Origin of the sequence: Halorussus marinus (genome assembly GCF_004765795.1) — an archaeon.
Classification (GTDB): Archaea; Halobacteriota; Halobacteria; order Halobacteriales; family Haladaptataceae; genus Halorussus; species Halorussus marinus.
In genome coordinates this window covers 271,688-383,536 of the sequence record NZ_SBIV01000001.1, presented here as the reverse complement: position 1 = coordinate 383,536, position 111,849 = coordinate 271,688, and the positions used below count along the sequence as shown (strand labels likewise).

The following is a 111,849-nucleotide window of genomic DNA, read 5'->3' as shown; positions in this document are numbered from 1 at the left end:
GCCCGGAACCCGATGTCGTTGCCGACCACGGTGTTTTGCTCGTACATCGACGTGGTCGAGGGCGCTTCGAGGCCGTAGTGGTTGCCGACGACCGTGTTCCGGGCGACGTAGGACGCTCGACCGCCCACGTTGATCCCGGAGTAGCTGTCCCGGACGACGTTGCCGACGACGAGGTTAGCGGTCGGCCGAGTCATCACGATCACGCCCGTGCTGGCACCGGTGACGGTGTTGTCGGCGACCAGCGCGTCGGAGGTGTACATCTCGTGGACGCCGTACCGCATCCCGTCCTCGCCAACCATCCGGTTGTTCCGGACGACCGTCCCGTCTCCGAGGTGGGTGTAGACGCCGTCCCGGCCGCCGACGAACGTCGAGTTCTGGACGACGAGCCGCGAGTCCATCACCATGACGCCCATGAAGCCCTCTGACCACTCCTCGGTGCCGTTGACCCGCACGCCGTCGACGACCGCGTTGTCGCTCCACCGGGCGACGACGCCGTTCGCGGGCGTGTCGATCGAGACGTTCCGGACCATCGACCCGTTCGCCGAGTCGAGCGTGACGCCCGCGTCGCCGTAGCCGTAGCCGAGCTGGATGCGGTAGTCCCACTCGCCGGTCCGGTCGGTCGTGACGTCTTCGGGCGTGTGGGTGGCGCCGACGCCCGAGAGGCGCAGGTCCGCGACCGCCCCGCGGTCGGCGGTGACGGTCACGACGCTCCCCTCGCCGCCGCCCCGGAGGTGGGTGGCGTTGCCCGCGCCCCGGAGAGTCACCGGCTCGTCGATCGTGACGTTGGCGTCGTAGCGACCCGGCGGGACGAAGACGGTGGTGTTGGGCGGCGCCGCCTCGAGCGCCGCCGCGATCGTCGGGGCGTCGTCGCCGACGACGACCGAGACCGGCCGGTCGAGCGCCGCCGCGGCGTCGGCGACGCGCCGGTCGGCCCACTCGTGGTGGGCGGTCACGTCGCGTTCGAACGCCGCGCTCGTCGCCGGCCCGGTACCGAACGACATCGACCGAACCGCGCTCCAGCGCCGGATCTCGCCGCCGTAGGACGCGACGAACGATTCGGCGGCGCCCCGCTCGGAGAACGGGACGACCGTCTCGCCGGCGGGGGTTCGCGCCTCGCTCCCGACGACGAAGTACGCCTCCTCGGCGGCGACCCACCCCACGTACGTCGACGGGCTATCGGGGACTCCGAGCAACCCCCGATCGTCGAGTGTCGGCTCTGCGGTAGCGTAGTCGCTCACGTACGCGGTGAGCGGGACCCCGAACTGGCGGTCGTGGCCCTCTCGGCCGAGTTCGTCCACCAGCGCGGTGACGCCGTTGTAACCGACGACGTACCGATACTGCGAGTAAAACACCTGCGCCCGGGGGATCTCGACGCCGCGTTCGCCCGCCTGTACCGTGGCGGCCGCCGTCATGCCCGTGGTGATGGTGTCCTCGAACGCGACCGGGTCGGGCCGGTCGCCGCCGGCGTCGACCGCGAACGACCCACTGCTCACCAGCAACACGGCGGCGATCACTGCGAGAACGGGTTTCGGATTCATCGCTACTGTGAGACCGGCGGGATGGTTCGGACCGCTCGTTGGCCGACCGTACGCGACGGCTACTCTTACGTCCTTTCATCGCGCTGTAGGCGTCCGAACGCCCGCGGCTACACGCCGAGCCACTCGTCGTTCCGGACCTCGTAGCCGTTCGCCCGGCAGAACTCCGCGGCCTGTCGGCGCACCGCTCGGGAGCCCGGAAGCGCTTCTTTCTCCCGGACTCGGTCGACGATCCAGTCGGCGATGGCCCGGATCCCCTCGTCGTCGTCGTCCGCGTCGATCGCTTTCAGCTCCTCGAACGTCTTCTCGTAGGCGTCGCGCTGGGACCCGCCGAGCTCGACGTTCCGGAGCGTGTCGGCGGCCTCCGCGACCCGCTTCATCGCGGCCGCGACGGTCGGTCGCTGGACGCGCTTGCGCACCGCCGCCGACGAATCGAACGTCTCGGCGTCGGCGTCGGCCACCAGTTCCGCGACCGCGACGCGACCGTCCGGGACCTCGATTTCGCGATCGCCGATCGTCGCGACTACCTCGGTGGCCGGGGCCGGGAACGAAACAGATTCGAGCTCCGCCTCGAGGTCGGTCAGCTCCTCGGCCTCGATCGGCGGCTCGGGTTCGTCGCCCCGCTCCAGTGTGGCTTCGAGCTCTCGCTCTCGCTGTCGTCGCTCCTCGTCGCGGGCCTGCTTGTCTCTGCCTTGCTTGTCGTCTGCCATCTATCCGCATACGCCGCGGAGTCGGATAACCCTGTGGTCGAGTCGTGCGGTCCCCGGGGGCCTCGTCGTCGGGGACGGCCCTCGCGCCGGCGGCGCTCGGGGCCGGCCCTTCACAAGATTATTTGAACCGGGCTGGGTGGACCGTGGTATGCGACTGCTCCAGATCGCCGTGCCCCTCGGCGAGCGCGACGCCGTCGAGCGGACGCTGTCGGACGCGGGGGTCGAGTACTTCCTCACCGACGAGACGTCGGGACGGGACTACGCGGCGCTCGCGTTCGTCCCGACCGACTCGGAGAACGTCGAGTCGCTGGTCGACGACCTCCGGGGGCTCGGCGTCCACCGGGACGGCTACGTCACGGTGAGCGAACTCGAAACCGTCGTCTCCGAGCGCTTCGAGCGCCGGAATCGTGCGAACGCGGCCGACGAGAGCGACATCGAGGAGACCAACGGCCGGATCGCTCGCGAGGAGCTCCGGGCCCGGGCGGCGGCGGTCGCGCCGGTGACGACCAACTACGTCGTGTTCACCGTGGTGAGCACGATCATCGCGACCGCGGGGCTGTTGATGGACAGCGCCGCGGTCGTCGTCGGATCGATGGTGATCGCCCCGCTGATCGGGCCGCCGATCGCCGCGAGCGTCGGGAGCATCCTCGACGACGCCGACCTGTTCCGAACGAGCGTCAAAGCCCAGTTCGCCGGCCTGCTGATCGCGGTCGCCAGCGCGGCGGTGTTCGCCGGGCTCCTCCGGGCGACGCTGGTTCCCCACGCCGACCTCCAGGTCATCGGGCAGGTCGCCGAGCGTGTCAACCCCGGCGCGCTCGCGCTCGTGGTCGCGGTCGGCGCCGGGGTTGCGGGCGCGATGTCGCTGACCGCCGCCACGAGCGTCGCGCTCGTCGGGGTCGCCATCGCGGTCGCGCTCATCCCGCCGGCGGCCACCGTCGGGCTGGGGATCGCCTACGGCGATCTGACCGCCGCGGTGAGCGCCGGACTGCTGGTGCTGATCAACGTCCTCTCGATCAACGTCGCGAGCCTCGCCACCCTCTGGTTGCAAGGGTATCGCCCCGAGCAGTGGCACGCCGAGGGGACCGCCCGGCGGGCCGTCGTCCGCCGGGCGGCGGTGTTGCTCGCGGTCGTGGTGGTGCTCTCGTCGGCGCTCGTCGTCACGTCGGTCAACGTCGCCGAGAACGCCGAGTTCGAGCGGTCGGTCACGGATCTGGCGTCGGAGACCGACGCCCGCGTCCTCTCGGTCGAGGTGTCCTACCGGACCGAACTCTTCTTCCGACACCCCGAGACGGTGACGGTCCGGACGGTCGGCGGGTCGGGCGGGTCGGCGATGGCGCTCGGCGACCGGATCGAAGCGAACACCGACCGGGAGGTGGCGGTGGTCGTGATCCGCGAGACCGGGGACGTCTCGGGCGTCGAGTCGTCTCGAGCCGTCTCGCCGATGGTACCGAGACCGTTCAAGTATGATTTCAATAATTTGTACTCGTAATATTAAGGAGGTTATTTCACCTCGCGGTCCCACCACTCGGTATGGACACCCCGATCCGGGTGCTTCACGTCGAAGACGACGCGCAGTTCGCCGATCTCGCGGCCACGTATCTCGAACGCATCGACGACCGGTTCTCGGTCGAGACGGCGACCGACGTGACCGAGGGTCTCGAGCACCTCGCCGACGGGGAGTTCGACTGCGTCGTCTCGGACTACGATATGCCCGGACAGAACGGCATCGAGTTCCTCGAGAACGTTCGAACCGAGCGACCGAATCTCCCGTTCATCCTCTTTACGGGGAAGGGATCGGAGGCGGTCGCCAGCGAGGCGATCTCGAAGGGCGTCACCGACTACCTCAAGAAGAAGTCCGGCGCCGACCGCTACGAACTGCTCGCCAACCGCATCCGAAACGCCGTCCGGCGGCGCCGCGCCGAGCGCCGGGCCGAACTCTGGACCGACGCGATCGAGGCCGCCAACGAGGGGATCGCGATCGTCGGCCCGGACGGCCGGTACGCCGAGATGAACCGGGCGTACGCCGACCTCTACGGCGTCGAGCCCGCCGAGCTGATCGGCGAGCCGTGGGTGAAGACGGTTCCCGAGGACGAGGCCGAGCGGCTCAGAGAGGACGTCTTTCCCACGCTGGAAGCCGAGAGCTGGTCGAGCGAGTCGGTCGGCAAGCGCGTCGACGACAGCGTCTACCCGAAACTGCTGTCGCTGGCCGACCTCGGCGACGGCGGTCGGGTGTGTGTGATCCGCGACATCTCCGACCAGAAAGAGCGCGAGGCCGAGCTCCGAGCGAAGGCCGCCAAACTCGACGTGCTCTTCGAGCAGTCGCCGGACCTGATCGACATCCACGACGCCGACGGCGAACTGATCGACGCCAACCGCCGGCTGTGCGATGCGCTCGGATACACGGAGTCCGAACTGATCGGAAAGCGCGTCTGGGAGGTCGACGAGGCGATCGACCCCGAGACCGCCCGCGAACTGTGGGCCGAGATGGCGCCCGGCGAGATGCGAACGCTTCGGGGGAGATACCGCCGACGCGACGGATCGACGTTCCCGGTCGAGGTCCACCTCGTGCGAGTCGACCTCGACGGCGACGCGCGGTTTTTCGTCATCGCCCGGGAAGTCGACGCCGAGCAGTGAGGAGCCACGGTCGATAGTCGAGGAGCGCCGACGGGACGGCGCACCGACACCTCGCGACCGCTGGACCGCCCGCCGGTCGCGTTCACGGTGACGCTTAAACGACCGGCGGCCGTAGCCCGAGCCGATGGCCACCATTCGAGCCGGGACAGCGACCGTTTCGGCGAGCGTCGAGATCGCGACGAGACCGCACCGTCCCCCGCGCCAAACCGCCCCGATCGGCAGTGAGCCGGTCTCGACGCTCGCCTTCGACGAACCGGGCCCGACCGACGCCGACACCGCGAGACCGACCGGAGCGTCCCGGAGCGGGTGATCGAACGATGCCGAGTTGGGACGAGCGGTTCCGGGACGGCGACTACCCCCGAAATCCCGATCCGTCGCCGGTGCTTTGCAGGTACGTCGACTCGTTTCCCGACGGCCGCGCGCTCGACGTGGCGACCGGGACGGGCCGCAACGCGGTGTTTCTCGCCGAGGCGGGCTATCGGGTCGACGGCATCGACAGGTCCCGCGAGGGACTGCAGATTGCCCGTCAGAACGCGATCGACCGCGGCGTCGCCGACCGGACCGAGTGGATTCGAGCCGACGTGCCGACCTACGCGTTTCCGGAGTCGACTTACGACGTCATCGCGATCAGCTTCTATCGTGCGGTCGACCGGTTTCCCGACATCAAGGCCGCGCTCGCCCCGGGCGGCGCGCTGTTCGTCCAGCACCACCTCCGGTCGTCCGAGGACCTCCGGTCGGGATCGAGCGGCGACCGCTACCGGTACGGGGCCAACGAGCTCCTCCGGGACTGTCTCGACCTCACGGTGCTCTACTACGACGAGCGCACCGAAACGCGGGCGGACGGTCGCTCGGGCGCGGTCGTCCGACTCGTCGCGCGCAACTCGACGGGCCAGCGCCAGTCGTACCCGCGAGTCGACCCCTTCGAGTGTGAGACCGGCGACTGACCGCGGGCGGTGTCGCCGGGTCCGACACGGCGGCCAACGTCGAGCGGTGATCGCGGAGTGGGTGCGGGCCTCGACGAGCGTCGGCGTCATCGCTCGTCGTCGACATCGGGCTCGAACGGACTGCGCTCGATGTAGAGCGCCTCGAACAAAAAGAGCGTGAGAAAGATGCCCGCGATTCCGAACAGGATCTCGACGTCGGTCCGATAGAGGTGATAGAGGACGATCGGAATCGCCGCGGTCGTCCCGACGAGACCGAGCGCGGGGAACAGGCGATTCGATCCCGTCTCGTCCGCGAGCCGGAGGTTCACGAAATTGGTCACCGCGTCGGCGAGCAAGAACGCGACCGACCCGAACTCGGTGATCTGCTTGAGCGTCCCGAGCGCGGCGAAGGCGGCGGTCAGCCCTCCCATGAGGACAAGCGAGTAGACGGGGATGCCCTCCCGGTTCCGAAACGAGAAGAGTCGCGGGATCGCACCCTCGGTCGCGATCTCGTGAGCGAGCCGCGAGGCGCCAAAGAGCGTCGCGTTGATCCCCGACGACGTGCTTTTCATCGCGGACAGGATCACGAGCGCGAACCCGGCAGTCCCGAGGAGCGGGATGTTCGAGACGGCCGCCGCGAGCGCGGTCTCCTCGTGTGCGACGAGCTGTTCGGGCCTCAGTTGGAGGGTCGCCATGAACGACACCGCGACGTAGATCGCGATCGCGATCAGGATGGCGAGATACATCCCGATCGGGAGGGTCCGCTCGACGTTCCGGATTTCTTCGTACTCGTAGATCAGCAACTGGAACCCCTCGTAGGAGACGAAGATGATCGCGAATCCGGTGATCGGGCTCAGATACCCCTCGTCGAAGAAGTCGACTGCAGTGGGATCGCCCCGGAAGAAGGCGATTCCGAGCGCGGCGAGCGAGAGCAGGATTACGATCTTGAGGTAGACCGCGACGTCCTCGAACAGGCCGGTTTCGCGGACGCCCGAGAGATTCAATCCCACGAAGAGGCCGACGATCCCGACCGAAACGACGGGGCGGAGGACTCGCGGTAGTTCGATCCCGACGACGGCCCGCGCGGCGGTGAGGGCGTACGCGCCGAACGCGAATGCGTACATCGCCATGACGCCGACGTAGCCGACGACTAACACCCACCCGGTGTACGCGGCGATCGTCGGGCTGTCGACGACGTGTTCGACGAACGTGAACGCCCCGGCGTGTTCCTCGAAGTGGAAGGTCAGTTTGAGATACGAGTACGCGGTGAGCAACGTGATGATTCCCGCGATCAGATACGAGAGCGCGACGGCGTTGCCGGCCTGTTGCATCGCGACACCGAGGGCGGCGTAGATGCCTCCCGAGACCATCCCGCCGACGCCCATGGCTACGACCTCCGGTAGCCCGAGTTGGCCGTCGCGAGTGCGCTCTACCACCCCTTTGAGAGCGTTCAGATCCATGAGTCGAGTCGGTCGGACGGTCTCCGAAGTCAGTGTTCGATTACTGTTGGCGCTCCGGGCGATTCTTCGAGGGGCGGCTTACCGTTCGGTAATTCGGCGCGCGAGTTGGTCTCTCACTGTACAGCTATCTTCTAAAACGGATAAAATACGCGGGCACAAGTAGGTGGCGCCTCGAATACCCACGGAGCACCGTGGTTCGCATATTCCCCGATAGGTTTCGTTTCGGCGCGAAAACCCCGCCCGTATCAGTAGTTATTAGCGCAATTTCTTTATTCAGAGCAGGCGCTGAAAATGAGGCGGCTGAATCGGTACGTGAGAATGCGAAGTCAGGAGAAGGGAGAGTCTTTCCGCCAGACACATGTGAATAGGATTATAAATAACAGTATGGTATCTCAGACTACAGGCCGGCCACTCGATGACACCGGTGGGCCGACCGAAGGGCCCGCTCTCGAAATTGACCCGGAAGGACGGGCTATAGAACTGTTTTCAGAGTCTCCTCATGCACTCGCATCAAGTCCGGGTATGGGAATGTGGTCGACGATACTGCGGTACCCAGAAGCAAGCGAGAAAGAGACTCCCGCCATGCTCGTCTGGTTGAGTCCGGAGGCCACGACACTGCCGGCCCACGTACATATGGAGAGCACAGAGGTCTTTCGATCGGTCAAAGGCGAACTGACTGTCGTCGTTGATGACAGCCCTCGACACCTCGCTACCGGTGAAGAACTCACCGTCGAACCGGGAGACCCACACTACTTTCAGAACGATACCGACGATTTTGTGGCATTCGAGGTAGAAGTACCGTGGAAGAAGACGATCGACACCCAATACATGACTGCGGGGCTCGACCACGAGGGATACTTCGGTACTGACGACGGATACGGAGAACCTGATTTCGTCCAAGGGCTGTTGCTGGCCGAGTACGTCAAGGAGGAAACACGGATTACTATCGCGCCGAAGATCGTTCAACAGCTACTCTGGGCTTCTGTCTGTCGAGTCGCGCGATTGACCGGGCGTAGTGCGATGGACGACCGATACTTACGAGACTACTTCTGGGAATCGAATGTCGAGCAGCCGGACATCTAAGAGGCCATCGGGACGCCGGCGTAAGCCGTCTCTCGGTGGCACGGGGCATTCAGTCTTTGAGCTGTACTGACCGGCTGTTTCATCTCTCACACTGAATAAAGAAATCGCGTTTTCAACTACTGGTATTCGAGGGATAGACGAAGGGAGACGACGCGACTCTCGGGGTATCGTCAGTGGTACGGGAGATCCGGAACGTCGTTTCTCTCTCTCCGCTTCAGATCCGAGAGGCGGGCCGCGCTACTGCGTCTAAACGAGTAGAGACGACTCGGATTGTGTGCGATTCTCGGATGGCTGTCTTCGATCACACATAGGTGGTGAAATACGCACTGTTAGAAGGTCGAACGGCGGCAGGAAGGAGTGCTCCGTCAGGGATTTGAACCCTGGTCCTTGCCGTGAGAGGGCAAGATGATTGGCCGGACTACACCAACGGAGCGTGCGTCGCCTCTGCACTCAATCGTAGTCGGACGGACCGTTTAACAGTTGCGTTTTCGTGCCGCCGTGTCCCGGTTCCACACGGATCCGGCCCGGCGTGAACAGTTCACGACTGGGAATTCCCGACGGTAACGGTCGGTATACAAACGCACGCCGGCATTACTCAGAAAACAGACCCGAGGGTCACTCTTCGAGCGGCGAGCCGGCCGCGTCGGGCTCGTGGCCTTCGAGGCTGATGATGTTCTCGCGACCGACCCGGAGCTTGCTGATCTCGCCGTCTTCCTCCATCTCGGAGAGTAGCATGCTCACCTTCGATTTCGACCACCCGGTCTCGTCGACGATGTTGACCTGTTTCATCCGGCCCCCGTTCTCGTCTAACAGCTTCTTGACCCGGGCCTCGTCGGTCAGCAGTTCCTCGTCGCTGACCGACGGGGCGGGCGAGCCCGAGTCGGGATTGGCGGCGGCCGAGCCGGCTGTCCCGCCGGGGTCGTCGCCGCGGTCCACGAACGAGCCGAAATCGCCCTGTCGCCACGCGAACGCCGCCGCGAGCCCGAGCAGGACGACGACGGCCGCGACGAACAGCGCCAGCGGCAATCCGGTTTCCCCGGGCTGTTGGGCGACGGCGGTGGTCGTCGCGTTCGGGCCGGCCACGCCGCCAGAGCGGGTCGTCTCGGCGGCCGTCGTAGTCACGGGGACCGGCTCGAATCGAACGCGCGGGCGCTCGTCGTTGAAGTCGCGTCGGCCCTCCCAGGTCACCGATTCGGACTGGGCCAGCGTGCCGTCAGAGACGGTGGCGTTCGGATCGACAGCGGTGAACCGGAGTTCGGGGCCCGCGTGGACGACCAGCGACTGGTTCGGACCCAGATACAGCCCGTCCTGAAACACGTCTCCGATGACCACGTCAGCGCCGTCGGCGACCGCGAAGGAGGTCCAGTGGAACGACATCTGGACGATCCCTCGATTCTCGTTGACGATCCCGCCGACGCGGGCCTCTTTCGAGAAGCGCTCGGCGTCCATCGTCCGGTTCGTCCGGTTCTGGCCGGCGCTCGCGAGGTCCTTGGCCTGCCCTCGGAAGCCGTCGTAGAGTGCGGTCGAGTTGTTGTTGAACTCCTCGGCGAACGCCTCGAACTCGTCTTTTTCGGTCTCGTTGAGCGTCTGCTGGTAGGTGAACGTCCACTTGGCGGTGCCGTTGCCGTACACCGTGATGTGGAACGTGACGTCGTCGAAGTCGTCGCCGACGCCGAGCCGCTGTGGCTCGGCGGTCGGCGAGCTTGCGGACGGCCCGCCCGCGAACGCCGCCGCGGGCACCGCTCCGACGAGTAACACGACTACGAGGCCGACAGCCAGCAGCCGTCTCATGCACGTTATTCCTCCATTGCCCGGTATAAAAGACCTTTTGACGTGGGGCTGTCACCGGACAACGGTGCCATCGGCCACGACGCGTGCTGGCGATTGCCACGCGGTCGCGTCGTCGAGCGGGTCCCCGTCGAGAATCAGGAGGTCCGCCCGGTAGCCTTCGATTACCCGCCCGACCTCGCCGTCGAGACCCAGCAGGTCGGCGGCGTTGACCGTCGCCGCCTCCAGAGCCGCCGCCGGCGAGAGGCCGTGGTCGACCATCAACGCCAACTCCTCCGGGGCGTCGGCGAGGTGGTTGAACGGCGTGCCGGCGTCGGTTCCCATGGCGATCGGGACGCCCGCCTCGATCGCGTGGTCGAACGCCTCGTCGAACGCCTCGGCCGCTTCTTCGGCCTTCCGAACCGCGAACTCGGGGATCCCGGCTTCGGTCCCGGCGTCGACGATGCCGTGGAGCGCCTTCGCGGTCGGGACCCAGTAGGTGCCCCGATCGGCCATCAGCTCGGCCGCTTCCCGGTCCATGAAGGTGCCGTGTTCGACGCTGGTGATACCCGCCCGGGTCGCGTTCTTGATGCCCGCCGCGCCGTGAGCGTGGGCCGCCGTCGGCACGCGCTTGGCCGCGGCCGTCTCGACGAGCGCCGACAGCTCCTCCTCGGTGAGTTCCGGGGCGCCCGTCAGCGCGCCCTCGGTGAGGACCCCGCCGGTCGCCATCGTCTTCACGACGTCCGCACCCCGCTTGAGTTGCTCGCGAGTCGCCTTCTGTACCTCGGCGACGCCGTCGGCCTCGCGGGCGTGCCAGTGGCCGTGGCCGCCGGTCATCACCACGCTCTGGCCGCAGGCGAGGACCCGGGGCCCGTCGAGCACGCCCGACTCGACGGCGTCGGCGGCGTCGAGCGCGACCGACGCCGCCGCCCCGAGGTCTCGAACCGTCGTCACGCCGCCGTCGAGCGCGCTCTCGAGGTTGTTGGCGGCCCGGTAGGCGAGCGTCGCTTCGGAGGCCCCGCGCGCCGACCCCGGATCCGGCCGGCCGTCGAGGGTGAGGTGGACGTGGGCGTCGACGAGTCCGGGCGCGACGAACTGTCCGGTCGCGTCGATCTCCTCGTCGGCGTCGGGCACGTCCCCGACCGCCGCGATCTCGCCGTCCTCGACGGCGACGTCCGCTTTTCGAGTGCCGCCCGCGTCTACGACTGTCCCGCCTCGGAGTGCCAGCATGTGCGAGTAGTTGTCCCGACACATCCTAAACGTCCGGGTCCCGGAACCCCCGGCGGCCGATCAGGGACGACGAGACGAAGAAAATCGCCACAGAAATCGACTCGGCGCCCGGCGGCGTCGCCCGGACCGACGCCTCAGTCGTCGGCCGGAGCGACGGCGTTCCGCTCGGACCACGAGGCCGACTCGTCGGCGTCGTCGGTGTCGAGTGCCGATCGGACGATGTCGACGAGCGCCCGGCGTTTCACCAGCGCGAACCCGAGGAAGATCGCCCCGAAGCCCGCCGCCGTGGTCCCGTCGATCAGGTCGCCGAGCAACAGCCACCCGAACAGCGTCGCCATCACGGGTTCAAGGTAGCCGACGAGGTTGAGCTGGGTCGGCCCGACCCGGTCGAGCAGCGCGAAGTAGACGAGGAACGCGACCACGCCAGAGAGCAGGGTGAGATAGGTCAGCGACGCGATCGCGGTCGAGGTCCACGCCACCGCGGCGAACGTCTCGCCCCGGAGCCCGCCGACGGCGTACAGCACCCCGGACCCGCTGACCATGCCCCAGCCCTGAAGCGACGACACCGGGAGGTCGGTCCGGAGCGGCCGGAGCAACACGCCCCCGAGCGCGAAGCAGACCACCGAGACGAACACGAGTCCGACGCCGACCGCGCTCGCCGAGGCGGCGTTCGTCGGGTCGAAGTCCGCGACGATCAGCACGCCGACGAGCCCGATCACGAAGCCGACTATCTCGGTCGTCGACAGCCGCCGGCCGAGGACGAGCGACGCGAACACCGCGGTCAGGACCGGCGAGAGGCTGATCACGATCGACGCGATCGCGCCCGAGACGTACAGTTCGCCGATGTAGACGAACGCGTGGTGGCCCGCGATGATGAACGCGCCGACCACGCCGATCGAGAGCCACTCGTCGCGGCCCGCGGGCCGCCACCGATCGGCGGCGAACACCGCGTAGCCGAGGATGATCGCGCCCGCGATCGAGTAGCGAACGCCGGCGAACAACAGCGGCGGGAAGTAGTGGAGTCCGACTTCGATGGCGACGAACGAGCCGCCCCAGAGGGTCGCGACGAGCACGAACAGCACCGGGGTGCGCGAGACAAAACGCCAAATATCGTCCGATAACATGGTTCTGGTAGCACGAAATAGCGCGGTAGAGTTAAACCTTTCTACAAAGACTCTCAAAATACTCGAACTGGCCCTAGATATAGGAGTAATATTTGCGCGTTTCTGGCTACTATGCGCGGTCGCGGACACGTCAAAAGACGGAACTGGGGGTCGGTGACGGTCGAACGCCGGTGTTAATTAGGCGGACGACCGAAGTGCCACGAAAATGGACGAGCGCGACGTCACCATTCTGAAGGCCATCGCGGACCTGGGTACCGGGAGCCCCGAACAGCTCAGCGAGGAGACCGACATCCCGGTGTCGACGATCCACTACCGGCTGACCAACCTCCGGGAGGAGGGCGTGATCGAAAACGACCTCTACGACATCGACCTCGAAGCGGCGGGCCTCGGCGTGACCGTGCTCGTGGAGGTGCTGGCGGACTACGAGGGTCCCTACGAGGAGTTCGGCGACCGACTCCTCGAAGTCGAGGGAGTCACGCAGGCGTACTTCACGATGGGCGAGACCGACTTCATCCTCGTCGCGCGACTCCCCGACAGCGACGCCGTCGAGCGACTCATCAGCGAGTTCGAGGCCATCGAAGGCGTCGAGCGGACGAACTCGACGTTCGTCATCTCGTCGCTCCGGGACGACGAGCGCCCGCTCCGGAGTTACAGTTTAGAGAGCCTGATCGAGGAGTTGGCCGACGAGTAGGCGGCGATCAGGGCGCGAGGCGGTTCTTCCGGTTTTTCATGTTCTCCTCGTAGTACTCGAAGGTGAGGGGGCACCACTCGGCCGCGAGATCGAGCATCCGTTCGGTCATCTCTCGAATCTCCCACTGGGCGTCGGCCGCCGCCCGCATGTCGGCGACGTGCATCAGCATCCGAGCGTTCACCGAGAACACCATGTTGACCTCGGTCCCGATCGGGAGGACGAACCGGGCGTCCTCGGGCGGCATCCCCAGATCGAGCAGTTCCTGATAGTCCTCGACCGACCGCTCGACCGACTCCCGGAAGATCGCCTCGCGTTCCTCGACGGTCTCCTCGTCGACCGAGCCGGTCTTCTGATTCCGGCCGATCCAGTCGGGATCGGTCGCCGACGGGGGCGTGACCACGAGTTCGCCCTCCGCCACGTCCTCGGGGTCGACGTCGTCGAACGAGACGTACCGCATGCTCCGGACGTCGAACGACGCGTGGCGGTGGCGGGTGATCTGGGCCATGCACGACCGGCTGATCCCCTTGACCGCGAAGGTGGCCTGCGCGTGCTCGAACGGGCCGAAGTGGCCCTGCTTGAGCAGGTGGCCGATGAGCGTCTCTTTTTTCGCCTCGATATCGTCGCCCTCGATGGTCGCCATGACCTCTTCGAACGACCGATCGCCGACGAACGCCTCCATGTAGTCGTTTCGCGCCGCGGTACAGATGACCTCCTCCGGGTCCTCGGTCGCTTCGAGCAGGCGGACTTCCATACGTGTGGGGAGTACCGCAGGCCTACATAAACCCACGCGACATCGTCGTCTCGACCGGTAGCGATACGCACAAACCGCGCCCGTCCGTACGGTCGACCATGATAACGAACATCGCACGCGGCGTGCAAGCGTTCACGAGCAACGCGTTTCTCGTCGAGGGCGACCGGACGGTGTTGGTCGATACGGGTGCGAACTTCGACGCCGTCGGAACGCTCGACGAACGCGAGGCCGACCTCGACGCCGTCGTTCTCACCCACACTCACTCGGACCACGTCGGCAACCTCGACTCGGTCAAAGACGCGTTCGGCGTCGAGGCGTGGGGCTTCGACGCCGACCAACCGGGCGTCGACAACGCCATCGGCGACGAGGAGACGGTCCGACTCGGCGACGACGGTTACGTCGCGCTCCACACGCCGGGGCACAAGAACGACCACCTCTGTTTCTACTCGGCCGGGGCGGGCGTGCTGTTCGCGGGCGATCTCGTCTTCCAGAACGGGAGCTTCGGCCGAACCGACCTCGAAGAGGGCGATCGCGGGCGGCTGATCGAGAGCATCGACCGGCTGAGCCAGCGCGTCGACGGCCACCTCGCGGAGATGCACACCGGCCACGGCCCGAGCGTGACGACCGACCCCGCCCGCGACATCGAGATGGCGGGCCAGGCCGCCCGGATGGGGTGAGCGGTCGAGTCCCCAGGAGGGGCCGGCGAGTCGTCGAAAGGTTCACTGTTTGGGCGGCCACCACTCCACCCGTGTCCGAGCGAACGCGACTCACGAGCGTCGAGACGGTCCACGAGGAGGGGTCGTGGCTGTTCACAGCCCGAGACCGGTACGGCGAACCCGAAGAGGTCGTCGTCGTGCCCTGCGAAGACGGCGTCGAGGCGTGGCTCAACCGCTGTACCCACGAGGCCCAGCGGCTCGACCGCGGGACCGGTGCCCCGATCCGCGACGGCCAGATCATCTGCCCGAGACACGGCTCGATGTTCGACGCCTGCTCGGGGTACTGCGACAACGGCGACGCGGCCGACACCACGCTGGTCTCGGTCGAACTCGCGGTCGAGGGCGGCGACGTCTACCTCGCGGACCGCGGCTACGAGTTCGACCACGAAGGGGCCATCGAGGACGGAGCCGGAACCGACGGCGACGACGAGCCGGACTCGACCTCCCACATCGGATTCTAGTCGGTCGCGACCGCCACCAGCTCGTCGTAGGCGGCCTCGTACGCCCGCGCGACCGCTCGGGGGTCCCGGCGGTCGTCGTCGGCGAGCGCCGGAAGGGTCGCGGTCGCCTTCGGGTCGGCGAGGTCGGTCACCTCGCCGGTGTGGACTTCGAGTCGGCCCTCGCGGGGCGTCCCGCCGGCGACCTCGCAGGCCTTCAGGAACCGGTCGCCGTCGTAGGCGGCCATCCGGCCGGGCTCGACGACCGCCACCGCGTCGACCGACAGGTCCCGGATCGGGAGCGCCACGTCGCCGTACGACTCGACGACCGCGCGCTCGGCCGCGCGAACCCGGTCGGCGAACGCCGCCAGCGTCGGAAAGTGGCGCTTCGTCGCGATCTCGTTCAGCTCCGCGACCGTCTCGACTCGGGGCGCGTCGTCGAGCGCGAGCGCCTCGCGGGCGGCCTCGGGCAGGTCGGCCTCGGCGTTGACGACGAACGACTCGCCGACCCGATCCAGCACGAACCGTCGGTCGGCGCCGCCGATCAGTCCGGTCGCCGGCCCCGGCGCCGGCCGCCAGAGCCTGTGAACAGGATTGAGCTCCTCGGGGTCGAAGTCCCCGCGACTCGCCGCCGCGAGCCGCCGGGCGTCCTTCCCGTAGAGTCGGCCCGCCGCGACCGCGCGTCGGTAGTCGTCGTGGTCGAACCAGTAGTCGTTGCCGGCGCGGGGCTTGAACCCCACCCCGTCGAGTCGGTCGACCAGTCCGGTCGTGAACGTGGTCTTGCCGGCGTCGACCCGGTCGGCGCCGGCGACCAACAGCCTCATCGCTCGTCGTCGGTCTTCAGCCCGTAGTAGCCCGGCTCGTCGTCGCGGTCGGGCTCGGCGACGACCAGATCGGCCGCGTTGTCGACGACCCACGGGATGGCCCAGTCGAGCAGGACGCTCTCGGTCTCGGGTTCGAGCTCGGCGTCGGTGTCGAGCTCCTGAAGGAGGCGTGCGATCTCGTAGACGGTGTACATCTGATCGGGCTCCAGCAGTTCGTCGGGCTCGTAGAAGTCGCAGGGATACAGCTCGTCGAACGCGGACTTCGGTCTGGGCATGGCAGGCGATACGGTCGACCGCCGGGTAAATCGTTCGTCTTCTCGATTCGGTCGGCGCCGAACCTCAATTTTTATCCGTGGTTGTTAACAAACTGCTTCTCACATGCCAACATCTGACGGGGCAAGCCGGTGCGAGGCGAAAACCGCCCTTGTCGAGACGTTCGAGACGTTCGGGGGCGGCGCGCTCCGTGACGTCTGGCTGTTCGATCGGACGGACCACGAGTCGCTGTTCCTCCGCGAGGACGTCTCCGAGAAGCTCGCCGGGTTCGACGTCGAGCGGTACGTGGACAACGAACGCTACGGCTTCGTGACCCGCGAAACCTACGGCGACCTCCACTACGCCGACTACGAGTACACCGTCCGGGGGTTCGACGGCTTCGAGCAGTTCCGGACGTTCCTGTCGGTCGACGAGGAGAAGATCGGCGTGTTCGCCAGCTTCGACCGGCGCGACATCGGCTACGACTTCGGCGCGCTGTATCGGGACATCCAGTCGGTGGTCGGCGACTACGCGGTCGAGTCGTTCCTGCCGGGGTAGTCGGCGACCACCGCGACGGTGCGAAGCGGTCGCGGGGGGATTTCAGGACACCTGCGGCTGTCGGGTAGGCGCGAAAGAAATGTGCGGAGTCGACGCTACTCGTGGTTGCCGACGGTGGTCTCGTACTGCTCGGCCACGGCGTCCCAGTCGACGACCTCGAAGAAGTTGCTCACGAAGTCGCCGCGGTCCGGACCGTAGTCGTAGTAGTAGGAGTGTTCCCACACGTCGAGCGCCAGGATCGGGTGCGATCCCCAGAGCGCGCCCTGGTCGTGCTTGTCGACCGCGACGTTACGGAGTTGCTTGGCGACGGGGTCGTAGACGAGGAGCGCCCAGCCGCCCGCGGCGCTCGCTGCGGTCTCGAACTCGCCCTTCCAGCCCTCGTAGGAGCCAAAGTCCTCCTCGATGCGGTCGCGCAGGTCGCCCTCGGGCTCGCCGCCGCCGTTCGGGTCCATGTTCTCCCAGAACAGCGTGTGCAGGTAGTGACCCGATCCGTTGTGGGTCACGTCGCCCAGCGCGCCGGCGGTGCCGTCGAAGTCGCCGCTCTCGCGGTTCTCCGCCAGCGTCTGCTCGGCGCTGTCGAGGCCGTTTACGTACCCCTGATGGTGGGTGTCGTGATGCCAGGTCAGCACCTGCTCGGAGATGTGCGGTTCGAGCGCGTCGTAGTCGTACGGAAGCGGTGGCAGCTCGGGATTGGATTGCTCGGGCATGAATATTACCTCCAACCTATATATGTCACTTCTCGCTCTTAAAGGTTGAGTAGTCGTTTGGTACCACGCCTCTAGGACGCCCCTAATTCTGGATTTGAGCCTCGAACGCGACCGTTTCACCGTCGAGTGGTGAACTCGATTAAAGTAAGAATTCAGATACGTCTGGTCGGCCCCCACAATCGGGGTGACGGCCGAGGCACGACCCGCCGCGGAGTCGCCGTTACTCGGAACCGGTGTGGACCGGGATCGCGTCGGCGTCCCGCGCCTGCTGGTAGCGCCGTTCGACGTCGTCCCAGTCGACGACGTCCCAGAAGTTCTCGACGTAGTCGCCGCGGTTGTTCTCGTACTGGAGGTAGTAGGCGTGCTCCCACACGTCGAGGACGAGCAGGGGCGTCGCGCCCTGCGGGTGCTGGTTCTGGTGGTTCTCCGCGGCCGCGACCATCGGCTTGTCGGCGATGTGGTCGTAGACGAGCATCCCCCAGCCCGACCCCTCGACGTTCTTGGCGGCCGCCGAGAAGTCCCGTTTGAAGCCGTCGTAGCCGCCGAAGTGGTCCTCGAACGCGTCGGCGAGTTCGCCCCCGGGCTCGCCGCCGCCGTCGGGCGACATGTTCTGCCAGAAGACGGTGTGATTGACGTGGCCCGAGAGGTTGAACGCGAGACTGCGCTTGACCGCGCGGGTGTCGCCGAACTCGTCGCGCTCGCGCATCCCGTCGAGCGCCTCGAGCGCGGCGTTCGCCCCGTCGACGTACCCCTGATGGTGCTTGTCGTGGTGCAGTTCCATGATGCGCTCGTCGATGACCGGTTCGAGCGCGTCGTAGTCGTACGGTAGCTCCGGAAGCTCGTAGGTACTCACAGTATCTCCCCCGTCGAGTCGCTCAACGGGGCCGGTGTTAAGCGTTGACCCAGTGGTCGAAACCCCGATATGCGGGTTCCCGGACACTCGTTGGACGCCGGGACCGCCCCGGCGAGCGCGGCCGCGGGCACAAGCGCCTTTGATCGGGGCGCCGTCTATCGGTCCATGTCTCTCGAAGGCACTACCGCGCCCGATTTCACGCTCGAAAGCACGTCCGGCGGCGAGGTCTCGCTCGGCGAGACCCTCGACGACGGCCCGACGGTCGTGCTCGTCAACCGCGGCCACTGGTGTAGCTTCTGTGCCGAACAGCTCGCGACGTTCAGCCGGGTCTACGAGGACCTCCACTTCAACGAGGGCGTCGACGTCCTGCCGGTGGTGACGAGCCCGCGTCCGAAACTGGTCGAGATGCGCGACCGCTTTGGCTACAACTTCCAGTTGCTCGCGGACCCCGACGGGTCGGTCGCCGACCAGTACAGCGGCACCGAACAGACCGACCACGGCCTGACCGCGGTCGCCGGCACGTACGTCGTCGACACCGACGCCACCGTGAGGTACGAACAGATCGCAGACGACCCCGCCGACCGCACGCACGGCAACTGGGTTCGGTACTTCATCCGGGGGGACTTCGAGAACCCGTTCGGCGAGTAGTCGGACGGTGTCGCCGCCGGGCGGTCACGGGTGGTCTTCGATCATGGCCGCGATATCGAGCGCCTCGTCGAGCAGCGACGGCGGATAGTCGTAGCTCACGGTTTCGGTCCGGCGATCGTATCCGACCAGACCCGCGTCTTCGAGCTTGGGGAGGTGAGTGTGAACGAGTTCGAGCGTGATCTGCTCGACGTCGTCGACAGAGAGTTCGGCCGTCGCAACGTCGCGCTCCCACGCCCCGATCTGGATCGCGAGGTCGTCGACTCTAGCCCGGCCGTGTTCGCGCAGGTAGTAGAGGACGTACCGGCGTCGCGGTTCGGCGAGCGCCCCGAAGACGCGGCTCAGAAGCGACGTCCCGCCGTCGCTGACGGTCGGTTTCTCTTCGTCGGCCCCCGAACCGAACCCATCGTCAGACATGCTCTCGAATAATGAAACGAGCGGGCAGTAAAGTGTGTCGGAGGTTCACACGGCCGACTCTCGCGTCTCAGTCCTCTCCGCGGGCGCGTTCGAACATCTCGATGGCACGCTCGCGGCGGTCGGCGTGGTCGACGATCGGTTCGGGATACGCCGGCGCGATCCGGTCGCGCTCGGCGTCTGAAAGCTCGTGCCACGAGTGGATCTCGTCGGGGGGCGCGTCCCGGAGCTCGGGGACGTAGCGCTTGATGTACTCGGCGTCGGGGTCGTGGCGCTCGCCCTGCGTCATCGGGTTGAACACCCGGAAGTACGGCTGGGCGTCCGTTCCGGTCGAGGCCGCCCACTGCCAGCCGCCGGTGTCGTTGGCGGTGTCGTGGTCCACCAGCTTCTCGCGGAACCAGTCGTAGCCCGCCCGCCAGTCGATCAGCAAGTCCTTGGTGAGAAACGAGGCGACGACCATCCGCAGGCGGTTGTGCATCCACGCCTCCGCCCGGAGCTGGCGCATCCCGGCGTCGACGATCGGATAGCCAGTCCGGCCGTCCTTCCACGCCTGCAGGGCCTCGGGGTCGTCGCGCCACTCGACGGGGTTGTCGTACCCGCGGTAGTCTTCGGTCACCACGTCGGGCCGGGCCGCGAGGACGTGGGCGTAGAACTCCCGCCACGCGAGTTGGCGCTGGTACTCCTCGACCGCGTCGGCCTCGTCGCCATCGGCGCGCTCGGCGGCGTCGGCGACCGTCGCCCAGACCTCGCGGACGCCGAGCGTGCCGTACTTGAGCTGGACCGAGAGACGGGAGGTCGCGTCGGCCGCGGGGTCGTCGCGGGACTCGTCGTACCGGAAGATCGGGCCCTCGCAAAAGGCCCGGAGCCGCTCGCGGGCCGACTCTGTCCCGGCCGGCGGGATCTCGGCGGTCGGCGCCTCGACGCCGAGATCGTCGAGCGTCGGGATCGGGGAGGCGTCTCCGGGATCGACGATCCGGCCCGCCGCGGGCGCGTCGATCGGGCGGTCTTTCTCGCGGTCTGCCCACTTCTTCCAGAAGTACGAAAACACCGAGTAGTGCTCGCCCTTGTTGGTTCGGATCGACCCCGGCTCGTGGAGGAGCTCGTCGTGGTATGCGCCCCGCGAGACGCCGGCGTCGTCGAGCGCGAGCCGGACCGCGCTGTCGCGCTCGCGGGCCAGCCCCGAGTAGTCCCGATTCCAGTAGACGGCCTCTGCGTCGCGTTCGCGTGCGATCCGAGGGAGCTCCTCGCGGGGGTCGCCCCGGACCACGAGGAGGTCCCCGCCGAGTCCGCGGTACGTCTCGCGGAGCGATTCGAGCGCGTCGAGCAAGAACGCGACCCGGGGCGGGCCCGCGTGATCGAGGACGCCCGGATCGAGGACGAAGACCGGCAGGACCGCGTCGTCGGCCGCCGCCTCAGCGAGCGCGCGGTTGTCGGCGACGCGGAGGTCCCGACGGTGCCAGTGGACGTTCATGCCCGAAGCGAAGGACCGCCGGATTGTCAAAGGGCCGGTCTCACGCGCCCGAGCGGACCCGCCCGAGCGCGACCGACGCGACGATCCCGACCGCGAACGCCAGCCCGACGTTCGTCGCCGCCCCGAGGATCCCGACGCCGACGGTCAGCCCCGGCGAGTCGGTCCGGAGCCCCGAGCGGCCGAGCTGGGCCGCGACGATGACCAACACTACGCCGAGCGCGGCCAGCGGGAAGGCGGCGACCACCTCGGCCGCGCCAAGCGCCGCGCCGACGTAGAGCGCGCCGAGCACGAGGTTCGCTCCCGCAGTCCGGGCTCCGAACGCGTACTTCCCGGCGACGCCGCCGCTCCCGTGGCACATCGGGAGCCCGCCGAGGGGCACCGCGAGGAGGTTCATCGCGCCCATGCTCGCCGACAGCTCGTCGGGCGAGACGTCGGCGTCGTAGAGGTCCTCGAGGAGGAGCGAGGTCGCGACCGCCGCGTTCCCGACGGTCATCGCCAACTGGGCGCCGGTCGCCGCGAGCGCGTCGGCGGTGGGCGCGAGCGCGATGCTCGGACGAACGTCGGGGATCGCGACCGACGGCAGTCCGGTCGCGGCGCCCGCGACTCCGGCGCCGAGCGCGAGAACCACCAGCGCGCTCGCCCGGGGGTAGCCGACCGCCGCGACCGCGAGGCCCGCCGCCGCGGCCCCCAGCGCGACCGTCGGGGCGCTCGCCCCGAGTTCGAGCCCGGTCCGGGCGAGCACGAGCGCGACCGCGACCTGCACGCCCCGGATCACCGCGTCGTCGACCCGCTCGGCGAGCGCGCCCAGCGCGCCCGCGGCCCCGAACGCGAGGAGCACGCCCCCCGAGAGGAGCCCGGCGGTCGCGAGTTCCGGGACGGTCAGCGATCCGGCGATCACCAGCGCCGCCAGCGCCTTCATCGGCTCGACCGACACCGGCGAGCCGTACCACAGTCCCCAGACGATCTGGAACGCGCCGAACCACAGCAGGAGCACCGGGAGCCGGAGCTCGGTCAGCGCCGCGACCGCGACCACCACCGGCAGGACGGTCACCGAGTCGCCGACCGCGCCGGTGATCTCGCCGGTCGACAGCGAGAGCCGCCGGGCTCGCGCGGTCGCGACCGAGAAGTCCATACTGTGTCGTTGGGTGTAACTCTAAAAGGTTTACCGGGAAACGGAGAGAGCGCGCATCGACCGAAAGCGTAATGAGTACCGGTTTCGCCCGATCGACGGGGTCGCGAGCGCCCGAGGGCAAACCCCGGACGCGATAAACGCCGTTTGTCGGTCGCGGAGTTGACACCGGAACTATGGTGGCGGGGTCCGTGGTGGCTCCTATGACCGACCGAACCGTCCACTTGCCGGTGGCCGCCCAGCCGAACATCTCCGACATCGTCGGCTACGCCCAGCGCGCCGAAGACCTCGGCTACCGACGGGTCTGGCTCCCCGAGACGTGGGGCCGGGACGCCGCGACCGTCCTCTCGGCCATCGCCGAACGCACCGACACCGTCGGCATCGGGCCGTCGATCCTCAACGTCTACTCGCGGTCGCCGGCGCTGGTGGGCCAGACCGCCGCCACGCTCCAGGAGCTCTCGGACGGCCGGCTCCGGCTCGGAATCGGCCCCTCGGGGCCGGCGGTCATCGAGGGCTGGCACGGCGCCGAGTTCGACCGCCCGCTCCGGCGGACCCGCGAGTACCTCGACGTGATCCGGGCGGTGCTGTCGGGCGAGCAGGTCGACTACGACGGCGACGTGTTCACCCTCGGCGGGTTCCGACTCCGGTGTGATCCGCCCGAGACCCCGGTGGCGATCGACGCCGCGGGGATGGGCCCGAAGTCGGTCGAGCTCGCGGGCCGGTTCGCCGACGGCTGGCACGCGCTGATGCTCACACCCGACGGCCTGCGCGACCGGATCGAAGACCTCCGGCGGGGCGCCGAGCTCGGCGACCGGGATCCCGAGGCGGTGCGGACGACCGTCTCGCTGACCTGCTGTGTCTCGGAAGACGGCGAGCGGGCTCGCCGGCTCGCCCGCCAGCACCTCTCGTTTTACGTCGGCGCGATGGGGACGTTCTACCGGAACGCGCTCGCCCGACAGGGCTACGAGGAGACCGCGAACGAGGTCGCGGCGGCGTGGGGCAACGGCGATCAGGAGGCCGCGCTCGCGGCGATCGACGACGACCTGCTCGAAGACCTCGGCGCGGTCGGGACGCCCGAGGAGGCCCGCGCACAGCTCGAGAAGTTCGAAGCGATCGACGGCGTCGACCGGCTGGCGGTGTCGTTCCCGCGCGGGGCCGAGCCCGAGGAGGTCGAAGCGACCCTCGACGCGCTCGCGCCCGAGGCGTAGCCTACTCGACGTCCCGGTAGTAGACGTTCTCCCGGACCATCACGGCGCCGGCGTCCGCGGCCTGTGCTCTGGCGGCGGGCCGGTCGGGCGTCGGGGTCGTCGCCCGGCGGAGCGTCCGCCACTTCACCGCGCCGAACCCGGCGAGGATGATCCCGAACCCGACGACGGTCGGCGGCGCGAGCGCGCGACCGAGCGCGAGCCACTCGCCGAGGGCGGCGAACATCGGGACCGCGTAGTTGACGAGGCTCGCCTCGTTGGGTCCGAACAGGTCGAGCAGTCGGAAGTACGCGAGAAAGCCCCCGACGCTCGCGACGATCGAGAGGTACGCGAGCGCCGCGAGCGCGGTCGGCGTCGGCGCGACCGCGCGGAACGACTCGCCGGGGAGTCCGACCACGAGCAGGTCGAGAAACGCTGCGCCGATCAGCATCGTCCACGCCTGGGCGGCTATCAGCGAAAGCCCGCTGTCGTACCGGCGGGTGAGTACCGAGCCGAGCGCGAAGCTCGCCGCCGAGAGGACCATCAGCCCCACGCCGAGGGCGGTCTGGCCGCCCGAGGGGTCCGGACGGGCGACGACGACCACGCCGAGGAGTCCGAGCGCCACGCCGACGACCTGCCGGCGGTCCGGGCGCTCGTCGGGCAACAGCGCCAGCGCGAACGCCGGCGTCAGGACGGGCGAGAGGCTCATCACGATCGAGCCGACCCCGCCCGAGACGTACTGTTGGCCCGCGAACAACAGCGCGAAGTGGACGCCGACGACGAGCAGTCCGCCCGTCCCGACCAGCGCCCACTCCTCGCGCGTTCGAGGGCGCCACCGACTCCCGGTGCGGAGCGCGAGCCCGGCGGTCGCCGCGAGCAACACCAGCCCGGCGACGTCGTAGCGGAGCGCGGCGAAGGTGATCGGCGGGATCGACCGGAGGCCGACCTGAATCGCGAGATACGCGGTGCCCCAGACGGCCGCGAGACCGACGAACAGACCGACCGCAGAGTGAGATCGAAGCGTCGTGTTCCACATCGTGTTCAGAGAAACGTTCGTAGTGGCCACGTCGCCTTGAGGCTTGCCGGAACCGCGATACCGCGTCACGGACTGGCGCGGCCGAGATCCGCGCTCGCGGTCGACGGCGGGGAACGCTTTTGTACCGCGACTCCGAGCCTTCGGCCGACGACCCATGAGCAACGCCACCTTCGAACTGTACCGAGACGAGACCGACGAGTGGCGGTGGCGACTCGTCCACGACAACGGGAACATCATCGCCGACTCCGGCGAGGGGTACGCCTCGAAACAGAAGGCCGAACAGGGCCTCCGGAGCGTGAAACAGAACGCCCCGGACGCCGGGGTCGAGACCCTCGAGTAGCGCCCCGTCCTGCCTCGGGCACGCCACTTATCCGCCCGCCGGCCGAACCACCGGAGGTGAACGCGATCCAAGTCACGGAGTTCGGCGATAGCGACGCGCTCGAAGTGATCGACGCCGAGACGCCCGAGCCCGACGCGGGACAGGTCCGGATCGACGTCGAGGCCGCCGGCATCAACTTCGCGGACATCATGCAACGGCGCGGCCACTACAAGGGCGGGCCGACGCCGCCGTTCGTCCCCGGGATGGAGGCCGCCGGCACCGTCGACGCGGTCGGCGAGGGCGCCGACGCCGCCGAGGGCGACCGCGTGGTCGCGATGACCGGCGTCGGCGGGTACGCCGAGTACGCGCTCGCCGACGCCGATTCGCTGTTCGAGGTGCCCGAGTCGATGGAGTTCGAGGCCGCCGCGGGCTTCCCGGTGCAGTTCCTGACGGCCCACGCCGTCCTCCACGAGTGGGGCGGGCTGGAGGCCGGCGAGAACGTGCTCGTCCACGCCGCGGCCGGCGGGGTCGGCACCGCGGCGGTCCAGCTCGCGGCCGCGGCCGACGCGACCGTGTTCGGCACCGCGAGCACCGGCGAGAAGCTCGAGCTCGCAGAGCGGCTGGGCTGTGACCACCCGATCAACTACGAGACGACCGACCTCCGCGAGGTCGTGGCCGAGGAGACAGACGGCGCGGGCCTCGACCTCGTCCTCGACGGCGTCGGCGGCGACGCGTTCTCTCGGAGCGTCGACGCGCTCGCACACTTCGGCCGGATCGTGACGTACGGCGCCGCCAGCGGCGTCCCCGGACAGGTCGACACCACCGACCTCCTGTTCGAGAACAAGTCGGTCCGGGGGTTCCACCTCGGCAACGCGCTCGAACGGACTCCCGAGCGCGTCCTCCAGTCGGTCCCCGAACTCCAGAAACTGCTTGCCGCCGGCGATCTGGAGGTCGTGGTCGGCGACAGCTTCGATCTGACGGACGCCGCGGCCGCCCACGAGGCCATCGAGAGCCGCGAGACCGTCGGGAAGGTCGTGTTGACTCCCTGAGACCGCGGCGGACGAACGATCGCTCGCGCTCGATTCGACCAGCGACCGTCTCACGACTTTTCTCGGCCAGCTACGCCGGGAAATCGCTCACGTCCAGCTCGGCGCGCCGGCCGTCGAGCACCGCGAACGACTCGCCGCGTCGGCGCTCCAGCCAGCGGAGCAGGCGGGCGGCCCACCCGAGCTTTTCGGCTTTCTCGGCGCTCACCGACGGATCGTCGAAGTCCCAGCCGACGAACGCGAGCTCGGCCGCCCCGAGGTGGTCAGCGAGGAACGCCGCCCGGTCGCCGTCGGTGAAACCCCCGAAGTTCCGGACGTGGCCGACCGGCTCGGCCTGCGTCGTCGCCAGCACGGCCTCGGCGTCGAACCGCGGGACCCACGTCTCGACCGCCGAGACGTTGTCGCCGTGGGCGTGAACCGCCACGGGGACGCCTTCGGCGGCGAGCTCGCGGGCGGTTTCGGGGGTCTTGTCGAGGTCGGTGACCACGCAGTCGACCCCGACGCCGGCCGCCCGGAGGACGTCGGCGGCCGAGGAGGCGGCGACCACCGCGTCGGCCTCGCGGGCCCGGTCGAGTTCGTCGGACAGCGAGGGGCCCGCCCCAGCTACGGCGACTCGGTCGCCGTCGACGTCGAGCAGTTCGCAGTCGAACGGCTCGGTCAACTCCGCGAGCCGATCGCGGGCCCGCTCGTCGCCCGCCCGGTCGTAGCCCAAGTCGTCGAGTAACTCCCGATAGACGGGGCTCCAGGTGTCGTAGTGCATTGTCAGAACCGTCTGAGCCGGAAGTTCGTCTGCAAGTACCCCTACCCGCGGACGCCCTTCCGGCTTCCCACCGGGGGTTGTTTTTCGCCCGGCATAAGTTTTCTCTTACCGTTCGGGCTCGCTGACAGCATCGAAGACGGCGTCGAGACGGTCCGAGCCGCCCGTAGAGAGGGTTCGAAGCCGGTCGAGATCGGCCGGCGACCCCGCCAGAATACAGCCGGCGTCGCCGGGGGCGAACGCGACGCCCGCGTCGGCCGCGGCCGCCGCGAGCGCGTCCCGGTCGGCGTCGGCGAGCCCGGTCAGTTCGAAGACGCGGACCGGGACGCGCTCGGCGACCGACTCGTCGGCGCCGACGCGGTGGAGGTGCCGAGACGCCTCGCCCGCGGTCGTCACGTCGAGTTCCTCGACGCCGACGCCGGTGTCCCGGACGCGGTCGCGGGCGAACGCCGACCCGATCTTCGCGGCGTCGGCGGTCTCGGCCACGTCGTGGGTCCGGACGACGTGGGCGCCACGCTCGACCGCCATCGCGGTCGCCGCCAGCGAGACCGGTAGCGCCGCCTCGGTCGTGCGACCCGCGAGCTCCCGGAGGAAGTTCTTGCGGTTGATCGAGACGAGGATCGGTCGGTCGAGCCCGCGAAACTCCCGGAGCCGGCGGAACGTCTCGCGGTCGTCTTCGAGCGTCTTGGCCTCCGACCAGCCGCCGAACGCCGGGTCGACGACGGTCTTGTCGGTCAGCCCGCCCCGTTCGAGGGCGTCGTAGATGTCGTCGGGCTTCTCGACCGCCCCGGGCCGCTCCAGATCGGGCGGGCTCGCCATCTTCACCACCGCGGCGTCGCGCTCGCGACAGACAGCGGGCATCTCGGGGTCGGCGAAGCCACAGATGTCGTTGACCATGTCGAAGCCCCGCGAGAGGGCCTCGTCGGCGACCTCGGCGTAGCGCGTCTCGATCGAAAACACCGCGTCGCCAGAGACGCTCTCGATGGTCTCGATCGCGGTGTCGAGCCGGTCGAGCTCCTGGTCGGCCGAGAGGACCTCGAAGCGCTTGTTCGCCGATTCGAGCCCCACGTCGACGATGTCTGCGCCCTCGTCGATGAGCTCGGTGTCGACGTACGCCGCGGCCTCGCCGGGGTCGTCGTAGACGCTCGGGTCGTACGGCGACTCGGCGCTGACGTTCAACACGCCCATGATCCGGGGCGGGTGGTCGTCGCCGATGCCCAGCCCCGCGGCGGAGACGTTCTGCATGTGGGGTACGGTCGGCCGAGAGACAATAAGAGAGTCGCTTCGGAGCCGGAGCCGGGGACGGGGCCGGCTCAGGCCATCTGCTCGATCTGTTCGAGTTCGACCTCGACGTGGACGCCCTCGGGGAAGTCGAACTCGGCCACCCGCCGTGCGAGGTCGTTGTGACCCACGATCTCGAGCTGGCGAGTGTAGACGGTGTAGTCCCACGAGCCGAAGTGGCGAGACTGGTCGCCGTCGGTCGTCTTGTACAGGGGGACCGTGAGGTCGGTCGGCGGGGCCGAGTGGGGGCCGCGGAGCTCGGCGCCCTTTCGTTCTGCTTTCGTGCGAATCTCGTCGACGACGTGCTCCAGCGCGGGGCGATTCCCGCTCTGGAGTCGGATTCTGGTTACGAAGGTCATGGCTGGGTGCTGGGTGTCCGTCCCCTTCAGCGTCGAGGTACGTAAATCGACTGCTCTCGGTTCGCGGACCTCTTCGACTGCGCGGGTCTCCGACATTCTCTTAACGCACCGCCGTATAGAACCCATCAAATGACGGTTCAAGCCACGAGCGCGGGTGCGATCCTCTACCGGGACACCCGCGGTCGACGCGAATACCTTCTCCTGAAGAGCCGACCGGGAGACTGGGAGTTCCCCAAGGGCGGCGTCGAGGGAGACGAAGAGCTACAGCAGACCGCGATCAGGGAAGTCAAAGAGGAGTCTGGCATCCAGGATTTCCGACTGCTCGACGGCTTTCGCGACGACTACGACTACGTCTTCGAGGCCAACGGCGACACCATCCACAAGACGGTCCACCTGTTCGTCGCCAAGTCCTACGAGGCGAGCGCCGAGCTCTCCCACGAGCATCGGGACCACCAGTGGCGCGACTACGATCAGGCGATCAACACGATCACGCAGGACGGCCCCCGCGAGATCCTCGAAGACGCCCACGAGTTCCTCAACGAGAAGGAGGAGAACGGCGACATCTGAGTCGTCGTCGCCCCGAAGGGCCGACGCCCTCGAAGCGTCAGCCGCGCTCGGAACTCGCGCCCGGAGCGTCCCCGGGTTCCGAACCACTTAGGCCGCCCCGACGCCAACCGCCACCGTGACCGACGCGGACGCCGACCCCGAGTTCGTCTTCGAGTTGCGGACCTGCCGGTGGGCCGAACGCGAGTGGCCCCCGGGCGAGTCGACGGCGCGTCCCGCGCTCGTCGCCCGCCAGCTCGGGACCAGACGCCGCCGGTGGGACACCATCGTCGTCGAGGTCGATCCCGAGGGGCTCGCCCGGCGCCGGAACTTCGGCCCCGAGCGCCTCGACTCGGACCTGCTCGCGGTCCTCCGGGACGCCCCGGCCGAGTGGGCGTGGTACCGCGAGGCGCTGGCCGACCCCGGCTACCCGTGGCGCTACGTCCGGGAGGCGATCCACCGCGCTGCCGACCGCGGGATTCTGGACACCCGCAAGTCGGGAAACCGGCTCCAGATTCGCCGGAAGTGGGCCTACCCCGACTGGGTCGACCGGATCGTCGCGATCGAGAACAAGCCCGACCTCGACGCGAGCGCGGCCCGCGCTCTGGGCTCTCAACTTGAGTACGACGTGGCGCTGTCGCTCGCCGACGAGGTGTGGGTGGCGACCCGCGCGACCGGCGAGCGCGTCGAGCCCGCGCTCTTGGAGGGCGTCCCGGTCGAGGCGGGCATCCTGACCGTCGACGCCGAGGGCGACGCGCAGACGCGGGCGAGCGTCGAGTGGTTTCCCCGGTCGCTGGACGCCGACGCGCCCGGCACCCGGATCCTCGACCGTCCCGAGGGCGGCGAGTACGACGCCTCGGCGGCGACCTTCGAGTACGCCGACCCCGAGTGGAAGGCCGACAAGCGGCTGGAAATCGCCGAGCGCGCCTACGAGACGGGGTGGCGGTCGTTCGCCGACACGATGCGCCCGGACTGTCGGCACTTCGAGCTCAGACGCGACGGCCGGGCGCTGTTGCCCTACTGCGGGGCGAACGACTGTCACCAGACCGGGGCGGCCTGTTCGGGGTCGTGTCCGGAGTTCTCCCCGGAGCCGCCCCAGTGGCGGACCGGCGGCTGGCCGATCGAGGGCGGCCCGGGAAAGGGGGTTCGGCGACTACTCGGACGGCGACGCGAGCGCGAGCGCCCGGATTAATCCGAGCGCTCGACGGCGACCGCGTCGCGCTCGACCGCCAGCCGGAACGTCGGCACGGTCCGATAGACGACTTCCACGACCCCCTTTCGCCGGAGGCTCTGGAGCGCGCTCCGGACGTCTTCGGCCTCGGGGTCGACGTCGAACGCCTCCCGGAGCTTGTTCAACACCGACACCACGCTCTCTGAGTCCTCGTCGGGACCCGCGACGACCTCGAACACCTGCTGTTGGAGCCGAGGCACTCGGATCACGTCGGGGACCCCGCCTTCCTCGTCGCTCTCGACCCCGGGCTCGACGTCGACGAGGTCGGCGGCCTCGGCGGTCGCCCGGATGAGGCTGTTGTCGTCGCGGTAGTAGTACTCTTTGAGCTCGTCTTCGAGGTAGCCGTGGACCTCGCTCCCGCTTTCGAGACCCCAGCGGTCCTGTAGCTCGGCGTTCTTCGTCGGCTGTAGCTCCACCAGATCGGCGAGCCGCTCGCGGGCCTCCTCCGAGAGAGTCATCGGTCGGCGCTACGGCGGGGTGATATTTCCGCTTTCCGGAAGGGAAGGATTATTCGGCGAGCGTCCGTACCGACGGGTATGTCCGACTGGGAGACCATTCGCCTCGAGTTCGATTCCGACGACGTCGCGACCCTGACCGTCGACCGACCGGACCGGCTGAACGCGCTGAACGTCGACACCCTCGAAGCCATCGAGGACGCGCTCGAGGAGGCCGAGCGGGAGGGCGCCCGGGCGCTCGTGCTCACCGGCGCGGGCGACGACGCGTTCGTCGCCGGCGCGGACATCGGCTACATGCGCGAACTCTCGACGCCCGAGGCGCAGGCCTACGCCGAACTGGGCCACCGCGTCGCCGACAAGATCGAGCGGTTCCCCGCGCCGGTGATCGCGGCGATCAACGGCTACGCCTTCGGCGGCGGGTGCGAGCTCGCGCTCGCGGCCGACCTCCGGGTCGCCAGCGAGGACGCCGTGGTCGGCCAGACCGAGATCGACCTCGGGATCGTCCCCGGGTGGGGCGGCAGTCAGCGGCTCCCCCGGCTGGTCGGCGACGAGATCGCGCGTCGGCTGATCTTCTTCGGCGAGCGCATCGACGCCCAGGACGCCCACGAGCACGGGCTGGTCGGCGAGGTCGTCGCGTCCGATCAGCTCGACGACCACGTCGCCGACCTCGCGGCCGACCTCGCGGCCAAGCCCGCCTACGCGCTCCGGACGGCCAAGGAACTGCTCAATCAGGCCCACGAGACCGGTCAGGAGGCCGGCCTGCGCTACGAGCGACGGGCGTGGAGCGGCCTGTTCGGCACCCACGACCAGCGCGAGGGGATGGCGGCGTTCCTCGACGACCGGGAGCCCGACTGGGAGTAGCCCGGCTCACGGCGGCGCGTAGCCGTCGAACCGGCGGACCGCGTTCGCGTACAGCAGGGCGGCGACGACCGCGCCGGCGACCGCCACCGCGGCGCCGACCAGCCACAACTGATCGAGACCGATCGCCTGAATCTGGGCCGCGACCTCGCGGAACTGCTCGCCGGCCGCCGCCAGCGCGCCGTCGCTCGATCGGCTGGCGAGTCCGAGCACCACCGCCGGCAGAAAGCCGAAGACGACCGCGAGCGCCGCCCGTGCGATCCGCGGGGCGACCACGAGAGCCGCGAGCCAGCCCGCGGGGAGTGCGGTCACCGCGATGTGGGCGATCACCGCGGTCATCCGGGGCGGAAGCACGTCGCGACTCTGGCCGACGCTGATCGCGCTGAACCGGGGCAGGGCCATCCCGATCGCGGGCGCGACCGCGACCGAGACGCACGTCGCGTACGCGGCCAGCGCGACCAGCCCGGCCCGCTCGGCGAGCCCGTACGGGGAGGCGAGGGTCGCCGCGCCGGTCGCGACGACCGCGATCGGCAGGCCGTAGACCGCCCCCGGCACCATCAGCCCGCGGACGAACTGGCGGCCCGAGACCGCCGTGAGCGTCACCGGCAACACCGCGCCCTCGTCGCCGAACGGGTTCATCGCGAACAGCGCGCCCGCGAGCCACGGCACCACGACCGCGGCGATCGGGGCGAGAAGCGCGCCGATCGCGCCCGACTGGAGCCCCGAGCTGATGATCGCGCTCCCGACCGCCAGCACGGGGAGAAACAGGAAGGTCAGCCGGTTTGGGTCCCGGCGGGTCCGGAGGAGCGCCCACTCGCCGACCCGCCGGACCGGGACCGAGACCGCCCGCGGGATCGCGAGCGGCGCGACGGCCGCCGCGAGCGCGTCGGGTCGGCTCGCGCCCGACGTCTCGGGGGCGGGACCCTCGGACTCTTCGACGCTCACGGGATCGGTGAACCAGAGCGAGACCGCGGTCCGCTCGACCGCGACGCCGCCCGCGGCGAGGATCGCGAGGCTCGCCGGTAAGACGACGAGCGTCCGGGTCTGGGAGCCGACGAGCGGCGTCCCGACCGCCGCGAGGTCGACGAACCACCCAACCGGGAGCCACGCGAGCCACGCCTGACTGACGCCGCCGAGCTCCGGGTAGAGAAACAGGAAGTACAGCCCCATCGCACCCAGCGAGGCCGCCGATCCCAGCACCGTCTTGTGACGGGCGACGAACCGCGAGGTCGCGACCAACAGCGCGACCGCGTAGCCGGCGGTCGACCCGACGACGACCGCGGTCGCGGTGAACAAGAGCGCCGCCGCCGGCACCGCCACCAGGCTGGCGACCGACTCGAACAGGTAGACCGCCGCCCCGGTAGCCACGAGGACCGGTAGCCCGAGGTAGGCGAAGATCCGGAGGGTCTCGGCGATCGCGAGTCCGGCCGCGATCGTGCGTGCCGAGACGGTCGTCAGCATCAGGGGCTCGGCGTCGACCCGGGTGCGGGCCGACGCCACACGCTGGCCGACCACGAAGACCCCGAACAGCCAGAACAGCGCGACGGTGCCCCGGAGCTGTGCGGGGAGCGCGAGCGCGTCGACCCCGCGAATCGCGTCGGCGAACACCACGACGAAGGCGCCGAGCGACGCCGACGGGATCACCACGCCGAGCGACATGAGCGCGAACCGGGCCTTGTCCGCCCAGATCGCCCGGACCGAGCGTCGGAACTCGAACAGACCCACGTCGAGGGCGTGGCGCGGCCACCCCGGCTCAGCCATCCGTCGCCTCCGCGCTCGCGTCGGCGGCGGGGTCGGTCGCCGTCAGGTCGAGGAACGCGTCTTCGAGCGTGCCTGTCGCGCCGGCCTCGGCCCGACGCGCGAGCGCGTCGGGGGCGTCCTCGGCGACGAGTCGGCCGTCGTAGAGGATACCGACCTCGTCGGCGACCGCCTCGACGACCGGCAGGATGTGGGTCGAGAGAAAGACCGTCGTCCCCGAGTCGGCGAGCCCGCGGATCATCTCCCGAATGGTGCGGGCGGCCCGCGGATCGAGCCCGGAGGTGGGCTCGTCGAGAAAGACCACGTCGGGGTCGTGGAGCACCGCCTGCACGTAGGCGACCTTCTGGCGCATCCCCTTCGAGTAGTCGGCGATCCGGGTCGCGGCGTCGTCGGCGAGATCGAGCTCCCCGAGGAGCCGGTCGATCCGGTCGCGGGTCGCGTCGTCGGCCATGCCGCGCAGGCCCGCGACGTATTCGAGTTGCTCGTAGCCGGTCGCCTGCTCGTACAGCGGGGGCTCTTCGGGCAGGTACCCGATGTGGGGACGGAGGCCGTCGCGGTCGGTGACGTCGACGCCCGCGACGGCGCCCGAGCCGCTGGTCGGGCGCGCGAGCCCGGTGAGCATCCGCATGGTGGTGGTCTTGCCGGCTCCGTTGGGACCGAGGAAGCCGTAGACGGTGCCCGCGGGGATCGAGAGGTCGAGTTCGTCGACCGCGAGGGTCTCCCCGTAGCGTTTCGTGAGCGCTGTCGTCTGGATCGCGGCCATCGTCGATCGTGTCCCACTATGGTTATCGGGCTGATAAAAGTCGGCGCTCCCGGGATCGGCGACCGCGCCCGGGTCGGTCCCGAAGGGGTAGCGATTAGTCGCTCGACTCCGAACCTCCCGCGCATGGAGACAACAGAGGCGTTCGTCGGACTGACGTGCGTCGACTGCGGCGAGACGTTCGACGCCGGGACCGCGACCCACCGATGTCCGGACTGCGACGGCATCCTCGACCCCGAGTACGACTACGAGGCGATCGAGCTGACCCGCGAGGAGCTCGACTCCCGGCCGTTCGAGTCGATGTGGCGCTACGAGGAGTTGCTCCCGTTCGCCCGGTCTGCGGCCGTCTCGATGGACGAGGGCGCGACCCAGCTCGTCGAGTGTCCGAGCCTCGCCGACGAACTCGGAGTCGGGCGAGTCCTGCTCAAAGACGAGGGGCGAAACCCCACGGGGACGTTCAAGGACCGCGGGCAGGCGGCCGCGATCACCGCGGCGGTCCAGCACGGCGCGACCGACGTGGCGCTCAACTCCGCGGGCAACGCGGGCCAAGCCGCCGCGGCGTACGCCGCCCGCGCCGACCTCGATTCGCACGTCTTTCTCCCCTCGCGGGCGGGGTTCACCAACAAGGCGATGGTCAACGTCCACGGCGGCGACCTCAACGTGGTCGAGGGCCGCATCGGTGACGCCGGCGAGGCCTACGCCGACGCGATGGCCGACCGCGACGACTGGTACTCGGTCAAGACGTTCGTGACGCCGTACCGCCACGAGGGCAAGAAGACGATGCTGTACGAGGTCGTCGAACAGAACGACTGGGAGGTGCCCGACGCGGTGGTCTACCCGACCGGCGGCGGGGTCGGGCTCGTCGGGATGCACAAGGCCGCGACGGAGCTTCGCGAACTCGGGCTGACCGACGAGCTCCCGGCGATGTACGCCGCCCAGTCGTCGGGGTGTGCGCCCGTGGTCGAGGCGTTCGAGGAGGGCAAAGACGTCCACGAGGTCTGGGAGGTCCCCGACACCATCTGTGGGGGCATCGAGATCCCCGACCCCGGCGCGAGCCCCATGATACTCGACGCGCTCCGGGAGAGCGACGGCGGCGCGGTCGCGACCAGCGACGAGGAGATCCTCGACAGCGCGATCGCGGTCGCCCAGCAGGAGGGCCTCGAGATGGGCGCGACCTGCGCGGCCGCCGCCAGCGGGGCGTGGGAGCTGGCGCGCCGCGGGGAGTTCGACGACGACGACACCGTGGTGTTGCTCAACACCGGCGCCGGCAACAAGGACGACGACGTGCTCCGGAGCCACCTGATGAGCAAGGGGATCTAGCGCTCGACGATCGCCGGGTTCTCACACTGGATCCACGCCTCGGGCGAGCCCTTCGACCGGAGTTCGAGTCGGCCGTCGTCGCGGTTTTCGGTGATGCGTCCGTTCGATTCGGAGTCGGACATGGCTTCACCGACGCCCGGGTTCCACATCGTTATTCGCCGTCTACCCTCGCGTCAGGCGGTCCGTTCCGAGGTCGAACGAACCGAAACAGTCAGTAAAAGTACAGCTCGAACTCGTCACCGCAGTTGCGACAGTCGACGCTCGTCCCCTTCAGGCGCTGGCCGTCGCCGAACGCCGCCGTCCGGTCGGTTGCCTCCGAGACGTCGACGGCGGGCGACTCGCAGTTCGGACATCCGATACTCGCGTCGGCTTTCGACATACCCCCACCGACGTCGGCCGGACCGTTAGTTATACGCCGTCTACGGGTCCCGACAGACCCGGCCCGCCGAATCGCACGACTCGCAGGTCGCCGGCTACCGGTCGACCCGTCGGGGCGTCGTCCCGGCCGACCGACCGCCTGAGTTCGCCCACACCGAACGCGAAGTGACGGACAGACAAATTTATACTTTAGACGAGCCTAATACGACCCACGAAGATGTTGAGCGACGTGATGGAGGACTATCTGAAGGCGATCTACACGCTCCAGACCGAGGACGGCGACCCGGTGGCCACCTCCGCCATCGCGGAGTACCTCGACGTGACCCCGCCCACGGTCACGAGCATGGTCGAGAAGCTCGAAGAGCGCGAACTCGTCGAGCGCGAGAAGTACAAGGGCGTCGAGCTCACCCCGGAGGGCGAGACGGTCGCGCTGGAGGTGTTGCGCCACCACCGACTGCTGGAGGCGTACCTGAACGAACACCTCGACTACGCGTGGAGCGAGGTCCACGACGAGGCCGACCGGCTCGAACACCACATCAGCGAGGAGTTCGAGCGCCGGGTCGCCGAGGCGCTCGGCGATCCCGAAGTCGACCCGCACGGCGATCCGATCCCGAACGCCGACCTCGCCCCGATCGAGGACGACGACACCACGCCCCTGAGCGACCACGGCGAGGGCGAGACTGTCGTCGTCGCCCGGGTGAGCGACCGCGACGACGAGGAGCTCCGATACCTCTCGGAGGCGGGCGTGGCGCCCGGCACCCGGCTGGAGGTCGTCGACGTCGCGCCGTTCGGGATGGTCACCGTTCGAATCCGCGGCGGCGAGGCCGCCCCCGACGACCGACGCGAGCAGAGCCTCCCCGAGTCGGTCGCGGCGTCGATCCGAGTCCGGAGCGGTGACTCCGAGACCGCGACTCCCGAATCCGGGGTGGGCGGCGCGTGACCGGCTGGCTCGAAATCGCGATCGTGGCGGCGGTCGCCCAGTTGGCGGTGTTGCCCGGCGAGAAAGTCCAGTTCATCATCGCCGGGCTCTCGACCCGGTTCCGGCCGATCGTCGTCGTGAGCGCCGCCGGCGCCGCGTTCGCGGGGTGGACCGCGCTAGAGATCCTGTTCGGACAGGCGCTCAAGAACGCGCTCCCGCCGAACGTCCTCGATGCGTTCACCGCGGTCCTCTTTTTCGCGTTCGCGGTCCTGCTGTGGCGGTCGGCGCCCGCCCGCGACGCCACCGGCGGGCTCGAATCCGACGGCGGGGTCGCGACGCTCTCGCCCGACGTCGACCTCCCGACCGTCTTCGGCCGGGACCTCTCGTCGTCGTTCGGCGGCTTCGTCCCGATCTTCCTGCTGATGGCCGCCGGCGAGTTCGGCGACAAGACCCAACTGGTGACGATCGGGCTGGCCGCCCGGTTCGGCGCGACCCCCGCAATCTGGGTCGGCGAGATGGCCGCCATCATCCCGGTGAGCCTCGCGAACGCCTACTTCTTCCACCGGTTCTCCGGTCGGTTCGACGCCCGGAAGGCGCACTTTTTCGCCGCCGCGCTGTTCGCGTTCTTCGCGGCCGACACCGCACTCGCGCTGGTGACCGGCTTCTCGGTCTGGGAGCAGATCGTCGGCGGGGTCTCGACCGCGGTCCTCGCGGCGGTCTGAGGTCGGCTCGGCCGACGCGTCTGCCGGTGTAGCAGGCCTTTTGACGGACGGGGGCCAACTCGTGACTCGTGCAACCGCTGGTCTCGGCGCTGGCAGGGGTCGCGCTCGGCCTCTCGCTGGCGGCCCCGCCCGGCCCGATGAACGCGATCATCGCCGAGGAGAGCGTCCTTCGCGGGTGGCGCTCGGGGTTCCGAGCCGGACTCGGCGCGATGTCCGCCGACGCCTGCTTTTTGATGCTGGCACTGCTCGGGGTCGTCGCGGTGGTCCGGGACGTGCCGGTCGTCAAGGGCGCGCTCTTCGCCGCGGGCGGCCTCCTGATGCTTTACTTCGCGTACGGCGCGGCCAGCGACGCCAGCGACGCCTTCACGGGCGACCCCTCGGACGTGGCCGACGATAGCAAGGGGTTCCAGAAGGCGTTCGTGCTCGCGCTCACCAACCCCTACCAGATCCTGTGGTGGCTGACCGCGGGCGTGAGCCTGCTCGATCCCGGGACCGTCTCGACCGACGCGCTCGGCGGGCTCACCGTCGCGACCGGGAGCCCGGTGATCGTCGTCGGGTTCTTCGCGGGCATCGCGGTCTGGATCACCGGCTTCCCCGCCGCGCTCGTCGCGGCTGGCCGTCGGGTGGACGCGCTCGCGCCCGTGGTCGCCTACGCGAGCGCCGCGGTGCTGGCGCTCGCGGGGCTCTCGTTCCTCTCGGAGGCGGTCGGGATCGCGACGTAGGCGCCGTCCGACTCGGCGCGGGCGCACGGGCTACGTGCGCGGCGGTCGGTTCGCTCGCCGCTGGTCGCGACGTCTCCCGGTCGCTCGTTAGCCGTGGCGAGATCGCGCCGCGCGGGAGCGATCGCCCCGAACTACGGCCGCTCGTAGCTCCGTGGCGAGGAGTCGGGCTCGTGGTCCATCTCGGGGACCTCGCCTTCGAGCCACTCGCGGAACCACTTGACCCGCTTGAGCCGCCGGTGGGCGATGCCCTCGGCGGTGTCGGTCTCGACGCGATCGGCCGCGTCCTTGCCCCGCTTCATCACCCGGTCGACCATCTCGGCGGCGTCCATGTGGGTGCGGGCCTCGTAGCCCATCCGGAGCAACATCAGCGCCGTCCCGTTGGCTCCGACCTTGTCGAGCAGGTCGGCCTCGATGAGACACTGGGTCTCTTTGGGCAGGTCGGTCAGGTCGCCCTGATAGGAGTGGTTCTCGACGGCCTTGCAGACCGCCTCGATGAACGATTCGGGGAAGTCGCCGTGAGTCTGGAGGTACTTCCGGGCGATCCGGGCGCCCTCCTCGGCGTGGACGTCCTGATCGGCGTCGAGTTTGGCGATGTCGTGAAACAGCGCGGCGACCCGCGCGACGTCCACGTCGGCGCCCTCCTGTTCGGCGATGGTCTCTGTGAGGTCGACCACGTTGAGGATGTGGTTGAACCGGTACTCCGCGGAGTGCCACGGGTACCACCGCATCCGACCGCCGCCCTCTTCGTTCTCGACGCTCGCCGCCAGATACTCGTAGACGAAGTCCTGCATCGCCTCGAACTCCGAGTCGGTGACGGGCGACTCCTTGATTTCAACGCCCACCGAACCACCCCGGTTGTCTGCGCTCGGTACTCATTCTTACTCGTATAAACGAATGATTGACTCTTTAGAGTTACGACGCCGCGATTCCGGGCGCTTCGCCGAGCGCCGCCTCGTCTCAGCCCCCTTACGGGCGATTCGCTCGGGGTCGATTGTGCGTGTGGTGTGTCACCGTCCCGTCAGGGCGCGGACGCTTCGATCGCCTGATCCGGTCCGACGCGATCCGACTCGGCCGCCCTTCGATCCCGGAGTCGCGGCTCGAACACTCGACCCCTACGCGTCGTCCAGCACGAACTCGATGCGTTCGGTGTCGGCGCCCTTCGACTCGCAGTCGGTGATCCGAATCCGGCCGATCTCCCCGAGGCTGTCGACGTGGGTCCCGCCGCAGGGACAGTAGTCGTAGTCTTCGATCTCGACCACCCGAAGCGGGTCGACGCTGTCGGGGATGAGATCGAGCAACGCCCGGCCGTCGTCGACCCGCCGCTCGGCCTCCTCCCGGGGGCGCTCGGCCTTCGTCACGGCGAGGTCGCGGGCGACGATCTCGTTGGCGGTCCGCTCGATGGCCTCGACGTCGTCCTCGGAGAACGCGACGGGTTCGAAGTCGATCCGCGACCGGTCGGCGTGGATCTGGTTGCCCGCGGTCTCGCCGCCGTACTCGTCGAGAACTACCCGCGAGACGACGTGCTGGGCGGTGTGCATCCGTCGGTGGGCCGCCCGGCGCTCGGCGTCGATCTCTCCGCGGACCGTCGCGCCCGACTCGGGGACTTCGCCCTCGATCTCCTCGACGTAGTGGCGAACGTCGCCGTGATTCTTCCGGACGTCTCGGACCGCCGCGTGACCGCCGTCCCACGACAGCGAACCCCTATCGGCGGGCTGGCCGCCGCCCTCGGGGTAGAAGTAGGTCCCGTCGAGGATCACGTAGTCGTCGGTCGCCTCGGTCACCGTCGCCTCGAACTCCGTCACGCCGTCTTCGTCGGGGAGGTAGCGCTGTTCGGTCATGGGCGGTCGGAGGGTTCGGAGGCAGTTAACTCATGGGTCGGCGGAAGCCGTTTTCGACGGCCGACTCAGCCGAGCCAGCCGTCGACCCGGCGCCGGAGTCTGGCGACCAGCGACGACCGGGCCGCGTCGTCCGAGCGTCCCGAGCCGTCGCCGCCGTCGGCGACCGCCCGACTGCGATTCGCGGAGCGATCGCGGGGCGTCGGTCGCGGACCTCCGCGGTGGCGCGGTCGGAACAGATCGCGGGTCGCCAGCCCGACCAGCGCCCCGCACAGTCGGGCCCAGACGACCGTTCGGGGTCGGCCGGCCCTCCGGACGGCGACGACACAGAGCCCCGCCGCGAGAACACCGGCTCCCGCGAGGAGGGTCAGCTCCATGCGTTCGAGCGCCGACGCCGGTCGGCCAAGCGGTGCGACGTTGTGGAGAGGACCATGCACGCGAAACGACGGGACCGAGCGGCTTTGTTATGGGTCGGCTGGCCGTCGAATAGCGGCGGGCTGAAATCGGGGTAATCGAGGTCTACCAAATCCATGCGGCGTCGATCGAGGACGTCTCGCTCGCACCGACGCTACGGAGTCCGGCCGGGACGTCTCGGCGACGTGCGATCTGTTCCGAGAGCCTTCGGTGGCGTTCGGCGTCCCGGATGGAAAATGACGGCTCTTATACACGTATATCCTGCTTGCGGTGTTACTCGCAGCAGAAGTAGTCCCGGGCGGATTCGAACCGCCGTCATAGGCTCCAAAGGCCCATATGATTGGCCACTACACCACGGGACTCCTCGCGTCACTCGTCGTCCCGTGACCCTCGAGAATCTATCGATTCTCTCGACACCACGGGACTGCAGTCCACCCTAGCGCCAAGAAACACTTGAACGTATCGCAATCGGCGGCCGCGATCGGTCAGTCCGCCTCGCCCTCCGGGACGAGTTCGGCGCACATGTCCGCCTTCGGATCGAAGCAGTCGGGACACTGGGGCTCACGGTCGATGATGGTGTCGAGTCGCTCGGCGACCGTCTCGTCGATGACGCTCTCGAGGGCCTTGGCCTCGCTCGGGAACTCCTCGACTTCGAGGACGTTGTGGAGGAACCGCTCGATGATGCAGTAGGTCTGGAGCGCCTCGCGGGCGTGTTCGATCCCCTCGTCGGTGAGGCTGACGCCTTTGTACTTCTCGTGGTCGGCGAGCCCGCGATCTTGGAGCTTGCCGATCATCTCGTTGACGCTGGCGGGGCTCACGTCGAGGCGGTCGGCCAGCGCGCCGGTCGACGCCGGGCCGTTTTCCATTCGCTGGACGAGGTAGATCGCTTTGAGATACTGATCTGCCGTGTTCATGCTCGGTCCTCCATAAATTCGGTCACTTCCTCGACGCCTTCGGCCTCTTCCGCCCGGATCTCCTTCAGCGTGGCGAGCAGTTCCTCGCGGTCGAGCGCGAACGAGGCCTCGCTGGCTTCGATCGCTTCGATCAGGTCGTCGTAGAACTTGTACGCGGTCTCCTCGCCGTTGAGCTGATCGTAGAGGACGCCGTCGAAGTCCTCCGGTCGCGTCTGGGCGTACTGGGCCTCGACCAGCGCCTCGACCTCCGCTAAGGGCACCGGATCGGCGTCGAGCCGGTCGATCAGGGCTTCGAGGCGCTCGCGGTGGTCGGCCGACTCCTCCCGGGCGTCGGCCAGCAGGGTTTCGACGTCCGCGTCGCGCTCGTCGGCCGACAGCGTCTCGTAGTGACGCGCCGCCCGCACCTCGACGACTTCCTCCAGAACCACGCCGATCTGGAGCAGGCGAGCGAGCTGGTGGTCGTTCGAGACGCGGTTGCCGACGCTCACGCCGACCACCCGCGCTCGAACGTCGATACGTCAGTCATCGTGGATAGCTCGGATTCTCGGGGACTTAACAGATGTGGTTGTCGGCGGTTTCGGGCCGAACGGCGTCGGACCGTCGAGAGCGGGCCGCGTCGGCTACCGGAGCCGGGCCGCGACGTTCGCTTCGAGGTCCTCGCGCAGTTCCTCGACCTCGACTTCCTCGAGGACCGGGACGAAAAAGCCCTCGACCAGCATGTTCCGCGCGGACCGGTCGTCGACGCCCCGCGAGGTCATGTAGAAGAGATCTTCCTCGTCTATCTGGCCGACCGTCGCCGAGTGGCTCGCCTCGGTGTCGTGGTTGTTGATGATGAGCTTCGGCGAAGCGTCGGCCTCGCTGGTGTCCGACAGCATCAGCGTGTTCTCGCGCTGGTAGGAGTTGGTGTCCCAGGCGTCGCGACCGACGTCCTGGACGCCCTCGTACACCGACCGGGCGTCGTCGTCGAGCACGCCGCGGGTCACCAGATCGGCGGTCGTGTGGGCCGTCTTGTGCCACACGCGGGCCGCGATGTCGAAGTGCTGGTCGTTGTGCCCGAAGAAGGCCCCGACCGTCTTGGTCTCCGAGCCCTCGCCGTTGAGTTCGGTCTCGACCGAGGACTTGGTGAGCCGCGAGCCGAGGTTGCCCTCGACCCAGTTGACCGTGGCGTAGTCGTCGGCGTCACCGCGCTTGAGCGTGTAGTTGTACGTCTCCTCGTCGAGATTCTGGAGCGAGCCGTACTGGACGTGGCTGTTCTCGCCCGCGGCGACCTCGACGATGCCGCTGTAGTACTGCTCGCCGTCGGCCGACTCGCCGGTGTCCTGACGTTCGAGGATCGTCGCCGAACTCGACTGCTCGGTGACCACCAGCGTGTAGTTGAACAGCGACTGGGAGTTCTGGGTGGTCCGGATCGTCACGTCCTCCGCGTCGACGTTCTCCGGGACGTGAACGACCGTGCCCGTGCTGAACAGCGCGGTCGAGAGCGCAGTCAGATAGTTCTCCTGGGGGTCGATGACCGACCCGAAGTGCTCTTTCAGGAGCGGTTCGTGTTCGTCGACCGCGTCCGCGAACGGGAGGACGTCGACCTCGTCGGGACCGACCTGGTCTTTGTCCTCGGCGGCGTTCAGGGGGTCGACGAAACTCTCGTAGTCGAGCCCGTGGAGGTTGGTCCAGTCGCGGCCCGGCGTCCGGATCACGTCGGGCATCTCCAGGTCTTCGAGCGCGTCGAGCGCGTCGAGACGCACGTCGAGGAGCCACTGGGGCTCGCCCAGCGACTCGGAGATCTCCCGGACGGTGTCCTCCGAGATCGTCTCGTGGACTTGCGTCGCAGTCATCCGAGGCTCCCCTCCATTTCGAGTTCGATGAGCCGATTGAGTTCGACCGCGTACTCGATCGGGAGTTCCTCGGTGATGGGTTCGATGAACCCCGAGACGATCATCTGTTTTGCGTCGTCGTCGTCGAGCCCTCGGGACTGGAGGTAGAAGACGTCCTCGTCGCCGATCTTCCCCACCGTCGCCTCGTGGGCTACGTCGACTTTCGACTCGTCGATCTCCATGTACGGCATCGTGTCCGACGTCGACTCGTTGTCGAACATCAGAGCGTCACACTCCACCGACGTCGAGGAGTGTTCGGCCCCCTCCGAGATGTGGACCAGCCCCCGGTAGTTGGTGCGCCCGCCGTCCTTGCTGATGGATTTGGACTCGATCGTCGAGTTCGTATGCGGCGCGTTGTGATAGACCTTCGCGCCGGTGTCGATGTTCTGGCCTTCGCCTGCGAACGCGATCGAAATCTGGTTCGCCGACGCGCCTCGGCCCTTCAGCACCGAACACGGGTACAGCATCGTCGCCTTCGACCCCATGCTTCCGGACACCCACTCCATGCGCCCGCCCTTCTCGACGAGCGCGCGCTTGGTGTTGAGGTTGAACGTGTTCTTGCTCCAGTTCTGGACGGTCGAGTACTGAACGTGAGCGTCCTCGCCCACGAAGACCTCGACGCCGCCGCTGTGGAGATTGTGACTGCCGTACTTGGGCGCGCTACAGCCTTCGATGTAGTGGACCTCGCTGCCCTCTTCGGCGATGATGAGGGTGTGTTCGAACTGGCCCATGCCCTCCGAATTCATGCGGAAGTACGCCTGGACGGGCATTTCGACGGTGACGCCCTCGGGAACGTAGACGAAACTGCCGCCACTCCAGACGGCGCCGTGGAGCGCGGCGAACTTGTTGTCCGACGGGGGGACACAGGAGGTCATGAAGTACTCCTTCACTAACTCTTCGTGTTCGCGGACGGCCTCGTCCATGTTGCAGAACACGACGCCTTTCTCCTCCCACTGTTCTTGCATGTTCTGGTAGACGACCTCGGACTCGTACTGAGCGCCGACCCCGGAGAGGGCCTTGCGCTCGGCCTCGGGAATGCCGAGTTTTTCGAAGGTGTCCTGGATGTCCTCGGGGAGGTCGTCCCAGCTGTCGGCGCCCTCGCGCTTGTCGACGTCGGGGCGGATGTAAGGGACGATCTCTTCGATGTCGAGTTGGGTGAGGTCGGGCTGGCCGGGCCAGTCGGTGGGCAACGGCATGTTCTGGTAGTGCTCGAGCGCACGCAGGCGCCGGTCGAGCATCCAGTCGGGCTCGTCTTTGTCCTCGCTGATCAGCCGCACGACCTCCTCGGTGAGGCCCTTGCCGGACTTGACCGCGGAGCTCTCCTCTTTTTTGAACTCGAAGCGCTCCTCGGTGTTGGTCTCTTGTAGGTGGTCTTGGTCTGAGCTCATGATGATTTAGGCGGTCTCGTAGGCTTCTTCGCGAACCCAGTCGTACCCCTCGTCTTCGAGTTTCTCGGCGAGCTCCGCGCCGCCGCTTTTCGCGATCTCGCCGTCGAGCATGACGTGAACGTGGTCGGGCTCGACGTAGTCGAGGATGCGCTGGTAGTGGGTGATCTGGAGGATGCCGGTGCCCTGCTCGTCGCGCAGGGCGTTGATGCCCTTCGAGACGTCCTGAAGGCGGTCGATGTCGAGCCCGGAGTCGATCTCATCGAGCACGGCGACAGACGGCTCGAGGATCGCGGCCTGAAGCACTTCGTTTTGCTTCTTTTCGCCGCCGGAGAACCCCGCGTTGAGGTACCGCTGGGCGAATTTCTCGTCCATGTCGAGCAGTTCCATCTTCTCCGAAAGGAGCTGCTGGAACTCCGCGACGCCGACCTCGCCCTCGTCGGCGGGGCCTTCCATCGGGCTGGTGTCGTAGCCCGCCTCGTCTTCGTCCTCGTCCTCGTCGGCACCCTCCTCGTCCTCGAAGAGCTCCTCGCGCTCTTCGAGCTTGGCGTTCAGCGCCTGCCGGAGGAAGTTGACCATCGTGACGCCCTCGATCTCGGCGGGGTACTGGAAGCCGAGGAAGACGCCGAGCGCGGCTCGCTCGTTGGGCTCCATCTCGAGGAGGTTCCACGTCCGCTTGTCGTCGGGGATCTCTCCGTCGACGTCGGCGTCGTCGAGGTGGATGAGCACCTCGCCCTCGGTTACCTCGTAGGCGGGGTGGCCGGCGATGACTTTCGCGGTCGTGGACTTCCCGCTGCCGTTCGGTCCCATGAGAGCGTGGATCTCGCCCGATTCGACTTCGAGGTCGACGCCGTTGAGAATCTTCTCGTCGGCCTCGACGACCTCAGCGTGTAGATTTTTGAGTTGTAGCGTTGCCATGTTAGGTTCACCTAAGACGTTCGGAGAATGGGTCAGGCGACCCATAATACTTTCGCATTCCCACGTAAATGGTTTTCTTCGAGTGAAAATAAATTTCCCGAAAACGGAAACGCCCGCGGGGAGCCGATCCGCGGTCGGCGAGCGCGCCCGGGCTCAGACGAAACTCCCCAGCCCGGTCTGTTCCTGGCCGGTCTTGACCTCGTTCCACGAGATGTCGAGGGCTTCGAGGATGCGCTCGATCGGCCCCTTCAGGGTCTTGTCGAGCATCTTGTCCCAGTCGATCTCGAACTCCTCGGGGATCTGGTCGGCGTACTCGAAACAGATCACGTCGGGATCGCGCTTGAACTCGCCGTACAGCGGGTCCGTCCGGGCGTCGAACCCCTCCTCGGCCTCCAGTCGCTCGAAGAACGAGGGGTGGACCTTCTCGAGGTAGAGGCGCTTTGGCTTGCTCCCGCGCTGGAAGTTGGTCCCGAGCAGTCGGTTTGCGTACTTCGCGCCCCGGACTTGGGCGGTGTCGGTGTCGTAGTTGTCGAGGCGCTTGCCGATGCCGCCGGGGATGCCGACGTCGTCGAGGTCGACGTTCCCGGCCTGATAGTCGGCGATCACGTCGTGGACGTACTCTTTGACGTCTTCGACGTCCTCGCCGTGGACGATCATGTCGATGACGTCTTTCTGGACCTCCTTGGTGATGGGCGCGATGTCCGAGCGCTTGTACTCGAAGCCGGTGATGTCGATGTCGTCGACGTCCTTGCCCTCCTTCCAGACGATGTGGCCGGCGTAGCGTTTCTTCTTGCCCGCCTGGAAGAACCGCCGGTAGAGCTTCTCGAACTCGATCTGGAAGCGGTGTTCCTCGGCGTTGAGTTCCCCGAGCGCGAAGTCGTCGTAGGCCTCGTTGATGTGGTCCTCGATCTCGAACGACTGGTCGAGGGCCTCCTCCCTGTCGACGTCGCCAAGCTCTAACATGACGCTGTCGGTGTTGTGGAGGACGATACCGCCGAGCGCGTCGACAAAATTCTCGTTGTCCGCGACGCTGAGGTCATAGACGTACCCATCGTGCTCTGCTTCGGTCAAAACGGGATCGCGTCCAGATCGGTAGTAGTCGCAGGTTCGAATAGTGTACGAGCCCTTCGCGTCGCGATACTTGAGAGAGTGCTTCTCGCCGCGCTGGGTGAGCAACATCGAGAGACCGGCAGCCAGTTCACGACTCACCGTCTCGAAGTCGAAATTCCGGTCACAGTAGTCCTCGGAGTAACGGGGGAACTCCCGGGAGCCGTCGCCTTCGACGACCGTTTCGAGGAACACGTCCTGTTTCGACTCGGAGAGGTGGAACACGAACGACGGGACACGCTTTCCGCGAGACGTCTGTCCCGCGAATTCGCGGAAGAATACCGCCGAAAGTTCGTTCATCATCTGTAGCTTCCGGGTACTATCGTCGTACGTGACCGAATCATTGGCGTCGTCCGTCACGTACTCGACCGTCCGCTCGTCCCGGGTGTCGCTCGCCACGACACTCGCAGTCGCCCCGTCGAACAACCGCTGGTAGTCGTTCCGTAGCTGTTCGAGCCACTCCGGGTCCGACTCCGCGATGCTCGCGCCGAACTTGTCGGACGTGGTCTCGGCCGTCGATGCGCTCCCCTCGGGAACGTACGCGCCGAGCAGTCGGAGTAGCGCCTCGCCGTCCTCGCTATCGAGGTCGATGTAGCGCTGGACGGTAATCGTCTTGTCGAGGCCGCTGTGATGGCCGTGCCCGAACCACACCCGCTCGTCGTCCGCGTGAACTCGCTTCGTCTTCGTCGTCGTTCCGCCCGTTCCTCGACCGTCTTCGTACTCCCGTTCGTACCCTTTGAGAACCTCGTACACGTCGATCTCTTCGCAGGCTTCGACGTTCGGTACGTCCGGTACGCGCAGCGGCTCCTCAACGGCTTCGGGCGTCGCTTCGACGAGTTCGCCGTCGTCTTCCACGACGTACGAGTGATCGCGCGTCGTGACCGATTCGCCGAACTTGTGCTGTAGCTTGACGACGGGTTTGTCCGTCTCATGACGGATAGCCTGCTGGATCGGTTTCCACTCGGTCTCCCCGACCTCGTTGACGGACAACGCGTCCCATCCGTCGAGCGTTCCGACATCCTTCGGAGACGCGACGCTGGCAACCGGACCGCCGTCGGCGGTGATGAGAATCTCGTCGGCCGCTGTCGGAGTGGCGCGTTCGAACAGGTCCTCGATAGGCAGGATACGTAGGTTTCCACCGGGGTCCCGAACGACTACGGGGCGCTCGCCTGTGACGCTGTCCCCATACGCCACCTCGTACCCCATCTCGGTCGCGGTCTCCTGCGTGTACTCGATCACGTCGCGACCGGTCGCCGTGATGGCGGCGGCCGCCTCCTTGTCGTAGAGGCGGAACCGATCCCACCCCGAAACGCCGTAGAGTGAGTTCATGATCACCTTCACCGCCGCCTGCTGGCGGTTGTACCGCTCGTACTCCGGCGTGTCGGGGTCGTGCTCGTCGCGCAGGGCCTTCTTTTCCTCGCGCTCGTCGAGGGTCTCGTCGATGATCTCCCGGATGATGCCGTCGGGGTCCTTCCGGAAGTGGGTCCCCGTCGGCGCCCGGTAGGTCTCGCCGTCGTACTCCTCGGGGTCGACTTTGGTCTCCGGGGAGGCGTTGATCGTGGTCATCGACATCGGGTAGAGGCTCTTGAGGTCGAGCACCGTCACGTTCTCTTTGACCCCGGTGATCGGCTCGAACACCGCCCCGCCCTCGAAGTCCTCGCTCTCCTGTTTGCCCTTCGAGGGGAGCGCGAACTCCCCGTGGGCCTTCTGGAGGACGTACACGTCGACCGCGTCGCCGGGCGTGGTGGCGTCTTCGAGCTTACAGCCCACGAACGACGCGACCTCCTCCCAGAACGAGACGATGTCCTGCTTGCGGTCGAGTTCGACGCACAGCTCGACGTCCCGGAGGTTGTACTCCAGCAGGCGTTCGGGGTCGTCCTCCCAGAGGTCGCCGATGTCGCCGGGGTACCGCTCCTTGCCGACGCCGAGTTCGACCTCGCCGACGGCGTCGAGCCGGTAGGAGTCGAGTTCCGAGCGCTGGGTCCGCTTGTACGCGTACAGCAGGTCGAAGACGACCCGGCCCTTCACGGTGGGGCCGCCCCAGTCGGAGTCCCACACCTCGTTCACCCGCGAGAGCCGATCCGAGTCGAGGTCGTACTCGTGGGGGCCGGCGAGAACGTCGAGTCGGTCGACGAGGTAGGGAGCGTCGAAGTCCTCGAAGTTCCAGCCGGTCAGGACGTCCGGGTCGGTCTCCTCGATGTAGTCGAGGAACGCCGCGAGCATCGCGCGCTCGTCGCCGAACGTCCGCACCTCGACGTCGACGGCCTCGATCGGGTCGTAACCGTCGAGCGTCTCGGGGGCTTCGGCGTCGCCTTCCGGGGCGTCGTAGAGCCACGCCACGTACTCGTCGCGGTAGGAGTCGAAGCTGGTGAGACAGACGATCGGCTCCTCGCCGTCCTCGGGGAACCCAGACCGGTCGTCGACCTCGATGTCGAAGTAGCTGACACGAGGGCTTGCCTGTACCTCGACGGGGTCGACCGCGTCGACGTCGTCGTGGAAGTGCAGATCGCCGTCCTCGTCGCGACGCTCCGGGACCCGGATGCCGCTTTTCACCCCCTTGTCGATGAGAAACCGGTTCGGGAACAGGATGTCGGCCTCGTAGTGGTCGAAGTGGTCCCGGACGTTCCCCACGTCGCGGGGCGTCTGGCCGACGATCTTGGTGAGCCGTTCGCCCCGGATGCTCTCGTAGGGCTCGCCGTTCTCGTCGGTCTCTTGGCTGTCGAGTAGCCGGTCGAACTCCTCTTCGGGCGGAACGTCGAGCGAGTCGGTCGGCGCGTAGAAGTACGGCTCGAACCCGTGGACGTGGAGGTGTTCGAGGTCGTCGTCTTCGGTCCGGCCGAAGACGTGGACGACGACCGTCTCGTCGTCGCCCGACCCCTCGATAGTGTAGTCGACCTGCGTCACCGAGAGTTCGACGCGGCCGGTCGCCTCGGGTAGCCAGTCGTCGGCGTCGACGACGGCGTCGGCGTCCTGCCGGTCGCCGCCGGCGACCGCCCGGGCCTCGGCCTCGGCGTCGCGGTCGGGCTCGGCGCCCGCGGAGAAGTCGCTTAATTTCGCGTCAGACCCCGGATTGCTCATGTATCCCGGGTTTGGCGCTTTCGGGTAAAAACCCTCTCTTTCCGAGCCCCTCCGGAGATGTCTGAGGGAAAGACATATACCATGTTACCACATACCACGCTTGTGGTGACGCCAATGTCCGACCACGCCAACCCCGGCGACGAGCTGGACCGTGCGGAAGCCGCGCTTCCCGAAGCCGACGCGCAGGCGGAGGCGACGATCGAGGCGTACGAGACGGACGAGGGCGTCGTATTCTACGACTCCCGAAATCCGCTGGCGTGGTTGAAAGCGGGCGAGCCGCTCACCCTGACCGAGCAGGCGTAGCCGACTCCGAACGCTTTTCCCCGCCGCTTGCCGAACCCCTAGCCGTGCCGAGCGACGACTCGACGACCCAGCCGGACGCCGACGGCGAGCCGACCCCGGACGCCGACCTGCGCCCGGACGACCCGGCCGCGGACGTCGCACCCGAGATCCCGCAAGCGCCCGACCTCACCGACGACGAGCCCGGCCTCGCCGAGGAGCTCGGCTTCGGCGGGGCGGAGGCGTCGACGGAGTCGGAGCCGTCGGTCGACTCGGAGCTCGCGACCCGGTTCTGGTCGCTGGCGCTACTTTTCAACCTCGCGCTCCTCGCGGCGAGTCTCGGCCTGCTGTTGATCGGGTTCGAGCGCCGGTGGACCGTCGGAGGCGGCCTGCTCGCGGTCGGCGTCTTCGCGTTCGTCCGCGGGTGGTACCGCTACCGCTCGGTCCGGAAAGACTAACTCCGACAGCCCCCTACCACCGGCCATGCGAACGGTCCGGGACGAGTCGGGCGACACCTACCTGCTCGTCAAAGAGTCCGGCGACGCCTGCAAGCTACGGGATCCGGAGACGGGCGCCGAGAGCCACCGACCGGCCGACGAACTCGACCCCGTCGACGGCGAGTCGCCGCTGGCGACCGCCTCGCGGGCGATCCCGGCCCCGGCCCGCCGGATTCTGACCGCGGTCCCCGACGAGCGGGCGCTCGGCCTGCTGGTGGAACTCGGCGAGCGCGGGCCGCTCCCGGTCCGGCACCTGCTCGACGCCGCGGACCTCTGTGAGAGCGATCTGCTCGGTATCCTGACGGAGTTTCGGGCGGCCGGACTGGTCGAGGAGCGACGGGTCGGCGGCGAGCGGGGGTACGCCACGACCGACCGCGGCGACGAGGGGCTGGCCGCACTCCGAAACTAATCGGCGGCTTCCAAGGCCGCCTCGCGACGCTCGACGGTCGAGCGGTTCGACACGGAGTCTTTCTCGACCCGCACCAGGTCGTCGGCGGCCGCGACCAGTTCGTCGTCGTGGCTCACGACCACGATCTGCTCGACGCCCAGATCCCGCATCGACTCGACCAGCTCGACGAGCTGGGAGACGTGGCCCGAGTCGAGGAAGACGGTCGGCTCGTCGAGGATGAGCGGCGGCATCGGCGCGCCGCCCTCGATCCCCTCCGCGAGCAGGCGGTAGATCGCACACCGGAGGCTGAGGTTGAACAGCGCGCGCTCGCCGCCCGACAACTGCTCGGGGTCGAGTGGCTCGCCGTCCTTCTGGTAGACGGTGAGCTCGTACTCCCCGTCGAGCTCGATGCGGGCGTACGAGTCGTTCTGGTAGATCAGATCGAACACCTCGTTGAGCATCTCTTCGAGGTGGTCGACGTTGCGCTGGCGCAACTCGGCCCGCAGGTCGCCGTACATCTCCTGGAGGTCGACGGTCTCCTCGCGGAGCGACTCCAGCGACGCGACCCGCTCGGCCACCTCCTCGCGGCGCTCGCGGAGGCTTTCGAGCTCGCCGATCTCGCTTTTCACGCCGCCGATCCGGCTCTGGAGGTCGTTTCGCCGATCCCGAAGCTCGTCGAGCTTCGCCTCGACCTGCTCTAAGTACGTCTCGGCGCGCTCCTTGTCCTCGCGGGCCGAGGCGACCTTCTGCTCGTCGTACTCCTCGCGGAGCCCCGCCCGTCGCTCGCGCTTGTCGGCGAGGCGCTCGCGGCGCTGGTCGTTCACCGCTTCGAGGCTGGCGCGCTTCTCGCGGTGGCGCTCGATGTCGGCCTCGGCGTCGGCGACCCGCTCGCCGAGCGATCGAATCTCCTCGAGGCGCTCGCGCTTGTCGGCGAGCTCCTCGCGCTCGGCTTCGAGATCTTCGACCGTCTCGCGGTGGGCCTCGGCCTTCTCGCGGAGCTGGTCGGCGTCCGTGCGCTTCTCGTCGGCTTCGGCCTCCAGTTCCTCAGCTTCCTCGCGGAGCTGGTCGGCGTCCGCGCGCTTTGCCTCGACGGCCTCGGCCTTCGTCTCGACGAGCTGTTCGACGTTCTCGCGGTTGGTCTGCAACGAGTCGACGGTCTGTTCGGCCTCCCTGAGCCGCTCGGCCGCCTCGACGTCGGCCTCGATCTCCTCGCGGTCCTCGCGGACCGATTCGAGCTCTGCTTCGAGCGATTCGACGCGCTCGCGCTCCTCGTCCAGCGAGTCGACGTGCGGGGAGCCGTCGACCGGCTGGCCACATTCGGGACACTTGCCCGCTTCGAGGAGCTCCTCGGCCTCGGCGACGCTGTCGCGGGCGCTCGCGAGCGCCGCGGTCAGCTCCTGCTCGCGCTCGCGGAGTTCCTCGCGTTCGTCTCTTAGACGTTCGAGTCGGTCGGCGGCGGCGCCGAACTCGACCGGCGCGTCGTCGAACGTCGCCTTCTCGGCGTCGATGTCGTCGCCGAGCCGGTCGAGCTTCTCGCGGGACTCCGCGAGGTCTCGCTCGGCCTCGTCGGCCTCCGCTTCGAGTTCGTCGGCGTCCGCGCGCTTGCTCTCGGCCCGCGACTCGAACTCCGCGGCCCGGTCGGCGAGGTTGTCGGCCTGATTGGCGAACATCTGGGCCTGGGTCTCCGCGTCGCCGAGCTCCGAGGCGAGCGTCTCGTCGCGCGCGTCGAGGGCTTCGAGGCGGGCCTCGATCGCCGTCTCGTCGGTCGCCTCGACCTCGGTTTCGGCCGACAGCGACTCGATCTCGGCTTCGAGGTCCTCGACGGTCTCCCGGAGCTCGCGCACGCGGTCGGCGTGGTCGGTCCGCTCTTTCTCGGTCGCTGAAATCTCGTCCTCCAGCTCCTCGACGTCGGCCTCCAGCGATTCGAGCTCCTCGCGTTTCTCCTCGTAGGAGTCGAGCACCTCGGTCGCCCGATCGCGGGTCTCGCGGGCGGTCTCGCGGTTGTCCTCGTACTCCTCGATGTCGGCTTCGACCGAGTTCAGGTCGGACTCGAGTTCGTTGAGCCGGCCGTGGAGGTTCTTGTCTTCTTTCTCGGCGATCTGGTCGTCGATACCCGAGAGGCGCTCGCGCTTGCCGTCGAGCACGCTCTTGACCCCGAGCCGGGCGTCGCTGGCGCGCTCGCGGTACTCCTCGAGTTTCCCGAGCTGGAGGAGGTCGTCGATCATGTCCTGGCGCTGGGCGGGGGTCGCGTTGATGAGCTTGTTGACCTCGCCCTGCCGGACGTACGCGCAGTTGACGAACGCCTCGGAGTCCATCCGGAACAGCTCCGCGATCGTCTCCCGAACGTCGGTCGCGCCCTCGATCGTGTCGTCGGGCGTTTCGAGCACGCACTCGGCGGTCTTGGCGCGCTCGCCGGTCGCGCGGATCCGGCGGCGGACGTGGTAGCCGCCGCCCTCGTGGGAGAACCACAGTTCGATCTCGGCCTCGTCCTCGCCGAGCGTCACCACGTCCTCGAGCGTCCGGTCGAGCGCCTTCGCGCCGTACAGCGCGAAAAAGCAGGCTTCGAGTAGCGAGGACTTTCCACTGCCGTTGAGCCCGTGGACGACCGTCACGCCGGCGTCGAGCCGGAGGTCGGCGTCGGCGTAGCACTTGAAGTTCCGGAGGCGGACGCGGTCGAACTTCACAGGTACTCCTCCATCGAGCGCTGGTCGTCGCCGGCGTCGGTCGGCTCGCTATCTCGGGTCGCGTCTCGGTCGGCCCCATCTCCGTCCGGGGCGTCTGCGGGGCCGCCGTCGGCGGCCGCGGACGACCCGGCGTCCGGGGCGGGACCGACGCGCTCGGACTCGGACGGTTCGGCGTCGCCGTCGGCCGCGTCCTCGTCGTCGGGCGGCTCCTCGGGTGCGGCCTCGAACGCCGAGCGTTCGCCGTCCTCGATCAGCGCCGTCACCCGGTTCTGTACCGACTCGCGGACGTTCGCGTCCGCGACCGTGCTCGCTCGCACGGTCTCGTCGATCCCGCGGGCCGCCTCGCTCAGACCCAGATCGCGCACGCGCTCGCGGACCGCGTCGTCGGGGTCCGCGAACGAGACGTCGAGAGACTCGCCGTCCTCGCCGGTCTCGCGCCGGTCTTTGACGCGGACGACCAGCGCGCCCGCCTCGAGCGCGAACTCCTCGACCCGGGCAGGAGTCACGTCCTCGCCCTCGCCGTCGATCTCGACGACGGCGACCGCGCCGTCGAGGTCGCGCTCGCGGATCGCCTCGCGGACCCGCTCGATCCCCTCGCTCTCGCCGAGGTCGACCGAGACGTACGTGAAGTCCCGGGTGACGTCGAGCCCCCGGCGGGCGATCGTCACCTCGCCGTCGAACTCGACGATGTTGTACCCCCGGTCCTCGCGCTCGGCGGTGCTACAGCGCTCGGTCGACCCGCAGTAGGTGACCCACGTCTCGGCCACCTCCTTGACACCGGGGTCGTGGTTGTCGCCCAGCAACATCGCGTCGAACGCGACGTTCGACTCGGCCAACACCTCCCGGGCGTCCCAGTCGCCGACGTCGAACGGCTCGAACAGGCCGTGGCTCACCAGCGCGGCGTGGGGCTGGTCGTGGTCGGCGAACGCGTAGTCGAGGTCCTCGCGCTTGGCCTTCGGGACGTGATCGAGGCCGTAGAAGGCGGTCTCGCCGACGACCTCGGGCTCGTCGCCGAGTCGGGTCGCCAGCCCGAGCATCTCGAAGAGGTCGAGCCACTGGCGCCCGCGGGTGCCCTCGTGGTTGCCGACGATGGCGAGAAACGGGATGTCGGCCGCCCGGAGCTTCCGGAGAATCGAGATGGTGCCGTGGAGCGCCGAGAGGTCGGGCCGACGGTCGTGGAACAGGTCGCCGGCGTGGACCACCGCGTCCACGTCCTCGGCGACCGCGTCGTCGACCACCTGCTCGAACGCGTCGAGGAAGTCCTGGCGTCGCTCGGGCGAGTGGTACTGGCGGTAGCCGAGGTGGGTGTCCCCCGTGTGTATCACCCGTGTCATCGGTTCGGGGTTTGCGTCGGGGGGCTAAAGGCGTTGTGCGACGGGGCGGGCGCGGCCCCAGCCCCGGTTCGGGCCCGCCTGCCCAGCGAGAGAAGACGAGGGCGACCCCGAGAGCCCGCTACTCCAGATCGAGCGTGTAGAGGCGCTTGCGAGCGTCCGAGAACGAGAACCGCGAGTCGACGAGTCCCTGCTCGTCGAGTCGGTTCAGCGCGTACCGGACGGTTCGGTCGGGAAGGAGCGACTCCTCGGCGATCTGGCTCTGGGTCAGGGTGTCGTTGTACTCCAGTACCTTGGCGACCAGCTTGGCGCTGGGCGGCAGGTCGCGTATCGACTCGGAGGCGTCCTCCCCGGTGAGCTGACTCTTCTCGGTTCCCGCGGTCTCTGAGGTACTCATGTACCACCACCTTTTGCATACAGTATAATAATATTTCCCCTTCGTTCGTATTACTATAGGGTATTCTACCGGTCGGCCGACCGCGCCGCCTGCGGCGGGTCCGACGTGCGTCACACCCACCCGAAGCCTCTTATGAGACAGGCACCTAGACCGGCGTGATGACCGACACCGTCGAAGACGTCGATCTCCCCTACGACGAGGAGAGCGCGTCACAGAAGGACAAGATCGAGGCGTTACAGGAACGCCTCGAGGTCCTCGAGTCGCAGAACGAGGAGATGCGGGACAAGCTCCTCGACGCGAACGCGGAGAACAACAAGTACCAGCAGAAGCTCGAACGGCTGACCCACGAGAACAAGAAGCTCAAGCAGTCGCCGCTGTTCGTCGCCACCGTCCAAGAGATGACCGACGAGGGCGTCATCATCAAACAGCACGGCAACAATCAGGAGGCGGTCACCGAGGTCACCGACGAGATGCGCGCGGAGCTCGAACCCGACAGCCGGGTCGCGGTCAACAACTCCCTCTCTATCGTCAAGACCCTCGACAACGAGACCGACGTGCGGGCCCGCGTCATGCAGGTCGAAGAGAGCCCCGAGGTCACCTACGAGGACATCGGCGGGCTCGAAGAGCAGATGCAGGAGGTCCGCGAGACGGTCGAGATGCCCCTCAAGAATCCCGACATGTTCGGCGAAGTCGGGATCGAACCCCCGAGCGGCGTCCTGCTCTACGGCCCGCCGGGCACGGGCAAGACGATGCTGGCGAAGGCGGTCGCGAACCAGACCGACGCCACGTTCATCAAGATGGCCGGCTCCGAGCTGGTCCACAAGTTCATCGGCGAGGGCGCAAAGCTCGTCCGGGACCTCTTCGAGGTCGCCCGCCAGCACGAACCCGCCGTCCTCTTCATCGACGAGATCGACGCCATCGCCGCCAAGCGGACCGACTCGAAGACCTCGGGCGACGCGGAGGTCCAGCGGACGATGATGCAACTCCTCTCGGAGATGGACGGCTTCGAGGACCGCGGCGAGGTCCGGATCATCGCCGCCACCAACCGCTTCGACATGCTCGATCGGGCCATCCTCCGGCCCGGTCGGTTCGATCGGCTCATCGAGGTTCCCAAGCCGAACCTCGAGGGCCGCAAGAAGATCTTCCGGATCCACACTCGCGACATGAACGTCGCCGACGACGTCGACTTCGAGAAGCTCGCGAAGGACGCCGAGGACGCATCTGGCGCGGACATCAAGGCGGTCTGCACCGAGGCCGGCATGTTCGCCATCCGGGACGACCGCACCGAGATCACGATGGAAGACTTCGAGAGCGCCAAGTCTAAGATCGACGCCGAGGACGAGGACGAAGAGATCTCGAAGACGTTCGCGTAAGCTCGGTTCTGCGGGCGGCTCCTCGTCGTATCTGCGGTTTTTCACGACGGTTCGCAGTCTCGACGCCGTCGAACCCGAGCGACCGCGCCGCGAGGCCGAGGCTCAGTCAGTCGTCGCTCGCTCGCGCCCCGACCGATTCGGGCGCGGCGGTCGATTCGTTGCGCGCGAAGTACGAGGCGAGCGCCGGGCCGCTCACGTTGTGCCAGACGCTGAACAGCGCCGGCGGAAGCGCCGCGGCGGGCGAGAAGAAGGCGGTGGCGAGCGCCACCGCGAGCCCGCTGTTCTGGAGGCCCACCTCGAACGCGCAGGTCCGGGCGCGGTCCTCCGACATCCCGGTGAGCCGACCCACGCCGTAGCCGGCGCCGAGGCCGATACCGTTGTGCGCGACGACCGCCACCACCGCCGCCGCCCCGGCGGTCAGGATGGTGCTCTTGCTCAGGCCCACGACGGCCGCGACGATGGCGACGATGGCGACGACGCTCACCGCCGGGAACACGTCCAGTCCGGCTTCCGCGACGTTCGGAGCCTTGCGGTCGAGGACGTACCGGAGCGCGAACCCGGCACCGACCGGAACGATGACGATCTGAACGATGCTGGTGAACATCTCGGCGAACGTGACGCTCAACTGTTCGCCCGCGAGGAAGACCACCCACGCGGGCATGACCACGGGCGCCGCGAGCGTCGTGACGGTCGTGATGGCCACCGAGAGCGCCACGTCGCCCTTCCCGAGGAACGTCATCACGTTCGAGGCGGTGCCGCCGGGCGCGGCCCCGACGAGGATCACGCCGACGGCGAGTTCGGTCGGGAGCGACAGCGCGACGGTCAGCCCGTAGGCCGCCGCGGGCATGACCAGCCACTGGGTGAGCGTCCCGATGGCGACGTCGCGCGGGCGGGCGGCGAGTCGCCGGAAGTCCTCGGGTCGGAGCGTCAGCCCCATTCCCAGCATGATGACGCCGAGTAGCGGCGTGATGTACGGTCCGATCCACGTAAAGCCGGACGGGACCGCGAGCGCCGCCCCGGAGGCGGCGAGCACCCAGACGACGAAGTACTTGTTCGCGAAATCGCTGGCGCGACGGACGGTGTCGAGGGCGCTCACGCGACGGCCCCCCGGTTCGGCGCGTGTAGTCGTAGCATTCGTTCGGGGCTGTCAGCTACGAGATTTATGTCTACCGGTCGAACAGTTCGAGCCGACCCGACCCGATCGGCCGGCGTTCCGAGCTCAGACGTTCAGAAAGATCGCGTACGGCACGAGAAACAGCACGGCGGTCATCACGAGCAGGATCAGCCCGTAGCCGGCGAGCGTCCCGAGCGCGGTCTTCCACGAGGGGTGGTCGAAGTCGGCGAGCGCGGTCATGTACGGGGCGAGGCGCCGCCGGGCCTTAAATCCTACCTGACGATGTCGCGGATCTGACGGGCCTGTCCCGAGAGGCTCGGGTCCGCCTCGACGATCTGGAGCACCTCGTGGTCGGTCACTTCGAAGTAGGACTTGCCGGTCGCCCCCTCGATGAGGTCTTTCGAGAGCCGGAACTCGGTGCCCTCGTACACGACGTCGACGCCCTTCTCGTCGAATGCGAGCGTAGTCATACCCCGGCGTTTGCCCCCGGCAGGTAAAAACCCACAGAACCGCCGGCGCGACCCGAATGTCTGACGGAGCTTTATTAGGGGTGAACCGACAGTTGTCGGTGTGTCGCTCCGCTCGAACCCGCTCGACGAACTCGCGATCCCCGACGGGACGACCGTCGAGGAACACGACCTGGTGACCGACGGCGACGTCGTCGTCGGCGGCCAGAGCACCGTGGAGTTCGGCGTTCGGGGCCACAACGTCATCGCGGGCGAGCGAGCAACGTTCGGCGGCCACATCGAGGCGGAGGCCGACTGCCGGCTCGACATGTGGTCGGACGTCGACGGCAACGTCCTCGTGGGCCGGGACGCCTACCTCGGCGAGCGCGTCCACGTCGCGGGCCGGCTGATGGTCAGCGGCGACCTCGACATCGGCGACGACGTCGACATCGAGGAGGGGTTCGAGGCCAACGGCTGGATCGTGATCCGGAACCCGATGCCGACCGTCGTGTTCGTGTTCGTCTACCTCCAACAGCTGTTGCGGATCGGCGAGGACGAGGCCGCCGAGGACCTCGTCTCGGACCTGCTCGAAAACGAGGAGATCGACGCCGAGCCGGTCGTGATCCCCCGGAACGGCCACGTCAGCGACGACTCGTGGCGGGTGTCGACCCCGGCGAGCGTCGGCGACGACTGCCGGCTCCACGGCAACTTCCGGGCCGAGTCGATCGACGTCGGCGAGCGCAACGAGGTGTTCGGGAGCCTCCGGGCGCGCGGCGACGTGTCGGTCGGGGCCGACACCGTGATCCACGGCGACGTGACCACCCGGAGCGGGACGGTCGAACTCGCCGACGGCTGTGAGATCCGGGGCGACGTCTCCTGCGAGGACCTCCGGTTCCACGAGGGCGCGGTCGTCGACGGCACGATGCGCACGAGCGGCGAGATGCGGATGGTGCAGGCCGGGACGACCACCCGGATCGCGGCCGACGGCGTGGGACGCGAGTCCGGGGGCAACGGCGCCGAGCGCGAGCGTCTCGACGACGACGGGGTCGAAGACGACATCGACGCTGACGAGGTCGAGGACGACGCCGCCGAGACCGAACGCGACGCCGACGGCGAAGCCGACGAAACCGACGCCGAGCAGGTCGGAAACGACGACATCGACGGCGAGGCCGACAAAACCGACTCCGACGACGAGTGAATCCGCGTTCCCGCGACGACGGGCGCCGGCCGACCGACGGGTCGCACTTCTGGTTCGTTCGTCGCTATCGAGCCGCGCTACCGACCGATAATCGGAATCTCAGCCCCACAGCATCGCCGACGGCGCGACGGGGTTAATGTAATAAACTTTGAAATCAAATACTTCGACGGTATGGGAGAGAGACTCACTCAGGCGGAGGTGTGTCGATGCACTCCGTAGTGTTGACGAAGGGCGTCCCCGACTTCCGGGAGGGACAGGTGTCGTTCGACGAGGACGGCCACCTCGAACGCGGCGCGACCCCCACGGTGATGAACCCGAACGACGAGTTCGCGCTGGAGGCCGCGCTCCAGACGAAGGTCAAGCGCGGCGGCCGAGTCAGCGTGATGAGCATGGGGCCGCCGGGCTACGAGAGCGTCCTCGAAGAAGCGATGAGCGTGTACGCCGACGACCTCTACCTGCTGTCGGACCGCGAGATGGCGGCCGCGGATACGTGGTCGACCGCGATCACGCTCTCGGCCGGCATCGAGAAGATCGGCGCCGCCGACGAGCAGGGCTCGTCGAGCCCCGCGGAGGAGTCGGAGGAGCCCGATCTGGTGTTCGCGGGGTTCAAGACCGCCGACGGCGAGACGGGCCAGACCGGGCCGCAGACGGCGTGGTGTCTCGACCGCTCGATCGTGACCCACGTCGTCGCCCTCGACGTCGAGGAGGACGAGGGCCGACTCCGAGCCAAGCGGCTGGTCGAGGGCGACCCCGACGAGATCGAGACGGTCGAGACTTCGCTCCCCGCGTTCGTTGTGACCGATCCCGAGTTCGAGGCGTCCTACCGGCGGGCCGAACACCGGCTCAGGCACAAGGAGCTCAGAGCCGAGACCGAAGAGCGCGTCGAGAACTACGAGGACCACCTCACGACGTGGAGCGCCGAGGAGCTCGACCTCGACCCCGATTTCATCGGGCTCGACGGCTCGCCCACCATCGTCTCGGGCGTCGATCCGATCCCGAAGGCGCCCTCCGAGCGCGAGGCGACGGCGGTCGACCCCGACGACCCCGAGGAACTACACGCGGTGCTCGAGACGATGCGACCGCTCGCGGGAGGTGACTGACCGTGACCGACGACGCCTCGCTCGACCCCGGCGACCACACGGTCGACGAGCTCCGAGAGGCGCTGACCGACGTCGAGAGCCCCGCGGAACTCGACGCCGCGCTGGCGGCCGAGCGGGAGGGCAAAGACCGCAAGACCGCCCGCGAGGCCATCGAAAAGCGGATCGACGAGCTGGCGGCCGAGGCCGACGACGAGCCCGCCGACACCGCCTCCAGAGAGGACGAGGAGGGCGCCCCCGAGGCGACCGACGACCCGGACCGGGACGAGGACGCGCCCGACGAACGCGACTACGCCACCGAGAACCAGACCAAGGACAAAAAGCACGTCCGGGCGCTGAAGGGCGGACAGTACCGCGACATGTGGGTGTACTGCGAGACGCAGGGCGGCGAGCTCCGGGACGTCTCCAAGGAGATGCTCGGGAAGGCCCGCGAGCTGATGGACGCGTACAACGCCGACTACGACGCCGACGAGCGAGTCGTCGGCGTGCTGGTCGGCGACGGGTCGGTCACCGACCTCACCGACGACGTGATCGCGTACGGCGCGGACGTGGCGATCTACCGCGAGGACGACCGGCTCGAACGCTTCCGGCACAAGCCCTACGCCGAGATCGTCGCCGACATGGCCCGCGGCGGCGCCGAGCCCCCGAACTGGGCGACCGGCGACCCCGGAACTGCGCCCGGCGCCGACTGGCGCGAGTACGACAAGCCCCGGTACTTCCTGTTTCCGGCGACCAACAACGGCCGGGACCTCTCGGCGCAGGTCCAGGCCGAACTCGACTCCGGGCTGGCGAGCGACTGCTCGGGGCTGTTCATCGAAGAGGAGCTGATTTCGAACCCGGTCAAGACCGGCGAGCCCGGCGAGAAGGTGGAGTTCGAGCGCGTGCTCCACATGAAACGCCCCGATTTCTCCGGGTTCGAGTACTCGACCATCCTCTGTCTCGACAACCCCGGCCGGGAGTTCCACCCGCAGGGGTGTTCGGTGATCCCGGGGAGCTTCGACGTGCCCGACCCCGACGACCGCGAGGGTGAGGTGATCGAGCACGCGGTCGGGCTCCGCGAGGAGTGGTTCCGGGTCGAGGTGACGGAGTTCGATCGCCTCGACTCCGGCGTCGACCTCACCGGCCACGACGTGGTGGTCGCGCTCGGGCGGGGGATCGGCGACGACCCCACCGAGGGGATCGAACTCGGCCTCGATCTGGTCGACGCGTTCGACGACGCCGCCCTCGGCCTCTCGCGGGGCGTCGTGACCGCCTCGTACGGCGTCGACGGGCACGTCGAGGAGTACGTGGCCGAGGAGCGCCAGATCGGCGAGACCGGGCAGGCGGTCGAACCCGACCTGTACGTCGCGGCCGGCATCTCCGGGGCGGTCCAGCACAAGGTCGGGATGGACGACTCGGACACTATCGTCGCGATCAACACCGACCCCGACGCCCGGATCCGGGACTTCAGCGACTACTTCATCGAGGGCGACCTCTTCGAGGTGCTCCCCCGCCTCACCGAGTCGATCGAGGCGGGCGAACTGACGATTCAGGCGGAGGCAGACGATGACTGACGACTACGAACACTACGAGGCGGTCGTCGTCGGGGCGGGTCCCGGCGGGGCCGCGGCGGCGGCGACGCTGGCGCGCAACGACGTGGAAACGCTGGTCCTCGAACGCGGCGTCGAGGCCGGGTCGAAGAACGTGAGCGGCGGGCTCGTCTACGCCGAGGAGTCGGCGCCGTACACGCTCTCGGACCTGTTCCCCGGGTTCCGGGAGGCGGCGGCCGAGCGACCGGTCACCGACTACTACCTCCACAACGTGGCGGGCGACCGGGTCAAGACATTCGACATCACCGACCTCCACGACCACGACACCGAGTGGTCCGAGGCGGTCTTGCGCCGGACGATGGACTCGTGGCTCGCCGAGCGGGTCCACGAGCTGACCCGCGAGACTGGCGGCGGCCTGCTGACCGACGTTCGGGTCGAGGGTCTCCTCCGGGAGGGCGGCGAGATCACCGGCGTGACCTGCGAGGAACTCGACCCCATCAGGGCCGACCTCGTGGTCGCGGCCGACGGCGTCAACTCCGAGCTCGCCCGCGACGCCGGGCTGATGGACTGGGAGGAGCCAGAAGAGTGGTTCCAGGGGGTCAAGGCCGTGGTCGACGTCCCCGAGGACGTCATCGCCGAGCGGTTCGGGATCGGCGACGACGAGGGCGAGGCCCACCTGTTCTCGGGGGACCTGTTCGAGGGCGTCCGGGGCGGCGGGTTCGTCTACACAAATCGCGACTCGCTGTCGATCGGCACCGTCTTTCACTTAGATAGCCTCGTCGCCGAGGACGCCGAACCCCACGAACTGCTCGACGAACTGCTCACCCATCCCCTGCTCGCAGAGTGGCTCGACGGCCACTACGACGAGGTCGAGTACAGCGCGAAGCTCGTTCCCGATTCGAAGAAGGTCGCCCACCCCGCGCCCCACCGCGGGCGCCTGCTCGCGGTCGGCGACGCCGCCGGCCAGATGCAGGCACAGGGGCCGATAATCAAGGGGATGAACCACGCCGTGACCGCGGGCGCGCTCGCCGGCGAGGCGTTCGCCGAGGCGAAACTGCGCAACGATCCCGCGAGCGCCGGCGACCTCTACGAGCGCAAACTCCGCGAGGAGGGCGTGATGGCGAAGCTCCGCCCGCAGGGGTATCGCCTGACCAGCGCGCTCGGCGAGCGCGAGTCGGTGACCGACCTCGCGGATGCGGTGCTGACCTCGGGTGTCGGCCGCCGGGCGATCCGACTGCTCGGCGATCGACTGGAGGGCCTCTACTCGTCGCCGATCCTCTCACAGATCGTGCCCGACACCCGGACGCCGTACGTCACGATGCCGACCGTCATCGCCGAAGAGCTCGGCGAGCGCGTCGACGCCGATCCCGACTACGAGCCAAAGAGCCTGCTCGACCGCATCGGCGACCTGACCTACGACACCGACGTGGGCGACCCCCACATCGAGCTCCGGGACACCTCCGCGGCCGCCAGCGGCGCGGCGGTCGCGGCGTGTCCGGTCAGCGCCCGGGACTTCGGGGGCGGGTGCTACCGCGAGGAGACCCGAAAGACCAACGGCCACGAGGAGACGGTCGTGAGCCTCGACACCCAGCCCTGCGTCGAGTGTGGCACCTGCGCGGTGGTCGCCGACACCGAGTGGGAGCACCCCCGCGGCGGGAAGGGCGTCGAGTTCAGGCAGGGATGAGCCAGTTCCGCGACCGGATCGGCGCGCTCGCAGACCGGGCGGCGGCCGACAGGGCGGCGTTCGACCCGCCGGCCGACCCGCCCGACGAGGAGCGGGCGCTCGGCTATCTCCGAGACGGCGTCGGCGACGTCGTCGCCTGCTACGTCGACGCCCGGACCGGCGACCTCGTCGGTCTCGACCGCGAGGAGATGGCGCTGTTGGAGCGGGCGCTCAACGACTGGCTGGAGCTGTACGCCCGGTGTCACGGCCGGCGAATCGACGCCGAGTTCACCGCCAGAGAGATCGCGGACCTCGTCGTCGACACCCGCGATCTCGTCGACGCCGCCCAACTGCTGACCGGGGTTCCGCCCCGAGAAACAGTTAAGTGAGTGCGAACTGTTATCATTAACCATGCAGTTTTCGGAGAGCCTCGATTTCGACCACGACGACAGGAAACGCATCTACGAGTACGTCGAGCGCCACGGCGAGGTCGGCGCCGAGGAGGCCCGCGAGCGGCTCCGGGTCGATCCCGGCGGGTTCCGCCACCACGTCGCGATCCTCAAGCGCGACGGCTACCTCGAGGAGCGCGACGGCCGCCTCCGGGCGGCGTTCGACGCCGGGGCCACCGAGGAGTACGAGGTCGAGGGCTTCGAGTTCGCGATCCGGCCCGCCCGACAGGAGGACCTCTCGGGCATCGTCGGCGCGATCCGGCGGGTCGCCGAGGAGCGGACCTACATCGTCGCCGAGAGCGTCGCCGACGAGATCGACCACGACGAGGCGTTGCTCAGACACAACGAACTCGAGTCGCGGATGTTCTTCGTCGCCACCGTCGGCGACGGCGAGACGCAGGCCGGCTCGGACCGGCCGGTCGGGGGACCGGGAGACGACGTCGTCGGGTGGGTCCACCTTCACGCCCCGGAGCTCGACAAGCTGGCCCACACCGCCGAGCTCACCGTCGGCGTCCTCGACGAGTATCAGGGCCACGGGGTCGGGAGCCACCTGCTCGCCCGCGGGCTGGAGTGGGCGGGCGCGAACGGCTACGAGAAGGTCTATCAGAGCGTCCCTTCGACCAACGAGGACGCGATCGCGTTCCTCGAAGGCCACGACTGGGAGACCGAAGCCGTCCGGGAAGACCACTACAAGATCGACGGCGACTACGTCGACGAGGTGATGATGGCGGTCGAGCTGTAGGCGAACATACTTATTCTCGGTGAGATAATCGCCAGTATGGAGACCCGCCGAGTGGCCGCCCTCCTCGTAGTGGTCGGACTCGCAGTGCTCGCCCACCCGGTGTACCTGTTCGCCCACCACGGTCAGGCGTCAGCGTTCGTCCACCAAATCGACGAGGTGCAGGGCGAGCCGATCACCGACGACGCGGTCGCGTACGCCGACCTCCCGCCACGGGCCCGGCGCTCGATCGACGCCGCGCTGAACGGCGAGTCCTCGACCCTCTGGCGGGGCGACCACGACGCCGCCATCGAGGCGCTCCGGGACGCCGAGTACGTCGAGCGCGAGGGCACCTACTACCGGTACTACCTCGCGTATCACGGCGGACTCCTGACCGGGATCGGAACCGCGGCCCGCGTGTTCCTGACCGCGGTCGGCTCGCTCGCGCTCGTCGCGGGCGCGTCGGTCGCTCGGACCGGCCGCCTCGTCCCGCTTTCCCCGCGACGCGCGCTCGCGGTCCCGGTCGTGGCGGCGGTCGCGGTCGCGGCGACGAACGCCTACGACGTGGCGCTCTCGGGCGCGTCGGCGGCGTATCTCCTGCCGGCCGAGGCGTTCGGACCGATCGCGCTGTTCGGGGTCGCGGCCGGGGCCGCGCTCCGGCGCGACGACTGGCGAGCGCTCGGAGCGACCGTCGGACTCGGGGTCGTCGCGTCGCTGGCGGCGTTCGCCGCCGGCGCGAGTCCGATAGTCGCGGGCATCGTCGGCGCGCCGATCCTCGGTCCGGCGGTCCTCTTTGGCTTCCTGCTGACGGCGCCCCGATCGCGGGTCGCGTCGGTCGAGGAGGCGCCGACATCGGCCTGAATCCCACGCCGGCCGCGCCGACCGGCCGGCGGTCGCGTGGTACTCCCGAATCTCGCCGTCTTCGACGTTCGCGGTCCAGTCTTCTATCTCGACGCCGCTGATGTCGTCGACCGTCTGGCTCGCCTGCCGGAACGCTTCCTCGGCGGCGTCCTGCCACGATTCCTCGGAGGTGCCGAGCACCTTGATGATCGTGACTGCCGTCGTGGCCACCGGTGGTACGACGAGGGGGTGTAGCTTCTTGTGGCCGCGTCGGCCGACCGACGGCTAAAGCGTTCGCGAGAGTCGCTTACGAGTCGGTGTCGTCGCCGTCGTCCGACTCCTGTTCGGACTCGGCGGTCTCCTCGGCGGTGTCTGCGGTCTCCTCCATCCGGTCGGCCGCGGCCTCTCCGCCCTCCTCGACCTGCTCGGACGCCGCCTCGCCGCCGGATTCTATCGACTCGGCGACCGCCTCGCTCCCCTCTTCGACCCGGTCGGCCGCCATCTCGCCCGTCTCGCGGACGCGGTCTGCGGTCTCGCCCGCGACGCTTTCGGTCCGATCCGCGGCCTCGCCCGAACGATCGGTCGTCTCGTCGGCGGCCGACTGGACGCCGCCGGTGACCCGGTCGAGCGCGTCGCCCGTCGACACCGACCGCCGTCGGAGCGCGTAGCCGATGCCGGCCACGAGCCCGAGGAGGAACACCCGCGAGAGCGTGCTCGGGCCGCCGCCGTCGCGTTCGGGAGTTCCGGTCTCCGAGTCCGCGGCGTCGATCGCCGACTCTGCGCGCGTCTCGGCCGCATCGAGCGCGGATTCGGCGCGCGATTCGACCGCGCCGACGCTCGCGTCGCCGAAGAACCGCTCGACGACCGGCCCGAGGTCGACGACGAGGTACGGCCCCCTCGACTCTCCGTCCGCGGTCGTCTCCATCTCGCTCCGGTCGGCCACCGCCGAGACGGCTCCCTTTACCGATTCGGTCGTCGTTTCCGTCCGATCTCGTGTCGTGAATCTACTCATTTTGTCTCCCTACGGGTGTCCTAACAGCGACGCCGTCGAAAAGGGATGTGGCCGGACGGCCGCGTCGAGCCGGCGCGGGGGTCGCTCGGCTCGAGGTCGATCCGCGGAACCGAAAGGCAATTCCCGGACACGCCGGTAGCTTCCCGCATGATTTCCATCGCGCTGGCGGGCAAGCCCAACGCGGGCAAGTCCACCTTCTACAAGGCCGCCACGATGGCCGACGTGGACGTGGCCAACTACCCGTTCACGACCATCGACGCCAACCGCGGGGTGAGTTCGGTCCGCACCGACTGCCCCTGTCTCGAACGCGACGAGCGGTGTGGCGACGAGCACTGCCGGGCCGGCAAGCGCTACGTCCCGATCGAGTTGCTCGACGTGGCGGGGCTGGTCCCCGGCGCCCACGAGGGCCGCGGGCTCGGCAACCAGTTCCTCGACGAACTCACCAACGCCGACGCCATCGTCAACGTCGTCGACGCCTCGGGCGGGACCAACGAGGAGGGCGAGCCCGTCGAGGTCGGGACCTACGACCCGGTCGAGGAGGTCGACTTCATCGAGGAGGAGATGGACCAGTGGCTCGCCGGCATCATCGACCGCAACTGGGAGACCGTCGAGCGCCAGTCCCGATCGCCCGACTTCGACGTCGACGACGCGCTCGCGGAGATGCTGACCGGGTTCGGCGCGACCGAGGCCGACGTGGCTGCCAGCCTCCGGGACCTCGACTACCCCGAGGACCCGATCCAGTGGACCGACGACCACCGCGAGGCGCTCGCTCGCGACGTGCGCGCCCGGACGAAGCCCATCATCCTCGTGGCGAACAAGGCCGACGTCGCGCCGCCCGAGAACATCGAGCGCCTGAACGAGACCGGCAAGCCCGTCATCCCCGCCACCGCCGAGGGCGAACTCGCGCTCCGACAGGCCGCCGAGGCCGGCGTCGTCGACTACGACCCCGGCGACGACGACTTCGAGATCGTCGGGGACCTCTCCGACGAGCAGTCGGCCGGCCTCGAAAAGATCCGAGAAGTGATGGCCGAGCGGGGCGGCACCGGCATCCAGGCCGCGCTCGACCACGCGGTGTACGAACTGCTCGACCGGATCACCGCCTACCCCGTCCAGAACGAGACCCGGTGGACCGACGCGAAGGGCAACGTCCTGCCCGACGCGTTCCTCCTCCCGCGGGGGTCGACCCCGACGGACCTCGCGTACGCCGTCCACTCGGACATCGGCGACGGCTACCTCCACGCGGTGAACGCGAAGACGAACCGCGAGGTGAGCGAGAGCTACGAGCTCGAAGAGGGCGACGTGATCAAGATCGTCAGCACCGCGAGCTGAGCGCTCGCGTTCGCCACCGACCGGCGGGTATGCGGTCGCGGGGACCAAGCGACCCACCGATCTCTCGGAATCCTTACGCGGGCGTTTTTGCGACTCGGCGGCGTCGGTGCGTGACATGACGTCCGTCGACCCAGACCTCGTCGAACGCATCGCCGGCCACGACGATTACTTCTCGGCCAAGGAGCTGATCCGGTTTCTCGAACGCCACCACCCGGTCGAGGGATCGGGCCTCTCGCGAGAGCTCGTCGAGGCGTACGCCGAGGCGCTCGACTACGACCGCGAGCGATTCGAGACGTCGCTCGAGGACCGACTGACCGACTCGCGGAGCTGGCGGCCCGGCGAACGCCTCTACGACGTCGACGGGGCTGTCAGCATCTACCCGGCGTCGTGGCACGAGCGACTCGCCGACACCACCGACCTCGCGGCGTTCGTCGACGTGATGTTAGAAAGCGTCCGCGCCCCCGAGGGCGTCGAGATCGACCGCGACCGGCTCGGCATCGCTCAGGACGAACTCCTGACCGCGGTCGAGATCATCGCGGGGCTCGACAGGAGCGTCGCCTCCAGACTGCTCCGCGAACAGCGCCTCGACGGGTCGCTCGTCCTGTACGCCTTCCAGAACCCCGAGGAGATCGTCCGGCTCCCCGAGGAGTGACTCACCCCTCGAAGAACGACGCGAGCCGGTCGCTCACCGCCTCGGGGCGGTCGTTCTGGAGCCAGTGGGTCGCGTCGGGGAAGTGTTCGACCCGGAGGTCGGGCACCCACCGCTCTAGGCCCCTCGACAGCGCCGTCCCGAGCGCCGGATCGTCGTCGCCCCACAGCAGGAGCGTCGGGACCCGAACCGTGCGGTCGGGCCGGCCGCCGCCGATCAGCGTCCGCGCCTCCTCGCCGAGGCCCTCGCGGAACGCCGCCCGGTAGTAGTTGATCGCGGCGGTCAGCGCGCCGGGGCGACTCGCCGCCCCGCGGTAGCGTCGGAGATCGGTCTCGTCGAAGGTGTCCGAGCCGGCGGTGTCTCGGAGGAGCCTCGCGACGCCGGCTCCGTCGCGCGCGCCGAGCGCGAACTCGGGCACTCCCGGGAGCTGAAACGAGAGGGCGTACCACGACCGGCGCCACTGGTCGGGGTCGCGGGCCAGCGCCTCCCGGTAGCGTCCGGGGTGGGGCGCGTTCAGGACCGCCAGTCGGTCGACGACCTCGGGTCGACGGATCGCGGTCTCCCACGCCACCACGCCGCCCCAGTCGTGGCCCACGACCCGGGCCGACGCCGCCTCGCAGTGGTCGATCAGCCCGGCCACGTCGTCGACCAGTTTCTCGATGCGGTACTCGCTCACTCCGCGGGGCTTCTCCGAGCGGTTGTACCCGCGCATGTCCGGCGCGACGACTCGATAGCCGGCGTCGGCGAGCGCCGGGATCTGATCGTGCCACGAGTACCAGAACTCCGGGAAGCCGTGCAACAGGACGACGAGAGGGTCGTCGGGGTCGCCCGCCGCGACGTAGTGGAGGCGCACGTCGTTTGCGAGAGCCTGCTCGTGAGTCCAGGGGCCTCGAATGGTCATACCGGACAGAGGTCCCGCAGCCGAAAAAAGATTGAGCCTCTCGGTCGGGTATCCGCGCCGCGGTCTACGCTTCGGTCGTGGTCTCGCCGTCGCCCATCGCGTCGCCTTCTTCGGTCGTCATCTCCTCGCCTTCTTCGGTCGTCATCTCCTCGCCTTCTTCGGTCGTCATCTCCTCGCCGTCCTCGGCCATCCCGCCGTCCTCGACGGTCAGGAAGCCGACGTCGATGACCGGGAGCATCTCGACCGTGTAGGGGTCGTCAGCTTCGGGGAAGGTGTAGCGCTCGTCGTCGTTCGTGTCCTGATGGGGCATCGCCACCAGCGGCTGGCTCTCGTTGATCGACCGGTTCAGCTCGACGGTGACGTTCTCGTGGGTGCCGGCCTCGAGGTAGGTCGAGTTGCCGACGACCGGACCGACCGAGACGTTCTCGGGGTCCTCGTACGACGACGCCGTGACGTTGTCCGCGAGGTGGATGGCGATGAATCCGCCCTCGGGGAGCATCGTCTCGTTGACGACGAGTTCGGAGCCGTCGGTGGTCTGGTTCGTCAACGTGACCGTGGCGTTCTCGGCCATCTCCTCGCCCGCGGCCGTGGTCTCCTCACCGTCCATCTCCTCGCCTTCGGTCGTCGTCTCTTGGCCTTCCTCGGTCGTGTCTTGTGCCATCGGCGCCGCACCCATCGCTCCCATCGACATACCGACCGCGAGGAGCGCGACGAGCGCGACGAGTGCTGTCTTACGAATCATTGCACGACGGGCCACGCCGCGTGCGGAGAAGAAACGGACCCACCGTTCAGAACGTGAACGTTGACGTACCGCAGAGTTCAGAACGTGAATGCGGGCGTACCGCCGAGAAACGATCCTTTTCGGAGCCGTAACGATTGATACGGCCGTATACGCCGAGATTAGGGTCGTTCGGCCCCGACGGACCGACCGGATCTGTCGGGCGGCTATGCGGGGCCGAGAGCGCCCGACCGGTCACCCGCCGAGGGGTCGGAACCACACCGCCACCAGCAGGAGCGCGAGGAAGACGTACGACCCGCGGACGAGAAGCATCGTCGCCACCGTCGGGTCTGCCCGGCGGGCGATCGCGGCCACGGCGCCGAACCCGGCGACCGCGGCGACGCTACTCGGCGGGAACACCGCGAGCGCGGCGAACCCGACCACGAGCGCGAGCGCCCCGATCATCAGGCCGAACGCCGCGGTCCGGGCCCGCTGGGGCCCGAGCGCGACCGCCACGGTCGTCTTGTCGATCGAGCGGTCGTAGTCGAAATCCTGCGCGTCGTCGATGACCTTCACGCCCGAGAGCAACACGAGGAAGACGGCGGCGAACGCGATCGGGACCGCCCCGAGCGCGCCGGCCTGCGCGTAGAACCCCCCGAGGATCGCCAGCGCGATCCCCAGCGGATAGCCGGTGGTGGCGGTCACGGGGTTGGTGTCCAACTGGGGAGCGTGGTGGTAGCCAACCAGCCACGTCGGGAGCGTGAGCAGGGCCGCGATCGGCCCGACGATCAGCCACAGGCCGGCCGTGCAGGCGAAAAAGAGCCCGCTGGCGCCGGCGAGCGCGAGCCGACACCCCCGCTCGCTCAGCGGGTGGTCGTCGTCCTCGCCCCGGACGTAGAAGTCGACGTAGCCGTCCTTGACGTGGGCGGTGTAGACGGCGGCGAAGATGGCCGTCGCGTGGAGGACGCCCGGGACGGGCGCGAACGTCCCGGCGAGCACCCCGCCGAACAGCGAACACGAGACCGGCGGGAGCATGAACACGGGGTGGACCTGGGAGGCGAGCGCGCGTGTCGCGGGAGCGACGCCGGACTCCCGGCGCGAGATGGGCATGGGCGCCTAGACGGAAGCGAGCGGGATAAAATCTCAGGGCGAGTCGGCGCTCACCGGACGGCTCGGGTCGCCTCCGCCATCACGTCGAGCGCCTCGCGGATCTGGGCCATGTCGGTTGCGTACGAGATGCGGGCGTACCCCTCCCCGCGGTCGCCGAACGCCTCGCCGGGCACCACCACGACCCCGCGGTCGATGACCTCGTCGACCCAGCCGTCCGGGACCTTCGGCATCGCGTAGAAGGCGCCGGAGGGCGTCGGGGTTTCGAGGCCCATGTCGGCGAGGCCGTCGAGCAACACGTCGCGGCGCTCCTCGAAGGCGGCGACCATCTCGTCGACGCAGTCCTGCGGCCCCGAGAGGGCGGCCTCGGCGGCGAACTGGGCCGGGGCGCTCGCACACGCCTGGGCGTACTGGTGGACCCGGAGCATGCGCTCGATCCGGCGCTCGCTGGCGGCGACCCACCCGAGCCGCCAGCCGGTCATCGAGTAGCTCTTCGAGCAGGCGTTGACGACGACCACGTTGTCCGAGTCGGCGTACGCCATCGGCGAGCGGTGCTCGCCGTCGAAGACTATGTGTTCGTACACCTCGTCGGAGATACACAGCACGTCGTGCTCGTCGGCGATCCGGGCGAACTCCCGCATGTCGGTCTCGGTCTGGACCGCCCCGGTCGGGTTCGCCGGGCTGTTGACCACGAACGCCGCGGTGTCGTCGGTGAGCGCGTCCTCGACCGCCGCCGGGTCGAGCGTGAGGTCCTCGCGGAGCCCGACCGGCACTGGTTCGCCGCCCGCGAGCCGGGTGAGCGCGTCGTAGGAGACGAAGCCCGGATCGGGGAAGATCACTTCGTCGCCGGCGTCGAGGTGAGCTTCGAGCGCGATGTGGAGCGCCTCGCTCCCCCCAGCGGTCGCGATCAGGTTCTCGGGCGGGACCGAGAAGTGGTTGTCGCGGTCGTGCTTCGCGCTGATCGCCTCCCGGAGCTCGCGGGTCCCCTTGTTGGAGGTGTAGGCGTCGGTGTCGCCGGCCTCGATCGCCTCGATCGCGGCTCGCCGGGCGTGGTCGGGCGTCGGGAAGTCGGGCTGGCCGAGCCCGAGGTTGATAGCGTCCTCGCCCGCCGCCTCGAACACTTCGCGGATGCCGCTGATCGAGACCTGTTCGACCCTGTCGGAGAAGTCCGTCATGTCACGACGTGTGTCGGCACGCACGATAATTGTTGGTGGTTCTCGGGGATGCCCGGCGCGCGCTCGGCCGGGTTCGCCGGCAGTCGTCGTTATAGCGGTCGCGCCGTGAGCGAACACAGTGAGCGAGCGGACCGAGGAACCATCGACTGAGCGTCCGAGCGACGCGAGGACGCGAGGGAGGTGGTGACGACGAGTTTTTGATCGAGCGTTTGCAAGGGCGGCGCGTTCGGGCGCCGCCCGCAACAAAAGGTCGCTAGGAGAGCCGCGCCGCGATGTCGGCCTCGGTGATGATGCCGACGGTGTTGCCCCGCTCGGTGACGATGACCGCCTTGTTGTGGCCGAGGTCGGTGCTGATCTCGTCGAGAGTGGCGTTCCGGGACTTGGTGGGAAAGCCCTCGCCCATGTACTCGCTGACCGGTCGGTCGCGGGCGTCCTCGTCGACGCTCATCAGGTCCTCGAAGCTGATGGAGCCGACCGGGACGCCGTCCTCGATGACCGGAAGCTGGGAGTAGCCGGCGTCTTGCATCTCGCTCACGGCCGAACTGACCGAGTCGGTGGGCGCGACGCTGACGACCTCCTCGTGCATCAGGTCGTCGGCGCGCACGATGTCGCCCTCAGATTCGTCGAGCGCGCCGACGATGCGCCGGAGCGTCGAGAGGCGCGGGTCGACGTCACCGCCCTCGATGCGGGCGATCAGCGGCTGGGAGACGCCCGCGCGGTCGGCGAGTTCGCTCTGGGTGAGTCCGAGCTCCGTCCGACGGTCTCGGACGTCCTGAGGCGTCGGTAGTTCCATACGATCGGATAACCACGGGTTATAGATAAAGCTTCGGTCTGCTCTCCGAGCCGCCGCGGGCGACCGGACGCTTACTCGTCGCCGCCCAGTTCGATCTCCTCGTCTTCCTCGTACTCGATCGTCTCGACGACTTCGAGCGGGACGTCCCGGAGCGCGCCGCCGACCTCGCTCTTGGCGATGCGCTGGGCGTGTTCCTCGCCCTCGGCGTTGAACACCTTCATCTCCAACAGCAGGCCGACGAGCGAGGTTCCCGCCGCGATGAACGCCGAGTCGAACGGTTCGCCACACGCGGGACAGCCCGTGGCGCCCACCTCGACCTCGACGTAGTCCATGCTCTGGTCGTTGAGCCGCTTGCCGGCTTCGCTGACCGCCACGCCGATGGCGTCGTCCACGTCCTCGACGTCTCGAACCAACCATGCCGCCTCCATCGCAACGAGGTAATTGCTCATACGTATCAGTGGTGGCGCGCCATGTCGTGCTTTATGGTTTGGCCGCGAGCCGTCGGTCGCGGCGCGCGCGGTGCGGACGTGAGTTCGATAATTCTCATAAGTTATGCGTACGCCGCCGGTCGCCAAGTCCGTGCCTACGACTGGGCGTCCCGAACATCCATCCTCGTTGGGCGGAGTGCAACTGGCGTTGAACCGCAAGACTGCGCCGGGCTAAAACGCCGATAACGACCATTATATAACTGAAGAATCAGAAATGCTTTTATGTAGGGTCGGTCGAGCCTCGCACGAGGACGCAGTCCAATGCCCACTCGGATTCACCGCGCGGCCGTGTTCGCCCTGTACCAGTTGAGCGTCGCAATCAGCATCTGTCTCATGCCCATGGCGCTGCTCGCCAAGCAGGCGGGAGTGACCCTTCCCGCCCACCGGCTCGTCGAGCGCTTAGAGCGCGCCTACGACGCGGCCGCCTGAGGCGGTCCGGCGGTCGATTTTCGTCACCCCTGCCTCGATAGCGGTCGCGCCGCCCGGGCCGATCCGGCGGCGAAGCCGGGCCAATCCGCCCGAAGGGTTGGTTTTATCAGTGCAGACGGACTAGGGGCTCCCAATGCGTAGCCCAATGCACGGTTCCGAGTTCTCCCGGAACGCCGCACGCTTCGACGGTACCGCGACGAACCCCTACGAGCCCGAGCTCGGCTCGCTCCCCGAGCGGTCCGTCGACACCTCCGAGATCGAGGAGCTCAAGACCGGGACCACCACGGTCGGCCTCACCACCAGCGAGGGCGTCGTGATGGTCACCGACCAGCGCGCCAGCCTCGGTAACATGGTCTCTTCGAAGACCGCCCAGAAGGTCGAGCAGATCCACCCGAACGGCGCGCTCACCATCTCGGGCGGCGTCTCGGCGGCCCAGTCGCTGATCCGCACCCTCGAAGTCGAGAACAACCTCTACGAGACCCGGCGTGGCAAGGACATGAGCATGGACGCCCTCTCGACGCTCACCAGCAACCTCCTCCGGTCGGGCGCGTTCTTCATCGTCGTCCCCATCCTCGGCGGCGTCGACGACGAGGGCGGACACGTCTACTCCTTCGACGCGCTCGGCGGCGTGACCGAGGAGACCTACAGCGTCTCCGGGTCGGGGTCGCAGTTCGCGCTCGGCGTCCTCGAACAGGAGTACGACGAGGAGATGGGCCAAGACGAGGCCCGCGAGGTCGCGGTCCGCGCGCTCAAGAGCGCGGTCGAGCGCGACACCGCCTCGGGCAACGGCATGTGGCTCGCCGAGATGACCGGCGAGGGCGTCGAGATCTCGGAGTTCGAAGACTACGACGACGCGATCTAAGACGACCGATTCCTGCGTCTTCCTGAGCGGAGCGACCGAAGTCGTTCGAGACGGCAGAGTCGTTTGGGCGGTCGGCCCACGAACGCGTCGCTCTTGCAACCGTTCGATCGAAGACACCGGGAGAGCGAGGCTCTCCCGGGCCTGCGTTTGTTTTGTTCGCGCAGACGCGGCGCTCGTCCCCGCGGTCGTCTCTCGCGGTCGGATAGCCGACGCACACGGTGAGCAACAGTGGGAACTCAGAGTGCCCCGTGGCGATGGTTCCGAATCCGGCGTCTCTATCCAGAAGTAGCCACACACTGGGCGTTCAAACTCGGAAACTGCGGGAGGCGAATCTACCGTGGAGAGTCCCCTCAGCTATCGGGAGCGACCGTTCGACGGGCTGATAATCACCGGACAGTCAAAACCGGAATGTCCAGTTCATCGACGATGTAATCGCCGACCGGGCCGAAGATTTCGTCTCCGGCGTCCTGTTCGGTTTCACCCATCACAAGGAGATCATGGTTGCGAGCGGCTTGCCTCAGTTCGAATGCAACGTCACGTTCTGTTCGCACTTCTCGATTGATCTGAACGGACGGAATCCCGTTCTCTGTAAGGATCGAAGCCATCTCGTTTAACACTCTCTCACCCTCGGTTTCTCCCTCCGGATCATCCGGGTCCGCTATGTGGATGAGGCCAACTGAAATCAGGGCATCACGATCGATGATATTGAGGAGATTATCCATACGCTCTTCGGCATTACGCGTGTGCCGGGACGCGATCAGTACTTTCCCCAGCGTGTTTACGCCACCCGGGGTGAGAACCGCATCGACATCGTCACTTTCGGCGATTCTCTGGCGTGTCTCGACCGGGTCAGAGTCGAATTCGAGGTCGAACTCCGTCCGTACTCCTCGTTGTTCGAATCGTTCGGCCTGCTTTTGCAGTTCCGCCGTGAACGCGTCCTCGTACTCGGCCCGTGCCTCTTGAGCGGACTCGTCTTCGTCGAGGTGGTAAAATCCGACGAGTCTCGCGTCCGGGTATGCGAGATTGTTCAGGAACCCAGCGGTCGGAAACTCTGGATCGGGTAATTCGACGAATACGAGGACTGTTGGATGTTTCATACTGACTGTACCAGTAACATCAACCTAATACTTGTGATGTGCGTGACTCGACGCCAGCGCTACTGCCCTGGTGAATCAGTCCCTCCGTTCGACTCGCCTCATCCCAGAGATATGCGATGTTCTCGGTTTTCAGGACACGCCGTTCCTCGATGCGTATCGCGGTGTCGGGAGGCGTTCGAAGACATCGCGCTAGTAGGTGGTGATAAACTCCCCCTACTCCTCGCGCTCCATCGCCGTGTCGCCCCGGCCGACCCAGTCGGCGAAGCTCCCGTCGATGAGGGTCTCGGACTGGCGGTCGATGTACTCGCGTTGCATCCCACAGACCGCCGACTCGAAGTCCTCGCCGTCGTCGAGGCGCTCGCGGACGCGCGCCCGCTTCCAGCTCGCGGGCGTGACCCCGTGGCGGGCGCGCTGGCGGAGCGGCCAGAGGTACTTGGCGGCCTGCTCGTCGGTGAGTCCGCGGGCCTGAAGCCCGTCTTTCGCGTGGGCGAAGATGTCGGTGAACACCGTCTCGCGGTCGGTCGTCTCCTCGCCCGCGTTCGTGATCCAGTAGATGTCGGCGTCCAGACCATCCTCCATGGCGGCGTAGAAGTTGTCCTTCGCGACCACCCAGTCTAAGTGCCGAACCGGGTGCTCGCGCCGGAACGTCGATTCGAGGAGGCCGGCGAACGCCGCCTGAAACGCGATCGAGTCCCGGACGGTGGGCTGGGCCGCGATGGGGCGAAACTCGATGCGGGCGTTGGCGGCCGACCGCGTGGCCCCGCCGAAGACGGGCCGGACCCACCGCCAGTAGGTGCCGTGCTTGCGCCGGAAGTGGGCGAACTCGTCGTCGAAGCGATCGCTCGATTCGACCGGCATCGGCACGACGGTGCGGTCGGCGGCGATGCGCTCGATGGCCTGCTCGACGCTCTCGAGGTCCTCGGGGAACCGGACCTTGCCGGGCGCGTCGTCGCGGGCGTTCAGCACCGACTCGAACACGCCGACCCGGTGCTCGTCGTGGCCGTCGTCGAGGATCGCCGCCGGATCGGCGCCGTCGTCGTAGAGGCTCGGCGGGAAGAACGGAGAGTTGACCCCGAGCGCGAGCAGCGGCGCGGCGATCCGGAGCGCGTACTGGAAGTACGTCGGCAGGTCCCGGGCGTGGGGCACCTGATAGTGGGGCTGGATCGAGGTGATGAGGCTCTCTGGCATCACGGTGTCGGCGTCGAGGGCGACGTGCGGGGCGTCCAGACACATCCCCACGTCGGCGTCGGTGTTCGCCATCGCGTGGTAACGCACCGAGTCGCTCATGTTCGAGGCGATCCGGACTCCGCGATCGGTGACGCTGTCGAGGAGGTACTCTCGGGCGGTCTCGCCCGCCGGCGGGATGGTCCACATCGCGTCGCTGACCAGTCGCATCCCCTCGGCGGCGGTGCGGTCCTCGGCGGCCGAGAGCCGGGCTTTCACCTCCGACTCCTGGGAGGCGAGCCCGTGGGCGTTCAGCGGCTGGGGGCTGGTCGACATCTCGGCGTTGTGCAGTCCAAGCTCCTTCTCGAAGCCGATGAGTTCGAGGAGGCGTCGAGGCACCCGGTGTAAGGCGGCCGTCTCGGCGTCGACCGCGTAGAACTCGTACTCGAAGCCGATGATCGCCTGCGGGTTGTCGAACGTCCCCTCGTCGATCTCGGCCGCGATGACCTCCGCGTCCTCCTCGACCCGAGCCTGAAACGTCTCGGGGTCCACCGATCGCACGTCGTCGACCTGCGCGGCGAGGTCGGATTCGGACATACAGGCTGAATCTCACGCGATGGCCTTGAATCCACGGGCTCCGACTCGCATCCGTCGGTTCCGGCCGTCCTCGCGCGCGCCGAATCGGCCGAGTCGCCGGAGTTATGCCGGCTCGCGCCGACGCTCGCACATGGACGTTGCGATACTGGGCTGTGGCTACGTCGGGCTCGAACTCGGCCGCCGACTGACCGACGCGGGCCACCGCGCCGTCGGGGTCAGGCGCTCGGAGTCGGGGCTCGACGCCATCGAGTCGGCGGGCTTCGAGGGCGTCCGGGCGGACGTGACCGACCCCGAGTCGCTGGGGGCGGTCCCGGACGCCGACGCGGTCGTCTTCGCGGCCAGTTCCGGGGGCCGGGACGCCGAGGCCGCCCGCGAGGTGTACGTCGATGGGCTCCGGACCGCGATCGAGTCGTTCGGCGCGCGCGAATCGCCGCCCGACCGGTTCGTCTACACCTCCAGCACCGGAGTGTACGGCGACCACGGCGGCGACTGGGTCGACGAGGAGACGCCCCTCGATCCGACCACCGAGAAGACCGAGGTGTTGGTCGAGGCCGAGCGACTCGCCCGCGAACTCCCGCCCGAATACGGCGTCGACGGCACGGTCGCCCGACTGGCGGGCATCTACGGCCCCGACCGAACGAGGCTGGAGCGGTACCTCGACGGGCCGGTCACCGAGGGGTATCTGAACATGGTCCACCGCGACGACGCGGCCGGGGCGGTGGCGTTCCTGCTCGACTCCGACCTCGCACGCGGCGAGACGGTGCTGGTCGTCGACGACGAGCCGGTTTCGCGGTGGACGTTCGCCGACTGGCTCGCCGACGAGTGCGGCGTCGAGCGCCCGCAAAAGCGGACCGTCGAGGAGCGACTCGACGACGCCGACCTCTCCGAGCGGGCCCGGCGCCGGCTCCTGACGAGCAAGCGGTGCTCGAACGAGAAGCTCCGCGGGCTGGCCTATCAGTTCGCGTATCCGACCTACCGGGAGGGGTATCGCGACGAAATCGACCGCTTCCGGGCGGATCGGGCCTGAGATCCGGCGCGTTCATATCGGGAAAATTTCTTGTCGGTCGGCGTTGACAGTCAGGGACATGCAATCGCCGGTGTTCCCGGACCCGCGGGTTCGACAGCTCGTGCGCCTCGCGGAGTCCTACGGGCTGGACTCCCCCGAGCTCGCGGGGGCGGCGGCCCTCGGCGCGATCGCCGTGGTCGCGTCGGTGTGGCTGGTCGTCCGCTGGATCCGACGACCGATGGGCGTGCGGCTCAAACGCGCGCTCGCCGACCGCGAGTCGGTCGCGATCCTGATGCACCCCAACCCCGACCCCGACGCGATGGCCTGTGCCATCGGAGTCGCGCACCTCGCGGCCACGGTCGGGACCGACGCCACCCTCCAGTACGCCGGTCAGATCCGCCACCAACAGAACCGAGCGTTCCGGACGGTGCTCGATCTGGACTTCGAGCGGATCGACCACGAGCGCGAGATCGCCGACGACGTGGTGCTGGTCGACCACAACACGCCCCGCGGCTTCGAGGGCGCCGAAGGCGTCGAACCGTACGCGGTCGTCGACCACCACCCCGGGAACGGCACCGGCGAGGAGTTCACCGACCAGCGAACCGACTACGGGGCGTGTGCGACCATCGTCGCCGAGTACCTCGAAGACGTCGACGCGACGCCGGCCGATCCAGACGAGTCGCCGGGCGATGTCGACGGACTCGTCGTCCCCTCCGACGTCGCCACCGGCCTCCTGTACGGAATTCAGGCCGACACCAAACACCTCACCAACGGCTGTACCGACGCGGAGTTCGCGGCCGCGGCGTACCTCTATCGGGGCGTCGACGAGGACCTGCTCGATCGGATCGCGAACCCACAGGTCAGCGCCGAGGTGCTCGAAATCAAGGCCCGAGCGATCTCCGACAGGGACGTCCGGGGGTCGTTCGCGGTCAGCGACGTCGGGCGAGTCTCCAACGCCGACGCCGTCCCGCAGGCCGCCGACGAACTCCTCCAGTTGGAGGGTGTCACGGCGGTGGTGGTCTGTGGCCGCCGGGAGGAGACGGTCCACCTCTCGGGGCGCTCCCGGGACGATCGGGTCCACATGGGGAAGGCCCTCGAAGCCGCCGTCGGCGACATCCCCGGCGCGAGCGCGGGCGGTCACGCCCGGATGGGTGGCGGACAGGTCCCGGTCGACGGCGCGGCCTACGCCCACGGCGAGGAGGCGGCGCTGTGGTCCCAGACCGAACTCACCGGCGACATCTTCGCCGCACTCAACGGGGACGTGTAGCTACTCGACGACGACGCTCCCGACCATCCCGGCGGCCTCGTGGGGGATACAGAAGTACTCGTGAGTCCCCGTCGCCTCGAAGGTCCGGACGTAAGCCTGCCCGGACTGGACCGCGCCCTCCCCGTTCTCCCAGCCAGCCTCCGCGGCCGCCTGATCGTCGAAACCGCCGGACGCCCAGTAGTCGGCCCCCTCGGGGAGGTCGTCCTCGTACGCGGTGATCGAGTGGGGTTCGCCCTCGGCGAACGCGAAGGCCACCGTGTCGCCTCGCTCGACGGTCAGTTCGGCCGGGTCGAACGAGACCGCCGTCATCTCGACGACGTGATCGGCGTCCTCGGGGACGCCGTCGACGACGTTCGGGCCGCCGGTCAGTTCCGTCTCGGTGTCGCCCGACTCGCGCTCCCCGACCGGGGCCGCGTCGGGTGCGCCGGCGACCGCGAACTCGGCGCGGACCGCCGCGTCCGCGAACGCCGCGAGCGCGTCCGAGACGCCGCTCCCGTCCTCCAGCGCGTCGACGAGATCGCCGAGTCGGGCCTCGAACGCCTCGTAGGCCTCCCGATCGGCGGATTCGAGGCGCTCGTGGACCGCCGCTTGCTCGAACCCGGCGAACGCGTCGCGCGCGACGGTCGCGGCCGCGCCGCCGAAGTCGCCGCCGGCGTTCGCCACGACCGCGTAGATGGCGGCGACGGCCTTCTCGTCGAACGCCGTCGCCGCGGCGTAGGCGTCGCCGCTCTCGGTCGCGTCGCCGACCGCGGTCAGGCGGCGCTCGAAGGACTCGTACAGGTCCCGATCGGCGGCTTCGAGCGCCTCGTGGAAACCGCCGGCACCTCGCTCGAAGTGCTGGAACGTCGACTCGACGACCGACCGGGCGCGATCTGACTCTCCGAGCGCCGAGAGGCCGGCGGCGTCGAACGCCCGAGCGCTCATCAGCCCGCTCTCGGCGGCGCTGACCGTCGGCTCGCCGGCGACGATCGTCTCGAACTCGAACAGCGCGTCCTCGACGCCCGCGGCGTGCGTCTCGACGCCCTCGTCGTCGCCGTCTCCGAAGGCCGGGATCAGGCCCTCCCGGAGATGCTCGTGCTCGAAGGCCTCGTAGAGGTCCTCGCTCGCGCCTTCGAGCGCCTCGTGGACGCCCAGTTGGTCCGACTCGAAGCGCTCGAAAAGGCCCTGAGCGACGCTCTTGGCGGCCGCCCCGTCGCCGAGCGCGTACCGTTCGCGGGCGTCCTCGAACCGCGCCCGCAAGAACGCGGCCTGGAGGACGGCGGCCTGGGTCTCGGTCGCCAGCGACGAGACGCCGGTCCGGAGGTGGGTCTCGACCGCGTCGGCGGCGTCCCGGGCGGCCTCGGCGTCGCCGTTCTCGGCCGCCGCGGCGAGGTCCTCCAGCGCGCCCTCGAAGCCCTCGTAGGCCTCCTGATCGGCGGATTCGAGCGCCTCGTGGGCCTTCGCGCCCTCGAAGTGCGCGAAGATGTCTCGGGCGACCTGCGTCGCGCGGTCGGACTCCCCGCGGGCGGTCAGCCACGCGGAATCGTACGCCCGCGCCCGGTAGACGTTCAGCGCCGCCGCGTGCGCGAAGTCGGTGGAGGGCCCGCCCAGCGAGGCCAGCGCCCCGGCGTCGTAGGCCCGGGTCTGCATCGCGGCGAGGTAGCCGGCACCGGCCGCGGCCTCGCTGTCGGCGACCGCTGAGGCGCCGGTCGCCGCGGCGTCGAGGGCCGCGTCGGCACGGGCGCGGACGTCTTCGACTCGCTCGTCGGTCGCCGCGGCGTTCGCGCCGTCCAGCGCCGCCTCGAAGGCCTCGTAGCTCTCTCGGTCGGCCGATTCGAGCGCCTCGTGGGCATCGGCTTCCTCGAAGGCGTCGGCGGCGTCGCCAGCGACCGCGGCGGCGGCCTCGAACTCGCCCGCACCGGCGAGCGCGGCGGCCGTCGAAGCCCGCGACCCGAGCGCGAGCAGATCGAGCGCGGCGGCGTTCGCTTCGCCGGCGCGGTCGGCCTGTGCGGCCCCGAGGTGGTCGTCGACGAGGTCGGCCTCCACTCGCATCTCCTCGACGTTGCCCTCTCGGGCGCGCTGTCGGAGCTGGCCAAGCGCCTCCTCGAACCCCTCGTAGCGGTCCTCGTCCGTCGCTTCGAGCGCCTCGTGGGCGCCCCACTCGCCGCCGGCCCGCTCGAACTTCTCGAAGGCGTCGGCCGCGATCCGGGCGCTCGAATCGAACGCCCCGGCGAGCCCGATTCCGAGCGCGTCCCGGGCCAGCGCCCGGTAGACGTTCCACTCGGCCGCGACCGCGACCGCGGCCGGCTCCGGCGCGCTCGAGGCGTCGGCGTCCGTGGTCTCGGTCGCGGTAGTGCGCTCGCCCTCTTCGAGCATGCCGCTACACCCGGCCAGCGGGAGGCCGGCGATCGCCGCCGATCCCGCTTTCAACAGATCGCGTCGGTTCGTCGCCATACTGTTTTAGGCTTACCTAAATATTGAAAAACGTTCCGTTTTAGGCCAGCCTAAATACCGGCGAACGGGGTCGGGTTTCGGACGAACACCGCAGTCTTATCCCGGTAGCGGGGCTACCTCCGGGTATGGCCACCGCCGACGGCACGTACGAGTACAAGCTCCAGCACGGCGACGACTTCGGCCGAACGTACTTCCGGCGGTTCAACGACCTCGCGATCTCCTCGATCGGCGTCGGCACCTACCTCGGCGACCCCACCGACCCCGTCGACGCCCGCTACCGCGACGCGATCGAGACCGCGCTCGAATCCGGGATCAACGTGATCGACACCGCGATCAACTACCGGTGTCAGCGGAGCGAGCGCGCGGTCGGCCGGGCGATCGACGACGCCGACGTCGCCCGCGAGGCCGCGTTCGTCTCCACGAAGGGCGGGTTCGTCCCCTTCGACGGCGAGCGCCCCGACGACCCCGGCGAGTACGTCCGCCGGGAGTTCGTCGAACCCGGGCTGGTCGACCGCGAGGACCTCGCCCGCGGGAGCCACTGCATCGCCCCGGCGTTTCTCGACGAGCAACTCGACCGATCGCTCGAGAACCTCGGGGTCGAGGAGATCGACCTCTACTACGTCCACAACCCCGAGACCCAGCTCGAAGCCCGATCGCGCGAGGCGGTGTACGATCAGCTCGAAGCGGCCTTCACCCGCCTCGAGGAGCGCGCGGCGGCCGGCGACATCAGCAACTACGGGGTCGCGACGTGGAACGCCCTCCGGGTGCCCGGCGGCGACGACGAGTACCTCTCGCTACCCGAGATCGTCTCGCGGGCCCGGGCGGCCGCCAAGGCCGCCGAGAACACCGCGACCCACTTTCGGGCGATCCAGCTCCCGTTCAACGTGGTCATGGCCGACGCGTTCACCGTCGAGGCCCACGAGGGCCCCGAGGGACCCCAGAGCGCGCTCTGGTTCGCCCACGAGGCGGGGCTGAACGTGTTCACGAGCGCGAGCATCGCGCAGGGGGACCTCGCCGAGACGCTCCCCGACGACGTCGCCGACCGACTGGCCGGGGAGACGACCGTCCAGCGCGCGATCAACTTCGCCCGGAGCGCGCCGGGGGTGACCTCGTCGCTGGTGGGCGCGAGTCGCCCCGAGCACGTCGAGGAGAACGCCGCGGCGGGCCGCCACGACCCGCTGGGCGCCGACGCCTTCGACGCGGTGTTCGAGTAGCCGGCCGGTCGGCGGGTTCGGCTTTCGGAAGCTTTGACTGTCGGCTCCGAGTAGGCCCGAGCGTGTCTCGTGGCCGGGTCTTCGCGTCGATGTGTTCGCTGGTGTTCCTGGTCAACCTCGCCCGCGTGGTGTTCGCGCCCCTGCTGGAGCCGCTTTCGGGGGCGTTCGCCCTCGACGAGTCGACGGCGGGGCTGATCGCCACCCTCGCGTGGCTGGGGAGCGCCACGCCTCGCATTCCGACCGGCTACCTCCTCACCCGCGTCGAGCGCCACCGGGTCGTGCTCGGGACCGGCGCGGTCCTGACCGGCGCGGCCCTGTTCATGTACGCCGCGAACTCCGTCCCGATGCTCGCGGTCGGGGCGTTCCTGATGGGAGTCGCCAGCGGCGCGTACTTCATCGCGGCCAACCCCCTCGTCTCGGAGCTGTACCCCGGCAGAGTCGGCCGGACGCTCGGCATCCACGGGATGGCGAGTCAGGTCGCGGCCGTCGTCGCGCCGCTTTTCGTCGGCGCGGTGCTGTTGACCGCCTCGTGGCGCGAGGTGTTCGCGGTGGTCGCCGCCGTGGCGGCCCTCGCCACCGCGGGCTTCTACTGGACGGCCCGACGGACGGACCTGCCCGACGCCGGGAGCGCCGACCGCAACTTCCTCGCGGCCGCCCGCAAGCAGTGGCCCATCATCGTGACCGGCGTCGCGCTATTCGGCGCGAGCGGGTTCGTCTGGAACGGCTTTTTCAACTTCTACGTCAAGTACGTCACCGCCACGAAGGGCGTCACCCCCGGGACCGCCAACACCCTGCTCACGGTGGTCTTTGGGGCCGGCGTGCCCGCGTTCTGGGCGACCGGGCGGCTCGCCGACCGGCTCCCGCACATCCCGCTCATTCTGGCGATCCTCGGTGGGTTCGTCGCGTCGTTACTCGCGCTCACCGCGGCTCAGGGAGTCCTCGCCATCGCGGCCGTGACCGCGGTGCTCGGCTACGTCGTCCACAGCCTCTTTCCCGCGCTCGACACCTACCTGCTCGACTCGTTGCCCGACCAGAACCGCGCCAGCGCCTACTCGCTGTACAGCGGTCTGGTGATGATCGTCCAGGCGATGGGAAGCGTGGTCATCGGCGCGCTCGTCGACCGGGGATTCGCCTACGACGCCGTCTTCCGGACGTTCGGCGCGGGACTGATCGCGATACTCGCCGTGCTGGTGGCCCTCTACGCGCTCGATTGGCTCCCGGAAGGCGGTCGGGACCCGACGGTTTCCTCGGGGGATTAGAACGCGCGACGACAGGCCTCGACCGTCGTCGGGATCAGCGTCGGGTCGGGATCGAGACCGACGAACACCGCGACCTCCTCGTCCCAGCCGACGACGTTGATTCCGTCCTCGAAGATGCGCGTGGTGAACTCCAGGGACCCCAGCGGCGGGAACAGGTCGGTCTGGCGCGCCTCCGAGATGTGTTCGAACACCATCTCCTCGAAGATCTCCTCGCGCATGTCCTCGGAGTAGGTCTCGTCGATGTTGTCGCGGATGTAGACGATGCTGTACTCGCGATCTGTCAGATCGCCGACCGCGACGGTCCTGAGGCCGTCGCCGACGTCGGTCTGCAATGCCTCGGTGAGTTCCGTCGGAGCGAGCGCGTCCATAGCCGAGAGGTGTCGTTCGGTCCGTATCAGTGTACCTGTTCCTGATACTCTCGCGGGAACTCCCCGCGAGCCGACATCGACCCGACCGCGAGGCGACGATTCCGGGGCGATTCCCCCGGCTTTTCAACCCCTCCGTCCTAACGCCGAGCCGATGGAGTACGGACAGGAGCGGATCGCCACCCTCCACGACCTGACCGCGAGCGTGCCCGACGCGCCGACCGACCGCGCGGCGGTGGTCGTCCCGATGACCGAACGCGAGTACGCGGGGCTGGCCGCCGAGCGCGTCCTCTCGGAACTGGAGTCGGTCGCGCCCGGACGGGTCGTAGTGGCCCTGCGCGCGCCCGCCGCGAAAGTCGAGGCGTTTTGCGAGTGGCTCGGGGGGTTCGACCTCCCGCTCGACGTGGTGTGGTGTAACGGCCCCGGCGTGACCGAACTGCTCGCCGACCGGGGGCTCGACGGGGCGGCGGGGAAGGGCCGGGACGTGTGGCTGGCGCTTGGCACCGCCGCGGACACCCACGAGTACGTCGCGGTCCACGACGCCGACGCCCGGACGTACGAGGGCGCGGACGTCGCCCGCCTCCTCTTCCCGCTCGGGAGGGGCTACGACTTCTCGAAGGGCTACTACGCGCGGGTCGAGAACGGCCGGCTCTACGGCCGGCTCTGTCGACTGTTCTACGCGCCGTTGATCCGGGCGCTGGCCGACGAGACCCCCGGAGCTCCGATCCTCGACTATCTCGGAGCGTTTCGGTACGCGCTGGCCGGGGAGTTCGCGGCGACGAGCGAGTTCGTCCGGGCGGTCCGGGTCGAGCGCCACTGGGGGCTGGAAGTGGGGACCCTCGGCGAGGCGTTCGCCCGGGCCGGCTTCGAGGGCACCGCGCAGGTGGACCTCGGGCGCTACGAGCACGACCACCGGGCGGTGTCGGGGCCGACCGGACTCTCGGACATGAGCGAGGGCGTCGGGGCCGCGCTCCTGCGGGCGGTCGAGGCCCACGGCGTGGCGCCCGACTACGAGACCCTGCCCGATCGGTACCGCGAGGCCGGCGCGGACCTCGTCGAGCAGTACGCCGCCGACGCCGGGTTCAACGGCCTCGAGTACGACCCGGCGGTCGAACGCGAGCAGGTCGACACCTACACAGAGGCGATCCGGCCGCCGGGCGCCGACCGACGCCTGCCCCGGTGGCGCGAGGCCGAGCTGGCCCCCGAGGACGTGATGGCGGCCTCCCGGTCGGACCTCGCGAACGTCCGGGAGTGAGAGACCGACGGGTACACAAGCCCCGGCGCCAACCCCCACACATGACCGAACTCGACGTGGAGCCGGTCGACCGCATCGACGAGGCCGGCGTGCCCGCCGGCGTCGACGCCCCCGAGTACGTCCTCTACGGCGGGAAGGGCGGCGTCGGCAAGACCACCATGGCGGCCGCGACGGGGCTGGCGAGCGCCCGGGACGGCACCTCGACGCTGGTGGTCTCGACCGACCCCGCCCACTCGCTGTCGGACACCTACGAGACCGCGATTCCGGCCGACCCCGAGCGCATCCGGGAGGACGTGCCGCTGTACGCCGCCGAGATCGACCCCGACGAGGCGATGGCCGAAGGCAAGGGGCTGATGGGCACCGCCGGCGGCCCGACCCCGGGCGGCGCCGGCGGCCCGGGAACCGACGAGTCGGCCGGCGACTTCGGGGGCGACGCCGGCGGTCCCGGCGGCCCGGCGGGCGGGCTCGGCGGCCTGCTCGGCGACGAGAATCCGCTGGACGCGCTGCTCGGCGGGCCGATGCCCGGCGCCGACGAGGCCGCCGCGATGCAGAAACTGCTGGAGTTCATGGACGACGACCGGTTCGAGCGCGTGATCGTCGACACCGCGCCGACCGGCCACACCCTCCGCCTGCTCGAACTCCCGGAGCTGATGGACACGATGGTCGGACGCATCATGAAGCTCAAACAGCGCTTCGAGGGGATGATCGAGGGGATGAAGGGGATGTTCGGCGCCGAGGAGGTCGACCCCGAGCAGGGTCTCGACGACCTCGAAGCGCTCAGCGAGCGCGTCGAGCGCCTCCGATCGACCCTGCGGGACCCGGCCCAGACCGACTTCCGGGTCGTGATGGTGCCCGAGGAGATGAGCGTCCTCGAGTCCGAGCGACTGCTCGGCCAGCTCCGGGAGTTCGGGGTGCCGGTCGGCACCGTGGTGGTCAACAAGGTGATGGAGGACCTGACCGACGTGGTCGAGCCACGCTCGAACGCTAGTCAGACCGAGTCCGACGGCGCCTCGGCGGGCTTGGACTCGGCGGCGTTCGTCTCGCCGAACCTCGACACCTGCGAGTTCTGCCAGCGCCGGTGGGAGGTCCAGCAGGACGCGCTCGCGGCGGCCCAGGAGGTGTTCCGGGGCCACGACGTCAAGCGCGTGCCCCTGCTGGCCGACGAGGTCCGGGGCGAAGAGATGCTCGGGCTCGTTGCGGCGTGTCTCGACTGACTCTCAGTCGCCCAGCGGATTCTTCGCGATCACCGACGTCGCCAGCCCGTAGAGTTTGTCCCGGAGCGACGCCGGGACGAACCGCGCCAGCACCGACAGCTTCGCGGCGCGCCCGACGGGGTAGCGGGCCGCGGGGTCGGTGACGTTCGCGGCGTCGAGGATCGTGTTCGCGACCTCCCGGGGGTGGATGGCGCCGGGACCGCCGCCGCCGACCGCCTGCGAGTCGTCGAGGATCGCGTAGAGGGAGTCGTAGGCGCCCGACCGGTCGAGCCCCTCGATCTCCGAGGCGGCGCGCTCGACGAAGGCGGTGTCGACCGGGCCGGGCTCGACCAGTACCGCGTCGATGCCGTACTCGGCGACCTCGGGCCGGAGCGCGTCGGTCAGCCCCTCCATCGCGAACTTCGACCCGGAGTAGACGCCCATGCCAGGCACCGAGAGCCGCCCCGCGACGCTGGAGACGTTGATGATGCGGCCGGCGTGTCGCTCGCGCATGTGGGGCAACACTTCCCGAACGAGCCGGTGGGGGCCGAACACGTTCACGTCGAACTGGCGCTCGACGCTCTCGGTCGGGACGTCCTCGATCGGGCCGAGCTGGGCGTAGCCGGCGTTGTTGACCAGACAGTCGATGCGGCCCGCCTCGTCGACGATCCGGTCGACGACCCGCTCGATCTCGTCGGGCTCGGTCACGTCGAGGCTGGCGACGTTACAGCCCGCCTCGCCGAGCGTTTCGATGTCGGCCGGATTTCTCGCGGTCGCGTACACGTCCCAGCCGTCTTCGAGGAACGCGTGTGCGGTTTCGCGGCCGATACCCGACGAACAGCCGGTGATCAGAACTGTTTCGGTCACAGGTCCACTGTCGAGGCGCGGACAGTTAACTCTCCTCGCTTTCGATCTCCGCGCGGACCGACGCTTTCACCTCGTCGGCGTAGGCGTCGGCCCGGCGGGTGGGCTCGGGGAGCTTGTAGCCCGCACAGAGCGCCGCGACGAGGTCGGTCGCCGTCTCGGCGCCGACGCGGTGGCCCGGGCTGACGTACAGGGGGTTGACGTGGCGCGTCTCCGGGTTCGGGTACTGTCGGGACTGGTAGGCGTGGCCGATGATCGTTCCCCGGGGCGCGGTGACGCTGTCGTCGGCCTCGATCGGGACTCGCCGGCCCTCCGGGAGAGGGTCGTCGAGGGGTTCGCGCGGTCGGCCACAGAGCAGGCTCTTCGCGACTCCGACCGCGGGCAGATCGAGGGTCACGCCGACGTGGGTGGCGATGCCGGCCTCCCGGAAGTGGATGCGCCCGCTCCCGTCGACAACCGCGAGGTCCGGTTCGACCGACAGCGCCTCGAAGGCCGCGAGGATCGCCCCGCCCTCCCGAAACGAGAGCAGTCCCGGGATGTAGGGGAGTTCGGTTGGCGCGACCGCGTGGACCCGTTCGATCACCTCCCCGCCCCTCGAGGCGACGATCGCGCTCACCGCCCGATCGTCGACGAACGCCTGATCGACGCCGGCGACGACGGGCGGATCCGGGGAGGCGTCGCGGGACTCGCCCGCGCCGTCGTCCCTGTTCTCGCCCGCGTCGGCGAGTTCGGTCTGGTCGGGCGCGGTGGTCTCGGCCGCGATCGCCGCCGGGGCGAACGCGAGGTCGTCGGCGAACGTCGCGGCGTCGGCGATCTCGCGCTGGAGCCGTTCCATCGCCTCCCGGGAGAGCGACGCGTCGGGGACGAACTCGGGGTTGACTGGCGTCATGAGAGAGCCGAGGAGCCGAGAGTAGTTAGAACCGACCGCCGGGACCGCCCGGACCGCCGGGGCCGCGACCGGGGCCGCCGCCACCGCCGAGCTGGATCTCCTGTGGGGCGCGCTCGCCCTCGCGTTTGAGCTTCGCGCCGTAGGCGAGCCCGATCGCGACGCCCGCGAGGTGGGCCACCTGCGCGACCCCGCCGGCGCCGATGCCGCCGGCCGCGCTCACGAACGCCGAGTAGCCGACGAACAGCGTGGTCGCCAGCCAGAGCGGCATCGGGATGACGAAGTAGAGGTATATCGTGAGGTTGGGGTTCAGAACGGTGAGCACGCCCATGACGGCCGCGATCGCGCCGCTGGCGCCCAGCACCGCCGCGGTGTCGCCCATCGCGAGCGACACCCCGACCTGTGCGAGCCCCGCCGCCGCGCCCGAGATCAGGAACAGCGCGGCGAACTTCCGGCTCCCGAGTCGGCGCTCGACGACCGGGCCGAAGAAGTAAAGCACCAGCCCGTTCACGAACAGGTGGCCGACGCCGCCGTGGGAGAACGTCGAGGTGAGCCACGTCCAGACGTAGAACACGTTCTCGGTGTTGAGGGTGAAGACGTCGTACCACGTCTGAGAGCCGACCGCCACCCCGACCAGCGGCGGGAGCACGTACTGGACGGGGAACCACAGCACCATCGCCGCGAGGAACACGTAGGTCATGTTCCCGCGGAAGTAGCCCAGCGGCCCGCCGGGACCGGTGTCGATGCCGATGCGGTCGGCGACGCCGCCCGACCCGCCGGGGTCGTTCACGCTGTCGTCGAACCCGCTGTCGAACACGCCCTTCGGGTCGTTCCATTCGTTGAGCCCGGGGCAGTCGTGGCTCTCGGGGAGGCGATGGTCCGAACAGTAGGTGCCGCCACAGCGCCGACACTCGTACGGCATGTTTTCGTGCTCGCCGCACGCGTCACACTTCGCCATTGGGGGAGTCTTTGGTTCGGGTCTTGAAAGGGATTTGGGTCTTGAGGGTTCCGGCCGCGACGGCGCCTCCCGGCCGACCGCGCGGGACCGAGCCCGCGTGCGGAAATCGCTCGACGGTGGCCAAGTCCCGCCTGACTCGACGGCCTCCGGATCGCCCACCGTTCGACTGGCTCGGGGTCCGGCGCCGTAAACACTTATACGATCGACCGCTGTGACGTAACATACCGATGTGTCGGGAGACGAAGCGCGAGCCGGCGTGGGTGTCCGCGATCCGGCTCGCGATGTTGGAAGGGCGCGTCGACGTCGAGAGCGTGGTCGAGGAAGCCAATTTGGTGGCGGGCCGCGAGCGGACGGTCCGGGACGTACTGGCGAAGATGTGCGACCGCCGACTCCTGCGGGCGGTCGACGGCGCCGAGGACGCGTACGTCCCGGGGCCGGTGTTGCTCGAATCCGACCGCTTCGACCTCGATTTCGAGCGGGCGTCGGACGGCGGCGCCCACCGGTGGAACTCGGCGGTCTGAGCCCGCTTGTTACGTTCACCCGCCGAAGCCGTCCCGGCGGGCGCCGGAGCGGAGTCCCCGAAACTAGGAGCTGACATAGCGAAAGCTATGTGTACACTACGATCGAACGTGGCCCTGATGGGTAACCTCACCGACACCAAGGTCTCGGAGAAGAACCTCACGACGGTGCCGAAGCCGGTCCGGAACTTCCTCGACGTCGGTGTCGGCGACCGCGTCGAGTGGCACGTCGAGAGCGGGAACATCGTCGTCCGGAAAGCCGAGCGCGACGAGTGAGCGACCGGTCGCTCACGCGACGTCGTCGCCCGCGAGGTCGGTCGGTTCGTCGACGTCCCGGCGAACGCCGGGGTCCTCGACGGCCACGAGCGCGCTCGCCTCGCCCTCTAGTAGGATCTCTCGACCCCCGACATCGCCCGTGACGTCGGTCAGCGGATCGAAGAACCGTCGGTCGAACAGCACCGGATTTCCGCGTTCGCCGCGGTACGCGGCCGCGAGCGCATCGCCCGCGCCAGCGGCGTACGCGGCCGCGAGCGTCCGGACCGTCGCCGGATCGACGAACGGCATGTCGCCCAGCGCGACGACTGCGGCGTCGACGTCGGCCCGCTCGCGGATCGCCGCCACGCCGGTCCGGACCGACGACGCCTGCCCGTCCTCGTAGGCCGGGTTGTGAACCGTCTCGACCGGGACGTCCGAGACGGCGGCCCGGACTCGGTCTCGTTCGTGGCCGGTGACGACAACCACCGGGTCGAGCTCCGCCTCGACGAGCGTGGCCGCCGCGCGGGCGACGATCGGGTCGCCGTCGACGGTCGCCAGCAGTTTGTTCCGGTCGCCGTACCGACTGCTCGTCCCCCCTGCGAGGACGACGCCGCCGACCCGGGGCGAGTCGGGGGCGTCGGCGTCTGCCGGGTCCTCGAACGGGGGTTCGACCAGCGGGAGCCGACGGTCCCCCGAGCCCGCGTCGGTCATCGCTCGACGACCGGGTACGGGACGACCTCGACCCGTTCGCCCGCGTCGAGCGCGTCCTCGGTGAGGACGAAGCCGTCGGCCCGGGTCGCGCGCGTGCTCGACGAGAGGACGCTCGGGTCGAACGTGTCCTCGTAGACGGCGAGCGACGAGTCGGCGTGTCCGAGCGGCGTCGCCGTCCCGTCGTCGAGAGTGACCGGCACGGCGTACGCGAACCCCGGAACCGAGATGCCGACGTCGGCCGCCATCGTCGCGCCGACGCTGGGGAGGCTCGTACTCCCGGTGAAGTACGGCCGGGCGACCAGCGACGTGACCGCGTGGGCGCCCACCGGCTTGCCCGGGACGGCGAACGCGACGGCGTCGGGGAGTTCTGCGACCGCGATCGGCTTGCCGGGTCGGAGCCGGACGCGGTGAAAGCACACCTCGCCCACGTCCGCAAGCGCGCGGACGACGTAGTCGGCCTCGCCGACGCTCGTCCCGCCGGTCGTCATCACCACGTCGTGGTCGGCCGCGACCTCGGCGATTCGGTCCCGAACGCGCTCGAAGTCGTCGGGGACCGTCCCCTCGTAGGTCGCCTCGTGGCCCCACGCCCGGACGAGTCCGGCGAGCATCGGCGAGTCCAGATCCCGGTGTTTGCCCTCGTGGATCTCGGTCCCGGTCGCCAGCAGGCCGACCGAGAGGGGCTCGCGGACGGGTACCTCGTCGATGCCGAGGTCCCCGAGCAACAGCGCGTCTTTCGGGCCGAGCCGTTCGCCGGCCTCGAACAGCCGCTCGCCTTCGGTGACGTTGCTCGCCCGCTCGTAGACGTAGGTGCCGGGCGTCGTGGGCGAGCCCGACAGCCGGCCGTCCTCGACGGTCGCTTCCTCCTGTTTCAGCACCGCGTTCGCCGACGGCGGGAGCGGCGCCCCCGTGAAGATCCGGACCGCCTCGCCGGCGGCCAGCGACGGCGGTTCGTCGTCCGGGAACACCGGCTCGTCGACGAGGTCGTACGGGTACTCCTCCGCGGCGTCGAACGCGTAGCCGTCCATCGTCGCGTGACTCCGAGCCGGCACGTCCGCGGGCGCGTCGATCGGTTCGGCGAGGTCCCGTCCGGCGATCTCGGCGAGGCCGACCGTCTCGATCCCGCGGCGATCGAGTCGTCGTTCCCGGAGATCGGCGACCGCCGCCGCGCCCGCCTCCCAAGTGCGCATCTCGCCGTGATCGTGGCCGTCAGTCACGCTTCGTCCCCTCCAGTCGCGGTCCCGTCGGGTATCTATCCTCGTTTTTCAGTAACTTTATTACGGTGGTACGGCATAGCATATGGCGTGGTAATAGTATGCTCATAGTGGCGGGGTATAAAAGATGACGGTGTCGAGCGATCGATCGACGCGACCGAACGGAGGCGATCGCTGATGGAGTTCGAGGGCGAGTTCGAGCTCGAAGACGTACCGCCGGACAAGGCGTGGGTCGTCCTCTCGGACCCGATCGCGGTCCGGGACGCGCTGAAGGGGTGTCAGTACATCACGCCGATGGACGACGACTTCGAGTGGGACAGCTACGAGGCCGAGGAGGGCGTCGAGACTCTCCCCGAGGCGGACGCCGACGCCGTCGCCGACCGGGCGTTCGAGGCCGGCCGGGACTACGCGGCGCTGATGCAGGTCGGCGTCGGGAGCGTGAAACCGAAGTTCGAGACGACGGTCACTATCGAAGACCGCGACGACGAGACGTTCGAGATGACCGCCACGGGCTCGGGATCGGCCAGCAGCAGCGGTTTCAGCATGGACTCGGGGATGCGAATCCACGAGCTCGAAGACGGCGACGGCTCCCGGATCGAGTGGTGGACCGAGGCCGACATCTCCGGGCGGATCGCCCAGCTCGGCGGTCGGGTCATCAATCCGGTCGCCGACAAGATCGTGAACAACTTCTTCGGCGCCATCGAGTCGGAGATGACCGACGTCGAGGAGACCGACTCCGGCGTCACCGACAGGATTCGGGGGATGTTCTGATGAAATCCGCACCGTTCGAACACTACGAGCCGACGACGACAAACGAGGCGACGAGCCTGCTAGAGAGCCTCGACGATCCGACGATCCTCGCCGGCGGCCAGAGCCTCGTGCCGATGCTCCGGTTCCGGCTGGCGAACCCCGACGTCGTCGTCGACATCAACGGCATCGACTCGCTCGACTACCTCCGGGAGGAGGACGGCTATCTGAAGCTCGGGGCGCTGGCTCGTCACGCCGACGTCGAGGACTCGGACCTGATCGACGAGCGGTACGGGAGCTTCGCCGACACGGCGCCGCTCGTCGCCGACCCGCAGATCAGGAATCGCGGGACGGTGGCGGGGTCGGTCGCCCAAGCCGACCCGAAAGGCGACTGGGGAAGCGTCCTGCTCGCCCACGAGGGCGAGATCGTCGCGGAGGGCCCGGACGGCGAGCGCGTCATCCCGGCCGACGAGTTCTTCCTCCTGCCGTACGACACGACCCTCGGCGAGGACGAACTGATCACCGAGGTCCGGATCCCGACGCCCGAGCCCCGCGAGGGGAGCGCGTATCACAAGCTCAAGCGAAAGACCGGCGACTACGCGATGGCCGGGGTCGGCGCCCGGCTCGTGCTCGACGACGACGGTCGGATCGAGACCGCCGGGATCGGCATGACGGCGGTCGACATCACGAACGCGCAGGCGACCGACGCCGAGCAACACCTCGAAGGCGAGCGCCCGAGCGCCGACCTGTTCGAGACCGCCGGCGAGCTCGCCGCAGAAGCGTCGAACCCCGAGTCCGACGAGCACGGCGGGGCCGACTACAAAGAACGGATGGTAGACGTGCTCGCACAGCGCGCGCTCGGCGACGCCGCGGAGCGAGCCGGCGCGGTCAGACGGAAGGTGACACAATGACTGACGAAACCGAGATCACGCTGACGGTCAACGGCACCGAACACACCGTCGAGGTCGAGCCCCGACGACTGCTGGTCCACGCGATCCGCGAGGACCTGGACCTGACGGGCACCCACATCGGTTGCGACACCGGTAACTGCGGCGCCTGTACGGTGTTGAAAGACGGCGAACCGATCAAGTCCTGTCTCATGTTCGCGACGCAGGCCGACGGCGCCGAGATCCTCACCGTCGAGGGGATGGAGGACCTGCCCGCGGCCGACGACGACCTCCACCCGCTTCAGGAAGGCTTCAGGGAGGAACACGGCCTACAGTGTGGGTACTGTACGCCGGGGATGCTGATGGCCGGCAAGGCGCTGTTGGACGAGAACCCCGAGCCGGAAGAAGACGAGATCCGGGAGGCGATCAGCGGCAACCTCTGTCGGTGTACGGGCTATCAGAACATCGTGCGCTCGATCGAGTACGCCGCAGACGAACTCGACGCCCGGGCCGCCACCGACGGCGGGGCGGTCGCGGCCGCCGACGGCGAGCGTTCGGCCGACGCCGGCGGCGAGGCCGACACGTTCTGCGGGCTCGAAGACTGCTGTGGCGGTCCCGACGCGTCCGGCGGGGACCACGCAGGCGATCAGTTCGAGCGCGAGTACCTCGGAGGTGAGGAGACGTGAGCTCCGATCGCGAACGCGCGCCCGACGCCGACACCGAGTACCAGCACCCCGAAGACGACGGGCCCGAGCCCGAGAAACACTGCGGGCACGGCCGCGGCGGCATGGGCGAGGAGGTAAACCGCAAGGAGGACAAGCGGTTCATCACCGGCCGGGGCGACTACGTCGACGACATCAAAAAGCCCGGCATGCTCCACTGCGAGATCGTCCGGAGCCCGCACGCCCACGCCAGAGTCGAGGAGATCGACGGCTCGCGGGCCGAGGCGATGGACGAGGTCGTCGCGGTACTGACCGCCGAGGACCTGCTGGCCCACGACCTGGCGACGATGCCGACGCTGATGGACGACACCCAGGACGTGCTGGTCAACGAGAAGGTGAAGTTCCAGTCCCAGGAGGTCGCGGCGGTGATCGCCGAGGACCGCTACGCCGCGAAGGACGGCGCCCAGAAGGTCGAAGTCGAGTACGACGTGCTAGACCCCGTCGTCGACGCCGAGGAGGCGCTCGAAGACGACGCCCCGCTCGTCCGGGACGAACTGGACGATCAGGAGGACAACCACATCTTCGACTGGGAGACCGGCGACAAGGAGGAGACCGACCGGGTGTTCGAGGAAGCCGACGTCACCGTCGAGGAGGACATGCTCTACCAGCGGCTCCACCCCGCGCCGATCGAGACCTGCGGGGCTGTCGCCGACTGGGACCCCGGCAAGGACAAGATGACCGTCCACATGACCTCCCAGGCGCCCCACGCCCACCGGACCCTGTTCTCGCAGGTGTCGGGCATCCCCGAGCACAAGGTCCGGATCGTGAGCCCGGACGTCGGGGGCGGGTTCGGCAACAAGGTGCCGATCTACCCCGGGTACGTCGTCGCCGCCGCGGCGTCGTACGTGCTCGAAGAGCCCGTCAAGTGGGTCGAGGAGCGCTCGGAGAACATCCAGACCACCGGGTTCGCCCGCGACTACGACATGACGGGCGAACTCGCGGCCACCGAGGACGGCGAGATCAAGGGCGTGAAAGTCGACGTGCTCGCCAACCACGGCGCGTACAACGCCGCGGCCCAGCCCTCGAAGTTCCCCGCGGGGTTCTTCAACATCTTCACCGGCTCGTACGACATCGAGGCGGCCCACGGCTCGCTGACGGCGGCGTTCACCAACACGGCGCCCGGCGGGGTCGCCTATCGGTGTTCGTTCCGGGTCACGGAGGCGGTGTACCTCATCGAGCGCATGGTGAAGGTGCTCGCCGACGAACTCGACGTCGATCCGGCCGAGATCCGGCGGAAGAACTTCATTCCGTCCGAGGCGTTCCCCTACGAGTCTGCGACCGGGTGGAACTACGACTCGGGCGACTACGAGAAGGCCCTCGACAAGGCCCTCGAGATGGCCGACTACGAGCACTACCGCGAGGAACAACAGCGCCGCCTCGAAGAGGACGCCGACAAACTGATCGGAATCGGCATCTCCTCGTTCACCGAGGTCGTCGGCGCGGGACCGGGCAAGCAGTGTGACATCGCGGGCATCGAGATGTTCGACTCCGCGGACCTCCGGGTGAACCCGACCGGCAACGCCGTCCTCCGCGTGGGCGTCCAGACGCAGGGACAGGGCCACGAGACGACGTTCGCCCAGATCGTCGCCGAGGAACTCGGGATGGACGTCGACGACATCACGGTCGAGCACGGCGACACAGACACCGAACCCTACGGGCTGGGCACGTACGGCTCGCGGTCGACTCCGGTCGCGGGCGCGGCGGCGGCCGTCGCCGCCCGCAAGGTCCGGGACAAGGCCAAGTCCATCGCGGCCAACGAACTGGAGGCCGCCGAAGAAGACATCGAGTGGGACCGCGAGTCCGGCGAGTTCCACGTCGCCGGCGCGCCCGACCGCTCGATCACCATCACGGAGATCGCGGCCGGCGCCTACATGAACCACCCCGGCGGCGAGGAGCCCGGACTGGAGGCGACGAACTACTACGACCCGCCCGAGATGACCTACCCGTTCGGGTCGTACATCGTCGTCGTCGAGATCGATCGGGAGACCGGCGAGGTCGACTTCGAGAAGTTCGTCGCGGTCGACGACTGTGGCAACCGCATCAACCCCATGATCATCGAGGGCCAGATCCACGGCGGACTCGCACAGGGGATCGGCACCGCGATGATGGAGCACGTCACCTACGACGACAACGGCAACGTCACCGGCGGCGACTTCATGAACTACCTGCTTCCGACCGCAAACGAGATCCCGAACTTCGAGACGGGCCACACCGTCACGCCCTCGCCCCATCACCCGATCGGGGCGAAGGGCGTCGGCGAGTCGCCGACGGTCGGCTCGCCGCCGGCCATCGTCAACGCGGTCGTCGACGCGATGTCCGAGGCCGGGGTCAGCCACGTCGAGATGCCGATGACACCCGACGTGGTCTGGGAGAAGCTCGACGAGGTCGGGCTGAGCCACCAGCCCGCCCGGAACGTCGAGTTCAGCGTCGAGGACGGCGAGCACGCCGACGACTGATCGACGACGCCGACGCACCGACGGCGGGGCGACCGACGCCCCGCGCGAACCCCTGTGAAACTACACCACGATGTCACACGACGAGACGCCACACGGCCGAGCGCCCGACGCGACCGACCGGAGCGCGATCGACGACGGCGACGTATCGACGCTCGAAGACGAACTACAGCGCCGCCGGGAGCCGTACGCCCGCGCCACGGTGGTCCGGCGCGAGCCGCCGGTGTCCTCGAACGTCGGCGACCGCGCGGTGGTGACCCCCGACGGCGAACTCCACGGCTGGGTCGGCGGGGCGGCCTGCGCCCAGTCGGTGGTGGCCCGGGAGGGCCGCGAGACCATCGAGGCGGGCGCCCCGCGGCTGATCGGGATCGCCCCCGATCCGGAGTCGATCGACCGTCCGGGCCTCGAGGCGTTCCCGATGCGGTGTCACAGCGAGGGCGTGCTCGAAATCTACCTCGAACCCGTGGCGCCCCGGACCGAGCTGATCGTGGTCGGCGACTCGCCGGTCGCCCGATCGCTCGCGCGGCTCGCCGACGAACTCGCGGTCGACGTGACGCTCGTCGCCGCGGACGGGGACGTCGCCGACGTGCCAGATCGCACCGAGGTGTTGGGGACCGTCGAGCCCGACGAGATCGCCGACGCCGCCGGGCGAGCGCCCCTCGTCGTCGCGGCCTCGATGGGCAAGTACGACGCCCGGGCCATCGCGGCCGGCGTCGCGGCCGACGCGCCGTACGTCGGGCTGATCGCGAGCGACGAGCGCGCCGACGAGGAGATCGAGCGGGCGGCCGGCCTGCTCGACCGCGACCCCGAGACGGTCCGCGAGGCGGTCACGAACCCCGCGGGCGTCGACATCGGCGCCCGCACGCCGGCCGAACTCGCCGCGAGCCTGCTCGCTGAGATCGTCGACGTGCGTTCGCAGGCGAGCCCGGCCGAGGGCGAGGCCGCCCCGTCGAACGCGGCCGACGACCCGGCGGCCGGTGACGACGAGGCCGACGCCCCGCCGACCGAGTCGGCCGAGGAGACCGCGGTCGACCCAGTCTGCGGGATGGCGGTCGATCCGGCGGCGGCCGCGGCGTCGGTCGACCACGACGGGCGGACGTACCACTTCTGCTGTCGAGGGTGTGCGGACTCGTTCGAGTCCGACCCCTCGTCGTACCTCGACCGGGAGGTGAACGCGTGAGCGATCGGACGGCCGCCCGAGCCTTCGACTCGGTGACCGAGGCCGACCTCCGCGAGCGGTTCGAGCGGACCGACTACGTCGCCGACGACCGCACCGTGACGACCGTCTCGCTCGCGCTCCAGCTCGGCCAACCGCTGTTGGTCGAGGGACCGCCCGGGAGCGGCAAGACCGAACTCGGCAAGACTCTCGCGGCGGGGTTCGACACCGAGCTGATCCGCCTGCAGTGCTACGAGGGACTGACCGCCGAGAACGCCCTCTACGAGTGGAACTACACCAAGCAACTGCTCGCCGTGCAGGGCGAGGAGGGGTCGGTCGCGGGCCGCTCGGGCTCGCCGAGCGACGGCTCGCGGGGCTCGTCGGTGTTCGGCGAGGAGTATCTCCTCGAACGGCCGCTGTTGCGCGCGCTCCGGACCGACGGCGATCGGCCGCCGGTCTTGCTGATCGACGAGATCGACCGGGCCGACGAGGCGTTCGAGGCGTTCTTGCTGGAGGTGCTGTCGGACTTTCAGGTGTCGATCCCCGAGTACGGCACGGTGAGCGCCGACCGGCCGCCGATCGTGGTGCTCACGTCGAACCGGACGCGCGGGCTGAGCGACGCGCTCAAGCGGCGGTGTCTCTATCTCCACGTCGAACCGCCGTCGTTCGAGACCGAACACGAGATCGTCCGCCGGAAGGTGCCCGAACTCGACGCGGCCGTCGCCGCCGAGGTGTGTGGCGTGGTCGCGGCGCTCCGCGAGGAGTCGTTTCTCAAGCAACCGGGCGTCGCCGAGACGCTCGACTGGGCGCGGGCGGTCGCCCGACTCCGCCACGAGGAGTCCGACGAGCCGCTGTCGACCGACGAGATCGAACGCACCATCGGCTGTCTGCTGAAGGAAGCCGAGGACGTGAGCCGGGTCGACGCCGAACTGCTCGACCGACTGCACGACGCCGCGGCGAACGCCGCAGACGGGATCGAGTGAGCCATGGCCGGCGATCCCGACTCGGGCATCGAGCGACGTGCGGGCGAGGAGAGCGTCCCGGACTTCCGGGCGGCACGCACGCACGTCCTGACCGAGCTGTTCCGGCTGATTCGGGACCTGCGCCGCGAGAACGTCGACGTGCCAGCGTCGGCGTCCCAAGACGCCGCGCGAGCGCTCGCGCGGGTCGGGCTCGGCGACGAGCGTCGGGTCGAGGCCGCGCTCCGCGCGACGCTCCTCTCGGCGGCGGCCGACGCGGCGGCGTTCGACGAGGCGTTCCCCGAGTTCTGGCACCGGCTCCGGACGGGTCTCGACCGGATCGGGACCGCCGAGCGCGGCCCGACGGCCGCGGGCGGCGACGACGCCGACGGCGACCGCGAGTCGGCCGACGGCGGGGCCGACGATCCCGACCTGCTCCCCGACGCCGACCCGCCCGAGATGGACGGCGACGGCGACGGACGGGTCGAGGTCCGAATCCCGACCGAGCGTCGGCGGGCCTCGGGCGACCGGGCGGCCGCCTCCGGGGACGCCGACGCCAGACGGTACAGCGCGGTCGGCGGGAGCGAACTCGTCGACGCCGCGACGCCCGCGGCGTCCGAGGCCGGCCGCGCGGCCGTCGATAGGTTCGTCGACGCGCTCGCGACCCTGCCCGGGCGCCGTCGTCGTCGTGCCCCCGCGGGGCCGGCGGTCGACGCCCGGGGCGCGCTCCGGGCGAGTCTGGAGACCGGCGGCGTCCCGGTCGAGCTCCCCCGGACCGAGCCGACGCCGAGCGAGCTCCGGTGCTGTCTGCTCGTCGACGTCAGCGGCTCGGTGCTGGACACGATCGACCGGAGCGCACTGCTCGCGCTCGCCGAGCGGACGGCGAGTCGCGCGCTCGACGCCCGGGTCTTCCTGTTCGACACCGACCTCGTGGAGGCGACCGACGCCGTCGAACGCGCGGACGGCGACCCCGCCGGCGCGTTGCGGGCCGCGAGCGTCGAGTGGGGCGGCGGGACCCGGATCGGCCACGCCTTCGAGACGCTCCGGCGGTCGGCCCCGAACGCGGTCGACCGCCGGACGGTCGTCGTGGTGGTGAGCGACGGGCTCGACGTCGGCGACCCCGAAACCCTCGAAGCGGGGATCACCTGGCTCGCCGACCGGGCGAGCGCCGTGGTCTGGCTCAACCCCCTCGCGGTCTCGCCGGCGTTCGAGCCGTCCTCCCGGGGAATGTCGACGGTCGCGCCGTACGTCGAGGGCCTGTTCGGCTTCGCGGAGGCCGACGACCTCGCCGAGGCCGCCCGCCAGATCGAGACCCGCGGGCTCGGGGGGTCGGTCGGGTACCAGCACGATCCGCGACGGACCGCGAGCGCCGCCGACGGGGGTGACTCGGCGTGACCCACCGCCTGCTGTCGGCGATATCCGACGAACTCGATCGGCGGGGACACCTCGCGGGCAGTCGCCTCGACGGGGTCACCGTCGGCGAGTCGGCGGTGCTCGTCGAGGTCACCGACGAGACCGGATCGGGCGCGGAGCCGTCGGCCGGGCTCGCTCACCGCCCGCCGGGCGAGGTCCCCGAACTCGGCGAGACCGTCGAGTCGCTTCTCGCACCGGTCCGGTCGGCCGGGGCCGGCGACGACCCGCCCGACAGCGTCGCGCTGGCCGCGGGCGTCGCGACGCTGAACGCCCTCTCGGCCCCGCACGTCGACTGGCGGACCGGCGATCCGATGGCGTTGCTCGACGAGTCGGTCGAGACGGTCGTCACGGTCGGGCTGTTTCGCCCCGCGTTCCGGAAGTTCGACGACGTGGCGGTCCGGGTCGTCGAGCGGACGCCGGTCGGCGACGTCTCGACGCCCGAGGGCGTCAGCCTCCGGACCTTCGATCCCGAGGAGACGTCGGCGGCGATGGCGGGCGCCGAGGTGGTCTTTATCACCGGCTCGACGCTCGTGTACGGCGGCCTCGAGAGGTATCTCGCGGCCGCGCCCGACGACGCCGCGGTGGTGGTAGTCGGCGCGACCGCGTCCGGGCTCCCGGGGTCGCTGTTCGACGCCGGTGCCGACGTGATCGCGGGCGCGCACGTCGCGGCGCCCGACCGCGTCCGGGCCGCGGTCGCGGACGGCGACTGCGGCACGGCCCTCCACGACCGCGGCGTCCGGAAGGTGTACGCCGCCCGCGAACCGCCATCGACGATTCGACTGCGATCCACCCCATAACATGTCCGAGAGCAACTGGAGCGTTCCCGAGACCGAAGTCGTACAGCAGGTCGCCGACAGACTCGACGCCGACGGCCTCGACGTCCTCGCGACCGTCGTCGACGTCGAGGGCAACGCCTACCGGCGCCCGGGGGCGAAGATGCTCCTCGACGACGACGGAACCGGCGTCGGCTCGATCACCGCGGGCTGTCTCGAAAACGACCTCCTCGCGGCCGCCGACCGCATCCGTGAGTCCGGGCGACCCGAACTCGTCACCTACGACCTGATGGAAGACGACGAGGAGGACGTCTGGGGGCTCGGCGTCGGCTGCAACGGCGTCATCGACGTGTTGCTCGAACCGCTCGACGAGACCTACCGGCCGGCGGTCGAGGCGTTCGCCGCCGGACGGGACGTCGCGATCGTGACCGTCCTGTCCGACGAGAGCGACCGCTTCCGGCGCGGCGACCGGGCGTACTACTATCCCGACGAGGACCGACTCGTCCTACCGGACGGCTCGGCGGCCGACGAGTGGCCGACCGGAGAGCTCGCGACCCCGGGAGCCGAACTCGCCGAGCGCGGCCGGTCGGACACATTCGGGGTCCGTGAGGGCGCGCTCGAACTGTTCGTCGACGGGCTCGCGGCGCCGTCGGACCTCGTGATCTTCGGGACGGGCCACGACGTGGGGCCGGTGACCGAGCTGGCGGCGAAAAACGACTTCCGGGTCACGGTCGTCGGCTTCCGCGGGGGCGTCGACGTCGAGTCGCGATTCCCGGCGGCCGACCGGACGGTGACCACCTCGCCCGGGAGCATCGACGAGGCGCTCGACCTCGACGAGCGCACCCACGCGGTCGTGATGACCCACAACTTCGTCGACGACCAGCTGACCGTCGAGGCGCTGCTTGACTCGCCGGCGCCGTACATTGGTCTCATGGGCCCTCACGAACGGTTCGAGCGGATGGCCGAGGAGTTCCCGGCGTCGGTCGACGAGTCGGACCTCGACGCACTCTACACGCCGATCGGGCTCGATCTCGGCGGCGGGTCGCCGTACCAGATCGCCCACAGCATCGTCGCGGAGGCGCTCGCCGTCGCGAACGGCCGCACGCCCGGCCACTTGCGCGAGCGCGAGGGCCACATCCACGACCGGATCGACCTCGGCGGGGACGGATCGTCCGACGGGGAGTGACCGCGCCCGAGCCGCGCCCGGCGAATTTTTGTCGCTGGCACCCCGAGTGAGAGTCGTGCAAGAGTTCGAGCGCAAACAGCTACTCGAGCGGGTCGAGCGGGAGGGCGCGACCGTCGGCGCCGACATCCCCGAGACCATCGAAGTGCAGGGCGAGCCGGTCGAGCTCCAGGAGTTCGTCTTCGAGATCAAGCGCCGCGACACGGTGCCGAGCGGCGAGCGCGACCGCGTCGAGCGCGCGAAGCGAAACCTCCGGCGCGAGCGCATCGAGCGCAAACAGCGCATCGAGGACGGCGACATCACGTTCGCGGAGGGCGAGCGGCTGGTCGAGTCGATCGTCGGTATCGATCGGGCGCTAAACGCCCTCGAGAGCCTCGGGCCGACCGACCTCGAACGCGAGGCCGCCGCACAGGAGGCCGCCGACCAGAAGCGGTGGATGTCGTTTCTCAAGCAGGCGCTCGGCCGCGAGGACGCGGGCGGGCGCGGCCGGCTCTGAGCCAGTTCTTTACGTCCCGGACACGACAGACCGCCCATGAGACGCAACGCCGAGGTCGCGGGGCTCCTGGAGGAGTACGCCGATCTGCTCGCGGCCCAGGACGTCAGCTACAAGCCCAAGTCCTACCGGCGGGCCGCCGAGAGCATCCGCGACTACCCGGCCGCGATCGAGGAACTGGCCGCCGACGGGCCGGAGGCGGTCGAGGAGATACCCGACGTCGGAAGCTCGATCGCGGCGAAAGTCGTCGAAGCCGTCGAGACGGGGAGCTTCGAGCAGTTAGACGAGACGCGAGCCGAGTTGCCGGTCGAGATGGCCGAACTCACCAGCGTCGAAGGGGTCGGCCCTCGGACGGTCGGAGACCTCTTCGAGGCGCTCGACGTCAGGAATCTGGACGACCTCGAAGCCGCCGCCCGGGAAGGCGAGATCCGGACGGTGTCGGGCTACGGCGAGACCAGCGAGCAGAACATCCTCGACGGGATTCCGTTCGCACGACAGACCCAGCGCCGCGAACTGCTCGGGGACGCCCGGCCGGTCGGCGACGCAGTGCTCGGCTTCGTCGAGTCGATCCCCGAGGCGGGTCGGTGTGAGCTCGCGGGATCGCTCCGGCGCTGGAAGCCGACGATCGGCGACGTCGACGTGCTGGCCGGGAGCGAGGACCGCGCGGCGGTCATCGACGCGTTCGTCGAGTGGGAGCGGGCCGACGAGGTCATCGAGGCCGGCACCGACAAGGCCAGCGTTCGCTCGAACGGCCAGCGCGTCGATCTCCGGGTCGTGGTGCCCGAGGAGTTCGGCTCGGCGCTCCAGTACTTCACCGGTAGCAAGGAGCACAACATCCGGCTTCGCAACTACGCCATCGAGCGGGGATACAAGCTCAACGAGTACGGCGCGTTCGACGTCTCTGACCTCGAGGGGGCCGACGCCGACGAGCCGGCGGCCCCCGACTCCGGCCAGCGGGTCGGCGAGCGCGTCGCCGGCGACTCCGAGGCCGGGATGTACGAGGTGCTCGATCTCCCGTACGTCCCGCCGGAACTCCGCGAGGACCGCGGCGAGATCGACGCGGCGGCGGCCGGCCAACTCCCCGAACTCCTCGCCGAAGACGAGATTCGCGGGGACCTCCACGTCCACACCGAGTGGTCCGACGGCGACCTCTCGGTGGCGGAGATGGCCGAGGCGGCCGCCGAGTTCGGCCACGAGTACGTCTGTATCTCGGACCACGCCACCGGCCCCGGAATGGTCGGCGGCGTGGGCCTCGACGACGCGGCGATCCGCGAACAGGCCGCCGAGGTCCGCGAGCAGGCCGCCGACCTCCCGGTCGAGGTGTTCGTCGGCGTCGAGGCGAACGTCGAGGCCGACGGCGCGATCAGCGTCGCCGACGACCTGCTCGCGGACCTCGACTGCGTCGTCGCCTCGCCCCACAGCGGGCTGGAGGGCGACGCCACCGACCGGCTGACCGCGGTGGTCGAACACCCTCACGTCGACGTGCTCGGCCATCCGAGCGGCCGCATGCTCAACAGCCGCGCCGGGCTGGAGTTCGACGTCGAGGCCGTGGCGAGCGCCGCCGCCGACGCCGAGACCGCGCTGGAGATCAACAGCAACCCTCACCGCCTCGACCTGTGGGGGAGCGCGGTCAAGCGGGCCGTCGAGGCGGGCGCGACGATCGCGATCGACACCGACGCCCACACGCCCACCGAGTACCGAAACGTCCGGTACGGCGTCCACACAGCCCGTCGCGGGTGGGCCGAGACCGCCGACGTGCTCAACGCCCGCGACGCCGACGGGGTCCGGGAGTTCCTCCACTGACCGTGTCCGGAGACGCCGACCCGCCCGAACGGACCCCCGCCGACACCGCGGTGGTGCTCGATGCGATGCTGGGGACGCTCGCGACCTACCTCCGGATGGCGGGCTACGACGCGGCCTACGCCCTCGACCGAGGGGTAGAGGCCGACGACGCGCTGGCCGACCTCGCCGACGCCGAGGGTCGACTGCTCGTGACCCGGGACGCCGAGCTGGCGGCGAGCGCCGACGGACTGCTCGTCGAGTCGCGTGAGGTGATCGACCAGCTCCGCGAGCTATCGAAGGCGGGGTTCGAACTGGCCCTCTCGGAGCCGGCGCGGTGTTCGAAGTGCAACGGAGCTCTCGTCGAGGTCGACGCCGACGCCCGGACGCCGTCGTACGCGCCCGAGACCGGGGCGCGTCGGGTGTGGCGGTGTCCCTCCTGTGGCCAGTGCTTCTGGAAGGGGAGCCACTGGGTCGACGTCGCCGAGACGCTGTCGGGGCTGTGATCGGCCGGCGGTCGGCCGAGTTCGCCCGGCGGCCCCCAGACGGGCACGGCGGTTAAGTTTCCCGACGCCGTGTCTCCGACCAGAGATCATGGGGGACATAGACCAACGGGAGGCGGCGCGGCTCGTGGACCGAATCATCGAGACGGTCGCCGCGTGGCCCCACGTCACCACCAACGAACACCGCTTCGAGGGGCGGGAGTTCACCGTCGGGCCCCGAGAGGTCGGCCACGTCCACCGCTGGGGTATCGTCGACGTGCCGTTCACCGAGCGCCTGCGCGACCGACTCATCGAGGCGGGGAAGACGGGCGAGCACCACGTCGTCCCCGAGTCGGGGTGGACGACGCGCTATATCCGAGACGAGGGCGACGTCGACCACGCGGTCTGGCTGCTCCGGCTGTCGTACCTCTACCACGTAAACACGCTGAAGAGGACGCCCGCGGGAGCCCAGAAGTTCGAGAACGTCGACGTCGAGGCGGAACTGGCGGAACTCGACGCCAGCGACGAGGTGGTCGAGGCGTTCGAGCGGCGCCGACCCGGCGAGTGACCTGTTTCTGAACCCTTAAACGCGCCCGGCCGTTTGTATCGCGTATGACCGACGAGGAAGCCACCGAGCAGGTGCGCGCGGACGCCGAGCAGACGGACGCCGAGGAGCCGGCGACCGAACCGGGCGCGACCGACGGCGCCGACGGCGACGGGACCCTCGCCCCCGAGAGCACTCGACTCGTGGCCGAGGTCGCAGTCGAGGACGCCGACCTCGCGACCGATCTGGAGGCCCACCTCGCGGAGCTAGAAACCGCCCGCGAGGAGGCCGAAGACCGCGCCGAGGACCTCGAGAGCCGACTCAAGCGCAAGCAGGCCGACTTCCAGAACTACAAAAAGCGCGCCAAAAAGCGCCAAGAACAGATCGAGGCGACCGCGACCGAGGACCTCGTGACCGACCTCCTCGACGTCCGGGACAACCTCGTTCGCGCGCTCGACTCCGAACACGAGGACGTCGAGAGCCTCCGCGAGGGCGTCGAGATGACGCTCAAAGAGCTCGACCGGGCGTTCGAGCACGAGGACGTGACCCCGATCGACCCCGAGCCCGGCGCCGAGACCGACCCCCAGCGCCACGAGGTGATGATGAGAGTCGAGAGCGACCGACCCCCGGGCACCGTCGCGGACGTCTACCAGCCCGGCTACGAGATGGGCGAGAAGGTGTTGCGGCCGGCGCAGGTCACGGTCAGCGAGGCCGGCGACGCCGAGGAGTGAGTCGGGGCGGCCCGCCGGACGACCAGTACAATTGCGGTCGGATATATAAGTATGCGATTCTCGACCACGGTGAGCGGCGAAACCGCAAGACAGCGTCCGGATCGTTCTGCGCCCTCGAACGCCCGGACTAGCAAGGCTTAAACGGAAGAATCCGCAACGTATCGAACAAGATGGCGAGCAACAAAATTCTGGGCATCGACCTCGGTACCACGAACAGCGCGTTCGCGGTCATGGAGGGCGCCGACCCGGAGATCATCGTCAACGGCGAGGGTGACCGCACCACGCCCTCGGTCGTCGCGTTCGACGACGGCGAGCGCCTCGTCGGCAAGCCGGCGAAGAATCAGGCCGTCCAGAACCCCGAGCGCACGATCCAGTCGATCAAGCGCCACATGGGCGAGGACGACTACACCGTCGAGATCGACGGCGAGGAGTACACCCCCGAGCAGATCTCGGCGATGATCCTCCAGAAGATCAAGCGCGACGCCGAGGAGTACCTCGGCGACGACGTCGAGAAAGCGGTCATCACCGTCCCCGCGTACTTCAACGACAAGCAACGCCAGGCGACCAAAGACGCCGGCGAGATCGCCGGCTTCGAGGTCGAGCGCATCGTCAACGAGCCGACCGCGGCCTCGATGGCCTACGGCCTCGACGACGAGTCCGACCAGACGGTCTTAGTCTACGACCTCGGCGGGGGTACCTTCGACGTCTCGATCCTCGATCTCGGCGGGGGCGTCTACGAGGTCGTCGCCACCAACGGTGACAACGACCTCGGGGGCGACGACTGGGACGAAGCGATCATCGACCACCTCGCCGACGAGTTCGAGAACGACCACGGCATCGACCTCCGGGAGGACCGCCAAGCCCTCCAGCGGCTCAAGGACGCCGCCGAGGAAGCCAAGATCGAACTCTCCTCCCGGAAGGAGGCCGACGTCAACCTCCCGTTCATCACGGCGACCGACGACGGCCCGGTCCACCTCGAGGACAGCCTGACCCGCGCGAAGTTCGAGAGCCTCACCAGCGACCTCATCGACCGCACCGTCGACCCGACCGAGCAAGCGCTCGACGACGCGGGCTACGACAAGGGCGACATCGACGAGGTCATCCTCGTCGGCGGCTCGACCCGGATGCCCCAGGTCCAAGAGAAGGTCGAGGAGATGACCGGCCAGGAGCCCAAGAAGAACGTCAACCCCGACGAGGCCGTCGCGCTCGGCGCGGCGATCCAGGGCGGGGTCCTGTCGGGCGACGTCGACGACATCGTGTTGCTCGACGTGACGCCGCTCAGCCTCGGCATCGAGGTCAAGGGCGGCCTGTTCGAGCGGCTCATCGACAAAAACACCACGATCCCGACCGAGGAGTCGAAGGTGTTCACCACGGCCGCGGACAACCAGACGTCGGTGCAGGTCCGGGTGTTCCAGGGCGAGCGCGAGATCGCCGAGGAGAACGAACTGCTCGGGGAGTTCCAGCTGACGGGCATCCCGCCCGCGCCCGCCGGCACCCCGCAGATCGAGGTCGGGTTCAACATCGACGAGAACGGCATCGTCAACGTCTCCGCCGAGGATCAGGGCTCGGGGAACTCCGAGGAGATCACCATCGAGGGCGGCGCCGGCCTCTCGGACGATGAGATCGAGGAGATGCAACAGGAGGCCGAACAGCACGCCGAGGAAGACCAGCAGCGCCGCGAGCGCATCGAGGCCCGCAACGAGGCCGAGAGCGCGGTCCAGCGCGCCGAGACGCTCCTCGAGGAGAACGAGGAGAACGTCGACGACGACCTCCGCGAGACCATCGAGGCCGAGATCGAGGCGGTCCAGGAAGTGCTGGCCGACGAGGACGCCTCCAAGGAGGAACTCGAAGACGCCACCGAGTCCCTCTCCGAGGAGCTTCAGGAGATCGGCAAGCAGATGTACCAACAGCAGGCCCAGGCCGGCGCGGGCGGTGCCGGAGCCGGCGCCGGTCCGGGCGCGGGCGCTGGCGCCGGACCGGGCGGCATGGGCGGACAGGCCGGACCCGGCGGCGCGGGCGGCGCGGAACCGGGCGACGACGAGTACGTCGACGCCGACTTCGAGGACGTCGAAGAGGACGACGAAGAGTGAGTCGCTTTCGTCGACTCGAAAGACGAGCGTAGCGAGTCTTTCGGCATCTCGGGAAGCGAGCGGTAGCGAGCCTCCCGGAGAGGACGACGAAGAGTAAGCCGTCTCCGGGCGAGTGCGAATCCGACCGCGCGGGCATCGCGCCAACGGACCCTTGAAGTGACTCCGACTTTTACCGACTGACAACCAATGAGCGAGGACTTCTACGACATACTCGGCGTGAGTAGGGACGCCGACCAGGACGAGATCAAATCGGCCTACCGCGAGAAGGCGACCGACTACCACCCCGACGTGAGCGACGACCCGAACGCCGAGGAGAAGTTCAAGAAGCTTCAGAAGGCAAAGGAGGTGCTGACCGACGAGGAGAAGCGCCAAGCGTACGACCAGATGGGCCACGAGCGCTTCGAGCAGGCCCAGAAGCGCGGCGGCTTCGACGGCGGCCCCGGCGGGGCGGGCGCCGGCGGGATGGGCGGACAGGGTCCCTTCGGCGGGATGGGCGGACAGGGCGGCATGGGCGACATCTTCGAGCAGTTCTTCGGGGGCGGCGGCCGCGGTCAGCGGTCGAACCGCCCGCAGAAGGGCCAGGACCTCCGGACCCGGCTCTCGATCACGCTCGAAGAGGCCTACGAGGGCGTCCAAAAGCAGGTCACCGTCCGGCGACCCGAGCGGTGTGACACCTGCGACGGGGACGGCCACCCGCCGGGGACCGACTCCCGGACCTGTCCGGAGTGCAACGGCCGCGGGCAGGTCACGCAGGTCCAGCAGACCCCGCTCGGGCGGGTCCAGCAGACCCAGACCTGTCGGCACTGTGGCGGCGAGGGCGAAATCTACGACGAGACGTGTTCGGACTGCGCCGGCGACGGCGTGGTCGACCGCGAGGCCACCCTCTCGGTCGAGGTGCCCGCCGGCATCCAGACCGGCCAGACCCTCCAGATGGAAGGCGAGGGCGCGCCCGGCGAGAACCGCGGGCCGAAAGGCGACCTCCTGATCGAAATCGACGTCGAGGACCACCCCGATTTCGAGCGCGAGGACGACGACCTCCACCACCAACACGCCATCTCGTTCCCGCAGGCCACGTTCGGCGACACCGTCGCGGTGCCGACTCTCGACGGCACAGTCGAGATGGACGTGCCCGCGGGCACCCAGAGCGGCGAGACGTTCCGCCTGCAGGGCAAGGGAATGCCCCGACTCCGGCGGCGCGGTCACGGCGACCTCTACGTGCAGGTTCAGGTCGTCACCCCCGAGAGCCTCAACGACGAACAGCGCGAGGCGCTCGAACAGTTCGCCGAGGCCGGCGGCGAGGAGGTCGACGTCGAGCAGGGCTTCTTCGAGAAGATCAAAAACACCTTCTAGACGGCCTTTTGCTACGCTCGCGCCCTAAACGGCGCCCGCTCGCAAAACGTCGACAAAAACGCTGGGCTCTTCCCTCCGCTTCGGTCGTCGCTTGGTCCACTCGCTCGTGTGCGGGTCTTCGGCGCGCTGTCGCTGATTTCCGCCTCTCGGCGCTCGTCGCGTAACGCTGTAGATTGGAAAGCGGGGAGCAATCCGTCGTCTGCCCTCGACGCCGCCCGAACCGACGCGTCCGGAGGGCACCGATTTTTGCCGGCGGGGTGCGTAGACACGCCCGATGGCGACACCGCCCCAGTACGAGTCGTTCGCCGCGGTCACCATGCTCGTTCTCGGGCTACTCGTCCTCCTCGCGCGGGCCTCGGCCGCGATGTTCGACGACCCCGACGGCGGGGACGACCGCGACCGGTCCCCGGACCGCGACGGCGAGCCCCGCCCGGAGACGCCCGCGACCGGCGCGGCCCGGATCGAGCGACGGGCGGGCGCGAGCGACGGGTGGAACGACCCGCCGGGCGTGACCGTCGAGGACGACCCGGCGAAATCGGCGCGCGCACGCGACGAGGACACCCCCGGCGACGGCCCGTGGGGGCCGAACGGCGCCGAGGTCGACGCCCGGCGGTCGCCGGCCGCCGACGCGCTGTCGACCGGCGCGCTGTTGGCGAACGTCGCCGTGAGTCAGGGCTTTTTCGGCGTCGTCGTGATCGGGGCGGCGTGGTTCGCGTCGATCCCGCCCGCAGACCTCGGCGTGGCGGTCGGCGATCCGTGGAGCGTCGGCCCGCCGGCGCTCGCGGCCGGGGCGGCGGTCGGCGTCGCGCTCTACGTCGCCAACGAACTGAGCGCGTCGGTGCTCGACTCGACCGGGGTCGATTACTCCGAGAGCCTCCGGGCCCACCTCGCGCCCGAGACCCTCCGGGGGTGGGCGGTGTTGCTCGGGGTCGTCTTGCCCATCATCGCGGGGTTCGAGGAGCTGTTGTTCCGGGCGGCGCTCGTGGGCGCGTTCGCCGCCGGTTTCGGCGTCTCGCCGTGGGCACTGGCGATCGCCTCCTCGGTCGCGTTCGCGGTCGGCCACGGCGCTCAGGGCCCCGGCGGCGTGGCAGTGACCGGCGTGCTCGGGTTCGCGCTGGCGGCGGCGTTCGTCCTCACGGGGAGCCTCCTCGTAGTGGTGGTCGCCCACTACCTCATCAACGCGCTGGAGTTCGTGATCCACGAGGGGCTGGGCGTCGAGTGGGCGTGAGCCGAACCCTTTTGGACCGAGGCATCAAAACGCCAACTGAATGGCGACCGTCGACG

113 protein-coding genes, 2 tRNA genes and 2 pseudogenes (2 of these 117 only partly in view) are annotated in these 111,849 nt (G+C 69.0%); 60 read left to right on the top strand and 57 right to left on the bottom strand.

The genetic code is table 11. The annotated features are described in order from the left end of the window. Together EPY72_RS02035 and EPY72_RS02030 are read right to left on the bottom strand one after the other, a co-directional pair. Positions 1-1,538 carry the 5' portion of a NosD domain-containing protein gene (locus tag EPY72_RS02035; protein WP_135805403.1) on the bottom strand. It extends 391 nt beyond the left edge of the window, so 1,538 of the gene's 1,929 nt are visible here — the first part of the coding sequence; it begins with the start codon at positions 1,536-1,538; the stop codon falls past the left edge of the window. A gap of 107 nt (positions 1,539-1,645) precedes the next feature. Then, positions 1,646-2,245 (bottom strand): DUF5789 family protein, encoded by a 600-nt coding sequence (locus tag EPY72_RS02030; RefSeq protein WP_135805402.1) that lies wholly within the window; start codon positions 2,243-2,245, stop codon positions 1,646-1,648. 148 nt (positions 2,246-2,393) lie between these two features. On the opposite strand from EPY72_RS02030, the gene EPY72_RS02025 reads away from it, so the two are divergent. The 3 genes from EPY72_RS02025 (at position 2,394) to EPY72_RS02015 (ending at position 5,823) form a co-directional block, all read left to right on the top strand. Next, a complete protein-coding gene (locus EPY72_RS02025) occupies positions 2,394-3,734 on the top strand; it encodes a TIGR00341 family protein (protein WP_135805401.1) in 1,341 nt (446 codons plus the stop codon). Between the two features lie 41 nt (positions 3,735-3,775). Next, a complete protein-coding gene (locus tag EPY72_RS02020; RefSeq protein ID WP_135805400.1) occupies positions 3,776-4,879 on the top strand; it encodes a PAS domain-containing response regulator in 1,104 nt (367 codons plus the stop codon). 317 nt (positions 4,880-5,196) lie between these two features. Further along, a complete protein-coding gene (locus tag EPY72_RS02015) occupies positions 5,197-5,823 on the top strand; it encodes a class I SAM-dependent methyltransferase (RefSeq protein ID WP_135805399.1) in 627 nt (208 codons plus the stop codon). An 86-nt stretch (positions 5,824-5,909) separates the two neighbouring features. On the opposite strand, the gene EPY72_RS02010 is transcribed toward EPY72_RS02015, so the two are convergent. Further along, positions 5,910-7,262 (bottom strand): APC family permease, encoded by a 1,353-nt coding sequence (locus EPY72_RS02010; RefSeq protein ID WP_135805398.1) that lies wholly within the window; start codon positions 7,260-7,262, stop codon positions 5,910-5,912. Positions 7,263-7,784: 522 nt separating this feature from the next. On the opposite strand from EPY72_RS02010, the gene EPY72_RS02005 reads away from it, so the two are divergent. Beyond that, entirely contained in the window at positions 7,785-8,345 is a 561-nt protein-coding gene (locus tag EPY72_RS02005; RefSeq protein ID WP_244605505.1) for a cupin domain-containing protein, read from the top strand. Positions 8,346-8,703: 358 nt separating this feature from the next. On the opposite strand, the gene EPY72_RS02000 is transcribed toward EPY72_RS02005, so the two are convergent. The 4 genes from EPY72_RS02000 to EPY72_RS01985 form a co-directional block, all read right to left on the bottom strand. Further along, positions 8,704-8,778: transfer RNA gene (locus EPY72_RS02000), tRNA-Glu, on the bottom strand. Between the two features lie 182 nt (positions 8,779-8,960). Further along, positions 8,961-10,136 carry a helix-turn-helix transcriptional regulator gene (locus EPY72_RS01995; protein WP_135805396.1) on the bottom strand — a complete coding sequence of 392 codons (1,176 nt, stop codon included), beginning with the start codon at positions 10,134-10,136 and terminating at the stop codon, positions 8,961-8,963. Between the two features lie 51 nt (positions 10,137-10,187). Then, the gene (locus EPY72_RS01990) at positions 10,188-11,342 is read right to left on the bottom strand and encodes a metal-dependent hydrolase family protein (protein WP_135805395.1); all 1,155 of its coding nucleotides are present in this window, start codon (positions 11,340-11,342) and stop codon (positions 10,188-10,190) included. 134 nt (positions 11,343-11,476) lie between these two features. Next, the gene (locus tag EPY72_RS01985; RefSeq protein ID WP_135805394.1) at positions 11,477-12,466 is read right to left on the bottom strand and encodes a DMT family transporter; all 990 of its coding nucleotides are present in this window, start codon (positions 12,464-12,466) and stop codon (positions 11,477-11,479) included. Positions 12,467-12,671: 205 nt separating this feature from the next. On the opposite strand from EPY72_RS01985, the gene EPY72_RS01980 reads away from it, so the two are divergent. Next, on the top strand, positions 12,672-13,157 hold the full coding sequence (locus EPY72_RS01980) for an Lrp/AsnC family transcriptional regulator (RefSeq protein WP_134672566.1): 486 nt from the start codon (positions 12,672-12,674) through the stop codon (positions 13,155-13,157). A 7-nt stretch (positions 13,158-13,164) separates the two neighbouring features. Here the strand turns inward: EPY72_RS01980 and thyX are convergent, their stop codons facing one another. After that, the gene (thyX, locus tag EPY72_RS01975; protein WP_134672565.1) at positions 13,165-13,908 is read right to left on the bottom strand and encodes an FAD-dependent thymidylate synthase; all 744 of its coding nucleotides are present in this window, start codon (positions 13,906-13,908) and stop codon (positions 13,165-13,167) included. Positions 13,909-14,006: 98 nt separating this feature from the next. On the opposite strand from thyX, the gene EPY72_RS01970 reads away from it, so the two are divergent. Continuing rightward, positions 14,007-14,585, top strand: a complete 579-nt coding sequence (locus tag EPY72_RS01970; RefSeq protein WP_134672564.1) for an MBL fold metallo-hydrolase — start codon at positions 14,007-14,009, stop codon at positions 14,583-14,585. Positions 14,586-14,656: 71 nt separating this feature from the next. Beyond that, positions 14,657-15,085 (top strand): Rieske (2Fe-2S) protein, encoded by a 429-nt coding sequence (locus tag EPY72_RS01965; RefSeq protein ID WP_135805393.1) that lies wholly within the window; start codon positions 14,657-14,659, stop codon positions 15,083-15,085. Here EPY72_RS01965 and EPY72_RS01960 read toward each other — a convergent pair. Further along, positions 15,082-15,885, bottom strand: a complete 804-nt coding sequence (locus tag EPY72_RS01960; RefSeq protein ID WP_134672562.1) for an ATPase — start codon at positions 15,883-15,885, stop codon at positions 15,082-15,084. The genes EPY72_RS01965 and EPY72_RS01960 overlap by 4 nt on opposite strands. Then, on the bottom strand, positions 15,882-16,160 hold the full coding sequence (locus EPY72_RS01955) for a DUF5827 family protein (protein ID WP_134672561.1): 279 nt from the start codon (positions 16,158-16,160) through the stop codon (positions 15,882-15,884). Before EPY72_RS01955 ends, EPY72_RS01960 begins: the two co-directional genes overlap by 4 nt. A 103-nt stretch (positions 16,161-16,263) precedes the next feature. Between EPY72_RS01955 and EPY72_RS01950 the strand changes: the two genes are divergently transcribed. Next, entirely contained in the window at positions 16,264-16,695 is a 432-nt protein-coding gene (locus EPY72_RS01950) for a DUF7522 family protein (RefSeq protein WP_135805392.1), read from the top strand. 95 nt (positions 16,696-16,790) lie between these two features. On the opposite strand, the gene sod is transcribed toward EPY72_RS01950, so the two are convergent. After that, positions 16,791-17,402, bottom strand: a complete 612-nt coding sequence (gene sod / locus EPY72_RS01945; RefSeq protein ID WP_135805391.1) for a superoxide dismutase — start codon at positions 17,400-17,402, stop codon at positions 16,791-16,793. Positions 17,403-17,622: 220 nt separating this feature from the next. Continuing rightward, entirely contained in the window at positions 17,623-18,255 is a 633-nt protein-coding gene (locus tag EPY72_RS01940) for a superoxide dismutase (RefSeq protein WP_134672558.1), read from the bottom strand. 165 nt (positions 18,256-18,420) lie between these two features. Between EPY72_RS01940 and EPY72_RS01935 the strand changes: the two genes are divergently transcribed. Continuing rightward, complete coding sequence (locus tag EPY72_RS01935) at positions 18,421-18,903, top strand: peroxiredoxin family protein (protein ID WP_134672557.1); 483 nt, start codon at positions 18,421-18,423, stop codon at positions 18,901-18,903. A gap of 24 nt (positions 18,904-18,927) precedes the next feature. Here EPY72_RS01935 and EPY72_RS01930 read toward each other — a convergent pair whose 3' ends face one another. The 3 genes from EPY72_RS01930 to EPY72_RS01920 all read right to left on the bottom strand — a co-directional run bounded on the left by EPY72_RS01930 (position 18,928) and on the right by EPY72_RS01920 (position 21,917). Further along, on the bottom strand, positions 18,928-19,317 hold the full coding sequence (locus EPY72_RS01930) for a DUF7344 domain-containing protein (protein ID WP_209019667.1): 390 nt from the start codon (positions 19,315-19,317) through the stop codon (positions 18,928-18,930). A gap of 67 nt (positions 19,318-19,384) precedes the next feature. Beyond that, a complete protein-coding gene (locus EPY72_RS01925; protein ID WP_135805390.1) occupies positions 19,385-20,785 on the bottom strand; it encodes a cryptochrome/photolyase family protein in 1,401 nt (466 codons plus the stop codon). Positions 20,786-20,825: 40 nt separating this feature from the next. After that, positions 20,826-21,917 carry a putative sulfate/molybdate transporter gene (locus tag EPY72_RS01920; protein WP_135805389.1) on the bottom strand — a complete coding sequence of 364 codons (1,092 nt, stop codon included), beginning with the start codon at positions 21,915-21,917 and terminating at the stop codon, positions 20,826-20,828. 200 nt (positions 21,918-22,117) lie between these two features. Here EPY72_RS01920 and EPY72_RS01915 point away from each other — a divergent pair, with 200 nt between their 5' ends. Next, positions 22,118-23,122 carry a TIGR04024 family LLM class F420-dependent oxidoreductase gene (locus EPY72_RS01915; protein WP_134672554.1) on the top strand — a complete coding sequence of 335 codons (1,005 nt, stop codon included), beginning with the start codon at positions 22,118-22,120 and terminating at the stop codon, positions 23,120-23,122. Position 23,123: 1 nt separating this feature from the next. On the opposite strand, the gene EPY72_RS01910 is transcribed toward EPY72_RS01915, so the two are convergent. After that, on the bottom strand, positions 23,124-24,164 hold the full coding sequence (locus EPY72_RS01910) for a DMT family transporter (RefSeq protein WP_244605503.1): 1,041 nt from the start codon (positions 24,162-24,164) through the stop codon (positions 23,124-23,126). A gap of 127 nt (positions 24,165-24,291) precedes the next feature. Here EPY72_RS01910 and EPY72_RS01905 point away from each other — a divergent pair. Beyond that, positions 24,292-24,474, top strand: a pseudogene (locus EPY72_RS01905) (HVO_2922 family protein); the annotation flags it as partial. A gap of 56 nt (positions 24,475-24,530) precedes the next feature. Next, positions 24,531-25,502 carry a quinone oxidoreductase family protein gene (locus tag EPY72_RS01900; RefSeq protein ID WP_135805388.1) on the top strand — a complete coding sequence of 324 codons (972 nt, stop codon included), beginning with the start codon at positions 24,531-24,533 and terminating at the stop codon, positions 25,500-25,502. Positions 25,503-25,572: 70 nt separating this feature from the next. Here EPY72_RS01900 and EPY72_RS01895 read toward each other — a convergent pair whose 3' ends face one another. From EPY72_RS01895 to EPY72_RS01885, 3 genes are all read right to left on the bottom strand, one after another. Continuing rightward, entirely contained in the window at positions 25,573-26,259 is a 687-nt protein-coding gene (locus EPY72_RS01895; protein ID WP_135805387.1) for a 6-hydroxymethylpterin diphosphokinase MptE-like protein, read from the bottom strand. A gap of 105 nt (positions 26,260-26,364) precedes the next feature. Next, the gene (gene folP, locus EPY72_RS01890) at positions 26,365-27,501 is read right to left on the bottom strand and encodes a dihydropteroate synthase (RefSeq protein ID WP_135805386.1); all 1,137 of its coding nucleotides are present in this window, start codon (positions 27,499-27,501) and stop codon (positions 26,365-26,367) included. Positions 27,502-27,569: 68 nt separating this feature from the next. Beyond that, positions 27,570-27,896, bottom strand: coding sequence for an uS10/mL48 family ribosomal protein (locus EPY72_RS01885; RefSeq protein ID WP_134672548.1), 327 nt, complete (start codon positions 27,894-27,896; stop codon positions 27,570-27,572). A 129-nt stretch (positions 27,897-28,025) separates the two neighbouring features. On the opposite strand from EPY72_RS01885, the gene EPY72_RS01880 reads away from it, so the two are divergent. Both EPY72_RS01880 and EPY72_RS01875 read left to right on the top strand, forming a co-directional pair. Continuing rightward, entirely contained in the window at positions 28,026-28,463 is a 438-nt protein-coding gene (locus tag EPY72_RS01880) for a bis(5'-nucleosyl)-tetraphosphatase (protein ID WP_134672547.1), read from the top strand. A 115-nt stretch (positions 28,464-28,578) separates the two neighbouring features. After that, the gene (locus EPY72_RS01875) at positions 28,579-29,631 is read left to right on the top strand and encodes a DUF5787 family protein (protein WP_135805385.1); all 1,053 of its coding nucleotides are present in this window, start codon (positions 28,579-28,581) and stop codon (positions 29,629-29,631) included. Here EPY72_RS01875 and EPY72_RS01870 read toward each other — a convergent pair. Next, the gene (locus EPY72_RS01870; RefSeq protein ID WP_134672545.1) at positions 29,628-30,128 is read right to left on the bottom strand and encodes a DUF5797 family protein; all 501 of its coding nucleotides are present in this window, start codon (positions 30,126-30,128) and stop codon (positions 29,628-29,630) included. The genes EPY72_RS01875 and EPY72_RS01870 overlap by 4 nt on opposite strands. 78 nt (positions 30,129-30,206) lie before the next feature. Between EPY72_RS01870 and EPY72_RS01865 the strand changes: the two genes are divergently transcribed. Further along, a complete protein-coding gene (locus tag EPY72_RS01865; RefSeq protein WP_134672544.1) occupies positions 30,207-30,986 on the top strand; it encodes an enoyl-CoA hydratase/isomerase family protein in 780 nt (259 codons plus the stop codon). Between the two features lie 6 nt (positions 30,987-30,992). Here EPY72_RS01865 and EPY72_RS01860 read toward each other — a convergent pair whose 3' ends face one another. Beyond that, entirely contained in the window at positions 30,993-32,744 is a 1,752-nt protein-coding gene (locus EPY72_RS01860) for a hypothetical protein (RefSeq protein WP_135805384.1), read from the bottom strand. Next, entirely contained in the window at positions 32,737-33,504 is a 768-nt protein-coding gene (locus EPY72_RS01855) for an ABC transporter ATP-binding protein (protein ID WP_134672542.1), read from the bottom strand. Before EPY72_RS01855 ends, EPY72_RS01860 begins: the two co-directional genes overlap by 8 nt. A 123-nt stretch (positions 33,505-33,627) precedes the next feature. On the opposite strand from EPY72_RS01855, the gene EPY72_RS01850 reads away from it, so the two are divergent. After that, positions 33,628-34,821 (top strand): threonine synthase, encoded by a 1,194-nt coding sequence (locus EPY72_RS01850; RefSeq protein WP_134672541.1) that lies wholly within the window; start codon positions 33,628-33,630, stop codon positions 34,819-34,821. Here the strand turns inward: EPY72_RS01850 and EPY72_RS19925 are convergent. Continuing rightward, the gene (locus EPY72_RS19925; RefSeq protein WP_280177947.1) at positions 34,818-34,943 is read right to left on the bottom strand and encodes a hypothetical protein; all 126 of its coding nucleotides are present in this window, start codon (positions 34,941-34,943) and stop codon (positions 34,818-34,820) included. The genes EPY72_RS01850 and EPY72_RS19925 overlap by 4 nt on opposite strands. A gap of 89 nt (positions 34,944-35,032) precedes the next feature. Next, positions 35,033-35,200 carry a hypothetical protein gene (locus EPY72_RS19170; protein WP_167599519.1) on the bottom strand — a complete coding sequence of 56 codons (168 nt, stop codon included), beginning with the start codon at positions 35,198-35,200 and terminating at the stop codon, positions 35,033-35,035. 216 nt (positions 35,201-35,416) lie between these two features. Here EPY72_RS19170 and EPY72_RS01845 point away from each other — a divergent pair, with 216 nt between their 5' ends. The 3 genes from EPY72_RS01845 to EPY72_RS01835 all read left to right on the top strand — a co-directional run bounded on the left by EPY72_RS01845 (position 35,417) and on the right by EPY72_RS01835 (position 37,562). After that, positions 35,417-36,139: a metal-dependent transcriptional regulator gene (locus EPY72_RS01845; protein WP_134672540.1), complete on the top strand. Its 723-nt coding sequence runs from the start codon at positions 35,417-35,419 to the stop codon at positions 36,137-36,139. Continuing rightward, entirely contained in the window at positions 36,136-36,840 is a 705-nt protein-coding gene (locus tag EPY72_RS01840) for a TMEM165/GDT1 family protein (RefSeq protein ID WP_135805383.1), read from the top strand. Before EPY72_RS01845 ends, EPY72_RS01840 begins: the two co-directional genes overlap by 4 nt. Positions 36,841-36,908: 68 nt before the next feature. Then, positions 36,909-37,562, top strand: coding sequence for a LysE family translocator (locus tag EPY72_RS01835; protein WP_280177946.1), 654 nt, complete (start codon positions 36,909-36,911; stop codon positions 37,560-37,562). Positions 37,563-37,693: 131 nt separating this feature from the next. Here the strand turns inward: EPY72_RS01835 and EPY72_RS01830 are convergent, their stop codons facing one another. The 10 genes from EPY72_RS01830 to EPY72_RS19765 all read right to left on the bottom strand — a co-directional run bounded on the left by EPY72_RS01830 (position 37,694) and on the right by EPY72_RS19765 (position 49,084). Next, complete coding sequence (locus EPY72_RS01830; RefSeq protein ID WP_134672538.1) at positions 37,694-38,404, bottom strand: HD domain-containing protein; 711 nt, start codon at positions 38,402-38,404, stop codon at positions 37,694-37,696. Between the two features lie 270 nt (positions 38,405-38,674). Beyond that, the gene (locus EPY72_RS01825) at positions 38,675-39,400 is read right to left on the bottom strand and encodes an alanyl-tRNA editing protein (protein WP_135805382.1); all 726 of its coding nucleotides are present in this window, start codon (positions 39,398-39,400) and stop codon (positions 38,675-38,677) included. 65 nt (positions 39,401-39,465) lie between these two features. Continuing rightward, positions 39,466-39,834: a hypothetical protein gene (locus EPY72_RS01820; RefSeq protein WP_135805381.1), complete on the bottom strand. Its 369-nt coding sequence runs from the start codon at positions 39,832-39,834 to the stop codon at positions 39,466-39,468. A gap of 266 nt (positions 39,835-40,100) precedes the next feature. Next, positions 40,101-40,173, bottom strand: a tRNA-Gln gene (locus tag EPY72_RS01815). Positions 40,174-40,296: 123 nt separating this feature from the next. Continuing rightward, positions 40,297-40,725 carry a metal-dependent transcriptional regulator gene (locus tag EPY72_RS01810; protein ID WP_134672535.1) on the bottom strand — a complete coding sequence of 143 codons (429 nt, stop codon included), beginning with the start codon at positions 40,723-40,725 and terminating at the stop codon, positions 40,297-40,299. Continuing rightward, on the bottom strand, positions 40,722-41,213 hold the full coding sequence (locus EPY72_RS01805) for a ferritin-like domain-containing protein (protein ID WP_135805380.1): 492 nt from the start codon (positions 41,211-41,213) through the stop codon (positions 40,722-40,724). The genes EPY72_RS01810 and EPY72_RS01805 overlap by 4 nt, the downstream gene beginning before the upstream one ends. Positions 41,214-41,345: 132 nt before the next feature. Continuing rightward, positions 41,346-42,557, bottom strand: a complete 1,212-nt coding sequence (gene sufD, locus EPY72_RS01800) for a Fe-S cluster assembly protein SufD (RefSeq protein WP_134672533.1) — start codon at positions 42,555-42,557, stop codon at positions 41,346-41,348. After that, positions 42,554-43,984, bottom strand: coding sequence for a Fe-S cluster assembly protein SufB (gene sufB / locus EPY72_RS01795; protein WP_135805379.1), 1,431 nt, complete (start codon positions 43,982-43,984; stop codon positions 42,554-42,556). The genes sufD and sufB overlap by 4 nt, the downstream gene beginning before the upstream one ends. A gap of 6 nt (positions 43,985-43,990) precedes the next feature. Further along, complete coding sequence (locus EPY72_RS01790) at positions 43,991-44,899, bottom strand: ABC transporter ATP-binding protein (RefSeq protein WP_134670685.1); 909 nt, start codon at positions 44,897-44,899, stop codon at positions 43,991-43,993. Between the two features lie 153 nt (positions 44,900-45,052). Beyond that, positions 45,053-49,084: a DNA polymerase domain-containing protein gene (locus EPY72_RS19765; RefSeq protein ID WP_135805378.1), complete on the bottom strand. Its 4,032-nt coding sequence runs from the start codon at positions 49,082-49,084 to the stop codon at positions 45,053-45,055. A 114-nt stretch (positions 49,085-49,198) separates the two neighbouring features. Between EPY72_RS19765 and EPY72_RS01780 the strand changes: the two genes are divergently transcribed. The 3 genes from EPY72_RS01780 to EPY72_RS01770 are packed head-to-tail and all read left to right on the top strand — an operon-like array spanning position 49,199 to position 50,269. Beyond that, positions 49,199-49,387: a DUF7331 family protein gene (locus EPY72_RS01780; RefSeq protein ID WP_134670954.1), complete on the top strand. Its 189-nt coding sequence runs from the start codon at positions 49,199-49,201 to the stop codon at positions 49,385-49,387. 44 nt (positions 49,388-49,431) lie between these two features. After that, positions 49,432-49,821 (top strand): DUF7322 domain-containing protein, encoded by a 390-nt coding sequence (locus EPY72_RS01775; protein ID WP_134670687.1) that lies wholly within the window; start codon positions 49,432-49,434, stop codon positions 49,819-49,821. 25 nt (positions 49,822-49,846) lie between these two features. Next, a complete protein-coding gene (locus tag EPY72_RS01770; RefSeq protein WP_135805377.1) occupies positions 49,847-50,269 on the top strand; it encodes a DUF7346 family protein in 423 nt (140 codons plus the stop codon). Here EPY72_RS01770 and rad50 read toward each other — a convergent pair. The 3 genes from rad50 to EPY72_RS01755 form a co-directional block, all read right to left on the bottom strand. Beyond that, positions 50,266-52,932 carry a DNA double-strand break repair ATPase Rad50 gene (gene rad50 / locus EPY72_RS01765; protein ID WP_135805376.1) on the bottom strand — a complete coding sequence of 889 codons (2,667 nt, stop codon included), beginning with the start codon at positions 52,930-52,932 and terminating at the stop codon, positions 50,266-50,268. The genes EPY72_RS01770 and rad50 overlap by 4 nt on opposite strands. Next, complete coding sequence (gene mre11, locus EPY72_RS01760) at positions 52,929-54,266, bottom strand: DNA double-strand break repair protein Mre11 (RefSeq protein ID WP_135805375.1); 1,338 nt, start codon at positions 54,264-54,266, stop codon at positions 52,929-52,931. The genes rad50 and mre11 overlap by 4 nt, the downstream gene beginning before the upstream one ends. A 118-nt stretch (positions 54,267-54,384) precedes the next feature. After that, entirely contained in the window at positions 54,385-54,660 is a 276-nt protein-coding gene (locus EPY72_RS01755) for a MarR family transcriptional regulator (RefSeq protein WP_134670691.1), read from the bottom strand. Positions 54,661-54,818: 158 nt separating this feature from the next. Here EPY72_RS01755 and pan1 point away from each other — a divergent pair, with 158 nt between their 5' ends. Next, positions 54,819-56,033, top strand: coding sequence for a proteasome-activating nucleotidase Pan1 (pan1, locus tag EPY72_RS01750; protein WP_135805374.1), 1,215 nt, complete (start codon positions 54,819-54,821; stop codon positions 56,031-56,033). Between the two features lie 106 nt (positions 56,034-56,139). Here pan1 and EPY72_RS01745 read toward each other — a convergent pair whose 3' ends face one another. From EPY72_RS01745 to EPY72_RS01740, 3 genes are all read right to left on the bottom strand, one after another. Beyond that, entirely contained in the window at positions 56,140-57,129 is a 990-nt protein-coding gene (locus EPY72_RS01745; RefSeq protein ID WP_135805373.1) for a bile acid:sodium symporter family protein, read from the bottom strand. 123 nt (positions 57,130-57,252) lie between these two features. Next, complete coding sequence (locus EPY72_RS19920; protein ID WP_280177945.1) at positions 57,253-57,387, bottom strand: hypothetical protein; 135 nt, start codon at positions 57,385-57,387, stop codon at positions 57,253-57,255. Positions 57,388-57,419: 32 nt separating this feature from the next. Beyond that, entirely contained in the window at positions 57,420-57,617 is a 198-nt protein-coding gene (locus EPY72_RS01740; RefSeq protein ID WP_134670694.1) for a DUF5800 family protein, read from the bottom strand. Positions 57,618-57,717: 100 nt separating this feature from the next. On the opposite strand from EPY72_RS01740, the gene EPY72_RS01735 reads away from it, so the two are divergent. From EPY72_RS01735 to EPY72_RS19760, 7 genes are all read left to right on the top strand, one after another. Beyond that, entirely contained in the window at positions 57,718-58,791 is a 1,074-nt protein-coding gene (locus EPY72_RS01735; RefSeq protein WP_135805372.1) for a polymer-forming cytoskeletal protein, read from the top strand. 206 nt (positions 58,792-58,997) lie between these two features. Further along, complete coding sequence (locus EPY72_RS01730) at positions 58,998-59,891, top strand: electron transfer flavoprotein subunit beta/FixA family protein (RefSeq protein ID WP_135805371.1); 894 nt, start codon at positions 58,998-59,000, stop codon at positions 59,889-59,891. Between the two features lie 2 nt (positions 59,892-59,893). After that, on the top strand, positions 59,894-61,441 hold the full coding sequence (locus EPY72_RS01725) for an electron transfer flavoprotein subunit alpha/FixB family protein (protein ID WP_135805370.1): 1,548 nt from the start codon (positions 59,894-59,896) through the stop codon (positions 61,439-61,441). Continuing rightward, positions 61,434-63,101 (top strand): FAD-dependent oxidoreductase, encoded by a 1,668-nt coding sequence (locus EPY72_RS01720; RefSeq protein ID WP_135805369.1) that lies wholly within the window; start codon positions 61,434-61,436, stop codon positions 63,099-63,101. Before EPY72_RS01725 ends, EPY72_RS01720 begins: the two co-directional genes overlap by 8 nt. After that, on the top strand, positions 63,098-63,469 hold the full coding sequence (locus tag EPY72_RS01715; RefSeq protein ID WP_134670699.1) for a DUF8055 family protein: 372 nt from the start codon (positions 63,098-63,100) through the stop codon (positions 63,467-63,469). The genes EPY72_RS01720 and EPY72_RS01715 overlap by 4 nt, the downstream gene beginning before the upstream one ends. 22 nt (positions 63,470-63,491) lie before the next feature. After that, complete coding sequence (locus tag EPY72_RS01710) at positions 63,492-64,271, top strand: GNAT family N-acetyltransferase (protein ID WP_135805368.1); 780 nt, start codon at positions 63,492-63,494, stop codon at positions 64,269-64,271. A 36-nt stretch (positions 64,272-64,307) separates the two neighbouring features. Next, the gene (locus EPY72_RS19760; RefSeq protein ID WP_168215977.1) at positions 64,308-65,108 is read left to right on the top strand and encodes a DUF7979 domain-containing protein; all 801 of its coding nucleotides are present in this window, start codon (positions 64,308-64,310) and stop codon (positions 65,106-65,108) included. Positions 65,109-65,198: 90 nt separating this feature from the next. On the opposite strand, the pseudogene EPY72_RS19755 reads toward EPY72_RS19760, so the two are convergent. Both EPY72_RS19755 and EPY72_RS01700 read right to left on the bottom strand, forming a co-directional pair. After that, a pseudogene (locus EPY72_RS19755) lies at positions 65,199-65,288 on the bottom strand (dodecin domain-containing protein); the annotation flags it as partial. Positions 65,289-65,394: 106 nt separating this feature from the next. Beyond that, entirely contained in the window at positions 65,395-66,099 is a 705-nt protein-coding gene (locus EPY72_RS01700; RefSeq protein ID WP_135805367.1) for a prolipoprotein diacylglyceryl transferase, read from the bottom strand. Between the two features lie 147 nt (positions 66,100-66,246). Between EPY72_RS01700 and EPY72_RS01695 the strand changes: the two genes are divergently transcribed. Both EPY72_RS01695 and EPY72_RS01690 read left to right on the top strand, forming a co-directional pair. After that, the gene (locus EPY72_RS01695) at positions 66,247-67,428 is read left to right on the top strand and encodes a redox-regulated ATPase YchF (RefSeq protein WP_135805366.1); all 1,182 of its coding nucleotides are present in this window, start codon (positions 66,247-66,249) and stop codon (positions 67,426-67,428) included. 115 nt (positions 67,429-67,543) lie between these two features. Next, a complete protein-coding gene (locus EPY72_RS01690) occupies positions 67,544-68,080 on the top strand; it encodes a hypothetical protein (protein WP_135805365.1) in 537 nt (178 codons plus the stop codon). 1 nt (position 68,081) lies between these two features. Here the strand turns inward: EPY72_RS01690 and EPY72_RS01685 are convergent, their stop codons facing one another. The 6 genes from EPY72_RS01685 to EPY72_RS01660 form a co-directional block, all read right to left on the bottom strand. Then, positions 68,082-68,978, bottom strand: coding sequence for an alpha/beta fold hydrolase (locus EPY72_RS01685; RefSeq protein ID WP_134670706.1), 897 nt, complete (start codon positions 68,976-68,978; stop codon positions 68,082-68,084). A gap of 64 nt (positions 68,979-69,042) precedes the next feature. Continuing rightward, positions 69,043-69,720 (bottom strand): DUF7282 domain-containing protein, encoded by a 678-nt coding sequence (locus EPY72_RS01680; protein WP_135805364.1) that lies wholly within the window; start codon positions 69,718-69,720, stop codon positions 69,043-69,045. Between the two features lie 231 nt (positions 69,721-69,951). Beyond that, positions 69,952-70,806 (bottom strand): UbiA family prenyltransferase, encoded by an 855-nt coding sequence (locus EPY72_RS01675; protein WP_134670708.1) that lies wholly within the window; start codon positions 70,804-70,806, stop codon positions 69,952-69,954. Between the two features lie 50 nt (positions 70,807-70,856). Beyond that, positions 70,857-71,978, bottom strand: coding sequence for a pyridoxal phosphate-dependent aminotransferase (locus EPY72_RS01670; protein WP_135805363.1), 1,122 nt, complete (start codon positions 71,976-71,978; stop codon positions 70,857-70,859). Positions 71,979-72,231: 253 nt separating this feature from the next. Further along, entirely contained in the window at positions 72,232-72,771 is a 540-nt protein-coding gene (locus EPY72_RS01665) for a CBS domain-containing protein (protein WP_134670710.1), read from the bottom strand. A gap of 71 nt (positions 72,772-72,842) precedes the next feature. Then, the gene (locus EPY72_RS01660) at positions 72,843-73,220 is read right to left on the bottom strand and encodes a DUF555 domain-containing protein (RefSeq protein WP_134670711.1); all 378 of its coding nucleotides are present in this window, start codon (positions 73,218-73,220) and stop codon (positions 72,843-72,845) included. 300 nt (positions 73,221-73,520) lie between these two features. Here EPY72_RS01660 and EPY72_RS19160 point away from each other — a divergent pair, with 300 nt between their 5' ends. After that, entirely contained in the window at positions 73,521-73,688 is a 168-nt protein-coding gene (locus EPY72_RS19160) for a hypothetical protein (protein WP_167599436.1), read from the top strand. 133 nt (positions 73,689-73,821) lie between these two features. Continuing rightward, entirely contained in the window at positions 73,822-74,550 is a 729-nt protein-coding gene (psmB, locus tag EPY72_RS01655; RefSeq protein ID WP_134670712.1) for an archaeal proteasome endopeptidase complex subunit beta, read from the top strand. Between the two features lie 386 nt (positions 74,551-74,936). On the opposite strand, the gene EPY72_RS01650 is transcribed toward psmB, so the two are convergent. After that, positions 74,937-75,647, bottom strand: a complete 711-nt coding sequence (locus EPY72_RS01650; protein ID WP_134670713.1) for a universal stress protein — start codon at positions 75,645-75,647, stop codon at positions 74,937-74,939. Positions 75,648-75,860: 213 nt separating this feature from the next. Further along, on the bottom strand, positions 75,861-77,408 hold the full coding sequence (locus EPY72_RS01645) for a glutamate-cysteine ligase family protein (protein ID WP_135805362.1): 1,548 nt from the start codon (positions 77,406-77,408) through the stop codon (positions 75,861-75,863). 130 nt (positions 77,409-77,538) lie between these two features. Between EPY72_RS01645 and EPY72_RS01640 the strand changes: the two genes are divergently transcribed. Further along, the gene (locus tag EPY72_RS01640) at positions 77,539-78,435 is read left to right on the top strand and encodes an SDR family oxidoreductase (RefSeq protein WP_135805361.1); all 897 of its coding nucleotides are present in this window, start codon (positions 77,539-77,541) and stop codon (positions 78,433-78,435) included. Positions 78,436-78,493: 58 nt separating this feature from the next. Continuing rightward, positions 78,494-79,681: a DHH family phosphoesterase gene (locus EPY72_RS01635; RefSeq protein WP_135805360.1), complete on the top strand. Its 1,188-nt coding sequence runs from the start codon at positions 78,494-78,496 to the stop codon at positions 79,679-79,681. On the opposite strand, the gene EPY72_RS01630 is transcribed toward EPY72_RS01635, so the two are convergent. Further along, positions 79,682-82,114, bottom strand: coding sequence for a DUF5059 domain-containing protein (locus EPY72_RS01630; protein ID WP_135805359.1), 2,433 nt, complete (start codon positions 82,112-82,114; stop codon positions 79,682-79,684). A 125-nt stretch (positions 82,115-82,239) separates the two neighbouring features. On the opposite strand from EPY72_RS01630, the gene EPY72_RS01625 reads away from it, so the two are divergent. Further along, positions 82,240-83,328 (top strand): aldo/keto reductase, encoded by a 1,089-nt coding sequence (locus tag EPY72_RS01625; RefSeq protein ID WP_135805358.1) that lies wholly within the window; start codon positions 82,240-82,242, stop codon positions 83,326-83,328. 62 nt (positions 83,329-83,390) lie between these two features. Then, entirely contained in the window at positions 83,391-84,587 is a 1,197-nt protein-coding gene (locus EPY72_RS01620; RefSeq protein ID WP_135805357.1) for an MFS transporter, read from the top strand. Here the strand turns inward: EPY72_RS01620 and EPY72_RS01615 are convergent. Further along, complete coding sequence (locus EPY72_RS01615; RefSeq protein ID WP_134670719.1) at positions 84,584-84,955, bottom strand: DUF7522 family protein; 372 nt, start codon at positions 84,953-84,955, stop codon at positions 84,584-84,586. The genes EPY72_RS01620 and EPY72_RS01615 overlap by 4 nt on opposite strands. A 151-nt stretch (positions 84,956-85,106) precedes the next feature. On the opposite strand from EPY72_RS01615, the gene EPY72_RS01610 reads away from it, so the two are divergent. Then, positions 85,107-86,207 carry a glycosyltransferase family protein gene (locus tag EPY72_RS01610; RefSeq protein ID WP_135805356.1) on the top strand — a complete coding sequence of 367 codons (1,101 nt, stop codon included), beginning with the start codon at positions 85,107-85,109 and terminating at the stop codon, positions 86,205-86,207. Between the two features lie 41 nt (positions 86,208-86,248). Next, positions 86,249-87,421 carry an ArsA family ATPase gene (locus EPY72_RS01605; protein WP_135805355.1) on the top strand — a complete coding sequence of 391 codons (1,173 nt, stop codon included), beginning with the start codon at positions 86,249-86,251 and terminating at the stop codon, positions 87,419-87,421. A gap of 3 nt (positions 87,422-87,424) precedes the next feature. Here the strand turns inward: EPY72_RS01605 and EPY72_RS01600 are convergent, their stop codons facing one another. Genes EPY72_RS01600 through EPY72_RS01590 form a run of 3 tightly spaced genes read right to left on the bottom strand, consistent with a single transcriptional unit; the run spans position 87,425 to position 90,108 of the window. Further along, the gene (locus EPY72_RS01600) at positions 87,425-88,267 is read right to left on the bottom strand and encodes an SDR family oxidoreductase (protein ID WP_135805354.1); all 843 of its coding nucleotides are present in this window, start codon (positions 88,265-88,267) and stop codon (positions 87,425-87,427) included. Positions 88,268-88,292: 25 nt separating this feature from the next. Next, on the bottom strand, positions 88,293-89,153 hold the full coding sequence (locus EPY72_RS01595; protein WP_135805353.1) for an endonuclease V: 861 nt from the start codon (positions 89,151-89,153) through the stop codon (positions 88,293-88,295). Between the two features lie 25 nt (positions 89,154-89,178). Beyond that, positions 89,179-90,108, bottom strand: coding sequence for a rhomboid family intramembrane serine protease (locus EPY72_RS01590; RefSeq protein WP_134670724.1), 930 nt, complete (start codon positions 90,106-90,108; stop codon positions 89,179-89,181). A 227-nt stretch (positions 90,109-90,335) separates the two neighbouring features. Here EPY72_RS01590 and EPY72_RS01585 point away from each other — a divergent pair, with 227 nt between their 5' ends. Both EPY72_RS01585 and EPY72_RS01580 read left to right on the top strand, forming a co-directional pair. After that, a complete protein-coding gene (locus EPY72_RS01585) occupies positions 90,336-90,629 on the top strand; it encodes a hypothetical protein (protein WP_134670725.1) in 294 nt (97 codons plus the stop codon). A gap of 117 nt (positions 90,630-90,746) precedes the next feature. Next, entirely contained in the window at positions 90,747-90,902 is a 156-nt protein-coding gene (locus EPY72_RS01580; protein WP_209019592.1) for an AbrB/MazE/SpoVT family DNA-binding domain-containing protein, read from the top strand. Between the two features lie 12 nt (positions 90,903-90,914). On the opposite strand, the gene EPY72_RS01575 is transcribed toward EPY72_RS01580, so the two are convergent. Both EPY72_RS01575 and EPY72_RS01570 read right to left on the bottom strand, forming a co-directional pair. Continuing rightward, positions 90,915-91,592 (bottom strand): nucleotidyltransferase family protein, encoded by a 678-nt coding sequence (locus tag EPY72_RS01575; RefSeq protein ID WP_135805352.1) that lies wholly within the window; start codon positions 91,590-91,592, stop codon positions 90,915-90,917. After that, positions 91,589-92,779: a molybdopterin molybdotransferase MoeA gene (locus EPY72_RS01570; protein WP_135805633.1), complete on the bottom strand. Its 1,191-nt coding sequence runs from the start codon at positions 92,777-92,779 to the stop codon at positions 91,589-91,591. Before EPY72_RS01570 ends, EPY72_RS01575 begins: the two co-directional genes overlap by 4 nt. 201 nt (positions 92,780-92,980) lie before the next feature. On the opposite strand from EPY72_RS01570, the gene EPY72_RS01565 reads away from it, so the two are divergent. From EPY72_RS01565 to EPY72_RS01480, 18 genes are all read left to right on the top strand, one after another. Next, positions 92,981-93,574, top strand: coding sequence for an SRPBCC family protein (locus EPY72_RS01565; RefSeq protein WP_209019593.1), 594 nt, complete (start codon positions 92,981-92,983; stop codon positions 93,572-93,574). Then, positions 93,574-94,461 carry an FAD binding domain-containing protein gene (locus tag EPY72_RS01560; protein WP_135805351.1) on the top strand — a complete coding sequence of 296 codons (888 nt, stop codon included), beginning with the start codon at positions 93,574-93,576 and terminating at the stop codon, positions 94,459-94,461. Before EPY72_RS01565 ends, EPY72_RS01560 begins: the two co-directional genes overlap by 1 nt. Further along, positions 94,458-95,123, top strand: a complete 666-nt coding sequence (locus tag EPY72_RS01555; protein ID WP_135805350.1) for a (2Fe-2S)-binding protein — start codon at positions 94,458-94,460, stop codon at positions 95,121-95,123. Before EPY72_RS01560 ends, EPY72_RS01555 begins: the two co-directional genes overlap by 4 nt. Further along, on the top strand, positions 95,120-97,615 hold the full coding sequence (locus EPY72_RS01550; protein WP_209019594.1) for an aerobic carbon-monoxide dehydrogenase large subunit: 2,496 nt from the start codon (positions 95,120-95,122) through the stop codon (positions 97,613-97,615). Before EPY72_RS01555 ends, EPY72_RS01550 begins: the two co-directional genes overlap by 4 nt. Before the next feature lie 70 nt (positions 97,616-97,685). Further along, positions 97,686-98,792, top strand: a complete 1,107-nt coding sequence (locus tag EPY72_RS01545) for an XdhC family protein (RefSeq protein WP_135805349.1) — start codon at positions 97,686-97,688, stop codon at positions 98,790-98,792. Then, positions 98,789-99,751, top strand: a complete 963-nt coding sequence (locus EPY72_RS01540; RefSeq protein ID WP_134670732.1) for an AAA family ATPase — start codon at positions 98,789-98,791, stop codon at positions 99,749-99,751. The genes EPY72_RS01545 and EPY72_RS01540 overlap by 4 nt, the downstream gene beginning before the upstream one ends. Positions 99,752-99,754: 3 nt before the next feature. Then, positions 99,755-101,122, top strand: coding sequence for a VWA domain-containing protein (locus EPY72_RS01535; protein ID WP_135805348.1), 1,368 nt, complete (start codon positions 99,755-99,757; stop codon positions 101,120-101,122). Then, positions 101,119-101,937, top strand: coding sequence for a Rossmann-like domain-containing protein (locus EPY72_RS01530; protein ID WP_135805347.1), 819 nt, complete (start codon positions 101,119-101,121; stop codon positions 101,935-101,937). The genes EPY72_RS01535 and EPY72_RS01530 overlap by 4 nt, the downstream gene beginning before the upstream one ends. Position 101,938: 1 nt before the next feature. Further along, a complete protein-coding gene (locus EPY72_RS01525; protein ID WP_135805346.1) occupies positions 101,939-103,099 on the top strand; it encodes an XdhC family protein in 1,161 nt (386 codons plus the stop codon). A gap of 55 nt (positions 103,100-103,154) precedes the next feature. Next, positions 103,155-103,592: a DUF5788 family protein gene (locus tag EPY72_RS01520; RefSeq protein ID WP_134670736.1), complete on the top strand. Its 438-nt coding sequence runs from the start codon at positions 103,155-103,157 to the stop codon at positions 103,590-103,592. 36 nt (positions 103,593-103,628) lie between these two features. Then, positions 103,629-105,392: a DNA polymerase/3'-5' exonuclease PolX gene (locus tag EPY72_RS01515; RefSeq protein ID WP_135805345.1), complete on the top strand. Its 1,764-nt coding sequence runs from the start codon at positions 103,629-103,631 to the stop codon at positions 105,390-105,392. Between the two features lie 2 nt (positions 105,393-105,394). Beyond that, positions 105,395-105,874 carry a Mut7-C RNAse domain-containing protein gene (locus EPY72_RS01510; protein WP_280177944.1) on the top strand — a complete coding sequence of 160 codons (480 nt, stop codon included), beginning with the start codon at positions 105,395-105,397 and terminating at the stop codon, positions 105,872-105,874. 88 nt (positions 105,875-105,962) lie between these two features. Next, positions 105,963-106,418 (top strand): luciferase domain-containing protein, encoded by a 456-nt coding sequence (locus tag EPY72_RS01505; protein ID WP_135805344.1) that lies wholly within the window; start codon positions 105,963-105,965, stop codon positions 106,416-106,418. Between the two features lie 44 nt (positions 106,419-106,462). Continuing rightward, on the top strand, positions 106,463-107,125 hold the full coding sequence (locus EPY72_RS01500) for a nucleotide exchange factor GrpE (RefSeq protein ID WP_134670739.1): 663 nt from the start codon (positions 106,463-106,465) through the stop codon (positions 107,123-107,125). A gap of 170 nt (positions 107,126-107,295) precedes the next feature. Next, on the top strand, positions 107,296-109,215 hold the full coding sequence (gene dnaK, locus EPY72_RS01495) for a molecular chaperone DnaK (RefSeq protein ID WP_134670740.1): 1,920 nt from the start codon (positions 107,296-107,298) through the stop codon (positions 109,213-109,215). A gap of 186 nt (positions 109,216-109,401) precedes the next feature. Beyond that, positions 109,402-110,565 (top strand): molecular chaperone DnaJ, encoded by a 1,164-nt coding sequence (gene dnaJ, locus EPY72_RS01490; protein WP_134670741.1) that lies wholly within the window; start codon positions 109,402-109,404, stop codon positions 110,563-110,565. 274 nt (positions 110,566-110,839) lie between these two features. Beyond that, positions 110,840-111,793: a CPBP family intramembrane glutamic endopeptidase gene (locus EPY72_RS01485; RefSeq protein WP_135805343.1), complete on the top strand. Its 954-nt coding sequence runs from the start codon at positions 110,840-110,842 to the stop codon at positions 111,791-111,793. 40 nt (positions 111,794-111,833) lie between these two features. Further along, positions 111,834-111,849: the beginning of a hypothetical protein gene (locus EPY72_RS01480; RefSeq protein WP_135805342.1), read on the top strand. The gene runs 842 nt beyond the window's last position; 16 of the gene's 858 nt are visible here — the first part of the coding sequence; its start codon is at positions 111,834-111,836; the stop codon falls past the right edge of the window.

Coding starts and splice junctions, on each gene's coding strand:
- EPY72_RS02030 (WP_135805402.1), bottom strand. CDS start 2,245: ATGGCAGACGACAAGCAAGGCAGAGACAAGCAGGCCCGCGACGAGGAG.
- EPY72_RS02025 (WP_135805401.1), top strand. CDS start 2,394: ATGCGACTGCTCCAGATCGCCGTGCCCCTCGGCGAGCGCGACGCCGTC.
- EPY72_RS02020 (WP_135805400.1), top strand. CDS start 3,776: ATGGACACCCCGATCCGGGTGCTTCACGTCGAAGACGACGCGCAGTTC.
- EPY72_RS02015 (WP_135805399.1), top strand. CDS start 5,197: ATGCCGAGTTGGGACGAGCGGTTCCGGGACGGCGACTACCCCCGAAAT.
- EPY72_RS02010 (WP_135805398.1), bottom strand. CDS start 7,262: ATGGATCTGAACGCTCTCAAAGGGGTGGTAGAGCGCACTCGCGACGGC.
- EPY72_RS02005 (WP_244605505.1), top strand. CDS start 7,785: ATGGGAATGTGGTCGACGATACTGCGGTACCCAGAAGCAAGCGAGAAA.
- EPY72_RS01995 (WP_135805396.1), bottom strand. CDS start 10,136: ATGAGACGGCTGCTGGCTGTCGGCCTCGTAGTCGTGTTACTCGTCGGA.
- EPY72_RS01990 (WP_135805395.1), bottom strand. CDS start 11,342: ATGCTGGCACTCCGAGGCGGGACAGTCGTAGACGCGGGCGGCACTCGA.
- EPY72_RS01985 (WP_135805394.1), bottom strand. CDS start 12,466: ATGTTATCGGACGATATTTGGCGTTTTGTCTCGCGCACCCCGGTGCTG.
- EPY72_RS01980 (WP_134672566.1), top strand. CDS start 12,672: ATGGACGAGCGCGACGTCACCATTCTGAAGGCCATCGCGGACCTGGGT.
- thyX (WP_134672565.1), bottom strand. CDS start 13,908: ATGGAAGTCCGCCTGCTCGAAGCGACCGAGGACCCGGAGGAGGTCATC.
- EPY72_RS01970 (WP_134672564.1), top strand. CDS start 14,007: ATGATAACGAACATCGCACGCGGCGTGCAAGCGTTCACGAGCAACGCG.
- EPY72_RS01960 (WP_134672562.1), bottom strand. CDS start 15,885: ATGAGGCTGTTGGTCGCCGGCGCCGACCGGGTCGACGCCGGCAAGACC.
- EPY72_RS01955 (WP_134672561.1), bottom strand. CDS start 16,160: ATGCCCAGACCGAAGTCCGCGTTCGACGAGCTGTATCCCTGCGACTTC.
- EPY72_RS01950 (WP_135805392.1), top strand. CDS start 16,264: ATGCCAACATCTGACGGGGCAAGCCGGTGCGAGGCGAAAACCGCCCTT.
- sod (WP_135805391.1), bottom strand. CDS start 17,402: ATGCCCGAGCAATCCAATCCCGAGCTGCCACCGCTTCCGTACGACTAC.
- EPY72_RS01935 (WP_134672557.1), top strand. CDS start 18,421: ATGTCTCTCGAAGGCACTACCGCGCCCGATTTCACGCTCGAAAGCACG.
- EPY72_RS01930 (WP_209019667.1), bottom strand. CDS start 19,317: ATGTCTGACGATGGGTTCGGTTCGGGGGCCGACGAAGAGAAACCGACC.
- EPY72_RS01925 (WP_135805390.1), bottom strand. CDS start 20,785: ATGAACGTCCACTGGCACCGTCGGGACCTCCGCGTCGCCGACAACCGC.
- EPY72_RS01920 (WP_135805389.1), bottom strand. CDS start 21,917: ATGGACTTCTCGGTCGCGACCGCGCGAGCCCGGCGGCTCTCGCTGTCG.
- EPY72_RS01915 (WP_134672554.1), top strand. CDS start 22,118: ATGACCGACCGAACCGTCCACTTGCCGGTGGCCGCCCAGCCGAACATC.
- EPY72_RS01895 (WP_135805387.1), bottom strand. CDS start 26,259: ATGCACTACGACACCTGGAGCCCCGTCTATCGGGAGTTACTCGACGAC.
- folP (WP_135805386.1), bottom strand. CDS start 27,501: ATGCAGAACGTCTCCGCCGCGGGGCTGGGCATCGGCGACGACCACCCG.
- EPY72_RS01885 (WP_134672548.1), bottom strand. CDS start 27,896: ATGACCTTCGTAACCAGAATCCGACTCCAGAGCGGGAATCGCCCCGCG.
- EPY72_RS01880 (WP_134672547.1), top strand. CDS start 28,026: ATGACGGTTCAAGCCACGAGCGCGGGTGCGATCCTCTACCGGGACACC.
- EPY72_RS01870 (WP_134672545.1), bottom strand. CDS start 30,128: ATGACTCTCTCGGAGGAGGCCCGCGAGCGGCTCGCCGATCTGGTGGAG.
- EPY72_RS01865 (WP_134672544.1), top strand. CDS start 30,207: ATGTCCGACTGGGAGACCATTCGCCTCGAGTTCGATTCCGACGACGTC.
- EPY72_RS01860 (WP_135805384.1), bottom strand. CDS start 32,744: ATGGCTGAGCCGGGGTGGCCGCGCCACGCCCTCGACGTGGGTCTGTTC.
- EPY72_RS01855 (WP_134672542.1), bottom strand. CDS start 33,504: ATGGCCGCGATCCAGACGACAGCGCTCACGAAACGCTACGGGGAGACC.
- EPY72_RS01850 (WP_134672541.1), top strand. CDS start 33,628: ATGGAGACAACAGAGGCGTTCGTCGGACTGACGTGCGTCGACTGCGGC.
- EPY72_RS19925 (WP_280177947.1), bottom strand. CDS start 34,943: ATGTCCGACTCCGAATCGAACGGACGCATCACCGAAAACCGCGACGAC.
- EPY72_RS19170 (WP_167599519.1), bottom strand. CDS start 35,200: ATGTCGAAAGCCGACGCGAGTATCGGATGTCCGAACTGCGAGTCGCCC.
- EPY72_RS01845 (WP_134672540.1), top strand. CDS start 35,417: ATGTTGAGCGACGTGATGGAGGACTATCTGAAGGCGATCTACACGCTC.
- EPY72_RS01825 (WP_135805382.1), bottom strand. CDS start 39,400: ATGACCGAACAGCGCTACCTCCCCGACGAAGACGGCGTGACGGAGTTC.
- EPY72_RS01810 (WP_134672535.1), bottom strand. CDS start 40,725: ATGAACACGGCAGATCAGTATCTCAAAGCGATCTACCTCGTCCAGCGA.
- sufD (WP_134672533.1), bottom strand. CDS start 42,557: ATGACTGCGACGCAAGTCCACGAGACGATCTCGGAGGACACCGTCCGG.
- sufB (WP_135805379.1), bottom strand. CDS start 43,984: ATGAGCTCAGACCAAGACCACCTACAAGAGACCAACACCGAGGAGCGC.
- EPY72_RS01790 (WP_134670685.1), bottom strand. CDS start 44,899: ATGGCAACGCTACAACTCAAAAATCTACACGCTGAGGTCGTCGAGGCC.
- EPY72_RS19765 (WP_135805378.1), bottom strand. CDS start 49,084: ATGAGCAATCCGGGGTCTGACGCGAAATTAAGCGACTTCTCCGCGGGC.
- EPY72_RS01780 (WP_134670954.1), top strand. CDS start 49,199: ATGTCCGACCACGCCAACCCCGGCGACGAGCTGGACCGTGCGGAAGCC.
- EPY72_RS01770 (WP_135805377.1), top strand. CDS start 49,847: ATGCGAACGGTCCGGGACGAGTCGGGCGACACCTACCTGCTCGTCAAA.
- mre11 (WP_135805375.1), bottom strand. CDS start 54,266: ATGACACGGGTGATACACACGGGGGACACCCACCTCGGCTACCGCCAG.
- EPY72_RS01755 (WP_134670691.1), bottom strand. CDS start 54,660: ATGAGTACCTCAGAGACCGCGGGAACCGAGAAGAGTCAGCTCACCGGG.
- pan1 (WP_135805374.1), top strand. CDS start 54,819: ATGACCGACACCGTCGAAGACGTCGATCTCCCCTACGACGAGGAGAGC.
- EPY72_RS19920 (WP_280177945.1), bottom strand. CDS start 57,387: ATGACCGCGCTCGCCGACTTCGACCACCCCTCGTGGAAGACCGCGCTC.
- EPY72_RS01740 (WP_134670694.1), bottom strand. CDS start 57,617: ATGACTACGCTCGCATTCGACGAGAAGGGCGTCGACGTCGTGTACGAG.
- EPY72_RS01730 (WP_135805371.1), top strand. CDS start 58,998: ATGCACTCCGTAGTGTTGACGAAGGGCGTCCCCGACTTCCGGGAGGGA.
- EPY72_RS01720 (WP_135805369.1), top strand. CDS start 61,434: ATGACTGACGACTACGAACACTACGAGGCGGTCGTCGTCGGGGCGGGT.
- EPY72_RS01715 (WP_134670699.1), top strand. CDS start 63,098: ATGAGCCAGTTCCGCGACCGGATCGGCGCGCTCGCAGACCGGGCGGCG.
- EPY72_RS01710 (WP_135805368.1), top strand. CDS start 63,492: ATGCAGTTTTCGGAGAGCCTCGATTTCGACCACGACGACAGGAAACGC.
- EPY72_RS19760 (WP_168215977.1), top strand. CDS start 64,308: ATGGAGACCCGCCGAGTGGCCGCCCTCCTCGTAGTGGTCGGACTCGCA.
- EPY72_RS01700 (WP_135805367.1), bottom strand. CDS start 66,099: ATGAGTAGATTCACGACACGAGATCGGACGGAAACGACGACCGAATCG.
- EPY72_RS01695 (WP_135805366.1), top strand. CDS start 66,247: ATGATTTCCATCGCGCTGGCGGGCAAGCCCAACGCGGGCAAGTCCACC.
- EPY72_RS01690 (WP_135805365.1), top strand. CDS start 67,544: ATGACGTCCGTCGACCCAGACCTCGTCGAACGCATCGCCGGCCACGAC.
- EPY72_RS01685 (WP_134670706.1), bottom strand. CDS start 68,978: ATGACCATTCGAGGCCCCTGGACTCACGAGCAGGCTCTCGCAAACGAC.
- EPY72_RS01680 (WP_135805364.1), bottom strand. CDS start 69,720: ATGATTCGTAAGACAGCACTCGTCGCGCTCGTCGCGCTCCTCGCGGTC.
- EPY72_RS01675 (WP_134670708.1), bottom strand. CDS start 70,806: ATGCCCATCTCGCGCCGGGAGTCCGGCGTCGCTCCCGCGACACGCGCG.
- EPY72_RS01670 (WP_135805363.1), bottom strand. CDS start 71,978: ATGACGGACTTCTCCGACAGGGTCGAACAGGTCTCGATCAGCGGCATC.
- EPY72_RS01665 (WP_134670710.1), bottom strand. CDS start 72,771: ATGGAACTACCGACGCCTCAGGACGTCCGAGACCGTCGGACGGAGCTC.
- EPY72_RS01660 (WP_134670711.1), bottom strand. CDS start 73,220: ATGAGCAATTACCTCGTTGCGATGGAGGCGGCATGGTTGGTTCGAGAC.
- EPY72_RS19160 (WP_167599436.1), top strand. CDS start 73,521: ATGCCCACTCGGATTCACCGCGCGGCCGTGTTCGCCCTGTACCAGTTG.
- psmB (WP_134670712.1), top strand. CDS start 73,822: ATGCGTAGCCCAATGCACGGTTCCGAGTTCTCCCGGAACGCCGCACGC.
- EPY72_RS01650 (WP_134670713.1), bottom strand. CDS start 75,647: ATGAAACATCCAACAGTCCTCGTATTCGTCGAATTACCCGATCCAGAG.
- EPY72_RS01645 (WP_135805362.1), bottom strand. CDS start 77,408: ATGTCCGAATCCGACCTCGCCGCGCAGGTCGACGACGTGCGATCGGTG.
- EPY72_RS01640 (WP_135805361.1), top strand. CDS start 77,539: ATGGACGTTGCGATACTGGGCTGTGGCTACGTCGGGCTCGAACTCGGC.
- EPY72_RS01635 (WP_135805360.1), top strand. CDS start 78,494: ATGCAATCGCCGGTGTTCCCGGACCCGCGGGTTCGACAGCTCGTGCGC.
- EPY72_RS01630 (WP_135805359.1), bottom strand. CDS start 82,114: ATGGCGACGAACCGACGCGATCTGTTGAAAGCGGGATCGGCGGCGATC.
- EPY72_RS01625 (WP_135805358.1), top strand. CDS start 82,240: ATGGCCACCGCCGACGGCACGTACGAGTACAAGCTCCAGCACGGCGAC.
- EPY72_RS01615 (WP_134670719.1), bottom strand. CDS start 84,955: ATGGACGCGCTCGCTCCGACGGAACTCACCGAGGCATTGCAGACCGAC.
- EPY72_RS01610 (WP_135805356.1), top strand. CDS start 85,107: ATGGAGTACGGACAGGAGCGGATCGCCACCCTCCACGACCTGACCGCG.
- EPY72_RS01605 (WP_135805355.1), top strand. CDS start 86,249: ATGACCGAACTCGACGTGGAGCCGGTCGACCGCATCGACGAGGCCGGC.
- EPY72_RS01595 (WP_135805353.1), bottom strand. CDS start 89,153: ATGACGCCAGTCAACCCCGAGTTCGTCCCCGACGCGTCGCTCTCCCGG.
- EPY72_RS01590 (WP_134670724.1), bottom strand. CDS start 90,108: ATGGCGAAGTGTGACGCGTGCGGCGAGCACGAAAACATGCCGTACGAG.
- EPY72_RS01585 (WP_134670725.1), top strand. CDS start 90,336: ATGTGTCGGGAGACGAAGCGCGAGCCGGCGTGGGTGTCCGCGATCCGG.
- EPY72_RS01580 (WP_209019592.1), top strand. CDS start 90,747: ATGGGTAACCTCACCGACACCAAGGTCTCGGAGAAGAACCTCACGACG.
- EPY72_RS01575 (WP_135805352.1), bottom strand. CDS start 91,592: ATGACCGACGCGGGCTCGGGGGACCGTCGGCTCCCGCTGGTCGAACCC.
- EPY72_RS01570 (WP_135805633.1), bottom strand. CDS start 92,779: ATGCGCACTTGGGAGGCGGGCGCGGCGGCGGTCGCCGATCTCCGGGAA.
- EPY72_RS01565 (WP_209019593.1), top strand. CDS start 92,981: ATGGAGTTCGAGGGCGAGTTCGAGCTCGAAGACGTACCGCCGGACAAG.
- EPY72_RS01560 (WP_135805351.1), top strand. CDS start 93,574: ATGAAATCCGCACCGTTCGAACACTACGAGCCGACGACGACAAACGAG.
- EPY72_RS01555 (WP_135805350.1), top strand. CDS start 94,458: ATGACTGACGAAACCGAGATCACGCTGACGGTCAACGGCACCGAACAC.
- EPY72_RS01545 (WP_135805349.1), top strand. CDS start 97,686: ATGTCACACGACGAGACGCCACACGGCCGAGCGCCCGACGCGACCGAC.
- EPY72_RS01535 (WP_135805348.1), top strand. CDS start 99,755: ATGGCCGGCGATCCCGACTCGGGCATCGAGCGACGTGCGGGCGAGGAG.
- EPY72_RS01525 (WP_135805346.1), top strand. CDS start 101,939: ATGTCCGAGAGCAACTGGAGCGTTCCCGAGACCGAAGTCGTACAGCAG.
- EPY72_RS01515 (WP_135805345.1), top strand. CDS start 103,629: ATGAGACGCAACGCCGAGGTCGCGGGGCTCCTGGAGGAGTACGCCGAT.
- EPY72_RS01505 (WP_135805344.1), top strand. CDS start 105,963: ATGGGGGACATAGACCAACGGGAGGCGGCGCGGCTCGTGGACCGAATC.
- EPY72_RS01500 (WP_134670739.1), top strand. CDS start 106,463: ATGACCGACGAGGAAGCCACCGAGCAGGTGCGCGCGGACGCCGAGCAG.
- dnaK (WP_134670740.1), top strand. CDS start 107,296: ATGGCGAGCAACAAAATTCTGGGCATCGACCTCGGTACCACGAACAGC.
- dnaJ (WP_134670741.1), top strand. CDS start 109,402: ATGAGCGAGGACTTCTACGACATACTCGGCGTGAGTAGGGACGCCGAC.
- EPY72_RS01485 (WP_135805343.1), top strand. CDS start 110,840: ATGGCGACACCGCCCCAGTACGAGTCGTTCGCCGCGGTCACCATGCTC.